This is a genomic window from Providencia sp. PROV119, assembly GCF_028482435.1.
Taxonomy (GTDB): Bacteria; Pseudomonadota; Gammaproteobacteria; order Enterobacterales; family Enterobacteriaceae; genus Providencia; species Providencia stuartii.
This window is the reverse complement of record NZ_JAMPQL010000003.1, coordinates 230,687-346,029: the sequence shown is the minus strand read 5'-3', so window position 1 is coordinate 346,029 and position 115,343 is coordinate 230,687. Positions and strand designations below refer to the sequence as shown.

Annotated in this window: 109 protein-coding genes, 1 tRNA gene, 1 pseudogene, 1 riboswitch and 1 other annotated feature (2 of these 113 running past the window's edge); of the genes and pseudogenes, 52 read left to right on the top strand and 59 right to left on the bottom strand. The window is 40.3% G+C overall.

Annotated elements, in window-relative coordinates; all coding sequences use genetic code 11:
- Both acnA and cysB read right to left on the bottom strand, forming a co-directional pair.
- Positions 1–1,672, bottom strand: partial view of an aconitate hydratase AcnA gene (gene acnA / locus PSF11_RS06260; RefSeq protein WP_004920147.1) — the 5' portion only. It extends 1,001 nt beyond the left edge of the window; 1,672 of the gene's 2,673 nt are visible here — the first part of the coding sequence; it begins with the start codon at positions 1,670–1,672; the stop codon falls past the left edge of the window.
- Positions 1,673–2,021: 349 nt separating this feature from the next.
- Entirely contained in the window at positions 2,022–2,996 is a 975-nt protein-coding gene (gene cysB / locus PSF11_RS06255) for an HTH-type transcriptional regulator CysB (RefSeq protein WP_004920151.1), read from the bottom strand.
- Between the two features lie 322 nt (positions 2,997–3,318).
- Between cysB and PSF11_RS06250 the strand changes: the two genes are divergently transcribed.
- Positions 3,319–5,352 (top strand): M13 family metallopeptidase, encoded by a 2,034-nt coding sequence (locus tag PSF11_RS06250; RefSeq protein ID WP_072502286.1) that lies wholly within the window; start codon positions 3,319–3,321, stop codon positions 5,350–5,352.
- 247 nt (positions 5,353–5,599) lie between these two features.
- Here PSF11_RS06250 and sodC read toward each other — a convergent pair whose 3' ends face one another.
- On the bottom strand, positions 5,600–6,124 hold the full coding sequence (gene sodC / locus PSF11_RS06245; RefSeq protein ID WP_072502287.1) for a superoxide dismutase family protein: 525 nt from the start codon (positions 6,122–6,124) through the stop codon (positions 5,600–5,602).
- 355 nt (positions 6,125–6,479) lie between these two features.
- On the bottom strand, positions 6,480–9,074 hold the full coding sequence (topA, locus tag PSF11_RS06240) for a type I DNA topoisomerase (protein ID WP_036940356.1): 2,595 nt from the start codon (positions 9,072–9,074) through the stop codon (positions 6,480–6,482).
- A gap of 290 nt (positions 9,075–9,364) precedes the next feature.
- Between topA and PSF11_RS06235 the strand changes: the two genes are divergently transcribed.
- A complete protein-coding gene (locus PSF11_RS06235) occupies positions 9,365–9,613 on the top strand; it encodes a DUF2498 family protein (protein ID WP_004920169.1) in 249 nt (82 codons plus the stop codon).
- A 92-nt stretch (positions 9,614–9,705) separates the two neighbouring features.
- Here PSF11_RS06235 and sohB read toward each other — a convergent pair whose 3' ends face one another.
- Positions 9,706–10,752 (bottom strand): protease SohB, encoded by a 1,047-nt coding sequence (gene sohB / locus PSF11_RS06230; RefSeq protein ID WP_014656049.1) that lies wholly within the window; start codon positions 10,750–10,752, stop codon positions 9,706–9,708.
- Between the two features lie 178 nt (positions 10,753–10,930).
- Between sohB and PSF11_RS06225 the strand changes: the two genes are divergently transcribed.
- Together PSF11_RS06225 and cobO are read left to right on the top strand one after the other, a co-directional pair.
- A complete protein-coding gene (locus PSF11_RS06225) occupies positions 10,931–11,695 on the top strand; it encodes a YciK family oxidoreductase (protein WP_004920174.1) in 765 nt (254 codons plus the stop codon).
- Between the two features lie 5 nt (positions 11,696–11,700).
- Positions 11,701–12,291, top strand: a complete 591-nt coding sequence (cobO, locus tag PSF11_RS06220; RefSeq protein WP_004920176.1) for a cob(I)yrinic acid a,c-diamide adenosyltransferase — start codon at positions 11,701–11,703, stop codon at positions 12,289–12,291.
- A gap of 46 nt (positions 12,292–12,337) precedes the next feature.
- On the opposite strand, the gene PSF11_RS06215 is transcribed toward cobO, so the two are convergent.
- The 4 genes from PSF11_RS06215 to rnm all read right to left on the bottom strand — a co-directional run bounded on the left by PSF11_RS06215 (position 12,338) and on the right by rnm (position 16,233).
- Complete coding sequence (locus PSF11_RS06215) at positions 12,338–13,027, bottom strand: hypothetical protein (RefSeq protein ID WP_223854789.1); 690 nt, start codon at positions 13,025–13,027, stop codon at positions 12,338–12,340.
- Between the two features lie 385 nt (positions 13,028–13,412).
- Positions 13,413–14,330, bottom strand: a complete 918-nt coding sequence (rluB, locus tag PSF11_RS06210) for a 23S rRNA pseudouridine(2605) synthase RluB (protein WP_014656052.1) — start codon at positions 14,328–14,330, stop codon at positions 13,413–13,415.
- Between the two features lie 140 nt (positions 14,331–14,470).
- Positions 14,471–15,091, bottom strand: a complete 621-nt coding sequence (locus tag PSF11_RS06205; protein ID WP_004920184.1) for an L-threonylcarbamoyladenylate synthase — start codon at positions 15,089–15,091, stop codon at positions 14,471–14,473.
- A 269-nt stretch (positions 15,092–15,360) separates the two neighbouring features.
- Positions 15,361–16,233, bottom strand: a complete 873-nt coding sequence (rnm, locus tag PSF11_RS06200) for an RNase RNM (RefSeq protein ID WP_060561048.1) — start codon at positions 16,231–16,233, stop codon at positions 15,361–15,363.
- 168 nt (positions 16,234–16,401) lie between these two features.
- Positions 16,402–16,502, top strand: a sequence feature (Trp leader region).
- A gap of 27 nt (positions 16,503–16,529) precedes the next feature.
- Between rnm and PSF11_RS06195 the strand changes: the two genes are divergently transcribed.
- From PSF11_RS06195 to PSF11_RS06170, 6 genes and pseudogenes are all read left to right on the top strand, one after another.
- A complete protein-coding gene (locus PSF11_RS06195) occupies positions 16,530–18,104 on the top strand; it encodes an anthranilate synthase component 1 (RefSeq protein ID WP_036940367.1) in 1,575 nt (524 codons plus the stop codon).
- Positions 18,104–19,733, top strand: a pseudogene (trpD, locus tag PSF11_RS06190) (bifunctional anthranilate synthase glutamate amidotransferase component TrpG/anthranilate phosphoribosyltransferase TrpD). The gene PSF11_RS06195 and the pseudogene trpD overlap by 1 nt, the downstream one beginning before the upstream one ends.
- 2 nt (positions 19,734–19,735) lie before the next feature.
- Positions 19,736–21,097 (top strand): bifunctional indole-3-glycerol-phosphate synthase TrpC/phosphoribosylanthranilate isomerase TrpF, encoded by a 1,362-nt coding sequence (gene trpCF / locus PSF11_RS06185; RefSeq protein WP_072502288.1) that lies wholly within the window; start codon positions 19,736–19,738, stop codon positions 21,095–21,097.
- A gap of 80 nt (positions 21,098–21,177) precedes the next feature.
- Positions 21,178–22,368: a tryptophan synthase subunit beta gene (trpB, locus tag PSF11_RS06180; protein WP_014656054.1), complete on the top strand. Its 1,191-nt coding sequence runs from the start codon at positions 21,178–21,180 to the stop codon at positions 22,366–22,368.
- Positions 22,368–23,174 carry a tryptophan synthase subunit alpha gene (gene trpA / locus PSF11_RS06175; RefSeq protein ID WP_014656055.1) on the top strand — a complete coding sequence of 269 codons (807 nt, stop codon included), beginning with the start codon at positions 22,368–22,370 and terminating at the stop codon, positions 23,172–23,174. Before trpB ends, trpA begins: the two co-directional genes overlap by 1 nt.
- Positions 23,175–23,401: 227 nt before the next feature.
- On the top strand, positions 23,402–23,716 hold the full coding sequence (locus PSF11_RS06170) for a BON domain-containing protein (RefSeq protein WP_004920212.1): 315 nt from the start codon (positions 23,402–23,404) through the stop codon (positions 23,714–23,716).
- Positions 23,717–24,036: 320 nt separating this feature from the next.
- On the opposite strand, the gene ompW is transcribed toward PSF11_RS06170, so the two are convergent.
- Positions 24,037–24,675: an outer membrane protein OmpW gene (gene ompW / locus PSF11_RS06165; protein WP_014656056.1), complete on the bottom strand. Its 639-nt coding sequence runs from the start codon at positions 24,673–24,675 to the stop codon at positions 24,037–24,039.
- Positions 24,676–25,090: 415 nt separating this feature from the next.
- Here ompW and PSF11_RS06160 point away from each other — a divergent pair, with 415 nt between their 5' ends.
- Positions 25,091–25,843 carry a YciC family protein gene (locus PSF11_RS06160; protein ID WP_072502289.1) on the top strand — a complete coding sequence of 251 codons (753 nt, stop codon included), beginning with the start codon at positions 25,091–25,093 and terminating at the stop codon, positions 25,841–25,843.
- A 72-nt stretch (positions 25,844–25,915) separates the two neighbouring features.
- Here PSF11_RS06160 and PSF11_RS06155 read toward each other — a convergent pair whose 3' ends face one another.
- A complete protein-coding gene (locus PSF11_RS06155; protein WP_072502290.1) occupies positions 25,916–27,637 on the bottom strand; it encodes a SulP family inorganic anion transporter in 1,722 nt (573 codons plus the stop codon).
- 228 nt (positions 27,638–27,865) lie between these two features.
- On the opposite strand from PSF11_RS06155, the gene PSF11_RS06150 reads away from it, so the two are divergent.
- The gene (locus tag PSF11_RS06150; RefSeq protein ID WP_060561050.1) at positions 27,866–28,441 is read left to right on the top strand and encodes a septation protein A; all 576 of its coding nucleotides are present in this window, start codon (positions 27,866–27,868) and stop codon (positions 28,439–28,441) included.
- 43 nt (positions 28,442–28,484) lie between these two features.
- Here the strand turns inward: PSF11_RS06150 and PSF11_RS06145 are convergent, their stop codons facing one another.
- Positions 28,485–28,679, bottom strand: coding sequence for a YqaE/Pmp3 family membrane protein (locus tag PSF11_RS06145; protein ID WP_004920230.1), 195 nt, complete (start codon positions 28,677–28,679; stop codon positions 28,485–28,487).
- Between the two features lie 288 nt (positions 28,680–28,967).
- Between PSF11_RS06145 and yciA the strand changes: the two genes are divergently transcribed.
- Entirely contained in the window at positions 28,968–29,384 is a 417-nt protein-coding gene (yciA, locus tag PSF11_RS06140; RefSeq protein ID WP_004920237.1) for an acyl-CoA thioester hydrolase YciA, read from the top strand.
- A gap of 89 nt (positions 29,385–29,473) precedes the next feature.
- On the opposite strand, the gene PSF11_RS06135 is transcribed toward yciA, so the two are convergent.
- Positions 29,474–30,211 (bottom strand): TonB family protein, encoded by a 738-nt coding sequence (locus tag PSF11_RS06135; RefSeq protein WP_004920238.1) that lies wholly within the window; start codon positions 30,209–30,211, stop codon positions 29,474–29,476.
- 125 nt (positions 30,212–30,336) lie between these two features.
- On the bottom strand, positions 30,337–30,510 hold the full coding sequence (locus tag PSF11_RS06130) for a YciY family protein (protein ID WP_004920240.1): 174 nt from the start codon (positions 30,508–30,510) through the stop codon (positions 30,337–30,339).
- 316 nt (positions 30,511–30,826) lie between these two features.
- On the opposite strand from PSF11_RS06130, the gene cls reads away from it, so the two are divergent.
- Both cls and PSF11_RS06120 read left to right on the top strand, forming a co-directional pair.
- Positions 30,827–32,287, top strand: coding sequence for a cardiolipin synthase (cls, locus tag PSF11_RS06125; protein WP_004920244.1), 1,461 nt, complete (start codon positions 30,827–30,829; stop codon positions 32,285–32,287).
- 21 nt (positions 32,288–32,308) lie between these two features.
- Complete coding sequence (locus PSF11_RS06120) at positions 32,309–32,641, top strand: HI1450 family dsDNA-mimic protein (RefSeq protein ID WP_004920246.1); 333 nt, start codon at positions 32,309–32,311, stop codon at positions 32,639–32,641.
- Positions 32,642–32,837: 196 nt separating this feature from the next.
- On the opposite strand, the gene oppF is transcribed toward PSF11_RS06120, so the two are convergent.
- From oppF to PSF11_RS06085, 7 genes are all read right to left on the bottom strand, one after another.
- Positions 32,838–33,839, bottom strand: a complete 1,002-nt coding sequence (gene oppF / locus PSF11_RS06115) for a murein tripeptide/oligopeptide ABC transporter ATP binding protein OppF (protein ID WP_004920250.1) — start codon at positions 33,837–33,839, stop codon at positions 32,838–32,840.
- Positions 33,836–34,825: an ABC transporter ATP-binding protein gene (locus PSF11_RS06110; RefSeq protein WP_004920252.1), complete on the bottom strand. Its 990-nt coding sequence runs from the start codon at positions 34,823–34,825 to the stop codon at positions 33,836–33,838. Before PSF11_RS06110 ends, oppF begins: the two co-directional genes overlap by 4 nt.
- An 11-nt stretch (positions 34,826–34,836) precedes the next feature.
- On the bottom strand, positions 34,837–35,745 hold the full coding sequence (oppC, locus tag PSF11_RS06105) for an oligopeptide ABC transporter permease OppC (RefSeq protein ID WP_014656062.1): 909 nt from the start codon (positions 35,743–35,745) through the stop codon (positions 34,837–34,839).
- A 15-nt stretch (positions 35,746–35,760) separates the two neighbouring features.
- The gene (gene oppB, locus PSF11_RS06100) at positions 35,761–36,681 is read right to left on the bottom strand and encodes an oligopeptide ABC transporter permease OppB (RefSeq protein WP_004920256.1); all 921 of its coding nucleotides are present in this window, start codon (positions 36,679–36,681) and stop codon (positions 35,761–35,763) included.
- Positions 36,682–36,759: 78 nt separating this feature from the next.
- Complete coding sequence (gene oppA / locus PSF11_RS06095) at positions 36,760–38,400, bottom strand: oligopeptide ABC transporter substrate-binding protein OppA (RefSeq protein WP_014656063.1); 1,641 nt, start codon at positions 38,398–38,400, stop codon at positions 36,760–36,762.
- 92 nt (positions 38,401–38,492) lie between these two features.
- Complete coding sequence (locus PSF11_RS06090; RefSeq protein WP_036940383.1) at positions 38,493–40,106, bottom strand: ABC transporter substrate-binding protein; 1,614 nt, start codon at positions 40,104–40,106, stop codon at positions 38,493–38,495.
- A gap of 631 nt (positions 40,107–40,737) precedes the next feature.
- The gene (locus PSF11_RS06085; protein ID WP_014656065.1) at positions 40,738–41,382 is read right to left on the bottom strand and encodes a YchE family NAAT transporter; all 645 of its coding nucleotides are present in this window, start codon (positions 41,380–41,382) and stop codon (positions 40,738–40,740) included.
- 494 nt (positions 41,383–41,876) lie between these two features.
- Between PSF11_RS06085 and adhE the strand changes: the two genes are divergently transcribed.
- On the top strand, positions 41,877–44,537 hold the full coding sequence (gene adhE, locus PSF11_RS06080; protein ID WP_014656066.1) for a bifunctional acetaldehyde-CoA/alcohol dehydrogenase: 2,661 nt from the start codon (positions 41,877–41,879) through the stop codon (positions 44,535–44,537).
- A gap of 158 nt (positions 44,538–44,695) precedes the next feature.
- Here the strand turns inward: adhE and PSF11_RS06075 are convergent, their stop codons facing one another.
- Entirely contained in the window at positions 44,696–45,325 is a 630-nt protein-coding gene (locus PSF11_RS06075; protein ID WP_004920273.1) for a thymidine kinase, read from the bottom strand.
- Between the two features lie 555 nt (positions 45,326–45,880).
- On the opposite strand from PSF11_RS06075, the gene PSF11_RS06070 reads away from it, so the two are divergent.
- Positions 45,881–46,291, top strand: a complete 411-nt coding sequence (locus PSF11_RS06070; protein ID WP_004920278.1) for an H-NS family histone-like protein — start codon at positions 45,881–45,883, stop codon at positions 46,289–46,291.
- A gap of 435 nt (positions 46,292–46,726) precedes the next feature.
- On the opposite strand, the gene galU is transcribed toward PSF11_RS06070, so the two are convergent.
- Both galU and rssB read right to left on the bottom strand, forming a co-directional pair.
- The gene (gene galU, locus PSF11_RS06065; protein WP_169342231.1) at positions 46,727–47,656 is read right to left on the bottom strand and encodes a UTP--glucose-1-phosphate uridylyltransferase GalU; all 930 of its coding nucleotides are present in this window, start codon (positions 47,654–47,656) and stop codon (positions 46,727–46,729) included.
- A 171-nt stretch (positions 47,657–47,827) separates the two neighbouring features.
- Complete coding sequence (gene rssB, locus PSF11_RS06060; protein ID WP_014656067.1) at positions 47,828–48,826, bottom strand: two-component system response regulator RssB; 999 nt, start codon at positions 48,824–48,826, stop codon at positions 47,828–47,830.
- Positions 48,827–48,956: 130 nt separating this feature from the next.
- On the opposite strand from rssB, the gene PSF11_RS06055 reads away from it, so the two are divergent.
- The 3 genes from PSF11_RS06055 (at position 48,957) to PSF11_RS06045 (ending at position 50,708) form a co-directional block, all read left to right on the top strand.
- Positions 48,957–49,436: a YchJ family protein gene (locus PSF11_RS06055; RefSeq protein WP_014656068.1), complete on the top strand. Its 480-nt coding sequence runs from the start codon at positions 48,957–48,959 to the stop codon at positions 49,434–49,436.
- Between the two features lie 199 nt (positions 49,437–49,635).
- On the top strand, positions 49,636–50,484 hold the full coding sequence (gene purU, locus PSF11_RS06050) for a formyltetrahydrofolate deformylase (protein WP_072502291.1): 849 nt from the start codon (positions 49,636–49,638) through the stop codon (positions 50,482–50,484).
- Positions 50,485–50,623: 139 nt separating this feature from the next.
- Positions 50,624–50,708: transfer RNA gene (locus tag PSF11_RS06045), tRNA-Tyr, on the top strand.
- Between the two features lies 1 nt (position 50,709).
- On the opposite strand, the gene PSF11_RS06040 is transcribed toward PSF11_RS06045, so the two are convergent.
- A complete protein-coding gene (locus PSF11_RS06040; protein ID WP_041705365.1) occupies positions 50,710–51,585 on the bottom strand; it encodes a LysR family transcriptional regulator in 876 nt (291 codons plus the stop codon).
- Between the two features lie 461 nt (positions 51,586–52,046).
- Between PSF11_RS06040 and xthA the strand changes: the two genes are divergently transcribed.
- Positions 52,047–52,862, top strand: coding sequence for an exodeoxyribonuclease III (xthA, locus tag PSF11_RS06035; protein WP_004920298.1), 816 nt, complete (start codon positions 52,047–52,049; stop codon positions 52,860–52,862).
- 81 nt (positions 52,863–52,943) lie between these two features.
- On the opposite strand, the gene PSF11_RS06030 is transcribed toward xthA, so the two are convergent.
- From PSF11_RS06030 to PSF11_RS06020, 3 genes are read right to left on the bottom strand one after another with little or no spacing between them, the layout of a single operon-like run.
- Positions 52,944–54,875, bottom strand: a complete 1,932-nt coding sequence (locus PSF11_RS06030) for a DNA topoisomerase III (protein WP_072502292.1) — start codon at positions 54,873–54,875, stop codon at positions 52,944–52,946.
- Between the two features lie 3 nt (positions 54,876–54,878).
- Entirely contained in the window at positions 54,879–55,919 is a 1,041-nt protein-coding gene (gene selD / locus PSF11_RS06025; RefSeq protein WP_014656071.1) for a selenide, water dikinase SelD, read from the bottom strand.
- An 18-nt stretch (positions 55,920–55,937) separates the two neighbouring features.
- Complete coding sequence (locus PSF11_RS06020; RefSeq protein WP_014656072.1) at positions 55,938–56,489, bottom strand: NAD(P)H nitroreductase; 552 nt, start codon at positions 56,487–56,489, stop codon at positions 55,938–55,940.
- Positions 56,490–56,810: 321 nt separating this feature from the next.
- Between PSF11_RS06020 and sppA the strand changes: the two genes are divergently transcribed.
- The 3 genes from sppA (at position 56,811) to pncA (ending at position 60,535) form a co-directional block, all read left to right on the top strand.
- Complete coding sequence (sppA, locus tag PSF11_RS06015; protein WP_004920315.1) at positions 56,811–58,679, top strand: signal peptide peptidase SppA; 1,869 nt, start codon at positions 56,811–56,813, stop codon at positions 58,677–58,679.
- A gap of 193 nt (positions 58,680–58,872) precedes the next feature.
- Positions 58,873–59,892, top strand: coding sequence for an asparaginase (gene ansA / locus PSF11_RS06010; protein WP_004920319.1), 1,020 nt, complete (start codon positions 58,873–58,875; stop codon positions 59,890–59,892).
- On the top strand, positions 59,879–60,535 hold the full coding sequence (pncA, locus tag PSF11_RS06005) for a bifunctional nicotinamidase/pyrazinamidase (protein WP_042116629.1): 657 nt from the start codon (positions 59,879–59,881) through the stop codon (positions 60,533–60,535). The genes ansA and pncA overlap by 14 nt, the downstream gene beginning before the upstream one ends.
- A gap of 231 nt (positions 60,536–60,766) precedes the next feature.
- Here the strand turns inward: pncA and PSF11_RS06000 are convergent, their stop codons facing one another.
- Both PSF11_RS06000 and msrB read right to left on the bottom strand, forming a co-directional pair.
- Entirely contained in the window at positions 60,767–61,072 is a 306-nt protein-coding gene (locus PSF11_RS06000; protein WP_004920326.1) for a YeaC family protein, read from the bottom strand.
- A gap of 115 nt (positions 61,073–61,187) precedes the next feature.
- Entirely contained in the window at positions 61,188–61,601 is a 414-nt protein-coding gene (gene msrB / locus PSF11_RS05995; protein WP_004920330.1) for a peptide-methionine (R)-S-oxide reductase MsrB, read from the bottom strand.
- Between the two features lie 355 nt (positions 61,602–61,956).
- Here msrB and gapA point away from each other — a divergent pair, with 355 nt between their 5' ends.
- The 3 genes from gapA to PSF11_RS05980 all read left to right on the top strand — a co-directional run bounded on the left by gapA (position 61,957) and on the right by PSF11_RS05980 (position 64,828).
- Positions 61,957–62,952: a glyceraldehyde-3-phosphate dehydrogenase gene (gapA, locus tag PSF11_RS05990; protein WP_004920333.1), complete on the top strand. Its 996-nt coding sequence runs from the start codon at positions 61,957–61,959 to the stop codon at positions 62,950–62,952.
- 172 nt (positions 62,953–63,124) lie between these two features.
- Positions 63,125–64,006, top strand: a complete 882-nt coding sequence (locus tag PSF11_RS05985) for a D-hexose-6-phosphate mutarotase (protein WP_004920336.1) — start codon at positions 63,125–63,127, stop codon at positions 64,004–64,006.
- Positions 64,007–64,210: 204 nt separating this feature from the next.
- The gene (locus PSF11_RS05980; RefSeq protein WP_004920340.1) at positions 64,211–64,828 is read left to right on the top strand and encodes a tetratricopeptide repeat protein; all 618 of its coding nucleotides are present in this window, start codon (positions 64,211–64,213) and stop codon (positions 64,826–64,828) included.
- 135 nt (positions 64,829–64,963) lie between these two features.
- Here the strand turns inward: PSF11_RS05980 and PSF11_RS05975 are convergent, their stop codons facing one another.
- The 4 genes from PSF11_RS05975 to fadR form a co-directional block, all read right to left on the bottom strand.
- Positions 64,964–65,716 (bottom strand): MipA/OmpV family protein, encoded by a 753-nt coding sequence (locus tag PSF11_RS05975; RefSeq protein ID WP_004920345.1) that lies wholly within the window; start codon positions 65,714–65,716, stop codon positions 64,964–64,966.
- A gap of 136 nt (positions 65,717–65,852) precedes the next feature.
- On the bottom strand, positions 65,853–66,923 hold the full coding sequence (gene alr / locus PSF11_RS05970) for an alanine racemase (protein ID WP_004920349.1): 1,071 nt from the start codon (positions 66,921–66,923) through the stop codon (positions 65,853–65,855).
- Positions 66,924–66,970: 47 nt separating this feature from the next.
- On the bottom strand, positions 66,971–68,272 hold the full coding sequence (locus tag PSF11_RS05965) for a D-amino acid dehydrogenase (RefSeq protein WP_004920353.1): 1,302 nt from the start codon (positions 68,270–68,272) through the stop codon (positions 66,971–66,973).
- Between the two features lie 1,120 nt (positions 68,273–69,392).
- Positions 69,393–70,109 (bottom strand): fatty acid metabolism transcriptional regulator FadR, encoded by a 717-nt coding sequence (fadR, locus tag PSF11_RS05960; RefSeq protein ID WP_004920358.1) that lies wholly within the window; start codon positions 70,107–70,109, stop codon positions 69,393–69,395.
- Positions 70,110–70,331: 222 nt separating this feature from the next.
- On the opposite strand from fadR, the gene nhaB reads away from it, so the two are divergent.
- Positions 70,332–71,879 (top strand): sodium/proton antiporter NhaB, encoded by a 1,548-nt coding sequence (gene nhaB / locus PSF11_RS05955; RefSeq protein WP_072502295.1) that lies wholly within the window; start codon positions 70,332–70,334, stop codon positions 71,877–71,879.
- Positions 71,880–72,118: 239 nt separating this feature from the next.
- Entirely contained in the window at positions 72,119–72,640 is a 522-nt protein-coding gene (gene dsbB, locus PSF11_RS05950; protein ID WP_036940423.1) for a disulfide bond formation protein DsbB, read from the top strand.
- Between the two features lie 371 nt (positions 72,641–73,011).
- Here the strand turns inward: dsbB and PSF11_RS05945 are convergent, their stop codons facing one another.
- The 3 genes from PSF11_RS05945 to PSF11_RS05935 form a co-directional block, all read right to left on the bottom strand.
- Positions 73,012–73,320, bottom strand: a complete 309-nt coding sequence (locus PSF11_RS05945) for a DUF333 domain-containing protein (RefSeq protein ID WP_053109997.1) — start codon at positions 73,318–73,320, stop codon at positions 73,012–73,014.
- 36 nt (positions 73,321–73,356) lie between these two features.
- Entirely contained in the window at positions 73,357–73,689 is a 333-nt protein-coding gene (locus tag PSF11_RS05940) for an SMR family transporter (protein ID WP_004920375.1), read from the bottom strand.
- Between the two features lie 145 nt (positions 73,690–73,834).
- The gene (locus PSF11_RS05935) at positions 73,835–74,998 is read right to left on the bottom strand and encodes a sugar transporter (RefSeq protein ID WP_230494553.1); all 1,164 of its coding nucleotides are present in this window, start codon (positions 74,996–74,998) and stop codon (positions 73,835–73,837) included.
- Between PSF11_RS05935 and PSF11_RS05930 the strand changes: the two genes are divergently transcribed.
- A complete protein-coding gene (locus tag PSF11_RS05930) occupies positions 74,910–75,131 on the top strand; it encodes a hypothetical protein (RefSeq protein WP_223854892.1) in 222 nt (73 codons plus the stop codon). The two genes, PSF11_RS05935 and PSF11_RS05930, sit on opposite strands and share 89 nt — an antisense overlap.
- Positions 75,132–75,231: 100 nt before the next feature.
- Here the strand turns inward: PSF11_RS05930 and PSF11_RS05925 are convergent, their stop codons facing one another.
- Entirely contained in the window at positions 75,232–76,089 is an 858-nt protein-coding gene (locus PSF11_RS05925; protein ID WP_072502296.1) for an NAD(P)H-hydrate dehydratase, read from the bottom strand.
- Between the two features lie 143 nt (positions 76,090–76,232).
- On the opposite strand from PSF11_RS05925, the gene PSF11_RS05920 reads away from it, so the two are divergent.
- A complete protein-coding gene (locus tag PSF11_RS05920) occupies positions 76,233–76,454 on the top strand; it encodes a DUF2594 family protein (RefSeq protein WP_014656083.1) in 222 nt (73 codons plus the stop codon).
- A 6-nt stretch (positions 76,455–76,460) separates the two neighbouring features.
- On the opposite strand, the gene PSF11_RS05915 is transcribed toward PSF11_RS05920, so the two are convergent.
- From PSF11_RS05915 to PSF11_RS05890, 6 genes are all read right to left on the bottom strand, one after another.
- Positions 76,461–76,583 carry a hypothetical protein gene (locus tag PSF11_RS05915; RefSeq protein ID WP_004920387.1) on the bottom strand — a complete coding sequence of 41 codons (123 nt, stop codon included), beginning with the start codon at positions 76,581–76,583 and terminating at the stop codon, positions 76,461–76,463.
- Between the two features lie 48 nt (positions 76,584–76,631).
- On the bottom strand, positions 76,632–76,913 hold the full coding sequence (locus tag PSF11_RS05910) for a hypothetical protein (protein WP_004920390.1): 282 nt from the start codon (positions 76,911–76,913) through the stop codon (positions 76,632–76,634).
- Positions 76,914–77,142: 229 nt separating this feature from the next.
- Positions 77,143–78,024 carry a protease HtpX gene (gene htpX / locus PSF11_RS05905; protein WP_014656084.1) on the bottom strand — a complete coding sequence of 294 codons (882 nt, stop codon included), beginning with the start codon at positions 78,022–78,024 and terminating at the stop codon, positions 77,143–77,145.
- Between the two features lie 177 nt (positions 78,025–78,201).
- Positions 78,202–80,244 carry a carboxy terminal-processing peptidase gene (gene prc / locus PSF11_RS05900; protein ID WP_004920397.1) on the bottom strand — a complete coding sequence of 681 codons (2,043 nt, stop codon included), beginning with the start codon at positions 80,242–80,244 and terminating at the stop codon, positions 78,202–78,204.
- A 19-nt stretch (positions 80,245–80,263) separates the two neighbouring features.
- Positions 80,264–80,956, bottom strand: a complete 693-nt coding sequence (gene proQ / locus PSF11_RS05895) for an RNA chaperone ProQ (RefSeq protein WP_004920399.1) — start codon at positions 80,954–80,956, stop codon at positions 80,264–80,266.
- Between the two features lie 111 nt (positions 80,957–81,067).
- Positions 81,068–81,550, bottom strand: a complete 483-nt coding sequence (locus tag PSF11_RS05890; RefSeq protein WP_004920404.1) for a GAF domain-containing protein — start codon at positions 81,548–81,550, stop codon at positions 81,068–81,070.
- A gap of 136 nt (positions 81,551–81,686) precedes the next feature.
- Here PSF11_RS05890 and yebS point away from each other — a divergent pair, with 136 nt between their 5' ends.
- From yebS to PSF11_RS05875, 3 genes are all read left to right on the top strand, one after another.
- The gene (yebS, locus tag PSF11_RS05885; protein ID WP_014656085.1) at positions 81,687–82,913 is read left to right on the top strand and encodes a membrane integrity lipid transport subunit YebS; all 1,227 of its coding nucleotides are present in this window, start codon (positions 81,687–81,689) and stop codon (positions 82,911–82,913) included.
- Positions 82,888–85,227, top strand: coding sequence for an MlaD family protein (locus PSF11_RS05880; protein WP_052038369.1), 2,340 nt, complete (start codon positions 82,888–82,890; stop codon positions 85,225–85,227). Before yebS ends, PSF11_RS05880 begins: the two co-directional genes overlap by 26 nt.
- 147 nt (positions 85,228–85,374) lie before the next feature.
- Positions 85,375–85,608: a DUF1480 family protein gene (locus tag PSF11_RS05875; RefSeq protein WP_004920410.1), complete on the top strand. Its 234-nt coding sequence runs from the start codon at positions 85,375–85,377 to the stop codon at positions 85,606–85,608.
- 372 nt (positions 85,609–85,980) lie between these two features.
- Here PSF11_RS05875 and PSF11_RS05870 read toward each other — a convergent pair whose 3' ends face one another.
- The 4 genes from PSF11_RS05870 to ftnA all read right to left on the bottom strand — a co-directional run bounded on the left by PSF11_RS05870 (position 85,981) and on the right by ftnA (position 88,349).
- On the bottom strand, positions 85,981–86,328 hold the full coding sequence (locus tag PSF11_RS05870) for a DUF2511 domain-containing protein (protein ID WP_004920411.1): 348 nt from the start codon (positions 86,326–86,328) through the stop codon (positions 85,981–85,983).
- Positions 86,329–86,369: 41 nt separating this feature from the next.
- Positions 86,370–87,266, bottom strand: coding sequence for a copper homeostasis membrane protein CopD (gene copD / locus PSF11_RS05865; protein ID WP_004920413.1), 897 nt, complete (start codon positions 87,264–87,266; stop codon positions 86,370–86,372).
- A 2-nt stretch (positions 87,267–87,268) separates the two neighbouring features.
- On the bottom strand, positions 87,269–87,655 hold the full coding sequence (gene copC / locus PSF11_RS05860; RefSeq protein WP_004920415.1) for a copper homeostasis periplasmic binding protein CopC: 387 nt from the start codon (positions 87,653–87,655) through the stop codon (positions 87,269–87,271).
- Between the two features lie 190 nt (positions 87,656–87,845).
- The gene (gene ftnA / locus PSF11_RS05855; RefSeq protein ID WP_004920416.1) at positions 87,846–88,349 is read right to left on the bottom strand and encodes a non-heme ferritin; all 504 of its coding nucleotides are present in this window, start codon (positions 88,347–88,349) and stop codon (positions 87,846–87,848) included.
- A gap of 393 nt (positions 88,350–88,742) precedes the next feature.
- On the opposite strand from ftnA, the gene PSF11_RS05850 reads away from it, so the two are divergent.
- Entirely contained in the window at positions 88,743–88,973 is a 231-nt protein-coding gene (locus tag PSF11_RS05850; RefSeq protein ID WP_014656087.1) for a DNA polymerase III subunit theta, read from the top strand.
- Between the two features lie 80 nt (positions 88,974–89,053).
- Here PSF11_RS05850 and yebF read toward each other — a convergent pair whose 3' ends face one another.
- Together yebF and PSF11_RS05840 are read right to left on the bottom strand one after the other, a co-directional pair.
- Positions 89,054–89,419: a protein YebF gene (yebF, locus tag PSF11_RS05845; RefSeq protein ID WP_004920419.1), complete on the bottom strand. Its 366-nt coding sequence runs from the start codon at positions 89,417–89,419 to the stop codon at positions 89,054–89,056.
- Between the two features lie 177 nt (positions 89,420–89,596).
- Positions 89,597–89,782: a YoaH family protein gene (locus PSF11_RS05840; protein ID WP_004920422.1), complete on the bottom strand. Its 186-nt coding sequence runs from the start codon at positions 89,780–89,782 to the stop codon at positions 89,597–89,599.
- Between the two features lie 155 nt (positions 89,783–89,937).
- Here PSF11_RS05840 and pabB point away from each other — a divergent pair, with 155 nt between their 5' ends.
- From pabB to mntP, 8 genes are all read left to right on the top strand, one after another.
- Entirely contained in the window at positions 89,938–91,314 is a 1,377-nt protein-coding gene (gene pabB / locus PSF11_RS05835) for an aminodeoxychorismate synthase component 1 (RefSeq protein WP_014656088.1), read from the top strand.
- Positions 91,298–91,858 carry a CoA pyrophosphatase gene (locus PSF11_RS05830; protein ID WP_072502297.1) on the top strand — a complete coding sequence of 187 codons (561 nt, stop codon included), beginning with the start codon at positions 91,298–91,300 and terminating at the stop codon, positions 91,856–91,858. Before pabB ends, PSF11_RS05830 begins: the two co-directional genes overlap by 17 nt.
- 173 nt (positions 91,859–92,031) lie before the next feature.
- Positions 92,032–93,396 carry an L-serine ammonia-lyase gene (locus tag PSF11_RS05825; RefSeq protein WP_014656089.1) on the top strand — a complete coding sequence of 455 codons (1,365 nt, stop codon included), beginning with the start codon at positions 92,032–92,034 and terminating at the stop codon, positions 93,394–93,396.
- A gap of 655 nt (positions 93,397–94,051) precedes the next feature.
- A complete protein-coding gene (manX, locus tag PSF11_RS05820) occupies positions 94,052–95,023 on the top strand; it encodes a PTS mannose transporter subunit IIAB (protein ID WP_204282976.1) in 972 nt (323 codons plus the stop codon).
- A gap of 87 nt (positions 95,024–95,110) precedes the next feature.
- The gene (locus tag PSF11_RS05815; RefSeq protein ID WP_004920443.1) at positions 95,111–95,911 is read left to right on the top strand and encodes a PTS mannose/fructose/sorbose transporter subunit IIC; all 801 of its coding nucleotides are present in this window, start codon (positions 95,111–95,113) and stop codon (positions 95,909–95,911) included.
- A 13-nt stretch (positions 95,912–95,924) separates the two neighbouring features.
- Positions 95,925–96,776 carry a PTS mannose transporter subunit IID gene (locus tag PSF11_RS05810; protein WP_004920447.1) on the top strand — a complete coding sequence of 284 codons (852 nt, stop codon included), beginning with the start codon at positions 95,925–95,927 and terminating at the stop codon, positions 96,774–96,776.
- Positions 96,777–96,866: 90 nt separating this feature from the next.
- A complete protein-coding gene (locus PSF11_RS05805; protein WP_004920450.1) occupies positions 96,867–97,325 on the top strand; it encodes a DUF986 family protein in 459 nt (152 codons plus the stop codon).
- A 151-nt stretch (positions 97,326–97,476) separates the two neighbouring features.
- A riboswitch (yybP-ykoY riboswitch) is annotated at positions 97,477–97,655 on the top strand.
- Between the two features lie 6 nt (positions 97,656–97,661).
- Entirely contained in the window at positions 97,662–98,246 is a 585-nt protein-coding gene (gene mntP / locus PSF11_RS05800; RefSeq protein WP_014656091.1) for a manganese efflux pump MntP, read from the top strand.
- 45 nt (positions 98,247–98,291) lie between these two features.
- Here mntP and rlmA read toward each other — a convergent pair whose 3' ends face one another.
- From rlmA to PSF11_RS05785, 3 genes are all read right to left on the bottom strand, one after another.
- Entirely contained in the window at positions 98,292–99,113 is an 822-nt protein-coding gene (gene rlmA, locus PSF11_RS05795; protein WP_040133482.1) for a 23S rRNA (guanine(745)-N(1))-methyltransferase, read from the bottom strand.
- A 107-nt stretch (positions 99,114–99,220) separates the two neighbouring features.
- Positions 99,221–99,418: a hypothetical protein gene (locus PSF11_RS05790; RefSeq protein WP_004920458.1), complete on the bottom strand. Its 198-nt coding sequence runs from the start codon at positions 99,416–99,418 to the stop codon at positions 99,221–99,223.
- 587 nt (positions 99,419–100,005) lie between these two features.
- Complete coding sequence (locus PSF11_RS05785; protein ID WP_004920462.1) at positions 100,006–101,319, bottom strand: serine hydrolase domain-containing protein; 1,314 nt, start codon at positions 101,317–101,319, stop codon at positions 100,006–100,008.
- Between the two features lie 218 nt (positions 101,320–101,537).
- On the opposite strand from PSF11_RS05785, the gene PSF11_RS05780 reads away from it, so the two are divergent.
- Complete coding sequence (locus PSF11_RS05780) at positions 101,538–102,008, top strand: GNAT family N-acetyltransferase (RefSeq protein ID WP_004920466.1); 471 nt, start codon at positions 101,538–101,540, stop codon at positions 102,006–102,008.
- 44 nt (positions 102,009–102,052) lie between these two features.
- Here the strand turns inward: PSF11_RS05780 and PSF11_RS05775 are convergent, their stop codons facing one another.
- A complete protein-coding gene (locus PSF11_RS05775) occupies positions 102,053–102,790 on the bottom strand; it encodes a phosphatase (protein ID WP_004920468.1) in 738 nt (245 codons plus the stop codon).
- Between the two features lie 207 nt (positions 102,791–102,997).
- Complete coding sequence (gene alr, locus PSF11_RS05770) at positions 102,998–104,221, bottom strand: alanine racemase (RefSeq protein WP_072502298.1); 1,224 nt, start codon at positions 104,219–104,221, stop codon at positions 102,998–103,000.
- Between the two features lie 475 nt (positions 104,222–104,696).
- Here alr (PSF11_RS05770) and PSF11_RS05765 point away from each other — a divergent pair, with 475 nt between their 5' ends.
- The 8 genes from PSF11_RS05765 (at position 104,697) to PSF11_RS05730 (ending at position 110,521) form a co-directional block, all read left to right on the top strand.
- Complete coding sequence (locus PSF11_RS05765) at positions 104,697–105,251, top strand: TetR/AcrR family transcriptional regulator (protein ID WP_223854793.1); 555 nt, start codon at positions 104,697–104,699, stop codon at positions 105,249–105,251.
- 95 nt (positions 105,252–105,346) lie between these two features.
- Positions 105,347–106,333 carry an SDR family NAD(P)-dependent oxidoreductase gene (locus tag PSF11_RS05760; RefSeq protein WP_060561057.1) on the top strand — a complete coding sequence of 329 codons (987 nt, stop codon included), beginning with the start codon at positions 105,347–105,349 and terminating at the stop codon, positions 106,331–106,333.
- Between the two features lie 268 nt (positions 106,334–106,601).
- The gene (locus tag PSF11_RS05755) at positions 106,602–106,928 is read left to right on the top strand and encodes a helix-turn-helix transcriptional regulator (RefSeq protein WP_072502299.1); all 327 of its coding nucleotides are present in this window, start codon (positions 106,602–106,604) and stop codon (positions 106,926–106,928) included.
- A 136-nt stretch (positions 106,929–107,064) separates the two neighbouring features.
- The gene (locus PSF11_RS05750; RefSeq protein ID WP_230085182.1) at positions 107,065–107,280 is read left to right on the top strand and encodes a hypothetical protein; all 216 of its coding nucleotides are present in this window, start codon (positions 107,065–107,067) and stop codon (positions 107,278–107,280) included.
- Positions 107,281–107,493: 213 nt separating this feature from the next.
- The gene (locus tag PSF11_RS05745; protein WP_014656098.1) at positions 107,494–108,237 is read left to right on the top strand and encodes a GntR family transcriptional regulator; all 744 of its coding nucleotides are present in this window, start codon (positions 107,494–107,496) and stop codon (positions 108,235–108,237) included.
- A 15-nt stretch (positions 108,238–108,252) separates the two neighbouring features.
- A complete protein-coding gene (locus PSF11_RS05740; protein ID WP_053109979.1) occupies positions 108,253–109,098 on the top strand; it encodes a sulfite exporter TauE/SafE family protein in 846 nt (281 codons plus the stop codon).
- Position 109,099: 1 nt separating this feature from the next.
- Positions 109,100–109,417 carry a DUF1634 domain-containing protein gene (locus PSF11_RS05735; protein WP_072502300.1) on the top strand — a complete coding sequence of 106 codons (318 nt, stop codon included), beginning with the start codon at positions 109,100–109,102 and terminating at the stop codon, positions 109,415–109,417.
- 216 nt (positions 109,418–109,633) lie between these two features.
- On the top strand, positions 109,634–110,521 hold the full coding sequence (locus tag PSF11_RS05730; protein ID WP_072502301.1) for a hypothetical protein: 888 nt from the start codon (positions 109,634–109,636) through the stop codon (positions 110,519–110,521).
- 1,267 nt (positions 110,522–111,788) lie between these two features.
- Here the strand turns inward: PSF11_RS05730 and PSF11_RS05725 are convergent.
- From PSF11_RS05725 to guaA, 4 genes are all read right to left on the bottom strand, one after another.
- The gene (locus PSF11_RS05725) at positions 111,789–112,343 is read right to left on the bottom strand and encodes a hypothetical protein (RefSeq protein ID WP_004920507.1); all 555 of its coding nucleotides are present in this window, start codon (positions 112,341–112,343) and stop codon (positions 111,789–111,791) included.
- Positions 112,343–112,822: an Hcp family type VI secretion system effector gene (locus PSF11_RS05720; RefSeq protein ID WP_004920512.1), complete on the bottom strand. Its 480-nt coding sequence runs from the start codon at positions 112,820–112,822 to the stop codon at positions 112,343–112,345. Before PSF11_RS05720 ends, PSF11_RS05725 begins: the two co-directional genes overlap by 1 nt.
- A 565-nt stretch (positions 112,823–113,387) precedes the next feature.
- Positions 113,388–113,618, bottom strand: coding sequence for a hypothetical protein (locus PSF11_RS05715; protein ID WP_042116640.1), 231 nt, complete (start codon positions 113,616–113,618; stop codon positions 113,388–113,390).
- Positions 113,619–114,022: 404 nt separating this feature from the next.
- Positions 114,023–115,343, bottom strand: the 3' portion of a protein-coding gene (gene guaA, locus PSF11_RS05710; RefSeq protein ID WP_004920518.1) for a glutamine-hydrolyzing GMP synthase. It continues 257 nt past the right edge of the window; the window shows 1,321 of its 1,578 coding nt (coding positions 258–1,578); the start codon falls outside the window, past its right edge — the gene reads right to left on this strand; it ends in the stop codon at positions 114,023–114,025.

The following is a 115,343-nucleotide window of genomic DNA, read 5'->3' as shown; positions in this document are numbered from 1 at the left end:
CATAAGCAACCACCAGCGGAGGTGACGCTAACCAGTTCGTTTTGACTAAAGGATGGATACGGCCTTCAAAGTTACGGTTACCCGACAATACCGCACCAACGGTTAAATCCGCCTCTTTGATCGCTTGCTCAATCGGATCAGGTAATGGCCCAGAGTTACCTATACAGGTTGTACAGCCATACCCCACTAAGTTAAAGCCGAGTTTATCAAGATAAGGTGTTAGTCCTGCCAGAGCTAAATAATCCGTTACCACCTTAGAGCCTGGTGCCAACGAGGATTTCACCCAAGGTTGACGAGTTAGACCTTTTTCTACCGCTTTTTTAGCGAGTAAACCTGCCGCCATCAACACACTTGGGTTTGATGTGTTCGTACAAGAAGTAATCGCTGCAATCACAACAGCACCATCGGTCATTTCAAAGGTTTGTCCTTGATAATTGACTGTCGGATGTGCACCTTTCTCTTTTTTGTTAAGCTCCAGCTCAATAGCGGCTTGGAATGCTTGCGGAACTTGACCCAGTTCAACACGATCTTGTGGACGTTTAGGGCCGGCTAAACTAGATTCCACCGTCGACATATCCAATTCTAATGTGCTCGTAAAGATAGGTTCATCACCCGCATGACGCCATAAACCTTGCTCTTTACAATAGGCTTCCACCAGCGCAATTTCATCATCGCTGCGCCCAGTTAACTTCATATAATCTAATGTGACGTTATCGACAGGGAAGAATCCGCAAGTAGCACCATACTCAGGAGACATATTGGCGATAGTCGCCCTATCAGCCAGCGGAAGATCAGCTAAACCATCACCATAAAATTCAACAAATTTACCGACAACACCATGCTTACGTAGCATTTGTGTGACTGTCAGTACCAAGTCTGTCGCTGTAATACCTTCACGCAATTTACCCGTCAGTTTAAAACCGACAACGTCTGGGATCAGCATGGATACCGGTTGACCTAGCATTGCAGCTTCGGCTTCAATCCCACCAACCCCCCAGCCTAATACGCCAAGACCGTTGATCATCGTGGTATGCGAGTCGGTGCCCACAAGGGTATCTGGATAAGCATATAACTTCCCATCCACCTCTTCATACCAAACCGCTTTACCTAAATACTCTAAGTTGACTTGGTGGCAAATACCGGTTCCTGGTGGCACAACCCTAAAGCGATTAAAGGCTTTTTGCCCCCAACGTAAAAAGAGGTAGCGTTCATGGTTACGCTTCATCTCAATTTCAACGTTGTCATCAAATGCTTTATCCGTGGCAAATTCATCAACCATTACCGAGTGGTCAATGACCAGATCAACTGGCGAGAGAGGATTGACTTGCTCAACATTACCACCTAATGATTTAACCGCTTCACGCATTGCAGCTAAATCCACGACCGCAGGTACACCCGTAAAGTCTTGCATTAGTACCCGAGCTGGTCGGTAAGCAATTTCTCTATCTGCGTGCCCTGTTTTCTGCCAATCAATAATGGCTTGCAGATCGGCTTCTACTACCGATTTGCCATCAATATTTCGCAATAAGTTTTCAAGTAATACTTTAAGGGATTTGGGTAGCTTTGTGGCATCACCGAGTTGCTGAGTCGCAATCGGTAGACTGAAGTAATTATAGAGCTTGCTTCCGACACTGAGTGTTGCTGCACTCTGTGTTTTAAGACTCAACGACATAACTCCTCCTTGGTTTTTTATGATGATTATCGGTCATCTTATTTACCTAACAAATTACAGTGAATTTGTTAATTAGTTGTAATTATAGTTGCTGAAAATATTTACTTTATGGATTTTGTGTCAAATCCATAAATTTGCTGTGCTTATCATCAAAAAAACAGTAAATGGCGGGGAAATTTAGCTAAGCGACTCATAAAAAGAGTAGTAGAATGCTAGGATTTTGAACTTGTCAATTGAACGCTGACATTGGAATAGCTAAATAGAGAACAAAAAAGTGAGTCACTAAGCTTCTAGTTGAATTCACATCAGTCACTAAAAGCTTAGCTCTCGTTTGAAAGGCAACCTAAAGTTAGATGATAGGCAATTTAATGTCTTTAAACATTTCCTCAATATCTTCATTGTTGCGCAGTGCAATCGCCCTATCTACAACATCACGGGTTAAATGAGGGGCAAATCGCCAAATAAAGTCATACATATAGCTACGTAAAAAACTGGTACGTTTGAAGCCAATTTTCGTTGTGCTATAACTGAATTTATCGCGCATATCGATGACAACCAGATCACTATCCAACTCTGGGTTAACCGCCATACTGGCAATAATCCCAATGCCCAACCCAAGCCTTACATAGGTCTTGATAACATCCGCATCTGTCGCCGTAAAAATAATTTTAGGTTCTAAATTGGCTTTTTGGAATGCCACATCTAATTCAGAACGCCCCGTAAAACCATGGGTATATGTTACGATTTGGTATTGTGCAACATCTTCAATCGTCACATTTTTCTTTTCGGCTAACGGATGCCCTTTTTGCACCACAACACAGCGGTTCCAGTGATAACAAGGTAGCATGATCAAGTCACTGTATAGGTGTAACGCTTCAGTAGCGATCGCAAAATCACTATTCCCTTTGCAAACTTCCTCTGCGATTTGCGTTGGGGAACCTTGTTGCATATGCAGTGAGACATGCGGATAGCGCTCGATAAAACCTTTGATTACCGGCGGAAGCGCATAACGTGCCTGAGTATGTGTTGTTGCAATATGCAAAGTGCCTTTATCTGGATAAGTATGCTCCCCTGCAACGGAACGGATCGCCTCAATTTTTGAAAGCACTTCCCGTGAAATACGGATAACTTCTTCCCCTGCTGGCGTAACATGAGTGAGATGTTTTCCGCTGCGAGCAAAAATTTGGATCCCCAATTCGTCTTCCAACATACGCACTTGTTTGCTAATACCCGGCTGTGAGGTAAATAACCCTTCAGCGGTTGCAGAGACATTCAAGTCATGATTAACCACCTCAACAATATAACGTAATTGCTGCAATTTCATTTTTAGATCCACCTATACAGAGCCGTAAGGAATTCGCTATAGCTAAAAATTATTATTTATAACTAAAAGCTATATGTATATGATTTGATATAACCAATATATCATCATTATGCTGAGTGTGAATAGCTAGATGATAAAATTTCACCTAAAATAGTTTAAATTTGAAATTATCTTCATTGTTAACTAGTAAGAAAATGCAAAGTTACATTTAAATTTTCCCAATCTATGCTTGAATAGCTGATAGGCAGTTTTGCAAGATAAATGAATCGGCTTTAATCTTAAGTAATGGAAACAATAATTCTCAACGAAGAGAGGGTATTACATGCAGAAAAAAATTTTGGCGCTCCTTATCAGTATGTCAACCATCGCTATAGCGCCTAGCCTTTATGCCAAAGAAGTTTCTTATGGCGACCAAAAGATTGTTTTATCTGATAATATCGCTTCAGGGGATGATTTTTATCGCTACGTCAATCAGGACTGGATAAGCAAAGCGAAGATCCCAACAGGCATGCCGCGCATTAACTCATTTGTTGAGTTATACCTCACGACAGAGAAACAACTACAAAGCATTATCGATCAGTTGCAAAGCTCACCAGAGAAGGAACTCAATCATAATCAACGCAATATTCGTAATTTATATGTAAGTTATCTTAATGAAGACGCGATAGAAAAAATAGGAATAAGCCCTCTCAAAGATGACCTTGATGCAATTACTAATGCAAAAAATCATAATGATATTAGTAAATTAATGGCACTTCCGGCCTATACGCCATTTATTTCTTATTGGGTAGACTTGGATGCTAAGCAGCCGGATACTTATGTTTTATACCTTGGGCAAGGCGGTTTAGGATTACCGAACCGTAATTATTACCTCGACGATACCCCGCAGATGGAGGAGATCCGCAAAAATTATATCGCCTATATTGCCACTATCTTAAAACTGGCGGGCGAAAATGATGTTGAGAAAAAAGCCCAACAAATTTTCGCACTGGAAAAATCAATGGCACAGGCTCATTGGAGCCCAGAAGCGCGCCGTGACACAATCAAAAATTATCACCCAATGACACTGAACGATATGAAAAAGTTCACTCAAGGCTTTGCATGGGATAACTTTATTCAACAGTGGCAACTTTCAGACAAACAATTGAATAAGGTGATAGTTGAAACGGATACCGCAGTAGAGCAATTAGCCAAAATTTATGCCAATACCCCTGTATCGACACTTCAAGACTACCTACGTTTTCACTATTTAAGTGATCAAGCCCCCTATTTGAATCGCGATTTTTCTGACGCCCGCTTTGATTTTTATTCGCGTAAACTTAACGGCGTAGAAAAACAGCGGACACGCAAAGAGCGTGCTCTGGAAACCGTCAATCGCTTACAGGGCGAGCCTATGGGGCAAATCTATGTTGAGAAATATTTCAACCCTGAATCAAAAGCGAAAATTACCGATCTTGTCAGCTATGTCAGAGGAACGTTTAATTCTCGCTTAAAAGATAATGATTGGATGGATGATGCAACACGCCAAGAAGCACTTAAAAAACTTGAGCAATTTACCGTTAAAGTGGGTTACCCTGACAAATGGAATGATTTCAGTAGTATCAATCTAAAACCCGATACGCTACTGGATAACTACAAACAGGCCTTAAACTGGGTCTATAACGACAATATGAGTAAGATAGGACAACCTGTCCGTAAATGGGAATGGGGGATGACGCCTCAAACCATTAATGCATACTTTAACCCAGTGCAAAATGAGATAGTGTTCCCAGCCGCAATACTACAGGCACCTTTCTTTGATCCTAATGTTGACCCTGCCTATAACTATGGCGCAATTGGCGCTGTAATTGGCCATGAAATGGGCCATGGGTTTGATGACCAAGGCAGCTTGTATGATGGTACTGGTCAGTTGCGTAACTGGTGGAGTGATGACTCTAAACAGCACTTTAAACAAAAAACCGATAAACTGGTTGAACAATATAATAGCTTCTCCGTTGATGGACAAAAGGTTAATGGTCAACTCACATTGGGTGAAAACATCGGTGATTTAGGCGGGCTGAACATTGCTCTGAGCGCTTATAAGCAATTCGTTAAAGAGAATTATCCAAATGGTGAAGCGCCAATTATTGATGGGACAACCGGTCTGCAACGATTCTTTATTTCTTGGGCAAGAACTTGGCAAGAGTTATCCAACAAAGAGTCCGAGCGTAATAAAATTTTGACCGACCCACATAGCCCTAACCAGTTCCGTGCCAATGGTGTTGTTCGTAATATGGATGAATGGTATCAAACTTTCGGTGTCGATAAAGACAGCAAATTATACCTTGAACCTGAACAACGCATTCGTATTTGGTAAATGCGCTTTCCCCCTTGATATCTGCGGCTTTCATTTGAAAGCCGCAACCTTCAATTCTCATATCGATTATATCTACAGGTAACGTTCAATCGTATTAACCATCCCCTGTTAAAAACAAATAAATTTTCTTTAAGCACCTATTTTATTAGTTTTCAAATAGTTAAAAGCTCTGAGTATTTCAGAGCTTTTAGATTAAGTCTCAAAGTAGTACGGTTTTATCAATAACTGTTTAAATATACAGTACCAACTATTTGATCACACCACAAGCCATGCGTGCACCACCACCACCTAACACTTCAGGATGGTCGGAGTAATTATCCCCACCCGCGTGTACCATCAGTGCACGGTTTTCAATCTCTTTTAGTGTTTTTAAGCGCGGTGCTAATACGGCATAATCGGCATTACCTTTGGCATCAACCACTAAACCCGGAAGATCCCCTAAGTGGCCTGTATTGTCATAAGGTCCTTTATGGACACCTGTTTTTGCCGGATCCATATGTCCACCTGCTTTTAATGCTGGTACTGATTTGCCATCTTTTTCAGCAGGCTCACAGCTTGGGTTTTCATGGATATGGAAACCATGGATACCCGCTTCTAAACCTGCTAATTTTGGGGTAAACAATAATCCATAATCGGTTTCAGAAATAACAACTTCACCAATCGCCTTGCCTTCACCTTGTGGTGTAGCTTCTTTCAGTACTACTGTTGTTTCTGCTGCATTTGCTGCAAAAGCCGTTAATAAGCCGGCCAGTAAACACATTTTGAATTTCATTCTACCTCCAGTTGTGAGCTTTCTAACCTAATCGCTGCTTGTGATGTTTATTGCTTAAAAGCAAATACACATCAATAAATTATTATTTATTGATAATTGCTATTTATCAGCATAGCAAACCGTCATCATATTGCTTTGCGGTTAGCCACATAAATCAACACTTAAGCCAAATAAGTGCATTTTTAAGACGGCTCCTGAAAGGAGATCAAATCATCATAAAAATAAGATGGAGGGAGAGTCTGTCTGTGGTTAATGATAAAAACCTCGTAGGCTCACAGAAAATGATGAACTACAGAAATGAAAAAGGCGATAGAAATTAACCTATCGCCTTTTAATCGCTAACGTCAGTGAATGATTATTTCTCTTTCACTTCCCATTTGCCGTCTACAAAAAATGCACTCCAACCTGTGGCTTTGCCATTTTTCTCTGAAGAAACATATTGCTGTTTCGTCTTACGGCTAAAACGCACAACGGTTGGATTACCATCAGGATCTTTTGCAGGCGCGTCAGCTAAATAAACCAGCTTTTCAGGTAGTCTATCTCTAAAGCGTTGCAACTCCTCAACCAATGGCGCTCGCGTTTCTCGTGATTTCGGGAAGGTGTTTGCCGCTAGGAATACGCCAGCCGCACCATCGCGCAACACAAAATACGCATCTGATTTTTCGCAAGGTAATTCAGGTAATGGTACCGGATCCTCTTTTGGTGGAGCAATCTCACCATTTTTTAAGATCTTACGGGTGTTTTTACACTCTTCATTTGTGCACCCCATATAAGGCCCAAAGCGCCCTGTTTTTAGGTGCATTTCTGAACCGCATTTATCACACTCAATTACTGGGCCGTCATAACCCTTAATGCGGAACTCACCCTCTTCAATCTCATAACCTTCACAAGCTGGGTTGTTACCACACACATGCAGTTTGCGTTGATTATCAATCAGGTAGCTATCCATTGCTGTACCGCATTTTGGACAGCGACGCTTAGCACGCAGCGCGTTGGTTTCCGCATCATCCCCTTCAAGAATATTCAATACTTCATGTTCAGGGATCAAATTGATGGTTTTTTTGCAGCGTTCTTTTGGTGGTAACGCATAGCCTTCACAACCGAGGAACACCCCTGTTGAAGCTGTACGGATCCCCATATGACGTTCACAATCAGGACAAGTAATTGAAGTGATCACCATAGGGTTCGTGCGCATTCCACCTTCTTCAGGATCTCTCTCTGCAATATCTAGCTGTTTGCTAAAATCAGAGAAAAATTCATCAAGCACCGCTTTCCACTCTGCTTCGTGATTAGCAATATGGTCAAGCTGATCTTCCATGCGTGCAGTAAAATCATAGTTCATTAGGTCATTGAAGTTTTCTTCCAACCTATCTGTCACGATTTCACCCATTTTCTCCGCATAAAAACGACGGTTCTCAACCTTAACGTAACCTCTATCTTGGATCGTAGAGATAATTGCCGCATAGGTTGATGGACGACCAATACCGCGCTTCTCAAGCTCCTTAACTAAGGAGGCTTCGCTAAAACGTGCTGGTGGTTTCGTAAAGTGCTGACTTGGCAACAATTCAACCAGCGACAATTCAGAGCCTACTTGGATTGGTGGCAATGTTTTGTCTTCATCATTTTTGCGCAGTGCAGGCATCACTCGCGTCCAACCATCGAAACGCAATGTACGGCCTTTCGCTTTTAGCTCAAAATCCCCTGCTTTCACCGTTAATGTTGTTGAATCATATTTTGCAGGCGTCATTTGACATGCCACAAATTGATTCCAAATTAACTGATAGAGCTTTTTCGCATCTGATTCCATATCTTTCAGTGCATCGGGTAGAACATCAACACTGGAAGGACGGATAGCTTCGTGCGCTTCTTGCGAATTATCTTTGCTAGTGTAAATATTGGCGTCTTTAGGCAGATATTTTTCGCCAAAATTATCGCTAATATAGCCACGTACCATATTTAATGCATCTTGGCTCAAGTTAGTTGAGTCAGTACGCATATAGGTAATATAACCCGCTTCATAAAGGCGCTGAGCCATCATCATGGTCTTCTTCACACCAAACCCAAGACGGGTGCTAGCGGCTTGTTGCAGCGTTGATGTGATAAAAGGCGCACTCGGCTTGCTGGATGTGGGTCGGTCTTCACGGTCAATCACTTGGAAGCGTGCTTTTTCTAGCAAACTCACCGCAGCGTCAGTTTGCGCCTTAGTGACTGGCTTGAACGCTTTGCCTAATTGATGCGTAACCTGCATACGTAATGCAGCCGTACTTTTATCCGCCAAATCCGCATGAAGTTCCCAATATTCTTCCGGCACAAACGCTTTAATTTCACGTTCACGTTCGACAATCAAACGTACCGCAACGGATTGTACGCGACCTGCAGATAACCCTCTCGCCACTTTTTTCCATAACAGCGGCGATACCATATAACCTACTACGCGATCCATGAAACGGCGAGCTTGTTGAGCATTAACTCTATCGATATTGAGTTCGCCAGGGCTATCAAACGCCTGAGTGATCGCATTTTTAGTAATTTCGTTAAACACAACACGGCTAAAGCGAGAGTCTTCACCACCAATCACTTCGCGTAAGTGCCATGCAATAGCTTCCCCTTCGCGGTCAAGGTCCGTCGCAAGATAGACATGGTCTGCATCTGCCGCTAAAGCTTGTAATTCAGAAACCACCTTTTCCTTACCCGGTAAGATCTGATAGTTTGCTTTCCAACCATGGTAAGGATCGACCCCCATACGCTTCACAAGCGCGGCTTGAGGATCTTTTTTAACCTTTTTAGTTTTGTCGGTAGATGAGCCTGTACTCTTTTGTGAGCCGGACCCGCTTTTCGGCAGATCGCGAATGTGGCCAACGCTGCTTTTTACAACGTAGCCACTGCCAAGATACTTATTGATCGTTTTGGCTTTTGCCGGGGACTCCACGATAACAAGAGCTTTACCCATATTTACCTTTACCTAAATTTCTACAATGGCGCATTTCTACATGAAAATGCACAAAATGAAAATCTCTTTTTTATATTGCGGCACAATTGCAATATATCAATATAATTTCTTCAAATAGTTTGCGTTTACGCAAAAACTACCAAGCTAATCACGCTATGCTAAAAAGAACATAAAGTGTTCTAGCTGACTGATTTTAGCCATATAATGGCTAATTATTGCCAACGAAAAGCACACACTCTACCTGATAAAACGCCAGACGCAACCAATTATTTTTTTAAGGGGGCTAACTTATGGACAACAATATCCAATCTATAACACAAAATGAACTTCTCGAAAAAGCTAATGAGATCATAAGGAAACACGAAGACTTCATTCATGGCATGTTCGTTGATACGGTAGAGCAGCATCGTGATACCTTAGTGTTCAAAGGTGAATGCTTTTTAGATGCCAATGGTATTCCAACAGCGAAAAGCACGGCGGCATTCAACATGTATAAACATTTGTCTCATATTCTTTCTGAGCAATACCGTCTTAAGTAAAGAGACGTAGCCAAAAAATTACCGGCTAAGCGCCGGTAATTAATGATAGTTACGAAATCTATTTTTTGCGAGAAAACCGAATCTTAATTTAATTACATAAAAGGTTTTTGCCCGCGCTGCCACCAACGCAATAACAATTTATCAACATTTTCAGACATGCTACCCGTAAAACGTTCTAACATCTTTTTACCTTGTGTATAGCGAATACTGATGATTTCTTTAGTCTCTATTGCTGAAATAATAATATCGTCACTCACGCCAATTTGGTCAATTAAGCCTTTATCAAGTGCTTGAGTACCATACCAATATTCTCCAGTAGCCACCGCGTCAATATCTAATGATGGACGATTATGATGCACAAACTGTTTAAATAACTCGTGAGTTTCATTCAGATCTTCGATGAATTTCTTACGTCCTTGTTCGGTATTTTCACCAAGCATAGTTAATGTGCGTTTGTATTCACCCGCTGTATGCAATTCAACATCTACATCATGTTTTTTTAATAAACGGTGAATATTTGGCACTTGTGCAACTACCCCAATAGAACCAATGATGGCAAATGGAGCCGCAACAATCTTCGACGCAATACACGCCATCATATAACCGCCACTTGCAGCCACTTTATCAACCGCGATAGTCAACGGAATATTTTTTTCTTTTAAACGGGAAAGCTGTGATGCCGCTAAGCCGTATCCATGTACCATGCCCCCAGGACTTTCAAGACGCAGCAAAACTTCATCGTCTTGTTCCGCCACGGCTAGAATAGCGCTGATTTCTTCTCTTAAAGAGCCGACTTCACGAGCATCCATACTGCCTTTAAAATCTAAGACATATAAACACGGTTTTTTGACCGTTGATTGGCCTGCTTTTGCCCCTGCTTTTTCACTTTTCGCCTTTGCTTTCTGTTGCTTTTTAAAGGCTTTTACCCAAGCTTTATGCTCAGAATCATTCATTTTTACTTGCTGCATTTGACGCTGGCGTTCGCGATAACGTTCCCCTAAGTCGGTAATTTTCAATTCACCTCGCCCACCTTGGCGACGCATTCCGACACCAAAAACAAAAACAGCCAAAGCAATAATTGCAACGACTATTGTGACGACTTTTGCCAAAAACAGTCCATACAGAGAGAAATACTCCACAAAATCATCCTTCTCATATTTATCTTGATAAAAATAGTCTCATGATTGCTATTAAACAACCAGTAAAATAACGTCGTTTCTATCGTAATCTTACTTAAATTTCTACGCTACATTAGCCAATAGCATCAATCAATGAGATGATATCGTAACTGTTAACAAATAGGATAGGAAAAATACCATGCTCCACTATCAACCTAAACATGACCTTTTAAGTGGCAAAACCCTTTTGGTTACTGGGGCCGGTGATGGAATTGGCCGTGAAGCCGCATTAACCTATGCTCGCTTCGGCGCCTCTTTGATTTTAGTCGGTAGGACACAGCATAAACTTGACGCCGTTAGCCAAGAAATCGAAACATTAACCGGTAAGGCCGCAGATATCTATGTCGTTGACTTGTTGACAGCACCTCATGAACAATATGTTGAGTTAGCCAACGATATTGCTAAAAAACACCCTTATCTAGATGGCGTATTGCATAATGCAGGTCTTTTAGGGGTTGTTGCCCCAATTATCGAACAACCTGTCGATTTATGGCATGACGTTATGCAAGTTAATGTCAATGCGTCGTTTATGTTAACTCAAGTGCTGTTGCCTTTATTACTGAAAGCACCAACAGCATCGCTCGTTTTCACCAGTTCCAGCGTCGGTAAAAAAGGCCGTGCAGACTGGGGAGCCTACTCAGTTTCTAAATTTGCCACTGAAGGCTTAATGCAGATCCTTGCCGAAGAGTATAAAAACAGTGGCTTGCGTGTTAACTGTATCAATCCAGGGCGTACTCGCACCAGTATGCGTGCCAGTGCAGCACCAGATGAAGATCCAATGACTATCAAAGCACCAGCCGACATTATGCCAATTTACTTATATCTTATGAGTAATGATAGCTTGCGTAAAACAGGCATTAGTTTTGACGCTCAACCCGCTCAAAATGTTAAAACAACGGAGTAATTTTTATGTCTCAAAGCCGGCATGAAGAGCGTCAACAACGTTTGAAAGAAAAGGTTGATGCTCGAATTGAATCTGCGCAAATCGAACGAGGTATCTTGCTAGTTTTTACAGGAAACGGCAAAGGTAAAACGACAGCAGCGTTCGGTACAGTATGCCGTGCTGTCGGCCATGGACAAAAAGCCGCTGTCGTGCAATTTATTAAAGGCAGTTGGGATAATGGTGAGCGAGAATTATTAGAGCCTCACGGCGTTCCTTTTTATGTCATGTCTACCGGTTTTACCTGGGAGACCCAGGACAAAGAAGCTGATACTCTCGCTTGCCTTGATACATGGCAATATGCGCGGCGGTTACTGGCTGATCCATCCATCGATTTAGTGGTACTTGATGAGATCACCTATATGATTAGCTATGACTATCTGCCATTGGAAGAGGTTATAGACGCATTAACTGATCGCCCTGAACACCAATCAGTGATTATTACTGGGCGAGGCTGTCACCGCGAACTGCTTACTTTAGCTGACACCGTTACTGAAATGCGCCCTGTGAAACATGCTTTTGATGCTGGAATAAAAGCACAAAAAGGGATTGACTGGTAATCGTATTCATCTGCCGATACATAGCAACTGTGTATCGGCAATTTAATTACATCATCAGAATGCCGGCACCGAAGATCGCTCGGGTTTGCTGCATAAACTCTGCATATTTGCATTTTTCAAGTAATGCCGTGCCATCATTTCTCATTTGGCTATAAATCACTGCCATGTGTGAAATTTTATTGTGGTATTCGTTATAATAGAACTGTTTTCGTTGTGGGTCTAAAGAGCGACGAAAACGATTAACCAACCCAACCACTTCTTGTGCATACATTTGCAGAACTTCATCGGTAAAATTAGGTGTCGTGAGTGGGTAATCGAAATGCACTGTGACCGATTGCTTTTCACCATGAGGCACTTTTTTCACCATTAATTGTGATATAAAGGCATCACCACGGTGGATTAGGTCAGTCAGCTCCTTATGTGTTAAACACTTCGTTTTTACTTGGCTAACGGCAGCCGAGCTTGATAGCGCTTCTGGTGCTTGTTCACCAACTGGAATATCACAGTTAAACACATTATTATCAATGATATAATCGTTACTGCTATTTATTCTACCACTGAGTTGATAGTGACCCACCACCAGCGATTGTTTGTTCAGATGGTGAAGTGATGGGATCCCTTCTGTCCCATACACATAATTGTACGCGTAATAAAATTGCTGAGTTGGGTTGAGAATGCCACCTTTATTGCCTGGGTAAACAATAAACTGAACAGGTTCACCCGTCGTCGTTATCATAACGTGGACACCAGGCTTCAATAAAAGGCTTCCCACACTTTGATTAGGAACAACAATCGGATGGTAATCCATAAAAAAAATGAAACTATCTGATGTATCATTCGTAAAATAAAAACGCCCGCTTTCTGATATTATGCTTTGATTATTATCACATCCACTAATCATTACGCTTAAGCAAAGTATCATCAACGCCTTTATTAATCGAAAACTAAACATGTAGTATAATTTACCTTTGTTTATTCCTTTACATCATAACGGTAACTTAAACACAGAATATTCTCAAATGAGTTTGTATCATTTTGTGACAAATACATAACCAAAACTAATAAAAAAGGTTATAGATAACTCTATAACCTTTTCGATAAATCAACACAAGCCAAAGCCATTAAATGCGTGTACGACGCTTTGCTGTTGGTCGAGATGATTGACGTTTAGACGCAGGCCTTGCTGCTACTTGTGAATGGCGTTTAACCGCACGACGGATCTGGTTTGCTTTGATGCGTCGTTGGTCTCGTTCAACAGCCACCTTAGTTTCTGTTTCAGCTTCAAGCCCAACCAACTCTCTTAGGTAATTGGTTTGTTGTAGGCCTAACTCAGTCCAGCCACCACGCGGCAGACCTTTAGGCAGGTCAATATCACCGTATCGCACCCGGATCAAGCGGCTGACTTGGACCCCAACAGCTTCCCACAAACGGCGTACTTCACGGTTACGCCCTTCTGTTAAGGTCACGTTATACCATTGGTTCATCCCTTCACCGCCACGGAAAGAAACCGTTTTAAATGCGGCCGGGCCATCTTCAAGCTGAACGCCTTGAGTTAATTGACGTATTTTTGCATCAGTGATTTCCCCAAATACACGAACAGCATATTCACGCTCAACTTCGCGACTTGGATGCATTAAACGGTTAGCCAGTTCACCATCGGTAGTAAACAGTAATAACCCACTTGTGTTCACATCGAGGCGACCAACCGCAATCCAGCGAGCTCCCACAAGTTTTGGTAAACGCGTAAATACTGTCGGGCGACCTTCTGGATCATGGCGAGTACACAGTTCACCTTCTGGCTTGTAATAAGCCATGACACGACAGATCTCTTTTTCAGGTTCTTTTATCGCTAATATCCGACCATCTAATCTAATTTTAGTCGCCGGTTTTACTTCAATACGATCACCTAGCGTCGCGATTTTACCATCGACACTAATGCGCCCTTCTTTTAGAAAAGTTTCAATTTCACGACGGGAACCATGCCCAGAGCGGGCAAGAATTTTTTGTAGCTTCTCAGTTTTTTGCGGTTTAGCGCTCATATAACCCTCAAATGTCGCCTTCACAGGCGTCAAATAGTTTTTCGTACACAGTGACGAAAAATAACGAATTGGAAAACCTGCGTATTATACACAGGTTTATGAGGATGCCCTATTATTAATCGACCCGCGATGATTATCGCTTATTCGAAAGGAGATGGGTCACCTGTACCGACACGAACGACAACTGGGCTATCATCCGTGAAATCAATTACTGTTGTGGGTTTTTGACCAATGTAACCACCGTGGATAACTAAATCGACCTGTTTACCGAGTAAATCACGGATCTCTTCAGGATCTGACTGCGTAAAGTCATCCCCCGGCATAATGAGGCTGGTTGACATTAATGGCTCACCAACAGCTTCAAGGAGGTCTCGAGCGATAGGATTAGACGGAACCCTTAACCCAATGGTTTTACGTTTTTCATTCATTAAGCGGCGAGGCACTTCTTTAGTTCCGCGCAGAATAAACGTGTAGTTGCCGGGCGTATTATTTTTAATTAACCGGAATGCCGTATTATCAACATGTGCATAATTTGATAGCTCAGAGAGATCTCTGCACATCAAAGTAAAGTTATGGTTGGCATCAAGTTGACGTATGCGACAAATACGCTGCAATGCCTCTTTTTCTTCCAACCGGCAGCCTATTGCATACCCAGAATCGGTTGGGTAAACGATAACGCCGCCCTTATTTAAAATTTCAACACTCTGGTTGATTAACCGAGCTTGGGGATTATCCGGATGGATATAAAAAAACTGACTCATACAGACCTCTGATCTTTAGTATTGACAGCATCATCCGGTAAAAACCTTAAAATGGCACTATCTATTTACAATAAGAAAACACATCTCTAAAAAGACGCACTACTTTAATGACTTTCCAAATCACTCAGGTTGTTTCACTGGAAATGAGAATATCGAGAGGATAACTATGTGGCTAGCATCGTGCTCGGTATATCACTCCCACTGCACACTCAACCCAAATTGAAGTATCACTGTTATATTTTACACCGCATTTATTATACATCAACGCATTATGTCGTTTTTACTTCGTCCCATAATGTCCAAACCGCCCGTTGATCATCAGGCAGCCACAGGTTACGCCCAAGTTCAATCCACGAACATGGACGATGGAAATCGGAGCCCATTGACGTTTTTAAATTCGCGGATTGTGCAAGTTCATCTAGATACTGCTTTTCATTGGCAGGTTGCTGACAATGAGACACTTCCATTGCATCCCCCTGACACTGTTTAAAATAAGCTATCAAGCGTTTCAGCCATTTATTCGAAAGTTGATATTTCGAGGGATGCGCGAGTACAGCCACGCCCCCAGCTTGCTGGATCACCTTAACGGCCTCATCAATGGTGCACCATTTTGCCGGAACATAGCCCGTTTTCCCCTTTGATAGATAACGCTTAAAAACGTTACTGATAGTTTTCTCTTTCCCCGTTTTTACCAAATACTGAGCAAAATGCGCTCTGGTGACTTGTCCACCTTGGGCTATTTCTAACGCATTTTCCCATGCATCCGCTATACCTGCTTTTTGTAGGCGACGGCCAATCTCCTTTCCGCGCTCGACCCGTAATACCGATTGCCGCTCTAATAGCTCAACCATTGCGGATGCTGTAAGTGAAAAATTTAATCCCACAATATGAATTTCAATATTTTCCCATAAGGTGGAAATTTCAACGCCATTAATCAAGGTTAAAGGGCGTTGTGCGTGTGAAAGGTATTCACGAGCCTCAATAACACCTTCACAGGTATCATGGTCAGTAATAGAAAGTACGTTAACCCCCATCTCAATTGCTCGCTCAACAACCTCAATGGGCGACAAATCACCGTCAGAAGCCTGAGTATGGCAATGTAAATCATATCGGGTCATTAATGGGCTCGAAAATTGTGACATAGCCTATTTCACTCCTTTTTCCCGTTTCTGGATATTTTTCCTAAATATAAATAACAAACCGCTTGACACAACTCACGCGATCCAGTTTACTAGTACACGAGACAAGTTACTGACCCGTATTAATGTGATTATCCAGAGAGGCACTGTATGAATATTCTTAATCTATCAAATCGTTGGTGGCGCAACTTCCCAAATTGGGCGGATGCCGCACACGCATAGATTAAATATGCCTAAGTGCCTAACCCGCCTTCACCCGCGGGTTTTTTTATGTCTAAAAACTGTTAAAAGGCAATAAAATGAATAACCAAAACACAACATTAGCACATTTTAGTTTTCTGGATAGTCCAATTAACTATCAGCAAGATCCAACATTGCTGTTTCATCACCTGTGCCACGACATTCCAGCAACTATGTTACTGGAGTCCGCAGAGATCAACAGCAAAGCCAATTTACAAAGCCTATTGATTGTCGAAAGTGCGCTACGCATTCGTGCATTTGGTCAACGGGTAGACGTTGAAGCATTGACTGAAAATGGTGCTCAATTACTCCCAGTCATCGCAACACAACTAGCTGATAAAGCTCAACATTATGAACTGTCAGCACAACATTTGACGATGACATTTAGCCAACCGAATGGTGATCTTGACGAAGACAGCCGCTTAAAAAGCGCATCATGCTTAGATGTATTGCGTTTATTGCCAACATTGGCTCAAGCGACTTCACAAAAATCTGAAAACCTATTTGTCGGTGGGTTATTTGCCTATGATTTAATTGCCAGTTTTGAATCACTTCCTGAAGTGAAAACGATAAATAATTGCCCTGATTACTGTTTTTTTGTCGCAGAACACTATTTAGTGATCGACCATCAAAATCAAGCGGCACGCCTAAAGAGCGCTATTTTTTCGACTGTGGATAGCCATGTAGAAACGGTCACACAACGTCACAACGAGCTGATAGCGGCATGCCGTCCGTTCTTATCGCCTCTTCCATTAGGGAAAACGGAACAATTTCACGTTGAAACCAACAAAAATGATCAGCAATACGGTGCGGTAGTCAATGCAATGAAACAAGCCATTTATCGTGGTGATATTTTCCAAGTCGTGCCATCACGGAAATTTTCAATGCCTTGTCCTTACCCATTAATTGCTTATCAAAAGTTAAAGGCACAAAACCCGAGTCCTTACATGTTTTTTATGCAAGATCAGGACTTTTCACTGTTTGGCGCATCACCTGAAAGCGCATTGAAATACAGTGCAAGTGACCGCAAAGTTGAGATCTACCCTATCGCAGGAACTCGCCCTCGTGGTCGTGATGCCTCGGGAGCGATTGACTTAGATCTTGATAGCCGCATCGAACTTTCCATGCGTACTGACCAAAAAGAGTTAGCTGAACACCTCATGTTAGTCGACTTAGCCCGTAATGACTTAGCGCGTATTTGTGAGCCTGGTAGTCGCTATGTTGCAAACCTCACAAAAGTCGACCGCTATTCATTTGTTATGCATCTAGTATCACAGGTGGTTGGCACACTACGCAGAGATCTCGATATCTTTCATGCATACCAAGCGTGTATGAATATGGGCACGCTGACCGGAGCGCCCAAAGTTCGCGCTATGCAATTAATTGCTGAATATGAGCAGGAGCGCAGAGGCTCTTACGGTGGCGCTGTAGGCTATTTTACTGGTAAAGGGGATTTTGATACTTGCATCGTGATCCGCTCAGCCTATGTGGAAAATGGTATTGCTACGGTACAAGCGGGCGGAGGTGTCGTTTTAGACTCCTCCCCGCAAGGCGAAGCCGATGAAACACGTAACAAAGCTCGCGCAGTGATCCGCGCAATTGCCCAAGCACACCAAGCAGAGGAGTTATTTTAATGGCTAACATACTATTACTCGACAATGTTGACTCCTTTACTTACAACCTCGTTGACCAATTGCGCTCAGGGGGCCATCAAGTGGTCATTTATCGCAATACCGTCAGCGCAGAACGTATTCTATCTGTCCTCAATAACATGGATTCCCCTTTGCTGGTGTTATCACCGGGACCTGGGAAGCCAAGTGACGCGGGCTGCATGCCAGCGGTCCTTCAACAAGTGATCGGTAAATTACCAGTGATAGGTATTTGCTTAGGGCATCAAGCGATTATTGAAGCCTATGGCGGGCATGTTTCCTCTGCTGGAGAAATTTTGCATGGTAAATCATCCATGGCCACCCATGACCAACAAGCGATGTTTGATGGTCTCGATAACCCAATTCCCGTTGCGCGTTATCACTCTTTGGTCGGCAGCCAAATCCCTGAAAAACTGACAATTTGTGCACAATCTAACGGCATGGTTATGGCTGTTCGCAATGACAGTGATCGTGTTTGCGGTTTTCAGTTCCACCCCGAATCTATCCTAACAACTCAAGGGGCTATTTTACTGGAACAAACCGTTGCATGGGCGCTTTCAGCATCGATTGGCACAACAACACCATCATTTTAACCAGGGAAGAGACTCTATTATGCAAACTATTTTCGATAAACTATTCCGTGCACAAGCATTAACACAACAAGAAAGCCAACAGCTCTTTAATGGCATTATTCGCGGTGAATTAACGGAAGCCCAATTGGCTGGAGTGCTCGTCAGTATGAAAATGCGAGGTGAACAACCCGAAGAGATCGCAGGAGCCGCTTTAGCGTGCTTAGAAAACGCGCAACCTTTTCCACGCCCTGACTACCCATTTAGTGATATCGTCGGTACTGGCGGTGATGGTGCCAATAGCATCAATATCTCAACGGCGAGTGCTTTTGTTGCCGCTCAAGCGGGGATCAAAGTCGCAAAACACGGTAACCGTAGCGTTTCTAGTCGTTCCGGCTCATCTGATCTACTCGCTGCTTTTGGTATTTCATTAGATTTAAGTGCACAAAGTGCGCGTGACGCATTGGATGAATTAGGCGTTTGCTTTTTATTCGCACCTCAATACCACAGCGGTTTCCGTCATGCGGCTCCTGTACGCTCTCAATTAAAGACACGCACGTTATTCAATGTGTTAGGCCCATTAATTAACCCTGCACGACCGCCTATTGCATTAATCGGTGTGTATCAAGCGTCATTAATTGAACCTGTAGCAAAAACGTTACAAATGCTTGGTTTTACTCGTGCAGCTGTGGTACACAGTGGTGGAATGGATGAAGTTTCTCTTCATGCAACCACGCAAGTTGCAGAATTGAACCAAGGCGCTCTGTCTTTCTATCAGCTCAATGCCGACGATTTTGGGTTGCAAGCTTATCAGCTATCTGATTTAGAAGGCGGAACGCCAGATGAAAATCGAATTTTGCTAAGTAATTTGTTACAGGGTCACGGAAAGCCTGCACATGAAGCTGCCGTTGCAGCCAATGTCGCCATGCTAATGCGGATCAATGGTTATGAAGACCTAAAAGCCAATAGTGAACACGCTCTAAATATTATTCGTAGTGGTGCTGCATTTGATCGCGTCACTGCGCTCGCTTCAAGGAACCAATAAAGATGAAAGCAACCGTACTGCAAAAAATTGTTGATGATAAGCTAATCTATCTGGAAGAGCGTAAACAACAACAACCTTTAGACAGCTTTATTGATAAAGTGCTCCCATCGAGCCGTCGTTTTTATGAAGCACTGTCCGCAAAACGCCCTGTATTTATACTGGAATGCAAAAAAGCATCACCATCAAAAGGGCTAATTAGGGAAGATTTTGATCCTGCCGTCATAGCGAACATTTATGCACCCTATGCGTCAGCTATTTCCGTCTTAACCGATGAAAAGTATTTTCAAGGGAATATGGCGTATTTGACCACTGTCAGTCGTACGGTTAAGCAACCCGTTTTGTGTAAAGACTTCATTGTTGACCCATACCAAATCTACCTTGCGAGATATTATCAAGGCGATGCTATTTTACTGATGCTCTCTGTCGTGAGTGATGAGCAGTACATTGCACTTGCAGAAGTCGCACACCAACTGAATATGGGTGTACTGACTGAGGTGAGTAACGAAGAAGAGTTAGAGCGCGCCATAAAACTAAAAGCGCGTGTTGTTGGCATTAATAATCGTGACCTCCGCGATTTATCAATCGACCTCAATCGTACCCGCGAATTGGCACCGCGTCTGCCAGAAGGCACCATTATTATTAGTGAATCCGGCATTCACCGCCACCAGCACATTCAATCTTTGAGCCAGTTTGCCAACGGTTTTCTGATTGGTAGTGCTTTAATGGAGCAAGCCGATCTTAACAAAGGATTGCAAAAATTATTAATTGGGGAACATAAAGTTTGTGGCCTAACCCGAAGCCAAGATGCGCAAGCCGCCCTTGCTGCGGGAGCAACTTACGGCGGCTTAATTTTTGCTGAAAACTCCCCGCGAAAAGTGACCCTGTCACAAGCAAGGCAGATAATACATGCCGCTCCACTACAATATGTTGGTGTTTTCCGTGACCAATCTGCTGATTTTGTTGCCCATATGGTCGAACAGCTGGCTTTATCAGCAGTGCAGCTCCATGGTTATGAAGATGCCGATTATGTGAAAAATCTACGTAGCCATTTACCTGAGCATTGTGAAATCTGGAAAGCCGTCAATATGTCACAACCTGATTTCAGCCAGTTTGATGGGCAACCGATTGATTTGCTGCTACTTGATAATGGTCGTGGCGGCAGTGGTCAAACTTTCGATTGGAGCAAGATCCCAAATAGCAGCCAATTTCGCGTGATGGTTGCAGGAGGCTTAAATGCCGACAATTGCCGTCAGGCTGCGACACTATTATGCAATGGATTGGATTTTAACTCAGGCGTTGAAACTGAACCGGGCATCAAAAGCGAGAAAAAACTGAATCAAGTTTTCAGTTCATTAGCACTCTAATCATCAAGAAAAGTAGCGCAATAGTGACTAAGAACTGAAATTGAATATGAATAGCATGACATCAAGAGACGAATAATAATATGAGTAAATTAGACCCCTACTTTGGTGAATTCGGTGGACAATATGTTCCTGAGATTTTAATTCCAGCCCTTAACCAACTGGAAGATGCCTTTATTGAGGCTCAAAACGATCCGACATTTATTAAAGAATTTCATGATCTCCTTAAAAATTATGCCGGTCGCCCTACTGCATTAACACTCTGTAGGAATTTAACCGAAGGCACTAAAACGAAACTATATCTAAAACGTGAAGATCTACTTCATGGTGGCGCACATAAAACTAACCAAGTATTAGGCCAAGCATTATTAGCTAAGCGAATGGGTAAAACAGAAATTATTGCTGAAACGGGTGCAGGTCAACATGGCGTCGCAACCGCTCTAGCGTGTGCTTTGCTTAATATGAAGTGCCGTATTTATATGGGGGCAAAAGATGTTGAGCGCCAATCACCTAATGTTTTCCGTATGAAGCTAATGGGTGCGGAAGTGATCCCTGTACACAGTGGCTCAGCCACCTTAAAAGATGCTTGTAATGAAGCGCTTAGAGATTGGTCTGGCAGTTATGATAAGGCGCATTACTTGCTAGGAACAGCGGCAGGCCCACATCCATATCCAACCATTGTCCGTGATTTTCAGCGTATGATTGGCGATGAAGCAAAACAACAGGTACTCGAAAAAGAAGGAAGACTGCCTGACGCCGTGATCGCTTGTATTGGTGGCGGCTCAAATGCAATTGGCCTCTTTGCATCATTTATTCCTGAAGAAAATGTGCGCCTTATCGGTGTGGAACCTGCGGGGTTGGGTATCGAAACAGGCCAACACGGTGCACCACTCAAGCATGGTCGCGTCGGCATCTACTTTGGTATGAAGTCACCGATGATGCAAACGGATGAAGGGCAAATTGAAGAGTCCTACTCTATTTCCGCTGGGCTTGATTTCCCATCTGTTGGACCACAGCATGCACATTTAAACAGTATTGGGCGAGCGGATTATGTTTCCATTACCGATGATGAAGCCTTAGCGGCCTTTAAATTGCTATCACGTAAGGAAGGTATCATCCCTGCATTAGAATCATCACATGCATTAGCGTATGCACTAAAACTCGCGGAAAAAGAGCCAAATAAAGAACAATTACTGATTGTGAACCTTTCTGGCCGTGGCGATAAAGATATTTTTACCGTACATGATATTTTAAAAAGTAAGGGAGAAATCTAATGGAACGTTATACTCAACTTTTTGAACGCTTGAACCGCGTTAACCAAGGTGCTTTCGTTCCGTTCGTAACATTAGGCGATCCTGACGCTGAGCTATCCTTAAAAATTGTAGATGCCCTAATTGCTGGTGGCGCTGATGCATTAGAAATTGGTATTCCTTTCTCCGATCCTCTCGCTGATGGTCCTACTATCCAAAATGCGAATTTAAGGGCGTTTAAAAGTGATATTACCCCAACATTGTGCTTTGAACTTTTGGCTCGGATAAGGCAGAAACACCCTGATATGCCCATTGGCTTACTTGTCTATGCCAATTTGGTCTTTAGTAATGGCATCGATAACTTTTATTCACGTTGTCAACAAGCTGGTGTCGATTCAGTATTGGTCGCAGATGTTCCTATGCGTGAGTCAAAGCCCTTTCGCGAGTCTGCCTTAGCACATGGTATTGCGCCTATTTTTATTTGCCCGCCAAATGCTGATGAGCCATTACTCAAGCAAATTGGTGAATATAGCCAGGGCTATACTTACTTATTATCAAGAGCAGGAGTGACAGGAACAGAAAAACGTGCTGAGACACCATTGACTAACTTAATTAGTCGGTTAAATGAGTATCAGGCAGCACCACCACTACAAGGATTTGGTATTTCTGAACCATCTCAAGTTAGCGAGGCAATCGCTAATGGCGCAGCTGGTGCCATTTCAGGCTCTGCCGTGGTTAAAATTATCGAAAATAATCTTCATCGCCCTGATATTATGCTGGCAGAACTTACCCAGTTCGTGGCAAAAATGAAGGCAGCAACACAAAAATAGCGAGATACCCCCACCCTCGATAAACGCCATATCCTGTATGGCGTTTTTTATTTACGATTTTAATTTGCCATTACGGACGTCTATAAGTTGAATTTTTTCCACTTTCTACTGATACTAAAATTATCAGCGAGAAACTAATTGTAATCATTGTTTATTATGCTGATAAGATCTTGTTGGATGACTTAACCATCACGTATTTTGGCGTTTGACACCTTAGGAGATAAAGGATGAAACTATTCAAATCTGTTAGTGCATTACTTGTCGCTTTCTTTATGGCTTTCACGCTAGCTGCTTGTGCACCAACCGATAAATCTGAAGGCACTGGTGGCTACATTGATGATACTGTCATTACGACTAAAGTAAAATCTGCCCTACTGGCTGAGAAAAACCTAAAATCAACTCAGATTAGTGTTGAAACCTTTAAAGGACGCGTGCAATTAAGTGGCTTTGTCGATTCTAAAGCAGATGCAAATAAAGCCATAGAGGTCACTAAAAAAGTAAAAGGCGTCCAATCTGTCATTGACTCAATGAAAATCCGCTAATACATCATCAATCAACCATTATAAATATCAGCTCAAATTGGGCTGATATTTATATCAGAAATATGTCTTACATATTTCCTAAAAATAATAATTACGTTACTTTAATACATTAACAATTGTTGGTATTTTGTTATTTTATCGTTATAAAAAATAGAGGTTATTATTTTCTATGAAATCGTATAATAGATAAATTACATTTTTAGTTAAAAAAATATTCCTAATTTGTATCCAAAAAAAATCCGAGAATAAATATTCTCGGATTTACTACTACATTCCATTTCAAGTTAGGCATCTGCCTATTATGCATCCTGCAAATTCGATTAGAAGCGGTAACCTACGCCAAACATAAATACGAATGGGTCAAGGCGAGTATCAACTTTTTGTTGAGCGCCGTTAAATTTAAATTTAACATCCGTATCAATATCCATCCACCAAAGAGAGGCGTTTAACATCCAATTTTCAGTCAGCATGTAGTCCATACCGGCTTGCGCTGCAAAGCCCCAAGAGCTAGACAGGTCAAGGTCACTCAAGCCCAGCTGTTTTGCCCCTGAATTAAATTTCTCATCAAAGAAGAAAGTATAGTTAATACCTGCACCTAAGTAAGGGCGTAATTTATCTTCTTTACTACCAAAATAATATTGTGCCATCAAAGTAGGTGGTAAATGATGAACTGTCGCAATATTGCCTAATTCACCTAAACTAACTTTATGCTCGAATGGCGTTGCAGCTAATAATTCCACACCGATATTATCGGTAACCATGTAGCTGAATGTCAGCCCTAATTGAGTATTATTATTTGCATTAAAATGACCTAGGCCACCTAATACATCATCAGAGCCTGCATTCGGACGGACAGTTGCAGTACCTGCACGGAAAATAAAATCGCCAGCTTCATGAGCAAATGAAGCAGCTGGTGCAAGCGTTGCGGCAGCTAAGACAAGCGCAGTGAGTTTTTTCATTATTAATCCCATTCCTGTGTTTATTATTTTGGTTTAAATATACCGTTTAATTTTATTTAATGTTCAAATCAAGATCACATCTTTTAATAAAGATAACCTAATCTGACTAAGTTGAATTTATTATTCCATTTATAATTTTTTTGATTTTGATGTAAATCAATTTTTGTTATATATACTTTAAAATAAGAATTGATTACCTCGCTTTTAAATTTAATACACCACTTAAAGTTGTATTTAAAATATCCCTTAATAAAGATAGTAAAAATAAATGAAATCGCCTTTGCTAATCAGCCTTCACGCTGACTGCTCCTTTTTTGCTCACCCCCAGTCTTTTCTGATCTTTCTCTACCTATGCGATAGATACTCAGTTACAATCAGCTAAAATTTTATCCCGTTTGTAGATAGGAGCAGTTACATGTCCATTTCGGCCAACTCACTCATCAATGATAGTGTGAATTTTTTCAAAAATCAGTTAGGTGGCCTATTCACAATAGCGCTGTTAGCAGCTGTTGTGAGCGTTATTATTTACGCTATATTGATACCCGATCCACAACTTTTTGTGACTTATCTTGAATCTCTTAAAAAACTCACTGAAGTAGGGAGTCAGGGCGCCCAATACTGGTTGGAAAATATGACAGATAAAGAAAAAAATGCGATCATCCATGTTTTCTTTGGTACACTCCTCCCCACTATCTTAGGTAGCACCATATTAATTTGTGGGGTTTTATCCTATATCAACCGTCTTTCACGTGGTGAAGATATTACTGCTATGCAAGCCCTATCCTCATCATTGCCAAAAATCCCTTCTATTTTTTTACTCGTCCTCATTTGCTCTTTGCTTGTGCAGATAGGGATTAACTTGTTTATCGTTCCTGGGGTTCTTCTTGCAATTGGCTTTTCCTTAGCCCCTGCCGTGCTAATCAGCGAAAATGTGAGTCCATTTAGCGCAATAGGTAAAAGCTGGAAAATAGCCTATGCAAATTGGCGTATCATCTTACCTATGATTATGATTTGGCTAGCATCACAAATGCTGGTCGCTTTACTTTTTAATATGTTTGAACTGAATTATATCGTATCTAACGGGATTTCATTTTTTGTCAATAACCTGATTGCAGCCTTTGTCCTGCTTTATTTTTTCCGCCTATATATGCTGGTGAATCTCAAATAGTGTTGTTCACTGGCACCATAAAAAAACTGCACCTAGTTATTATTAGGTGCAGTTTTTCATTTTAAATCGAAACTAGAGCGTAACTTGTTCTTCCATCTCTTTTATCTGTTTTTGTTGCTTACTTTGGATCAAACGGATAGCAAAATAGATATCAGGTACGACTAACAGATCATCATCTGAGCGACTAATTTTATTTTTCTCTAGCCAACTGTTGATTGATGTTCTTCTCCCCGCGAGTACTAACGTCACTCCTTTTGCCTTTAATCCAGTCACGATATCGTTCAAGGCCGAAAAAACACTCACATCATTATGAGTGAAACTAACAGCAGCATCGACAATCACCCATGCAGGACGTTTAGGCTGGTTATCCAAATGCTTATTTAAACGCTCTTTAAAATAGTTAACGTTAAAATAGGTCAATGGAGAGTTAAACCGGTAGATAAGCACGTCTTCAACAGGTTGAACGCCATTATCTTTAGAAATCGAATGCAACATTCCTTGGTCATCGACCCCTAACAATTGGTCTGTTGGGCGGAAAATAACCCTGATAAATTGTAATAACCCCAGTAAAACTGCCAATCCCACGCCGTTAATCAACCCTGCCACCAGCACTGCACCTAACGTAAAAATGCTCAGTGTAAAGGCTTGCTTATTACGTTTACGCATCGATAAAATATTACGAAAACTAAGTAGTGACCATGTCGATACAACCAGTACCATTCCCAACGCTGGCATTGGGATGTACTCTAATAGATCAACCGAAAATAAAAGTACGATTAAAATAGCTAACGCCGCAACAATAGAGACGAGTTGGGTTTTACCTCCCATCATATCATTAACGGCAGTACGGCTGCTGGCGGCACTTACAGCAAATCCTTGTGACAACGCTGAGGCGAGATTTGCCATTCCCAATGCTCGTAACTCTTGATCGGCATCGACAGAATAGTCATTTTTACTTGCAAAACTTCTTGCCGTCATCATAAAACTAACAAAGCTAATAACGGCTAAGTTAAGTGACGGAGTGATCAGGTCACGCATTAAACCAGGATCAAACTGCGGCATTGGAATAAAAGGTAACCCCTCACCTAAATCCCCTACAATACTGATACCATATTTTTCAATATTAAACACATAACTGACCAAGGTTGCCAAAACCATTGCAATTAATAGTGATGGCCACAGATTACGTACTTTTTTGATCACAATGATAACCGCGAGCGTCGCAACTGACATCAGTAACGTAGGAATATGACTATCTAATAGCGCGGTAGGAAACGCCACCAAACGTTCAATAAAACCGCTCGGTAACTGAGTAATACCAAATACTTTCCCTATCTGGCTGACAATAATAGTTAATGCGACTCCATTTAATAACCCTTGCAAAATAGGTCGTGATAAAAAATCAGCAAAAGTTCCTAACCTAAATCGTGCGGCAATTAAACACCAAATCCCTGTCATCAAACTCATGACAATTATCAATTGCCATCGCGTCGCATCATCCCCCATAGCTAAAGGACTGACCGCCGCAGCGATTACCGCACAAGTCGCCGCATCGGGACCAATAATTAACTGTTTAGATGTGCCAAATAATGCGTAGATAATCATTGGAAAAACACAGGCATATAACCCTATAATCGCGTTTATTCCCATGAGTTCGGCGTACGCAATTGCAACAGGCAAAGCGACTGCAGCAACCGATAACCCCGCTTTTATATCAGGACCAAAATCAGCAAAACGATAATTAAATAACGTTTCTAAGCCGGGCATCCAGACAAACAGTCTCGCCTTTATCATTGTCGGAAAACTCTCTAAAAATTAATGAGTTAAATTATTATAAATACTATATATATCCGATATATTAAAGATTATCTATCACTTATCTCAAATAAAAGTAAAATAGTGCAAATATGATTGGTAACAAAGCATGTTTATTGGTAAAAAGAAGCAAATTTTTAACAATTAGCGCAAAAATCAGTTAAACTACCCCATTATTTTTTATGCAAGGCCTCGGTAACCACGGTTATGAAACAACTTATTGATTTTATCCCTCTGGTGATATTTTTTATTGTCTATAAAATTTATGGTATCTATTATGCCAGTGGTGCTCTATTAGTAGCGACGCCTCTTGCGTTACTCGCAACTTATTTAATTTATAAGCACGTCGAAAAAGTGGCCAAAATCACCTGTCTGATTGTGATGATTTTTGCTTCTCTCACTCTTATTTTCCACACGGATTCTTTTATAAAGTGGAAGGTGACCATTATCTATGCACTGTTTGCACTGGCATTATTGATTAGCCAATGGTTTACTGAAAAACCATTAATTCAACGTATGTTAGGCAATAATCAAGAAATTAGGCTGCCAGACAACATTTGGGTCAAGTTAAATAGTGCATGGGTGATTTTCTTTATTGCATGTGCTGCGCTGAATGTTTATATCGCATTTTGGTTGCCTTTAGATGTTTGGATGAATTTTAAGGTATTCGGTTTAACCGCTGGCACTCTGATTTTTACTGTGCTCAGTGTGATTTATATTTATAAAAATATGTCCAAAGAGCCTAGAGAGCAGCCAACAGAACAAACTAAAGAAGAAAAATAAACGTATTAAATAAAAAAACCTGCAAAAGCAGGTTTTTTTGTCTTTAACGTCCTTTACCTAATGCTTGTTCGATTTTCTTATCTGTATTGTATTGCGATAATGCATACACTGACCAAATCGCTGCTGGAAGCCAACCGATTAAAGTAATTTGTAAGATCAGACAAATAATACCTGCAAATGGGCGACCAATAGTAAAAAATTGCAGCCACGGTAGCAAAATTGCCAATATCAATCTCATGTCACCTCTCCACTACAGACTTAAAAACCTAAGATATCGCCATTGTAGACAGTCAACTTTCAATATGAAATATAAAAAACACTTCTTGCAGTTTCTTTGCATTTTTTTAGTCTATTACATTGATTATGTTTATGGTTTACCCTGCATAATAAACAATTAAAGCTCCCCTTTGCTGTTTTTGGCAGCAATGAAGTCGTCGAAACATGATTCATCGTGACGAATACTCTGAATCTAGTTTATGATAAAAAACGAATTTGAATCGTTTTATATTTTGATAAAGAGTTTGATATGCAATTACCAAACGGGGAATTAGTTCTACGTACTTTAGCTATGCCTGCCGATACAAATGCAAATGGGGATATTTTTGGCGGCTGGCTAATGTCTCAAATGGATATAGGTGGCGCGATATTAGCCAAAGAGATCGCGCTGGGTCGTGTGGTTACTGTGGCGGTGAATGGTATTAAATTTCAAAAGCCCGTCGCCGTAGGTGATGTGGTATGTTGTTACGCTCGTTGCTTAAAAACGGGCAAAAGCTCCATTACCATTAATATTGAAGTATGGGTTAAAAAAGTGGCAACGGAGCCTGTAGGCCATCGTTATCGTGCAACCGATGCCGTTTTTACCTATGTTGCCGTTAATGATGATAATACACCTCGTGAACTGCCAAAAGAGAAACAGCATTTTCAGTTAGAAAGCACTGAATAGCGCCTGCATATCTATCGCCCTTAACGATAACCCCCCCACAACACTCTCTGTTATGGGGGTTTTATTTAGGGTCTATTTTGATTATTGCTTTAAACTTGGCTCACCGTACCATCAATTTTAAAGTAGATTTCTGTGACATAACCTTTTGCTGGAAGTTTTTCAAAAACCCAACGGTTCATCGCGCGTTTTACATCACGTTCAAATAAACCTTTAGGTGAAGATTCTACAAATTCAATATTCGTAACGCGGCCATCTTCAGTGATGTCATAACGTACTTTAACATAGCCATCTTTACCTAAGCGACGAGCGCGGTCTGGGTATGCAGGTGCCTGCTTGCGTAGCGCTTTAGGGCCACGACGCTCTGACGATTGAGCACTGTTCGTTGCCCCTTTGTTATTCGCCATGACGTTGGTATTCGATTTAGGTGCCCCTGCGTTAAGATTAGATAACGGTTTCAGATCATTTTTCGCTAACTGTTTCTCAACAGGTTTAACATCCTTTTTGATTTCACGCTTTTCTTCTTTCTTAGGTTTTGGTTTTTTCTTAACTTCAGGTTTCTTTTCTAGCGCGATCGCAGGTTTTACAACAGGCTCAGGCTCAACAATCGGCTCGGGTTCAGGTTCTGGCTCGGGTTCCGGTTCGGGTGCAGGTTGAGGTTCAGCGGCAGGCACCTCCGCTGGTTCATCTGATTCAAACGAGACCATGGCAACCGTTATTGGCTCCACCACAGGGGGCATTTTCGGTTGATTGAAAATCCATGCCATAGCAAGCCCTGCGTGAATAGACAATGAAATGATAATAATAAGAGGCCAACGGATCCAACGCATAAGAATTTTCTACCCTACGACTTTAAACCTTAAGAATATGACTGATAGTTTAAATGCAAATAGCAATCATATTCAATAAGGTTTGTCACTCAAAGCGAAAATTGTGAAACCGGACCTCAATCTTTTCACTCACTCCACTGGGTAAATAGCAAGGAGCGACGGCGTTTGTAGATATCAAATTTTCTTATCGCGTAAATAGTCATATTGCGCCTTGAGTGCCCTTCAAGCCAGCGACGACGGCGACGTAATGATTGTCTCAACATCCGCCAGCGACCAACTTCATGCCTACTACGTCTCATTTTTCTATCCTTTTATTACTGAGTTTAACTACGTATGAAATTGGCAAAATATTATAGACCTTTGGTCACGCTAGCCAAGAAATACCTGTCATTTGATAAAAAAACCGTTCGAATAACGATGTTCATGATGCTAAAGGGGAACTTATAAATAGAATTAATTGTTTTTTCACCATTAATCTATAAGATTTAGCAAAGCTTTTACGATGAATGTTTGCTAAATTCTATCAGTGTTAGCATCAATTTTTATTTTTTATCAAATCTGTTTCATTTTTTGACTATTTTTACACTCTCCAATTTGTGAGGCATGTAATCGATTATGGCAACTGTGTATACGCTATTGAGCTGGTTATTATTTTTCGTCTATTGGCTAGTCATTGCAGCAATTACCGTTCGAATCCTTGTTAAACGACGCCCTGTCACTTCAGCGATGACCTGGTTACTGATCATCTACATTCTGCCATTGGTCGGTATCATTGCTTATATTGCCTTCGGTGAGTTGCATTTAGGTAAACGGCGGGTTGATAAAGCGCAACAGATGTGGCCCTCTGTGGCAACTTGGCTCGAGAATTTACGTCACTCTAAACACATTTTTGCCACTGAAAATAGTCCTGTTGCCGAGCCACTGTTTCAATTGTGTGAGAAACGGCAAGGTATTGCTGGCGTTAAAGGCAATCGAATTCAATTGATGACCACTTGTGAAGAGTCATTAAAATCGATTGTCAATGATATCAATAATGCACAGCACTCAATCGAGATGGTATTTTATATCTGGCAACCCGGGGGATTGGTTGATGGTGTCACTGAAGCCCTACTCAATGCCGCTAAGCGAGGTGTCAAATGCCGTATTATGGTTGACTCGGCGGGTAGCTGGCATTTCTTCCGTAGCGATTACCCCGATAAAATGCGTGCGGCAGGTATTGAGTTTATCGAATCCTTAAAAGTCAATTTAATGCGTTTTTTCTTACGCCGCATGGACTTGCGTCAGCACCGCAAAATTATCGTGATTGATAATTATATTTCATATACTGGAAGTATGAATATGGTTGACCCTCGCTACTTTAAACAGGATGCAGGGGTCGGTGAATGGGTGGATATCCTTGTGCGTATGGAAGGCCCTGTCAGCACGACATTAGGTATTGTCTACGCCTTTGACTGGGAAATGGAAACGGGGCAACGTATTTTGCCACCACCCCCAGACACGAATATTATGCCATTTGAGCAAGCTAACGGTCACACCACTCAAATGATTGCATCTGGGCCAGGGTTCCCTGATGAGTTGATCCAACAATCACTGATGACGGCTATTTTCTCTGCCCGCAAACAGCTTATCATGACGACCCCTTATTTCGTGCCGAGTGATGATCTATTGCACGCGATTTGTACTGCTGCCATGCGCGGAGTTGATGTCAGTATTGTTATGCCAAGGCAAAATGATTCATTTCTCGTGCGCTGGGCAAGCCGTTCGTTTTATACTGAACTACTTGAAGCTGGCGTGAAAATTTATCAATTTGAAGATGGCCTGCTACACACTAAGAGCGTTCTGGTCGATGGTGAACTAAGCCTCGTTGGTTCAGTTAACTTAGATATGCGAAGCTTATGGCTGAATTTTGAAATAACTGTTGTGATTGATGATAAAAACTTTGGTAGTGACCTTACTCTTGTTCAATATGATTATATCGCACGTTCCACACGCCTTGAGATAGAAGAGTGGGAGCAACGGCCTTTCTGGAACCGAGTTGTTGAACGTTTATGCTATTTCTTTAGCCCGTTATTGTAATTTTTTATTTTAGGAACTGTCATGACTAAGCCACAATCCATTAAACTTATTGATGAAGATGAAATCATTGAGATAGCCTATGACCTGTTCCTTGAGCAAGCAATGGATAATTTAGAGCCAGCCGATCAGGTTATTTTTGCATTGCAATTTGAAGAGTGTGGCGCGGCTGAAATTGTTCCTCTCAGCCAACATTGGCAGGATGTTATTCAGCCTGATTTTGATTTAGATACATTGAGTGAAGTGATTATTGGGTTGGCGCAATCCGATGACGATGAAATTGCTGACATTTTTGCCCGCATTTTAATTAGCCGCCATCCAGCCCAACCTTTTCACCATATTTTATGGAAGCGCTAGTTTCGTTAAACATGCCGCAATGAAGATATAGCAACCTGCTATTATGCTATTAAAAGTAATCGTGAATTTAAATTCGCTAACCGCGCCCTAGCCTTTGAGTTAGGGCGCGATTTTTATGGTCAATATCAATAAATGATCCCAAGAAAAATGCCAGTCAGCATCACTAACTGGCATTCTAACTAGGCATACAAATCCGTTATAGTGGATCGACTTTTAAACAAGATACCGCATGTTTAAAGCTCCCTTCTAATAAAGGTTTTGTTTTAGCACAGCCTTCATCAGCAAGTGGACAGCGAGTTCTAAATACACAACCTGAAGGCGGATTAATGGGTGACGGCAGTTCCCCTTCAAGTAATTCAATGGTTTTATTTTTTTCCTTGTCAGGATCAGGAACGGGTACCGCAGACATTAGTGCTTTGGTATAAGGATGAAGTGGATTGTTATACACTTCATCATAGGTGCCTAATTCAACGGCATTTCCCAAATACATCACTAATACACGGTCAGAGATATGTTTGACGACCGCGAGGTCATGGGCAATAAATATTAAGGATAGGCCCATTTCCCTTTGAAGCTCTTGTAATAAGTTAACGACTTGCGCTTGAATAGAGACATCAAGTGCAGAAACAGGCTCATCACAAATGACCAGTTTAGGCTCAAGGATCAATGCCCTTGCTATCCCAATACGCTGGCACTGCCCCCCTGAAAATTCATGGGGATAACGGTTAATCAGATTAGGTAATAACCCTACCCGCATCATCATTTTTCTGACCTTTTCGATCACTTCAGATTGCGGCATTTTTGGATTATACGTTTTCAGTGGCTCGGCAATAATGTCGCCTATCGTCATGCGAGGGTTCAGCGATGCCAAAGGATCTTGGAAAATCATTTGAATATCGCTACGTATATCCCGCCACTGTTTTTCATTTAATCCTAATAAATTATTCCCCAGCCAGCTCACAGAGCCGCCTGTCGATTTTACTAAGCCAATAATGGCACGTGCGAAAGTTGATTTCCCGCACCCTGACTCCCCAACAACACCTAATGTTTCGCCTTCATACAGACGTAACGTCACGCCATCAACAGCTTTTAAGCTTTTATCAGGCTGCCAGAACCACTGTTTTTTATCTCGAATAGAGAAATGCACTTTTAAATCATTGACCTCGAGCAAAACTGGCCTATTTTCATGTTGTGTCATACCAGCTCCTCCACCGGCTTAAAGCAAGCTCTTAATCGACCCGCTGAAAATGCATTCAGCTCAGGCTCTTGTTCAATACATTGTGCATTCGCATATTGGCAACGTGGCGAGAATGGGCAGCCTTTTGGTAAGCGCAATAAGTTAGGAGGGTTACCCGCTATGGTCGCTAGGCTTTCATCATCGCCATCCAAACGCGGCACTGCGGCAAGTAGCCCTAATGAATAAGGATGAGAGGGTTGATAGAAAATATCTCGGGCTGAGCCATACTCCATAGTGCGCCCCGCATACATCACTAACACTTTGTCACACACGCCAGCGACGACCCCTAAATCATGGGTGATCAAGATAATAGCGGTATCAAACTCTTTTTTCAGTTCATTTAACAGAGTCATGATTTGTGCTTGAACCGTGACATCTAACGCGGTTGTCGGCTCATCGGCAATCAATAACTTAGGCTGACACAATAACGCCATCGCAATCATAACCCGTTGACGCATCCCCCCAGAAAACTCATGGGGATACATATTCATTCGTTTACGTGCTTCTGGCATTTTAACGGCATCTAACATGCGAACAGATTCCTCAAATGCCTCTTGCTTACTCATCCCTTTATGTAGCATTAACACTTCAGATAATTGTGTGCCAATCTTTAAATATGGATTGAGAGAGGTCATCGGGTCTTGGAAGATGATAGAGATTTCTTCCGCACGCATCTTATTTAACGCTTTTTCTTTTAAATTTAAAATTTCACGTCCGTTAAATATCGCTGAGCCACCTATTTTGCCGTTACGCGCTAACAGCCCCATTAATGCAAATGCTGTTTGTGATTTTCCTGAGCCTGACTCACCGACAATACCCAGTGTTTCGCCAGCACGTAGTTCAAAATTCAACTTGTTGACTGCGGTGACATCACCATCAGGAGTTGAAAAGGTCACATTGAGATCTTTTACACTCAAGAGAGGGTTAGATGATTGAATATTAGACATAATAGCTCCCTCTAACGGTCTTTCGGGTCGAGGGCATCACGTAAACCATCGCCGATAAAGTTAAAACAAAACAGAGTTACTACTAGAAAACCCGCGGGTATCAGTAATAGCCATGGCGTCACTTCCATTGAGTTTGCCCCATCACTCAATAACGCCCCCCAGCTACTAAGCGGCTCTTGTGTCCCTAACCCTAGAAAGCTTAAAAATGATTCAAATAGGATCATACTTGGCACCAGTAATGACGCATACACCACAACCACACCTAATACATTAGGAACGATATGGCGCAAAATAATATGGCGAGTACTCACCCCACAAACTAAAGCAGCCTCAATAAACTCTTTGCGTTTCAGTCCTAAAGTTTGCCCACGAACGATACGCGCCATATCCAGCCAAGAAACCATCCCTATCGCAACAAATATCAATAAGATATTTGTACCGAAGAGTGTTACCAACAAGATCACAAAAAACATAAATGGAAATGAGTTTAAGATCTCCAACAAACGCATCATGATGGAGTCCACTTTCCCGCCAACATAACCTGCAATAGAGCCATATAAGGTACCAACAACCACAGCAACCAATGCAGCAGCCACCCCTACCATCAGAGAAATTCGTCCACCAATCGCTACCCTCACCAAAAGATCACGGCCAGAGGCGTCGGTGCCAAAATAGTGACCACTTGCCAAATCAGGAGGCATCGACATCATTTCCCAATCAGTATCATCATATAAAAAGGGAGATAACATGGGGGCAAAGATGACAAATAAGGTGATCAAAAATAGGATAAAGAGGCTAAAAATTGCCGCTCGGTTATGCATAAACCGACGTCGTGCATCCTGCCATAAACTGCGCCCTTCAATATCTAATTGCTCAGAAAGCTTTTCCAGAGCTTCACTATTTTTTTGATTTAATAACATAGCGTTCTCTCCGGACTAATAGCGAATTTTCGGGTCGATAACGGCATACAGCACATCGACAATAGCGTTAAAAGTAATCGTTAATACGCCAACTAAGATTGTTAGGCTAAGCACCAAAGAGTAATCACGGTTCAACGCGCCATTAACAAACAATTGCCCTATACCTGGTAAACCAAAGATAGTTTCAATAACCATCGAACCCGTAATAATCCCCACAAAAGCAGGCCCCATATAAGAAAGCACAGGGAGTAATGCTGGTTTTAAGGCATGTCGTAAAATGATCGTACGCAGTGGTAAGCCTTTTGCGCGTGCTGTACGAATAAAGTTGGAGTGCATGATTTCAATCATGGAGCCACGCGTAATACGCGAAATGCTTGCAATATAAGCTAGTGATAATGCCACCATCGGCAAAATCATATGTTTGAGGTTACCACCATCCCAGCCACCACCGGGGAGCCATTTCAAATGAATGGCGAATATCAGCACCAATAACGGTGCCACAACAAAGCTTGGGATGACAACCCCCGTCATGGCGAACCCCATGACTGTAAAATCCCATTTGCTATTTTGATTCAATGCGGCAATAACCCCCGCTGTCACACCAAAGAAGACGGCGACGATAAAAGCAGTTGCACCTAATTTCGCAGACACTGGGAAGGCTTTTGCCACTAAGTCGTTAACGCTGTAGTCTTTATATTTAAATGATGGACCAAAGTCACCTTTAGATAATTGAACTAAATAGCTGAAATACTGTTTATACATAGGGTCATTCAGATGGTATTTCGCTTCAATATTTGCCATAACTTCAGGTGGTAATTTACGTTCCCCCGTAAAAGGGCTGCCTGGTGCTAAACGCATCATAAAAAATGAAATTGTAATAAGAATAAAAAGTGTCGGGATCGCTTCAAGTAAACGCCGTAAAATAAATTTTAACATTGCCCTTTCCTACTTCCGTTGCTTAGTCGGACCAATAATCATATTGTTATCCGGCTCCGAAGAGCCGGATTATTATTGTTAGTGCTTGATAATATAAAGGTCTTTTGTATGCAGGTTGTCTAGCGGGTCTTTTCCTGTATACCCACCTACATACGGCTTAACTAAACGAGTATTAACATAGTAATAAAGAGGCACAACAGCGGAGTCTTTATCTAGGATTTTTTCTGCTTTATTGTACAAATCAGAACGTTCTTCATCTGTTTTCACTTGCAAAGTCTGCTTCATCACCGCATCAAATTCTTTGTTCTTATAGTGAACCGTATTATTACTACTATTAGACAGTAACATATTGAGGAAGGAAGACGGTTCATTATAGTCAGCACACCATCCTGCACGTGCGACATCATAAGCACCTTGGTGTCGGCTATCTAAGAAGGTTTTCCACTCTTGGTTTTCCAATTTCACTTCTGCGCCGATATTTTTCTTCCACATTGATGATGCAGCAATGGCAATACGTTTATGTAAATCGGAGGTGTTATACAGCAGGTTAAATTTCAACGGATTTGATTTATTATAACCAGCCTCTTCAAGTAGCTGTTTCGCTTTTTCATTGCGTTGCTCTTGCGTCATGTTGGTATACCAATCCGGTTTTTCAGTTTTCATGCCACTGGTAAATGGCGGTGTGAAACCATATGCCGGAATATCCCCTTGAGCCTTCACTTTATAGGTGATCACATCCCTATCCATTGATAGCTTCAATGCCTCTCTGACTCGAGGGTCATTAAATGGCGGTTTTTCGTTATTAATTTCGTAGTAATAAATGCACAGATATGGGTTCACGCGTAACTCATTAGGCATGCTTTTTTGTAGGCTCTTAAATTGCTCAATTGGTAAATTGCTATAGGTCATATCAATTTCACCGCTGCGGTAGCGGTTAACGTCAGTCACCTCTGAAGAAATCGGCAGGTAGGTCACTTGATCGATAATGGTATTAGCGTTATCCCAATATGTTGGACTACGCTCAAGAACGATACGTTCGTTAACGGTCCAATCTTTTAGTTTATAAGCACCATTGCCTACAAAGTTTTGTGGTTGCGTCCATTTAGCGCCATATTTCTCAACCACTTTTTTATTAACCGGTGACATTGATGAGTGGATCATCAATTTGGGGATATAAGGAACCGCCTCACTTAACTCCAGCACAAGAGTATGATCATCCAATGCTTTAACACCCAGCTCTTCGGGTTTTTTCTTTCCGGTAATAATGTCATCGACATTCTTAATGTGTGCATATTGTAGATAGCTCGCATAAGGAGAAGCGGTATCAGGGTCAACGATACGTTGGAAACTATAAACGAAGTCTTGTGCTGTTACAGGGTCACCGTTTGACCATTTAGCCCCTTCACGAATTTTAAACGTCCACTCTTTAAAATCTTTATTTTCCCAACTTACAGCTGAGCCAGGTAAGATTTCACCATTAGGACCTACGACCGTTAAACCTTCAAAGAGATCACGCGCTAAAGCCGATTCAGGAACACCTTCAATTTTATGTGGATCTAGGGATTGAGGTTCAGAGCCATTATTACGGACTAACGTTTGTTTTTCTGCAAGTTCAACACCAGCAGGCACTGTAGCGGCAAAGCTGCTCGCTATCCCCCCTGTCATCAATCCAGCGGCAACACCTAAAGCAATCATGGTTTTATGAATGTGTTTACTCATTTTATCCGTTACTCCCATACCATATATTATGGTGACATTGTGGATTAATATGTTTACCCATTCGGTAAACTGTTTTTTTAATTATTTAATTACTATTTATTATCTTGATTTATATATAACCGTTTAATATCCATATTATCAAGAGGGTCTTTTCCTTTGAATCCACCAACCGAAGGTTTAATTAAACGCACACTGACCCGATAATAGACGGGAATAATCGCTGAATCTTGATCGAGTAGTGCTTCCGCCTGCTGATAGATTTGTTTACGACTGGCGTCATCTGGCGCGCTCAATGCCTTTTCTAACAAAGCATCGAATTTTGAGTTTTTATAAAATGCGGTGTTATTACTGCTATCTGACGACATAATATTTAAAAATGCCGATGGTTCATTATAATCAGCGCACCAAGTCGCACGCACAACATCATAGTTACCATCATGGCGACTCTGTAACGACGTCTTCCATTCTTGATTTTGTAAACTTACCTCGGCCCCAATATTTTTTTTCCACATTGAAGCTGCGACGATAGCCTGCTGTTTATTTTGATCGGATGTGTTATACAGAAGTGAGAATTTCAGTGGATTTTGCGCATTGTAACCCGCTTCTTCCAAAAGAGCCTTTGCACGCTGGTAGCGTTTTTCATTACTCCAATTTGCCCACTCTGGTGGGGAAAAATCGCCATTATTAATGAAAGTAGGTGTAAAACCATAAGCAACAATTTGCCCTTGTGCCATTATTTTATTCGTAATGGTTTCCCTATCTAACCCGAGCTTTATCGCCTCTCGCACTCTCGGATCGGTAAATGGTGGTTTGCTATTATTAATCTCGTAGTAGAACGTACATAGGTAAGGACGAATATATAATTCGTTCGGCCGTTCTATTTGCATTTTTTTATAAAGAACAGGCGGAATTGCGGAATTACTGATATCAATTTCACCGCTACGATAACGGTTTACATCACTCACTTCTGAAGAAATAGCTAAAAATGTCGCTTCATCAATTTTACTGTTTTGATTATTCCAATACTGTGGATTACGCTTCAAAACAATCCGTTCATTGACAACCCATTTATCTAATACATAGGCTCCATTGCCGATAAAATTTTTGGGCTGAGTCCATTTATCGCCATATTTTTCAATCGCCTTTCTGTTTACGGGCTTCATCGCCGTGTGATTAAGCATATCGATAAAATAAGGTACTGGATGGGTCAACGTGACTTGCAAATGTTTCTCATCCAACGCTTTCACACCAAGAGACTCAATTGGCTTTTTACCTTTTAAAATTTCAGAAGCATTCTCAATATAGGCATTTTGCAAGTAACTTGAATAAGGAGAGCCTGTTTTAGGGTCAGCTAACCGCTGCCAGCTATACACAAAGTCTTGTGCAGTCACTGGTGTACCATCGCTCCACTTGGCATTATCTCTGAGAGTAAACACCCATGTAGTATAATTATCATTAGTCCAACTTTCGGCAACACCGGGTGTCACCTTACCATCCACATCCGTATAAACGAGCCCTTCAAGAAGATTAAGAATAATATTGCTCTCAGGGATCCCTTCGACTTTATGGGGGTCTAATGACGAAACCTCTGTGCCGTTATTAATGGTAATCGCTTGCTTAATCGACGCAGACACTGGATCTGCATTAGTGTGTAATGCAACTAAAAATATAGGTAGTGAATACAAACTCTTGGTAAAAAAATTCATTATCACCCTCAACGGTTATTTGGTTGCTACAACAAACTTCAGCATCCTATCTGGTTATTTTGTTTCGCGTCATACCCTGAAACTTAGAGTATTTCCCTTTGGATTAGTTTTAATAATCCACTTTTGGCCTCTCACATTTTTGTTACAAAATGTTAAAATTGTGTAATCACCCGCAAACTAGACAAGCCTGTGTTAAACTAAAAGCGTTATGATTTTATTGTATAAATAGATGATTATTCTGTTATTCATCTATTCGCGCAATTGAGACTTGTTTAAACATATCATTAACATTGAATAAATTAAATAGCGCAAAAATTTACTTGGCTCACATTTCCTTACTTTTTATGCCTTATTTAGCAAAAAATGCGACATATTATTATAAGAAAAGGGAATTGAAATCAGCACAAAATAACAGCAGATTAGCAGGCAAAAGATAATCTATTTATGACTATCATTTAATAGAATAACACCATCATTTTTTATTAGTGATACCTATAAGTTAAAAAACGATAATGGTGTTTATTTGTTTGGCGTTTTTTTAATCGGAATATTATTACTAATGTAATAGACACTTATAGATCACCATATAATAGTGATCTATGAGCAAGAGAATTAGTATGTCAAAAAATGATTATAGAAGACCGGGAAATATTGCTTTAACCCCCGTAACAATAAACTCTATTCCCAGAGACATCAGAAGCAGTCCCATAATTCGCGTCACCACGTTAATCCCTGTTTGCCCTAAGTAGCGAACAAGCAATGATGCCGAGCGGAACAGTAACCAACAGCAAAATGCAAACACAATACTTGTCAGCGCCAGACCGATAAAGTTTTGCCAACCATGCCACCGAGATGACCAAACGATACAAGAGCTAATTGCCCCCGGCCCTGCCATTAGCGGTAATGCAAGTGGTACTACCCCGATACTATCTCGCACTGCTGTTTCTGTTTTCTCTTGTTTATTTTGTTTGTCTTCACCGATTTTCCCACTGATCATCGACATTGCAATCGTTACAATTAATATTCCACCCGCAATGCGGAATGAATCGATAGAAATACCAAATACTTGCAGAATTGAATCGCCGATTAATAATGATGTACATAAAATGATAGCGACAGAAGTATTCGCTATCGTATTTGTTTTGTTACGCCCAGCGCTACTTTGATAATTAGTCATGCTAATAAACACAGGCAGAATTCCCACTGGGTTTACTAACGCAAAAAGACCAATAAAAAATTTTATATAGCCTGATAAATCAAGTAATCCTGCACTCACGCATCAGCACCTTTAAATAATCAGATTTAAGAAAATCACAGATAGTTAAAGTTTATCACTAAATAAATAAAATAGATTCTGCTAAGTTTTATTTTAGCGGTTACTGTTAGTTATTCGCTTAAACTTCATGCAAATAATATGATTTTTTAGCTCTTTTTATTCGTTATCAAAAAATATTGTGTCTAATTTCAACAAAAAACATGCATTCCCTCAAAATAGGCTTGCTGAAAGGAGTCAGCTTTGGATTTTTGTGATCTAGATCACATCAATAAACACAAATAATGCTAATCTATTCTTAACTGATAGAGGGAGTTAATTTAAGAAAAGTACGCTTTTCACCTTGTACTAAAAGCTTTTTAAGCCAATAAGCGGATAAATAAAATATGTTAATAAATATAAACTATAATTTATCTACTCAGTTTTTAGCGTTTTAATGTTTCAAGAAGCACTGCTCATTGGCTTAAAAAGTTTAACATTTATCAGGAGTAATCTCTATGTCAGTAACTAATGTTACCGAACTCAATGACCTCGTTGCTCGTGTCAAAAAAGCTCAGCGTGAATTCGCTAACTTCTCTCAAGAGCAAGTTGACCGCATTTTCCGCGCAGCAGCGCTTGCAGCAGCAGACGCACGGATCCCGCTCGCTAAACTTGCTGTAGAAGAATCAGGTATGGGTATTGTTGAAGATAAGGTGATCAAAAATCACTTTGCCTCTGAATATATTTATAATGCCTATAAAGACGAAAAAACCTGTGGCGTGCTTTCTGAAGACCCAACTTTTGGAACAATTACTATCGCTGAACCTATCGGTATTATCTGTGGTATCGTTCCAACCACTAACCCAACCTCAACCGCCATTTTTAAATCTTTAATTAGTTTAAAAACGCGTAATGCAATTATTTTTTCTCCGCACCCTCGCGCTAAAAATGCAACCAATAAAGCGGCAGAAATTGTTCTTAAAGCAGCTATCGAAGCTGGTGCACCGAAAGATATTATCGGTTGGATCGATGCACCATCGGTCGAATTATCTAATGCATTGATGCATCACGAGGATATCAACCTGATTTTAGCAACAGGTGGTCCTGGTATGGTGAAAGCGGCATACAGCTCCGGTAAACCTGCTATTGGTGTAGGCGCAGGTAATACACCGGTTGTTATCGATGAAACGGCCGATATCAAACGTGCTGTGGCGTCTATCTTGATGTCAAAAACCTTCGATAATGGCGTCATCTGTGCATCCGAGCAATCCGTTGTTGTCGTCGATGAAATTTATAATCAGGTTCGTGAACGCTTCGCGACCCACGGTGGCTATATACTGCAAGGTAAAGAGCTTAAAGCCGTTCAAGATGTTATTTTGAAAAATGGTAGTCTGAACGCAGCAATTGTTGGTCAAACTGCATATAAAATCGCTGAAATGGCCGGTGTTACTGTACCTGTAACCACGAAAATACTTATTGGCGAAGTCAAGGTGATTGCAGATTCAGAGCCATTTGCCCACGAAAAATTATCGCCACTCCTCGCCATGTATCGCGCTAAAAACTTTGAAGAGGCTGTAGACAAAGCCGAGCAATTAGTCGAAATGGGGGGTATCGGTCACACCTCTTGTCTATATACAGACCAAGATAACCAAGCTGAACGTGTTAATTACTTCGGCGTCAAAATGAAAACCGCGCGTATCCTCATTAATACGCCCGCTTCACAAGGGGGTATCGGTGACCTCTATAACTTTAAATTAGCGCCTTCTCTCACACTTGGTTGCGGTTCATGGGGTGGTAACTCAATCTCTGAAAACGTTGGACCAAAACATTTGATCAATACTAAAACCGTGGCGAAAAGAGCTGAAAATATGTTGTGGCATAAACTTCCTAACTCAATCTATTTCCGTCGCGGTTGTCTCCCTATTGCACTTGAAGAGATCGCAACGGATGGCGCAAAACGTGCATTTATCGTCACTGATGGCTATTTATTTAACAATGGCTATGTTGAAGAAGTGGTAAATGTACTGAAAAAACATCATATTGAAACCGACGTTTTCTTTGAGGTTGAAGCTGATCCTACATTAACGGTCGTCCGTAAAGGTGCCGCTCAAATGAACGCCTTTAAACCTGATGTCATTATTGCATTAGGTGGTGGCTCCCCAATGGACGCGGCCAAAATTATGTGGGTTATGTACGAACATCCAGAAACGCATTTTGAAGAATTAGCACTACGCTTTATGGATATCCGTAAACGTATTCACCGTTTCCCTAAAATGGGAGTAAAAGCAAAATTAGTTGCGATTACAACGACCTCAGGAACAGGCTCTGAAGTTACCCCATTTGCGGTGGTAACGGATGATAAAACAGGTCAAAAATACCCATTAGCGGACTATGCACTGACTCCAAATATGGCTATCGTCGATGCAAACCTTGTGATGAATATGCCGAAATCACTGACCGCATTTGGTGGTCTGGATGCTGTGACTCATGCGATGGAAGCCTATGTTTCTGTATTAGCGAATGAATACTCTGATGGTCAAGCATTACAAGCGCTTAGCCTATTAAAAGAGTACCTACCGACGAGTTATCATGAAGGGGCAACCAATCCTGTTGCAAGAGAGCGTGTCCATAACGCTGCAACCATCGCTGGGATTGCATTTGCAAACGCATTCTTAGGGGTTTGTCACTCAATGGCCCATAAATTAGGCTCTGAGTTCCACATACCACATGGATTAGCGAATGCCTTATTAATTAGTAACGTCGTTCGTTATAATGCTAACGATAACCCAACTAAACAAACGGCATTTAGCCAATATGACCGTCCACAAGCACGACGCCGTTATGCTGAAATAGCCGATCATTTAGGTTTAACAAAATCTAGCGACCGTACCGATGCTAAAATTGAAAAACTATTAGCATGGCTTGAGGAAATCAAAGCAGATTTAGGTATCCCTAAATCCATACGTGAAGCAGGTGTGCCTGAAGCAGACTTCTTAGCACGCGTTGATAAGCTCTCTGAGGATGCATTTGACGACCAATGTACAGGTGCAAACCCTCGCTATCCATTAATTTCTGAATTGAAACAGCTATTACTGGATTCCTATTATGGACGCGAATTCACTGAACAAACATCCACAACAACAGCAGCAAAAGTGGAAAAGAAAAGTTCAAAAAAATAGTTAGGTAGCTAATTAATAAGAGAGGCACTGATTTAAAACTCAGTGCCTCTCTTTTTTAATAAGGATAATAAATGATTATTATCCTTATGATTTTTATGGGAAAGTGACTTTCCCTATTACACGATTAACTTAAATCTACTTTTAATTGTTATACGCAATTAATTAAAGTGAATCGCTTTTTTGGGAATAATGCCTTGGTTCATTAACTTAGCCTGTTCGATGGCTTCTGTATAATGCTTACGGCAGACAGAAATATACTTCTCATTACCGCCTATATCGACCTGTGCCCCTTCATAAAGAGGAATACCATCACTCCCTATCCTTAATACTTTATTGGCCTTACGGCCGCAATAACACACGGTTTTTAATTCAACTAATTTATCAGCCCAAGCTAATAAATATTGGCTTCCAACAAATAGTTCACCTGAAAAATCAGTTCTCAGCCCATAGCATAAAACAGGTATATCACTGTTATCGACAATATCGCATAACTCTTCAACTTGCTGTTTTGTTAAAAATTGACACTCATCAATTAAGACACAATGTACCTTTTTTGTGCTATTTTCATTTTTAATGACTTCCGCCATATTTGTGGTTGGCGTAAATAAAAGTGCATCTGCAGACAACCCAATACGCGATGAAACTTTACCCTGCGCAAAGCGATTATCGATTTCTGCCGTGAAAATCAGCGTACGCATCCCCCGCTCATTATAGTTATAAGAAGATTGCAACAAGGATGTCGATTTCCCTGCATTCATCGCAGAATAGTAAAAATATAGCTGAGCCATCAGCCTAGTTCCTCTAAATTAATAAACAAGATAATTTTACCATAAAACATGTCATTAGATTAACAGTCATCATCTGGAAGCACTTAAAAATACAGGCATCAAATAGAGATATCGCCATTGATTTTGCTAAATCTTACCAATAGTAATCACTCTTTTCCCTCTTAAAACAGGTAAAATATCGAACTATCATTGGTAATGATATAGCGTGCTCCTTAAAACATAGTACTAATTTACTGTATCAAAAAAAGAAAATTTACGTTTAGTCTCTCTTATTTGCTTCATTATCATGCCACTAATAACCTGACGTATTCTCGATGCGCCCTTCAAATTATAATCAAAAAAATTTCCAGCTAATTGAATCCGTTTTTCATTAGTTTGGATATTGATAATAGTGGTATATATATATCAGTGAAAAGTTAATATTTCTTTTGTAAAAAAATTGCTTTTACTAAAGATAACTTTTAAACTAATAGTGCAAATTAGCTATTGCAGAAAATAAAATAGCATTCTATTATTAGTGTACACAGGCCAACAATTAAATTTGAGACCAGGAAAATGAGCGAATCTTTAAAAGCATTAAATAACATCCGTACTCTTCGTGCTCAAGCAAGAGAAATTGCTTTAGAATCACTGGAAGAAATGCTGGAAAAATTAACTGTCGTTGTTGAAGAACGTCGTGAAGAAGAAAATCAAGTTCGTGCAGAGCAAGAAGAAAAGAACCGTAAGCTAGAAAACTTCCGTCAAATGGCAGAAGAGCAAGGTATTGATCTGAACGAACTGGTTCAAATTTTAGATACAGGTAAAGGCTCAAGCACTCGTGCTAAACGTGCTGCTCGCCCAGCTAAATATAAATACGTTGATGAAAATGGCGAAACTAAAACTTGGACTGGCCAGGGTCGTACCCCAGCAGTTATCAAAACCGCCATTGAAGAACAAGGTAAATCTTTAGACGATTTCCTAATCTAAGATCCATAACCTTATTCCCCAAAAACACCCTTATATAAGGGTGTTTTTTTTATCCTACGTTTAAGTTTTATTATCACTTATGCCGCTATTAGCCATTAAATTGTTAATCCCCTCCTGCTCCAAGGATAAGCAATCCTCTTTCGCTCGTTTTAGTCATCCTTTTATCTGCTAGTCATTTATTAATATTATTTAAATTTAAGCCCTCGCTAAAAGTAAAGTTATGTAATCCTACTCAAACTTTTTAAGCATACGATTGAATAATAAAACTTATACGATACAAAAAAAATTGATGTATTTTTCTTCTAAATACGTAAATTAAATTAAGCAATAATTTACATTAATTGATACTTAACTATTGAAAAGCTACAAGGCGCACAAACAAAAAAAGCTAACATCTAGAGTTAGCTTTTATAAATCATCATAAGAAGAAACTGTTTATTTTTCTGCTTTAGAACTGTTCAATTTATTCGATATGGTTTGGATCCACTCAGAAAAATCTTCCCCTAATGAATCATGTTGCATACCATATTCTACGAATGCTTTCATATAACCTAGCTTATTACCACAGTCATGACTTTTACCACATAGATGGTACGCCTCTACAGGAGACTTATTTTCCATCATAATCGCAATAGCATCGGTTAATTGAATTTCATCCCCTGCCCCTGGTGCTGTTTTTGCTAGTGCATCCCAAATTTTTTCCGATAATACATAGCGGCCAACAATCGACAGATTTGATGGTGCTTCTTCTTTCTTCGGTTTTTCTACCATGCGGCTAATCGGTTTGCTTTCACCAGGAAGCAACGTTGCACCATTACAATCTACAATCCCATAATTAGAAACTTCATCTTCAGGAACGGGCTCAACCAAAATTTGGCTTGCTCCCGTTTCTTCAAAATGGGCCAGCATTTCGCTCAAATTAAACTTGGTTAAATCGGTGCTATAACGATCTAAAATAACATCGGGCAGAATAACCGCAAAAGGCTCATTCCCCACAAGAGGCTTAGCACATAAAATCGCATGACCTAAGCCTTTAGCAATACCTTGACGCGTTTGCATGATAGTTACGTGACTTGGGCAGATAGATTGCACTTCATCGAGTAATTGACGCTTAACACGAGCTTCTAAAATTGCCTCAAGCTCGAAACTCGTATCGAAGTGGTTTTCAATCGAGTTTTTTGATGAATGAGTCACTAAAACAATTTCATTAATACCAGCAGCGATACACTCATTAACAACATACTGAATTAAAGGTTTATCAACGAGTGGTAACATCTCTTTGGGAATTGCTTTAGTCGCGGGTAACATACGAGTGCCAAGACCTGCGACAGGGATTACTGCCTTGCGTACCTTTCTATTTGTCATTTTAGTCATAACTCCAGAATTCTCCTAAGCACCCAAACTCTTTATATAATCAACAGTAATAAAGGTGCGTTTTTAGTGCGAGGCAGTATAACAGGAATAATTTTTGGATAAATAGTACAAAGCCCTAATTAGAGCCAATATGACACTTACTGGAGTAAATTTAAACAAAACTTAAGATTCAGGATTAAACATTAATTTAATATTTTGGTGGTTATTCCAAATTCGACATTGCCAAAATGTCCCTCGTACATCGAGATGATTGGAGGGTTGATGTTTTAAAGTTCCCAATGGAACACTCCTAGATAAGCTATATTGAGCATTCTCTGTTGCAACTTCCGCTTCTAACCCTCCACTAGCCAGAATAATCGCTTTATTACGCGTATTGAAGTACCCCAGTAATATCGGAAATTGCCCACTAAACCCGGAATCCTCTAATAAATAATTTATTTGATTAATAATTTTATCGATATTAGGTAGTTTTTTATCTGGAAAACTTACCGCATTTTTTAATAAATCGTTAAATACAACACGGATCAAGAACGCTGCCATAATTCCCTCCTGTGGAGAGCGTTCTATATCAAGGCAATAAAAACCAATTTGAGTATCTGATATTGGTGCGAGATCAAGAAGTAGCCCGAATCGGTTAATTTCATTTAATTGACGGTAATTAACGCGATAGCCATTAATCACTTGATTTATAGGTGGCTGCAATTGCTTTAACACTGGCGTGATATCTTGGTTATCATAGTTTATCAGTGTGGGTTGTAACCTATTAACAACTTGATCGTTGTATTGCTCAGGATACAAGTTACTCTGAATAGTAACTTTCAACTCCTCTAAATTTTTTATTGGTTTCAATAAAGCATCTTTTGCACCTAACCGTAGCATACGGTCAAGCTGCGTGAAATCTGTTGTTGCAGAGATGACAATAACAGGGATGTGAATATTTCGTGTGACCAACTCTGCCATAAAATCTTCACCACTCATGACAGGCATATTCAAGTCACACAAAATCACATCAGGGTTAAGGTTTTCTTCGGTGAGACGTATTAATGCACTCTGACCATTATCCGCGACAAAGACTTGCATCCCCTGAGCATGTAAGTACCCTTCTAACATTGAACGAAAAACTTTTTCATCTTCAACGATGAGTATCTTTTTATTTTTCATATTTAACCTACTTCTAGCTTTCATCGGTTATTTACTACCAATACTATTATTCATATGACAAAATCATTGTACTGTCATTTTTAAAGTATAGTTATTTTTATACCTTATACTTATTTTTATAGAGTAGAAGATGGAACAATCCCTAAACAACTGTTGTTTTTGTGGCAATTCACTCCCTTTTAGCCAATGCTGCCAACCTTATCTCGATAATCAGGCAATCCCGGAAACACCCGAGCAGTTGATGCGCTCTCGCTATAGTGCTTATGTGACAAAAAATGCCGATTACCTTATCGCAACTTGGCATCCTGATTGTCATGCCAATAACTGGCGTGAAGAAATAGAACAAAGCTTCTTACAGACACAATGGCTTTCTCTTCGTGTCATTAGTTCTTCTTATGCTAAAAATAGCGATGAAGGTTATGTGGAATTTTCAACTTGCTTTATTGATGAAAAAGCTGATCATAAACAGCTTATTCATGAACGTTCCCGTTTTCTGCGTATAGAAAAACGTTGGTATTACATAGATGGTATTACACCTAAAACAGGTCGAAATGATCTATGTCCATGTGGTTCCGGCAAAAAATTCAAAAAATGCTGTAACAATCATTAGTGGTCATGTTTTACCCATCGTAACGGAAATGCATAATGTATCGTTTGCTTATGTGCGCTCTAAGCCCTTCAAGCTACTGCTAAAACGATGCGCGAAAACATCTATTTATCGGATAGATGCAAGCCCTGTTTGCGCTATTTACAGTCACTTGAAGTATGATGAGTATGTAAGCTTTGTAAGTTAAGGATCAGACACTTCCATGCAACAAAAGAATGTACAAAAAAAAGTCCTTCGCACCATTTGTCCTGATGCAAAAGGCTTGATCGCAAAAATCACCAATATTTGTTACAAACACCAGCTCAATATCGTACAGAATAATGAATTTGTTGATCACCGCACTGGTCGCTTCTTTATGCGTACAGAGCTTGAGGGGATTTTTAATGATGAAACCCTACTCGCTGATCTCGATGACGCCCTACCGGCGGGTTCAAAACGTGAATTAAATTCATCAGGCCGTCGCCGTATTGTCGTTATGGTCACCAAGGAAGCTCACTGTCTAGGTGACTTATTGATGAAGAGTGCATACGATGGTTTAGATGTAGAAATTGCGGCGGTTATCGGTAACCATGACACATTGAAAGGCCTTGTCGAACAATTCGGTATTCCTTTCCACCATATTAGCCATGAAGGTCTAACACGTGAACAGCATGATGAAAAAATGATTGCGCAAATTGACCAATATCAGCCTGATTATGTGGTCTTAGCAAAATACATGCGTGTATTAACCCCAGCGTTTGTACAGCATTATCCGAACAAAATCATTAATATTCACCACTCATTCTTGCCTGCATTCATTGGTGCCCGTCCATATCATCAGGCATATGAACGGGGCGTTAAGATCATTGGTGCGACGGCTCATTTTGTTAATGATAATCTTGATGAAGGCCCTATCATTACACAAAACGTTATTAATGTAGACCACACCTTCACAGCCGATGATATGATGCGCGCAGGTAGGGATGTTGAAAAAAATGTCCTTAGCCACGCATTATATTGGGTATTAGCTCAACGTGTTTTTGTTTACGGAAACCGTACTATTATCTTGTAATACGAATATTTGCTGTTTAAATATGCATGAAGCGCAAAAAAACAGCATTTGAACAGCTTTTAAAAAATTAATACTTTACAGGGGCGCGTCATTTGATATGATGCCGCCCGCTGTCAACGAATACAGCAACTCAAAATCTGGTGGGATACCCAAGCGGCCAAAGGGAGCAGACTGTAAATCTGCCGTCACAGACTTCGAAGGTTCGAATCCTTCTCCCACCACCATTCAAGCGTTCCCTTCACCTAAAGTATCAATTGTGTCTATAAATCGATTTAACACACTAGAGTGTGACTTAGACTTATAAACATAGCAGCAGCAATCCTCAATAATTGAATTTAACGGAATATAGTTAAGCAACTTATCATTCACGTCATTTTCAGGGTAGTAATCGATAATTGCAATAAAATCACCAACTTGAAGAAAACTCTGGCAGTTACCAATATTATCCATTTGCCGAATACTGGCCTTATTACCTTCTAGTTCAACCTGATTAAGCAGCTCCCCCATTAAACTGCTCTTATAAAATGCAGGATCACACAGCCATGTGCATTGCCTTAATAGCGCCATAATATTGTAATGATATTTTTCATATAATTCATTACGACAATAAATCCCTAATGATGCATTCTCTATTTTTCTTTGTAAGGAAAAACGCTCACTGACGACAGGTTGAGAACTTAAAATAACCGTATTACCATCGTAATCAACAATTTCATCAACCTCCTCATAATTAAACCTCAATATATTAATTTGAACATTATTTTTATTTGCTGCCTGATAAAGGTGAATAAGAAAATTTTCTTTCCCCCAGTCATAATAAATATTGGCTTCATTGACAATATAACCTGTAAAATGTTTCTTAGTTATTTCCTTCTCTTGTAAGTAAAGATCACGTAAGTCATTATATAACTCTTGACCATCCTTAGTTAAAGTCATACCAAACTTTTCTCGTTTAAATAGGCGTTTTCCTAAGCTTGTTTCAAAGTCTTTAATTGACTTAGCAATTGGTGGCGTCGTTCGGTTCATTACCCTAGCAGCCTTACTTAATGAGCCATTTTCAACAACTGCCATAAATGCCTCTAATTTTCTTGAAAAGAACATATCTATGACCCCATTCTGTTTATTAAACATGCAAAATTCAACATTATTAATCATTAAAAACAATATGTTGAATAGCCCATCACTTGACATATCAGATGAAAATTTTAATTTAATTTTTCATTGAATGAGTAACAATTTTTCATAAAACTATTTTTATATTTTCCAACAATGCAAAGCAATATATTATACTGTTTCATTTCATTATTTTTTATGACTCGACTATTAAATCACATTAAATATAAATCACCAATTTGAAATCAGTGAACATATTTTTCATTAATTGTATAACTAATAATCTTATTTAAATTTTAAGATAAAACATTACGATTATAATTAGAGCTATAAATATTCATTAAGCATAATTCAATTTATATTTAAATAGTTATTTAATAGTTACAGTCTAGTCATCATCTGTTAGAATCTCGATGTACAGACAAAAATCTAATAGGTGATAAAAGACCATGAAATTTATCTCTTTCAACATAAATGGCCTCCGCGCTCGCCCACACCAATTGGCAGCTATCATTGATAAGCATCAGCCAGAGGTGATAGGTCTACAGGAAACCAAAGTTCACGACGAAATGTTTCCTTACGATGACGTTAGCAAGTTAGGCTATCATGTATTTTATCATGGTCAAAAAGCACACTATGGCGTCGCTCTCCTGACTAAAAATAAGCCTGTTGCAGTTCGAAAAGGCTTTCCTACCGACGATGATGATGCACAACGCCGGATCATCATGGCAGATATTGAAACCAATCATGGTTTATTAACTGTCGTAAATGGCTATTTTCCTCAAGGCGAAAGCCGTGAACACCCAGTAAAATTCCCTGCTAAAGAGAAATTTTACCAAGACTTACAAGACTATATTACATCAACCCAGACCCCTCAATCACAGCTATTGATCATGGGTGATATGAATATTAGTCCAACTGATCTGGATATTGGTATTGGCGAAGCGAACCGTAAACGCTGGCTAAAAACAGGTAAATGCTCATTTTTACCCGAAGAGCGCGCATGGATGGAACGACTGCTAAATTGGGGGCTTGTCGATACTTATCGCGCAATGAACCCTGACGTGGATGATTGTTACTCTTGGTTTGACTACCGTTCAAAAGGTTTTGATGATAACAGAGGCTTACGTATAGATTTACTCTTAGCGTCTACGGCTCTTTCTACACGTTGTGTGGCAACAGGGATTGACTACGAAATACGGGGAATGGAAAAACCTTCAGATCATGCCCCCGTTTGGGCAGAGTTTGATTTAACCAAAGGCTAACTGCTCTTTTTTGTTCGATAGGGAAGATTTTCCCTATCGACCTCTCCGATAACCATCAAATGACTCACACTCACTAGTAGACTACTCTTGCTCACTTTTTTTCGGTTTTTTCGCCGATTTTGTGGGCTTTTTAGTCGTTTTATTCTTTGTGACAGGCGGTAACTCTCGAAATGCTCGTAAGTTAGTAAACTGACGGGCGTGATGAATAAGCTGCGTTAATGTCGCACTAAGCGGATTCATAAAATCAATATAACGCGTTTGTTTTTCACTGATTTGCGTCAAAATAGATTCCCAATGCGCCGTCATATCTGGCAATGTGGCCATATCAGGCAATACATGAATTAACGCTCTACCCGCTGGGGTTGAGTGAATATAGCGACCTTTTTTATATAAAAACTGACGCTTAAATAGCAGATCAATAATACCTGCTCGCGTCGCTTCAGTACCTAACCCATCAGTTTCACGCAATACCTTTTTTAAGGCTTTATCTTGAACAAAACGCGCAATCCCCGTCATCGCGGATAATAGTGTCGCATCCGTAAAAGGCCTTGGGGGCTGCGTTTGTTTTTCAAGCACTTCGCCTTTTTCACACAGTAACTCATCCCCCTTAGCAACAACCGGTAATGGGCTACCGTCATTTTCAGCATCGCGCTCTTTACTGCCTAATACGACTCGCCAACCCGCTTCCGCTAAAAAACGCGCTTTCGCAATAAACTTGCCCTTTTCAATGTCAAGCTCAATCGTACATTTACGGTAAACGGCATCTGACATAAATTGAATGATATATTGACGGGCGATCAGTTGATAAATATTGGCTTCATGCTCCGTTAGTTTTACTGATACGGCTTTTGCGGTTGGAATAATAGCATGGTGAGCATCCACTTTTTTATCGTCCCAGCAGCGATTTTTTTTATCTAATTCAGGTAATTCAAACTGGGTTAATTCAGGTTGATGTACTGAAATCGCATTCAACACAGAATGACGTCCAGCAAAATGCTCATCCGGTAAATAACGGCTATCTGAACGTGGATACGTGATCAATTTATGAGTTTCGTATAAACGCTGGCAGATATCTAAGACTTCTTGAGCGCTTAGCCCAAACTTTTTAGCAGCTTCAATTTGTAGTGCAGAAAGGGAGAATGGTAATGGCGCAATTTCAGATTCGCGTTTGTCCTGATACTGCGTAACAAAAGCAGGCTTCCCTGTAATACGCGACACCACATGTTCAGCAAGAGGACGATGAAATAAACGCCCTTCTTCATCCTGATAATCAATACAAGATTCACTTGGTTGCCAAGTAGCCACAAAACGTTCATTTTCTGGCGTCACAATATGGGCGCGTACCTCAAAATAATCTTTAGGTACAAAGTTTTCAATATCTTCATCACGGCGAACAACAAGGCCTAATACAGGGGTCTGTACTCTCCCTACTGATAATACGCCTTGATACCCGCCACGTTGCCCCAACAATGTGTAGGCACGCGTCATGTTAATACCGTATAGCCAATCCGCTCTTGCTCTTGCTAATGCCGAAACGCATAAAGGAATAAACTCTCGGTTTTCACGTAACCGTTCGATGGCTCTTTCAACGGCTTGAGGGTTAAGGTCATTGATTAAACAACGTTTGACTTGCTTTCTTTTCTCATCAGAAAGCTTCAAAAAATCTAATACCTCATCCACCAGCAGTTGCCCTTCTCTATCAGGGTCTCCGGCATGAACGACTTCCGTTGCCTGCTTGAGAAGGGAGTCAATCGTTTTAAGCTGCTTTGTCACTGCGGAACGTGGTTTTAACAACCACTTTTCAGGAATGATCGGCAGATCTTGCAGATTCCAGCGCGCATACCGAGGCTCATACGCATCTGGCTCAGCTTGTTCCAATAAGTGGCCTATACACCATGTCACTATTTGGTCATCACCGCACTGGATAAAACCATCCCCTCTCTTATGAGGTTTTGGCAACACATCCGCTATTGCCCTAGCGAGGCTGGGCTTTTCCGCAATAAACAAACGCATGAATTAATCTATCACTTCAATTAAAGGTACATTTTCCCGATGGGGTAATAATTTGCCGATAGACTGTAACAAAACACCTTGCTGCTGTGCAATGTCTTTAATTTTAGCGACCTCAGAAGGTTCTACTGCTATCAGTAAACCACCCGATGTTTGTGGATCGCATAATAGTTTGCGTTGAGCCTCTGTCATCGGCCCAATAAGGTGCCCATAACTTTCAAAGTTGCGTTGGGTTCCCCCAGGCACACAACCGGCATCGATATAATGTTCAACATTTGCAAGTTTCGGTACTCGACTAAAGGATATTTCTGCTCGTACCTTTGAGCCTTGACAAATTTCACTCAAATGCCCAAGTAGACCAAAACCCGTCACATCAGTCATTGCAGTCACGCCCGGTAACGGTGCAACAACAGCTCCCAGTTTATTCAACTGACACATTGTTTGTGCCGCAAGATTTTGGTGCTCTTCGGCTAATAACCCTTTTTTCTCTGCGGTCGTTAATACGCCAATGCCCAGCGGCTTAGTCAGAAAAAGTTCACAACCTGCTGTTGCTGCACTATTTTTCTTCACATGCTCTGTATTTACTACCCCAGTTACTGCTAAACCAAAAATCGGTTCTGGTGCGTCAATAGAGTGACCACCTGCAAGCGTAATCCCTGCATCGGCACAAGCCGCTCTCCCTCCTTCAATGACTTCTCTTGCCACTTCGGGAGATAGTTTCGCAATAGGCCACCCTAAAATAGCAATTGCCATAATGGGTTTACCGCCCATAGCAAACACATCACTAATCGCATTAGTCGCCGCGATACGACCAAATTCATATGGTGAATCAACAATGGGCATAAAAAAATCTGTCGTACTGATAATCCCTATGCCATTGCCTAAATCATAAACAGCCGCATCATCTTTTGTTTCGTTACCTACAAGCAGATGAGGATCATGAAATTTGGCCTGCTCTGTATGAAGGATTTGTTCCAAAACTTTTGGGGCAATTTTGCAACCACAACCTGCACCATGGCTATACTGTGTTAATCTAATTTTTTCCATTACGCTCGGCCTTATCAATTAAAAGTAAGAAACAAATTCTTGCATATCAGGGATCTGTACTTTTGCAGGTGCTTTCAGTTCAGGCGTACCTAAATATAAAAAGCCCACAATGCGATCTGTCGGTGCACAACCTAATCCTTCACGCACAACCGCATCTTCCGTCCAAGAACCTGAACGCCAAATTCCCCCAAATCCTTGGGCAACCGCCGCCATTTGCATCGCTTGTACCGTACAACCAGCAGCAACAACTTGTTCCCACTCAGGTACTTTAGGGTGTGCTTGAGTCTTCGCGATAACTGTAATAATCAAAGGTGCTCTAAACGGGGCATTACGCGCTTTCTCTTCCACTTCCGGCCCTAAGTTGCCCTCTTTCGCTGCTTTTTCAAGTAATTGGCTAAAGCGATTTAACCCTTCGCCTTGCATCACAATAAAATGCCAAGGCCGTAAAGCACCATGATCAGGAGCACGCATACCTGCCGCTAAAATATTTTGCAATTCATCGCCTTGTGGTGCTGGGGTTGTTAGCCGTGAAGCTGAACGGCGGTTCAATAAAAGGGTTAAAGCATCCATATTCCTCTCCGATTCAGAGTAAACTGATATAATAGTCATTCAAACAAGCAATCATTATTGCGCTGATTAATGATTAAATACCCCAATCAGGGTTAGGTACTCAGCTTAAAAACTTATCATTCATCTTATTCGCTAACGAGTACCATGGTGTTATATTGATTAATTGATTGAATTATATCATTTGTGTATGTTGAAAAATATCATCACGACATTGTACAACGCTCCAAAGCGTATTGTTATGAATAAAAATATTATTCATTTGCAGACAACTGTTTTTATTTCGTTAAGATAACAAGTGCAAATTCGTGTGTCGGAGAAATTATGCGTCAAACATGGAAAATCATCGCCACTGTATTTAAATTCAGTTGGCGAATACTAAATTTTATTCGGGAATTGGTTTTCAACACTATTTTTCTTATATTGTGTTTTTTAGTTATTGGTTCGATAGCGCTATATCAATCCGATTCTAAACCTGACCAGAACTATTTTGGTGCACTTTATGTTGACTTACAGGGTATTGTCGTTGATCAGGTCTCAACCCCCGATCCTTTTGGCCGCATGAGTCGTGAGTTATTGGGAACCCCTAACAACCGCATGCAAGAAAACTCACTATTTGACATTGTCGATACCATTCGTAGTGCAGCAACCGATGATCGTATTACTGGCATGGTATTACGTTTAGATAACCTCGTTAGTGCAGATCAGCCTTCCCTAAACTTTATCGGGAAAGCGATTACTGAATTCAAAGAGTCTGGAAAACCTATCTATGCTGTTGGCGATAGTTTTAGTCAGTCTCAATATTATTTAGCCAGTTACGCTGATCATATTTTTCTATCCCCTCAAGGTATGGTGGGGATCCAAGGCTTTTCAACAAACACCCTTTACTACAAATCCTTGTTAGAAAAATTAAAAGTCAGTAGCCATATTTTCCGTGTGGGGACTTATAAATCTGCTGTTGAACCGCTAATGCGAGACAATATGTCACCAGAAGCACGCCAAGCGACTAAACAGTGGCTAGATGCGTTATGGAATAACTATCTTGATACACTAGCCAAAAACCGCCAAACCACTGCGAAAGGTATCTTCCCTGGGGCAGATGTGTTACTTAGTAAGTTACGTGCCTCCGGTGGTGATAACGCAAAATACGCATTAAATCAAAAATTAGTTGATAAGATTTATACGCGTGAGCAAGCAGAAAATGTGCTTAAAAATCAATTTGGCTGGAATAAACAAGAGAAGCATTTCAATTACATCAGTATTTATGATTATTCAGGTAAGCTGACCAGCACAACTGGCTCTGAAACATCAGCCACAGCGGGTAATATTGCCGTTATCATCGTTCAGGGCGCTATCATGGATGGCCCTCAATCTCCGGGTATTGCAAGTGGTGATTTAATTAGCTCACAAATTCGCGAAGCCCGTTTGAACGAAAATATTAAAGCAATCATCTTACGCGTTAATAGCCCTGGTGGTAGCGTAACGGCTTCTGATCTTATCCGCAACGAACTCGCGTCTGCACGTGCTGCGGGTAAACCCGTCGTCGTTTCAATGGGCGGCATGGCTGCATCTGGCGGCTATTGGGTTTCAACCCCTGCGAACTATATTGTGGCAAGCCCGAATACGATTACGGGTTCGATAGGCATCTTTGGCGTAATCAATACCTTTGAAAATGCCTTAGATTCTGTCGGAGTGTATACTGACGGTGTATCAACCACCCCACTTGCCGATATCTCTGCAACCAAAGGAATTAGCCCTGAATTTTCCGATATGATGCAAATTACTATCGAAAATGGTTATAAAACTTTTATAGGTTTAGTCGCGAAGTCACGTAATAAAACGCCAGAAGAAATTGATAAAATCGCCCAAGGCCGTGTTTGGATTGGCAGTGACGCGAAAAAAATTGGCTTAGTCGACCAATTAGGAGATTTCGATGATGCCGTGACTAAAGCGGCTGAATTAGCCAAACTCAATGACGTCTCATTAGATTGGATGCAACCTGAGTTGTCATTTATGGATCAGTTAATTTTAGAACTCAGTAGCACTGCCCAAGCAGTGATGCCTGACATTCTACAGGTCTTCTTACCAGAAGCTGTTGCTACCGACATTCGTCAACAGGCACAATTCTTCTTAAAAATGAACGATCCTCAAAATCGTTACGCATTCTGTTTAAATTGCGCCGAAATTAACTAACTTCCCTGATCCCCTTTAGCACACCTAAAGGGGATCCCTCTATTTATCTTGCCTCTCCTCTCGCAGATCCCACTTAAACAGTAGATAACAATAATTAAATGAGTCAAAATTGTTATATCTTCATATAAAACAAAGGATAGTAATAGCTGCTTATATTGTTATTCATGCTATTCGTCGAACATTAGGTAACTCAATGCAGAAGAAATCGATTTATGTTGTGTATACTGGCGGAACCATTGGTATGCGCCACTCCCCACAAGGTTATATTCCAGTTTCAGGGCACCTTCAGGCCCAATTAGCTAAAATGCCCGAGTTCCATCGCCCTGAAATGCCTGAGTTTACCATCAAAGAACACCAGCCTTTAATCGACTCCTCTGATATTACGCCAGAAGATTGGCAAATCATTGCCGATGATATCAGTGAAAACTATGCGCTGTATGATGGCTTTGTTATCTTACATGGCACTGACACAATGGCTTATACGGCATCAGCATTATCATTTATGCTAGAGAACCTACGTAAGCCTGTAATTGTGACAGGGTCACAAATTCCCTTAGAGGCATTGCGTTCAGACGGCCAAACTAATCTACTTAATGCCTTATATCTCGCTGCGAATTACCCCATTAATGAGGTCGGTTTGTTCTTTAACAATAAACTGTATCGAGGAAACCGCACCGTAAAATCGCATGCCGATGGTTTCGATGCGTTCACTTCCCCCAACTGTCCACCATTAATGGAAGCAGGTATTCATATTCGTACTTTTAATACCTGCCCAGCCCCAATCGGTGTTGGCCCATTAATCTGCCACCGGATCACACCACAACCGATTGGTGTCGTTATGCTCTATCCCGGACTGTCTATTGAAATTGTACGTAACATACTCCAACAACCTGTAAAAGCTCTGATTTTACGCTCCTATGGTGTCGGAAATGCCCCACAACGCCCTGAATTACTGAAAATTCTCCATGATGCTACAAACCGAGGCATTATTGTGGTAAATCTGACACAGTGCATTTCAGGTCGAGTCAATATGGAAGGCTATGCGACAGGACATGCACTTGCCGAGGCAGGCGTTATCAGTGGATTTGATATGACATTTGAAGCTGCATTGAGTAAGTTACATTACTTACTTAGTCAAGAATATACACCGGCACATGTTCGGGAATTAATGCAACATAATCTTAGAGGTGAACTCAGCTATGCCGATGAATAAGCCAAATGAGGATTTAGTTAAATCCGCTTTACTGTTAGTTGATCTACAAAATGATTTTTGTACAGGTGGTGCCCTTGCTGTCGCCGATAGTGAAACGGTAATAAAAACAGCGAATAAGGCGATAGAGTTATGCCAACGACAAAATATTCCGATTATCGCTAGTCAAGACTGGCACCCCGCTAATCACCTGAGCTTTGCTGTTAATTCAGGAACACAAGTTGGTGACATTGGTACGCTTAATGGCATTCCCCAAGTGTGGTGGCCCGTTCATTGCGTTCAAGGGGAAGTTGGCGCTGAGTTTCATCCGGAACTCAACCAAGATGCCATTTGTGAAGTTTTTACGAAGGGTGAAAATCCGCAAGTAGACAGCTACAGTGCTTTTTTCGACAATGATAAAGTAAGCCAGACGCGATTACACGCTTGGTTACAAGAGCAACAAATTACCCAATTATTCATTATGGGGATAGCGACCGATTATTGTGTCAAATTCACGGTACTTGATGCGTTAAAGCTGGGATATAACGTTGATGTACTTACCGATGGTTGCCGAGGCGTAAATTTATCCGCAATGGATAGTGAACTCGCATTAGCCGAGATGTCACAAAAAGGGGCGACCCTACTCACCACCGATTCTCTGCAATAATTAACAACGACGTACCTTGCCCTTTTAAGGCAAGGTATTGGCTAGTCGCTAACACTATTGGTTGTTTGACATAGATTGAATAAAAAGCACACGCGAGTACCTCTCCCCCATATCCATGTTTTATCAACGCTGATTGCGCCATTTTCAACCACGGCGACAAGGCACACTGTTCATTTCGTTTTTCTGTATGCCTAGCGTGTTATTTCGCCTGTCGCCTGCCTCTAATTGCGATTATTCGTCTTTATTTTGTGGCTTCAAGGTTGCCAACATTTCCCCTTGAAACATCGATTTAAGTTCCTGCTTACTTTTCATCGTGATCTGCCCATCCGTACCAATGGTCATATGTTCAGGATCATGATTATGACGAGACTGCCATAACATCACCATCTGTAAGCTATGCTCTTTTTGCTCAGGGGTTAATGCGACACCATCAGGCCATTTTCCTAATTCAACGGCTGTCACCAAACGCTGATAAATTTCAGGGGTCATCACTGATAACAGTTGCTCTAATTGCTCTGGCTCTAAATTTACACTCACTTCACAACTCCTTCAAAGAGACCCAGTTAGTAGTTCATTTGACATATTATCTATTTCAACTTAGCTGAATCGATATTGCTTAATTTAGTTTTCAGCGTCAGCTAGCTTCAGCACCCTATCCACGGGTCTTTTCGCCAGTTTTCTCATCGATAAAACTTAATGATGCTGAATTAATGCAGTAACGTTGCCCCGTTGGTTGTGGACCATCAGGAAACACATGTCCTAAGTGGGCATTACAATTTTGACAACGCACTTCAATCCGATGCATTCCATGGGAGAAATCTTCGATATACTTAATCGCATCTTCAGTCATTGGTTGATAAAAACTCGGCCACCCGCACCCTGCATCAAATTTAGTGTCTGATAGAAAAAGTGGTGTACCACAACACAGGCATTCATACACCCCATCTTTACGATTATGCAATAACACACCAGTGAACGGACGCTCGGTCCCTGCCTGCTGAGTGACATATTGCTGAATATCATTTAGCTCCGAGATATCAATCGGTTGCTTACTTTTATCTGTCATATCAAACCCAAATATTGAAATAACTGAGTGGTATTAAGCTAAGAATACCCCCATTTGGTGCAACAAAAAATTAACAACACGTTTTATAAAGATATTCTAAACTAATTAACATAGTGCTTTGTGTTTTGATTTGTGACGAGTTTCACATATATCACTGATAGCAGGTTTCATTATCCCGCACAATCCCGATAATACGTGCGGATGTATTTGCCTCTAAAGTGGCTGACAAGTAAGCAATTAGTGCGAGTTGTTTTGATTTTTTTCAATAATTGACACGATTCCGCTTGACGGCTGGCAAGGTTTTGGTAACTTTAACTACAACTTAATTCACGAATAAATAGCTGGTGGAAATACTATGACTATCAAAGTAGGTATTAATGGTTTTGGTCGTATTGGCCGTATCGTTTTCCGTGCTGCACAAGAGCGTTCTGATATCGAAATCGTTGCTATCAACGACCTGCTCGATGCAGACTATATGGCATACATGCTGAAATATGACTCTACTCACGGTCGTTTCAACGGTACTGTTGAAGTTAAAGATGGTCACCTAGTTGTAAATGGCAAAAAAATTCGCGTCACTGCAGAGAAAGATCCTGCAAACCTGAAGTGGAACGAAGTTGGTGTTGACGTTGTTGCAGAAGCAACAGGTATCTTCTTAACTGATGAAACTGCACGTAAACACATCCAAGCAGGCGCGAAAAAAGTTGTTCTGACTGGCCCTTCAAAAGACGACACGCCAATGTTCGTTATGGGTGTTAACCATAAGAGCTATGCAGGTCAAGAAATCGTTTCTAACGCTTCTTGTACAACTAACTGCTTGGCACCTCTGGCTAAAGTTATCAATGACAAATTCGGCATTATCGAAGGTCTGATGACGACTGTTCACGCAACAACAGCAACTCAAAAAACTGTTGATGGTCCTTCTCACAAAGACTGGCGTGGTGGTCGTGGTGCTTCTCAAAACATCATCCCATCTTCAACTGGTGCTGCTAAAGCGGTAGGTAAAGTTATTCCTGAGTTGAATGGCAAACTGACTGGTATGTCTTTCCGTGTTCCTACTCCAAACGTTTCAGTTGTTGACTTAACTGTACGTATGGAAAAACCAGCCACTTACGCTCAAATCTGTGACGCTATCAAAGAAGCGGCTGCGGGCGAGCTGAAAGGTGTTCTGGGTTACACTGAAGATGACGTTGTATCAACTGACTTCAACGGTGAAAAACTGACTTCAGTATTCGATGCTAAAGCAGGTATCGCACTGAACGACAACTTTGTAAAACTGGTTTCTTGGTATGACAACGAAACAGGTTATTCAAACAAAGTTCTAGACCTGATCGCTCACATCTCTAAATAAGAGTTATTAGCGTTTTATGGTTAATTTGAGCCGCCTTTAGGCGGCTCTTTTGCTTTTATTCGCTCCTAAATTGTCAGGAGCCCCTCACTTACCTCTTAGAGTGAATGACGGTTTTCCTAAGTTCTGCTAACCTATTTGTATTCACTGTTTCTCTATTCACAGGCAAATAATTATGCACGATAAACTCTTTGCTTTACCGGTGATTAAGCAACTTTCAGCCTACATTAGCCAACGCCAATTGGGTGAATTACCCTTAATTATTGTTTCGCATCCTAAAGTGCGTGGTGCCGTTAGTATTCAAGGTGCACAATTAATCGATTGGCAACCTTGTGGTCAAAAACCGTGCATCTGGCTAAGCAGTGAAAGTGCTTTCAAAGCAGGTACAGCCATTCGTGGGGGTATCCCTATTTGCTGGCCTTGGTTTGGCCCCGCGGGTAGCCCAAGTCATGGTTTCGCCCGCATTTTACCGTGGCAATTTACTGCACATAATGAACATGAAGATGGCGTGATCCTCACCTTCACTCTGACAGATAACGAATATACACGCAAACTATGGCCGCATGAGTTTACATTGATATTGCGAATGAAACTCGGTGAGACCTGTGAGTTAGAATTAGAAAGCTATGGTGATTTTGAAACCACAGCCGCAATGCACACTTACCTCAATATTGGTGATATCCAAAAAACCACGGTATACGGTTTAGGTGGCCACTACTTTGATAAAGTCAGTGACCGTGAAGTTTATGAAGATAAGCCGCTAAAAATTAATAGCCATACCGACAGAATTTACTCTGAGCCAGAGGAATATAGTTTGATCCGTGATGATAGCTGGTCACGAACCATTGAAATACACCATTACCATAACTCTGACGTTGTATGTTGGAACCCATGGGCTGAATTGTCATGTAGCATGCAAGATATGCCAAACAATGGCTACAAACAGATGGTTTGTGTTGAAACGGCGCGCATTAATCAACCGATGAAAAGTGAAAATCAGCACCCCGCTCGCCTTTCTCTCGTTATGATGACACGCGATAATAAGCCACAAGACTGATAGTGACCTCCGCGATGAGGCGGGCTCTTTTCTCGCCTCATCATGCTGTTACGTCACTAAGGATGGCGCAAGCAGCACTTCTTCATATACCTTTTCTCTCCAACGAAATAGTACGTGATATAAAAAACCGTCTACACATTGTAAAGCATCAATAATTAAATTTAAGATAAGTATTGATTTCTATCCCACTAAAAAATGAACTCAATGAATAAGTACACCTTGTTATTATTATTGTCTGCCCCTATTGCCGTCTCTGCCAACTACTGTGACGACTTATATAAAAAATATAGTAATAGTTGGATGAGAGATATGCCAAAACAGGTATGCGAAGATGCGGTTAATGGTGATGCCGAAGCACAATTTAGCGTCGCGTCATGGAACACACGGTATCTAAGGCAACCTGAAGAAACTTATCGCTGGATAAAGATGTCAGCAGAACAAGGTTGTGCTAAATCACAGTATGTTTTAGGACTGCACTATTATGAAGGAAAAGTTGTTGATACAGATTGGTTTAAAGCGTTTGCTTGGATTAAAAAAGCGGCTGATAATGGGATTCCCGATGCTCAGGCTATGCTTGGTTTCATGTATCAACATGGTCATGCAATTGGTCAAAATTATACAATAGCTCTAGAGCTGTATCATAAAGCGGCTGCACAACATAACGAAGATGCCTATCTCTATTTAGGCCGAATGTACGAAAATGGCATGGGGGTTACCAAAGATTATGCAAAAGCTTATGAGTATTTTGCAAAAGCCAAGATCGCTCACGTCTTATCCTACCTCCCCGATTATCCTTGCGATATTTATAAAGATCCTGACTAAAATAGCCATCTACCACCAGCAAATTCGCCATAATCAACCATGTCAGCAACTATTCGTGCCCTGTTCAAATACCAATAAAAAATCCCAAAAGCACAAAGCGCATTTTGGGATTTTTTGTCAAGTCGTGGTTAGCAATTAGAAGGTATAAGTTACCCCACTCCAAACAATTGCAGAAACTGATTTATTAACCATTGGACTATCTTTCACTTCATTTGGCAGACGGTCAATACGCCCCATTGCAAAGGCACTCCAATTATCATTGAACTTATAGTTACCTGATAATTCAACATATGGAGTCCAGCTATCACCCGGACGATAGCGAGCTAAACCACTATTACGCGACTCTTTTGAAGAGACACCATACTCATAGCGGTTTTGATTTTTGCTATCCCACTTGATACCTACACCTGGAACTAACGACCAATTGTCGCCATAGAAACCATAAAGGTAAGCAACTTCTGCACGCAAACCATTACTGATCCCTAACATATCCCCCGACGCAACGGTACGGATTGTTCCCCAATCGGCTTTGTGTTTGTACGTCAAGCCCCCCATTACCGTATCGCGGCGACGATCAAGCTCACGCATATCACGGTCGTCGTTATCTTTCGGTTTGAAGAATTGAGGGTAATAATAAGCATCAAGCGAAAGTTGATCCTCTTGGTCATTCCACAAGTAGTAACCTACTGCTAACGTACGAAAATAGAAGTTTTCACCTTCATAGTTAACAATCGGTACTGGCGTAACATAGTCTTTCGATTTTATACCTTTATAAGGTGTTGATTGCGCCAAAACCGAACCCCCTACAGACCAAGTTCCAGCCATAGCTGCGGAGGATAATAAACCTAATGCGACAGCAAGTGATGTTAATTTGATTGTTTTACGCATATTAACCTGAAATATTAGAAGATTGAACAATAGTGCGCATCATACCTTGATGTGCTCTTTAGCCAAAACACTCCCACGACTGATCACATTTTTAGTTAAATTTATAACTATGTCTAATACTGTTTACACAATCATTCTAATTTTCATATACGACTGGTACTCTTTTCGCCAACGCGCACATCAGTTCATAACCAATAGTGCCTGCCGCCTGAGCAACGTCGTCTATCGGTAAGTTTTTACCCCATAGCTCAACGCGATCACCAATCTTAGCAGTTGGGCATTCGCTAACATCTATTGTTAGCATATCCATTGAAACAGTTCCTAATAGAGGACAACGCGTTCCATTTAACCAAATGGGGGTGCCTGTTGGCGCATGACGTGGATAGCCATCCGCATAACCACAGGCGACCGTGGCTATCTTCATTGGGTAAGGTGCTGTAAATTTACTGCCATAACCAATAGATTCCCCAGCCGCAATCTCATGTGTTGCAATAATTTGTGATTGCAATGTCATTGTCGCACGTAAATCTTTATCCGCAATGTCTTGCCAACGACCACTTGGCGATGCGCCATATAAGATCACACCAGAGCGAACCCAATCATAATGGGTCTTTGGGTGCCATAACGTCGCCCCTGAATTGGCAATACAGACAGGAAACTGACCATCGATAAACTGTTTAATTATCGCATGAGGTTTATCTGTGCCTGTCGATAAATCCGAATTCGCAAAATGTGTCATTAAGGTGACCGTCTCTACATTTTCCATTGCAGACAATCTATGCACCACTTGAGCATATTCCGGCGGCTCAAAACCTAAGCGATTCATTCCGCTATTTAGTTTGACATACACGGAGATGGGATTTTGAAAGTGCCTATTTTCAATCGCATCCAATTGCCAATAACTGTGCACCGCCGTAGTCAATTGGTATTGATCTATGACTTTTAAATCATCAGGCTGGAAAAAGCCCTCCAATAACAAAATAGGCCCCTTCCAACCTTGTTCACGCAATAAAATGGCTTCATTTAGATCTAAAATCGCGAAGCCATCCGATGCCGCCAGTGCTTTCCACACATGTTTAATACTGTGACCATAAGCGTCTGCCTTCATGACAGACCATATTTTTGCATGCCCAACGTGCTGACGAACTACGGACAAATTATGAGTAAAATTTTGCAGATGAATTACCGCACTGATTGGGCGAGGCATATCTCTTCCTTCTTTTTATACTATCCGAATATTTTTCAGCCAATTGCTCAACGCGCAGGCGATAAATCACCACTATGGGTTAATTTTGTATTAAAGCCATCAATATATCTAAATACCGATAAATCGTCGGATGCAATGTCAGGCTTATTCCCTGAAATAAGATCAGCTAATAACTTACCTGAACCACATGCCATCGTCCAACCTAGCGTTCCATGCCCCGTATTTAAATATAAATTGCTATAAGCCGTTGGGCCGACTATCGGCGTTCCATCTGGCGTCATAGGCCTAAGCCCCGTCCAAAACGTCGCTTGAGAAATATCACCGCCACCTTGATAGAGATCTTGTACTACCATCTTCAATGTTTCGCAGCGTTTTTTCAGCACATCCAAATTAAAGCCAACCACTTCTGCCATGCCCCCAACACGAATGCGGTCATCAAAGCGCGTTACTGCGATCTTATAAGTTTCATCCAAAACTGTTGATGTCGGTGCGCGCTCAGCATTAATAATTGGCATTGTTAATGAATACCCTTTTAATGGATAAACGGGTATTTTCACTAAATTATGCAGTAATGATGTGGAATATGAGCCCATCGCAACTACATAGCGATCCGCTTGTAATATTTCACCATCACAACGAATACCACTCACTTTATTGCCATCCGTCAGGATCTGTTCAACATGACGACCAAACTGGAATTTAACCCCCGCATCTTGGGCCATTTTCGCCAGTTTCTTAGTAAATTGTTGGCAATCACCCGTTTCGTCATTAGGTAAACGTAAGCCCCCCGTCAATTTATCCTTCACATATTCAAGCGCAGGCTCCGCTTTCGCTAACTCATTGGCGGTCAACAGCTCGTATGGTACGCCTTCTTTCTGTAAGACAGCGATATCATTGGCGGCATTATCAAACTGCTTTTCGGTCCTAAACAGTTGCAATGTTCCACCTTGACGGCCTTCATAACTAATCCCTGTATCTGCACGTAATTGGCGAATACAATCACGGCTATACTCCGCTATCCGCACCATACGGCTCTTATTCATCGCATAATGTTGAATATCGCAATTTTTAAGCATTTGCCACATCCAACGTAATTGGAATAATGTGCCGTCAGGCCTGATGGCTAATGGAGCGTGCTTTTCGAACATCCATTTAACCGCTTTTAATGGGATCCCTGGGGCACCCCATGGAGTCGCATAGCCCGGGGAAATTTGTCCAGCATTACCCGCACTCGTCTCTTCAGCAACATCCATTTGCCTATCTAATACGGTCACTTCATGCCCTTCTTGTGCTAAATACCAAGCTGTAGTAACACCGATGACCCCCGCACCTAAGACCAAAACTTTCATCACTCCCCCTGCTGCTTAGCACGAATATTTTCATTAGAATAATATTCTAGTATTCATTTTCCAATATGGTTAATTAACACTTTTAACAATTCAGACAATTAATTCAAAAACAGTTACAATTACTTTACACCTCAGATTTAAATGCTAGTGCTCATTTCTAATTGAATAGTTAAAAACAGAATAAAAACAGCCAATTAATAGAAAATTAATTTCGATTGAATTATTTTTCCATACGTTAATTTAGAGTTTTATACTATCTTGTTGGTATATTATTTTGATGACCTGTTTTTTAATATATGTTATTTCCATGCAATAACATAGAAAATAAATTCACAAATTTACCTTAAGATGAATTATAGTCTTGTTGATTTTTTTATTTCAGAATTGTAGATAATTTAGTGATTTCAAGCACAAAAACAATTACCCATTTTTATCGCAAAAATGGTTTTTGCTCTTTTCTCGTATTGGATGAATCAGATTTACAAAGTATAAGCCTTCTGGGTCTCAGTCTGCTGAAAACGCCTCTTTCTCTATCTTATTGAATCCACAATGTATAAAACAATATAGAAACGAACGTTAATAAACGTTAATTATTACTATAAATCAAAATGTTACCACGTGAAATTAGCTGCTAAAGTCAGCAATCAATTAATAAAATCTGACGGAGGGAGCATGATAAAAAAACGACCATTTCTTATTTTAATCGTAATGTCCTGTTTAATGACCAATCGCAGTGTAGCAGATTCAGATTGCATATCATTTAAACATTTTAAAGTGGAGCACGAGGGGAAAGTTTGTTTTAGCATTCGCCCTCTGCTCACTTGCCATACTGAATGTGAGGCTGTCGAAACAATCCATAGCAAAGTACTATTTCAATGTTATTATCCTGATATAAAGCCACAATCACCCAAAATGATCACTCAAGCAGAAAATATTGCTCTCAATATTGAATACCCCATATCATGTGCACCCAAAAAAGCGTCAGGCAATATTCAGTAGCTGACCAAGTCACTTGCAATTTCTGGTTTTCTGACAGCCAGAAGGCCAGTTGGTTAATAGCACCAAACTGGCTTCAGACATCATACAGTAACGTGAGTTAAAATTAGGATGCGCGGAATGGTTAGCGCGCATTTGCGAGGTCGTTAGGCATATTCCCTTGCATACTATGCCAAATCGTACCACTTTCTTTACCGTAATTTCTAACGGATTCCATAATACGATCGTACGCTTGTTCGCGGCATAAGTTTGACAATTGTTGATAGAAATTGAGCGCAAGGCGTCGTGCTTCCGGGTTAGAGAAATAGTAACGACCAACACGGGTATAAAGCCCTTTTAAGCCATTAATAATCAAGCCATAAATAGGGTTACCCGACGCGAAAGCCAACCCGCGGAATATATTGTAATCTAAGGCACTAAACGCATCTGCGTTATCTTCGACCTTCTCACGCTCAGACAAAACTTCCAATGATTTTTCAGGGTTTTGACGAAAAGCAGTACGGATAAAAATAGCAGCGATATTGGTTCTCACCGCTAGCAAATTATCAATCAGTTGTGGCACACGGTCATGATCTAACCTTGCTAAGGTCTCAAGAATATTCAGGCCTGAAGTCTCCCAATAATTGTTCACTTTGGTTGGTTTGCCATGTTGTATCGTCAACCAACCATCACGCGCTAAACGCTGTAATACTTCACGAAGCGTCGTACGTGTTACACCAATTAACTCCGAGAGTTCCCGTTCAGCAGGTAAAATCGACCCTGGTGGAAAGCGATTGTTCCAGATGCTCTCAATAATATACTCTTCCGCAAACCCTGCAGGACTTTGAGCTTTTATGACCATATTTTTATTATTCCAAACATTTTCAGACGGATTATTATAGAAATCATACCAGATTGTCGTAAATTGAGATAGTTAGACCCCCACATAAACAACAAAACCAATCATAAACTCCCATATAATGAATATATTATCTATTACTGATCAGACTTAATTTATGTAAAAGATAAGAGTAGTATGTGAATTTACTGTACAATACATCAAGTAAGAGGAAAACAATTCATAATGGATTTTAGTGTAAAAAGAGCTTTTTTAAAAAATTTTCTAGGGAATTCTCCAGATTGGTATAAGCTCGCAATAATAATATTTCTAATTATCAATCCACTGGTATTTTATTTTGTCAGCCCGTTCATCGCCGGGTGGTTACTTGTAGTAGAATTTATCTTTACCCTCGCCATGGCACTCAAATGCTATCCACTGCAACCCGGTGGGCTTTTAGCCATTGAAGCCGTCATCATTGGCATGACAACCCCAAAACAGATCTCTCATGAGATCAGTAACAATTTGGAAGTCATACTGCTGCTGATCTTTATGGTCGCCGGTATCTATTTTATGAAACAACTGTTGTTGTTCGTCTTCACCAAACTGTTACTGAATGTTCGTTCTAAACGTACGTTGTCATTAGCTTTCTGCTTAGCAAGTGCCTTCTTATCTGCTTTTTTAGATGCACTCACTGTTATCGCCGTTGTGATTAGCGTCTCCATCGGTTTCTATTCTATCTATCATCAATACGCTTCTAGCCAACACAGCAATACTGATCTACAAAATGACAGTTATATCGATACGGCTGAGAAGAAACAAACACTTGAGCAATTTAGAGCTTTCTTGCGCAGCCTCATGATGCATGCCGGTATCGGTACAGCATTAGGGGGAGTCATGACGATGGTTGGTGAACCCCAAAACCTGATTATTGCTAAGCATGTCGATTGGGATTTCGTGACTTTCTTTATACGTACGGCCCCCATTACATTACCTGTTTTTGCGTGTGGTTTAATTGTGTGTTTTTTGGTCGAAAAATTTAAATTATTTGGATATGGGGCGGAATTACCTGCAACCGTTCGCCAAGTCCTGACTGATCATGACCAAAAAAATAGCACTAAACGTACCCAAAAAGAGAAAGCACAACTTATTGTGCAAGGCTTGATTGGTATTTGGTTAATCGTCGCCCTTGCCTTCCACCTCGCTGAGGTCGGGCTTATCGGTTTATCCGTCATCGTATTAACCACCGCCTTCTGTGGCATTACAGAAGAGCATGCCTTAGGTAAGGCGTTTGAGGAAGCATTGCCCTTTACCGCACTACTGACCGTCTTTTTCTCCGTCGTAGCGGTGATCATCGACCAGCAGCTATTTACACCATTTATTCAATTTGTATTGCAATCGTCTGAATCATCACAACTCTCCTTGTTCTATCTATTCAACGGTCTTCTTTCCGCTGTTTCAGATAACGTCTTCGTCGGTACTGTCTATATTACCGAGGCATTAAAGGCATCAAGTGAAGGGCTAATTTCACACCATCAGTACGAGTTACTCGCCGTTGCCATTAATACGGGAACCAACCTTCCGTCGGTTGCCACGCCAAATGGGCAAGCGGCTTTCCTATTCCTGCTGACGTCTGCATTATCGCCATTAATTCGCCTCTCCTATGGCCGCATGGTATGGATGGCTTTACCTTATACCGTCGTCATGACTGTGGTTGGGTTAATCGGTGTTGAGTTTTGGTTAATACCTGTCACACACTGGTTAGAAAGCTTAGGTTGGATTAGCCTACCTTAAGTTTAATCACCACCAACTCACCTATATTCAAAGCTACTCACATCGTCAGATGGAGTAGCTTTTGTTTACTCTATCCCCCTAATTCGGCATTACTCCTTATTTGAAATTACAAATAAAATGGTTTAGTTTGTAATGTTAGGTAAAGGCTTATTTAAAATCGCATAATTATTCTCTGGCACCTTTTTTTGTCTTACCAATAGGGGCAAAATGTGCGTACCATTAATTTAGGGAAGTAAAGTATGTTCAGATTCTTTAACTACTGCTCACAAGGACGAGGCGCTTGGCTGTTAATGGCCTTTATTGCGTTTATGCTTGAATGTGCAGCGCTCTATTTTCAGCACATTATGAAATTGCAGCCTTGTGTCATGTGCATCTATGAACGTGTTGCACTGTTTGGCATTATGATTGCAGGGTTAATTGGCGCAATAGCGCCACGCAAAATCGCTTTACGTTGGGTTGCCATCATTATTTGGGGCTACGCTGCATGGCGCGGTTTAGATCTTGCTTGGGAGCATACCATGCTGCAACTCAACCCTTCACCATTTGCATCATGTGATTTCTTCGTCAATTTCCCCGAGTGGTTACCATTAGATAAATGGGCGCCTGCTGTCTTTGAAGCAACGGGTGACTGTACGGTTAGGCAATGGGATTTCTTAGGGTTAGATATGCCACAATGGCTAATTGGTATTTATGCAGCTTATCTTTTAGTGGCTATCATTGTCGCTATCAGCCAATTTTTTCCATCACACAAAAAAGCATAGCGTAAATAGTACAATTCGCGTCCTATAAAGCGCATTGGCAGGCGCTAATGCGATGGCTCCCGATGAATGCCATTGGGAGCCACTTCTTATCATGGCATCTAGATTAAAAAATAAAAACTCATTCTGTTTTATCCACTCATGCGCTGCATTCATCCCCCTAGCTAAAAATAGCCGACCTACTGCCAACGATTTTTAAATAAATAACAGCCGAAATTACCCGCATTATTTAGATAATTGCGTGCGCTTTATCATTTAAATGAAAAGCAAGGGAGCGAAACGTGGAAATAAACTCAACAAATGGGTTAACTACAAAATTGATATAAAAAAGCCCAACATGATGCGTGATGGACTTTTTATCTGAGGGAATTTAACTAAATACAACTGCCTGTAAGTATGACATCAGCGGCACAACGTTTACCATTAGCAAATTGACAAACGGCGGTTTGGGCACCATTCAATTCTAGGTTTAATGAAGGTAATCCACCCGCAGAAACACACGCTTCTTGCGCTTGAGGCCCTAAATTAACCACCTGTTGCGCATATTGGGAAGCTGAGCGATCGACATGATGTGCCGTATTTATGGTTTCTGAACTCCCACAACCTGCTAAAACAAACAGACTACCAACGAATAGGCTATTCCAAAAAGTAACCTTAAGCAGACTGCTTTTTTTTCGATTCATCCTAATCCCCATCCATAACTGTTTCTGTTCCCTGAATCAGTGAACACTGCTTTTAGAAAACAGATTGATGACCAAAACACCGACTATGATTAATAGCATACCAATAATTGCAGGTAAATCGAGTTTCTGTTGATAAATAAATATTGCAGCGACCGAAACGAGTACAATGCCTAAACCGGACCAAATTGCATAAGCTATCCCTAAAGGGATCAATTTAACCACTTGGGATAATCCCCAAAAAGAGACCGCATACCCAATGACGACAATCAACGATGGCCAAAAACGACTAAAACCATCTGATGCCTTTAATGTCGTTGTAGCAATCACTTCTGCGACTATAGACATCAATAAAAAACCTAGCCCCTTCATCAAGTCACCTTTTTATTATCTAACTTTATCAAAATGCTAAGAAATTTAGCATAGTTATCAATTGCTGTAATGACCAAATATAAAAAAACGCCCTGCAATAGAATCATTACTATTACAGGGGGATTAAACATGTTAAGTAGTTTATTTAGTGTGCCATTGGCGCTGTTTTAACTTGTTCGCGAAATGACGCGCTATAGCGTCTAAATATAAAAGTACACCAAATTAATGAGATCAAGCCAAATATCGCCCCCACATAACCGATACTTGCCATCCCCATATGCACAATCACTTGGTTACCGAGCAAAGCACCACCACCGATACCAATATTGAAGATCCCCGAATAGATTGCCATTGCAAGGTCAGTGGCATCCGGTGCAAGATCAATCACCTTCACCTGCATACCCAAGCCCACGCACATGATGGCGATCCCCCAGAATATGCTTAAGATAACCAGCCAGCTTACATGACCACTGATTGGCATTAACAATAATAAACATATCGTCAAAACAGCAATCGCCACAGGTAGAAATGATAGTGTATATTTACCACTATAACGGCTAAAGATCATACTTCCCGCAATCCCCGCCACACCAAAAATCAGCAATAATAGGGTTGCAAAATTTTGGCTCTGTAGCGCGATATCGCGAACAAAAGGTTCGATATAGCTGTAGGCGGCAAAATGCGCTGTGACGACCACGACCGTCAGAACAAACAATCCGACTAACGCTTGGCGTTTAAAAAGTACTGGCAAGCTTTTTAATGAACCTGAATGCTCACTCGGCAATTTAGGTAAAAAGCGAATCAATGCAATCATGGTTAATAATGCGATAGCACCAATACATAAGAAAGTGACACGCCACCCTAATAACTGACCAATAACACGCCCTATTGGTAAACCTAACACCGTTGCTAACGCAGTACCTGTCGCTAATAAACCTAACGCTTGAGCCTTTTTACCCGCAGGTGCAACGCGGATAGCTAACGAGGCGGTGATCGACCAAAATATCGCATGCGACAATGCAACCCCTACTCTCGCCACAATCAAAACTTCAAAATTCCATGCAAAACCAGAAAGGATATGACTTAAAACAAAGACAATAAATAGTAATGCTAATAACTTACGCCGTTCAATTTTGCTCGTAAGTAGCATCAGCGGCAATGACATAATGGCCACTACCCACGCATAAATGGTGATCATCAACCCGGTATGGGCTACTGTCATGTTAAAACTCGCCGCAATATCACTCAGTAATGCAACGGGAACGAATTCGGTGGTATTGAAAACAAATGCGGCGACCGCTAGTGCCACAACTCGGATCCAAGCTGTTTTTCTAGAAACCTGTGTCATTGTCTTTGCTTGCGCCTTTGTTGATATCAGCAAAAACCCATCCCCCAATCAAAAGCTGATCGGTATAGAAGCCACGTTATTGGATTTAAGCTGAGGTTTGATATTGCTTCGTTTCAAGGATTGAAAAGCAATCTAATTTATGTGAATGGTATCACATTTTTCTCAGGTATTTAAAGTGAGTCAATGCGAGAACATCAATAAAAAGTTGCTCTATTTCTGATAGCTCGCGCCTCATCAATGATTTCATGAGCCGTTAACCCAATAGGGCCTATACCTTTTTCTATTAGTAAGTCTGCCGCTTTACCATGCAACCAAACGCCGGCTCTCACCGCTTCTTCAATGGGTAATGATTGCGCCAATAAACTGCCGATAATCCCTGATAACACATCCCCACTCCCCGCTGTAGCTAACCCACTATTACCCGTTTCATTGCGCCAAGTTTGGCCATTCGGGGCAGAAATTATTGTATGGTGACCTTTTAACACTGCCCAGCAACCAAACCGCTGGCTGAGATGTTGCGCGGCACTCAACCTATCCGCTTGTATCGCCGTGACTGTTGTTTGTAACAACCTTGCGGCTTCTTTAGGGTGCGGCGTGAGTACTGTTTGTGATGATAAGGTTTGAGATAGGGGCATCTGAGCAAGTAGATTCAGGCCATCAGCATCAATTAACACGCTTTGCTGCTGTTCAACAAATGATAATGCTCTATTTATCAATAATTGCGCATCTGAAGATACACCTAAACCACAACCAATAACCCATGCTGTTGGTGTTTCACCATTTATCACTTCATTGGCTTGGCGCAACATTAATTCGGGGGCATGCTCTATAAGTTGCAATGTGAGTGGCGATTGATTAAACCCAATAATCACTTTGCCACAGCCACTTTTGAGCGCGGCAACGCCAGCAAGTACGCAAGAGCCGGTCATTCCTGCACTACCACCAATAATATTTAGCGTTCCAAACGTGCCTTTGTGACTCTGCTCTGGTCGAGGCTTAACAAATAAAGGGAATTGCTCTGCTAGCCACTGTTTTTCTATTAAAGTTAACATCACTAATCCTTTTGATATTACATTGCGACCTTTTAATTCCTATCTGAATTCTTCATCTTAATTCATCATGTTATGGCGCAATCTATAACCTTTCTATGATACAATATTAGCAAACTCACGAATTTTTAAAGGATACTTTATTAATGAAAGCACATTTTCCAACTCAACCTGATGTGAATGAATTAGCAGCAGAAGTGACCTGTATAAAAAACCTGCTTGCACATATGCTCAAAGCAATTGGTCAAGCTGATGCAGGTAAAATTCTGATTAAAATGGAGCGTGAAATTGCATCGATGGAAGATGAAAAACAAGCTGAGACTTATCGTAATACGCTTGAACAGATCAAAGCAGGTTTTCGCCAATAGATTATTTTAACGATAAGTGCTATTTAAGGGGCTTTGTTGTTCAATTACACTTAAAACTGCACAAATAACTAAATATCCTTTATCGAAATAATTTATCTTTGCTCTCGAATTAAACCATTCTTTATTCATTTAGCTCCCCCTTCAAATCTCTATGAAGGGGGCTTTTTTTATTCTAGATTAATCTTTGACTTTTCCGTTATAAATATCTTGGCAATGTTGGATATATTTTTCCAACGTTATTTCGCCAGATGGGTCACGGTGCGCTTTTTGTTCTTCAAAAGCCCATACAGTAAAAGCCTGACCTAAATTAGCACCGGACATTCCTACTTCTTTATACATGCGGTGATAAAAACCCGTTGGAGATTGGTAAATTTCAAATTTAAAGGGAACTAAGCGCGCTGGATTTTCTACCGTCATAAACTCATTGCCAAAAACCAACGTTTTTACAAGTATGTCCATTTTATATCCTTAATATTATCTAATTCTGTTAAGGCTCATTTTCATCATTTCTTCGTTCATCATAGACCCTTCATCTACCTGACCCCAAAGAAAATCTACGAAATTCCACTTAAAGAATACACTAATTTGATCTGCATTAAATTAATTTTTGCCCATAATAAAAAACCCATGATAGATTTTTCACTACCATGGGTTTTCATCAATTTTTATGGCTAATTAGCCAACTTAACTATTTCAAATATTCGCCAGAACGTAGCGCTTCAATACGTTTATCTAATGGCGGGTGTGACAAGAAAAGTTCACTAAATGCTTTGCCACGACCATTGATACAAAACGCCATTAAACGGCCTTCTTCTTGTGGTTCATAACTGGTTTTCAAACGTTGCAGCGCAGCAATCATTTTTTCTTTACCGACCAACTTCGCTGAACCAGCATCTGCATGGAATTCACGATAACGAGAGAACCACATGGTAATAATGCTCGCTAAGATACCGAATACAATTTCTAATACCATTGAAACGGCAAAGTAAACCATTGGGTTACCGTTACTGCTTTCGCTTTCATCATCATTGCTCGACATAAAGCCAGAAACGAATTGAGCGATGATACGGGAAATAAAGATCACAAACGTGTTCACAACCCCCTGTAATAGCGTCATTGTCACCATATCGCCATTTGCGATATGACTGATCTCATGGGCAATAACCGCTTCTGCTTCATCACGGCTCATATTTTCTAGTAAACCCGTGCTAACCGCTACTAATGATGCGTCACGACGTGCTCCTGTAGCAAATGCGTTAATATCCGGCGCGTGATAAATCGCAACCTGTGGCATTTGAATACCCACTTGCTGAGCTTGGCGGCTTACCGTATTGATTAACCATTGCTCAGTTTCATTGCGGGGCGATTCAATCACTTCTCCACCAACCGATTTAAGTGCCATCCATTTTGACATTAACAGCGAAATAAACGCGCCACCAAAACCAAATAGGCCAGCCATAATCATCAGGCCTTGAACACTGCTCCCTTTAACACCTGTTAAGCTTAAAATTATCCCAAACACAAACATAACGGCTAAGTTTGTGAGTAAGAATAAGGCAATTCGCATCATCTTTTTTTGATTCCTTGGTAAAAATAAATATCACGAAGAATTTAGGGTATAAATAAGGTTTTTTCATACTTTTTCAAGTGTTTTAACACGAAAAAACCAAAAATTAACATAACTTTACACAGGCTATGAAAAAGGCCAGCGATTGCTGGCCCTAATTTAATTTACTGTTTAACCAAATTATTTTTTATTTGGCAATAAATGGGTATCAGGATTAGCAAGATCAATAGCAATTTTAACTGTTTCGTCCAAATACGGGTCAGGCCCTTCGTAATCCTTAGGTAAATCATCAATTGACTTCAATAGAGGCTTACCTTCTTTTGCATTACGCTCATTGATACGTTTTAGTTTCGTTGCTTCAATTTCATTATCTTCCTTCAGACGTTGTGCATAATTTAACGAAATAAGATTTTTACTCTCTTTATTCGCTTTATAATGTGCAATGTCCTCATCGATATACTTAAATTCTGTATCTTGGCTAATACGTGCTAAGTGTTTAGTTTTTAAGTCTGATAAATCGGAAGTCACATCCCCGACCTTGCTATAATTGGCAGGCGGAATACTATCCCATGGCAATGCATTATCTTCAAAGCTTTCCCCCGTTTCAGCAGGATCTTGCCCTGTAGGCATAACAATATCCGGTGTTACCCCTTTACGCTGAGTACTGCCACCATTAACACGGTAGAATTTTTGAATGGTGTATTGCACTGAGCCTAATGCAGGCCAATCAGGCTTCAGCATTTGGTCATAAACACGACTCAAACTTCTATGTTGTTGAACAGTCCCTTTACCAAAAGTTGGTTCGCCGACAATCAGCGCCCGACCATAATCTTGCATTGCCGCCGCAAAAATTTCAGAGGCGGAAGCACTAAAGCGGTCAACAAGAACAACTAACGGCCCTTTGTAGTAAATGACATCGTCATCGTCTGCATCCTGACGCACTTGCCCATTATTGTCACGGACTTGCACAATTGGCCCTTTAGGAATAAACAAACCGGATAATGAAACGGCCTCTGTCAATGCACCACCGCCATTACCTCGCAGGTCAATAACTAGGGCAGAAACGTTATCTTTCGCGATTTTCTGTAGTTGCGTTTTAACGTCATTGGTTAAACCAACATAGAAACCCGGAATATCTAGTACGGCGACTTTTTCATTCCCGACTTTTTTAATGTTCAGTTTAACGGCACGATCTTCTAAACGAATTTGTTCACGAACGATAGTGACCACATGGGGCTTAGCCCCTTTTGTGTCAGATACCACTTCCAAACGGACCTTACTTCCTTTAGGCCCTTTGATCAGTGCGACCACATCATCGAGTCGCCAACCAACCACATCAACCATAGGCTTACCAGTTTGGCCTACACCGATAATTTTATCGCCTACTTTTAATTCTTTACTTTTTGCTGCCGGTCCACCCGCAACCAATGAATTAATCACTGTATTTTCATCGTCTTGCTGCAAGACTGCACCAATCCCTTCTAACGACAAACTCATTTCAGAATTAAACTGTTCAGTATTGCGCGGAGAAAGGTAGCTGGTATGAGGGTCTATTTCACGAGCAAAAGCATTCATGATTAATTGGAAAACATCTTCACTTTGCCCTTGCGTCAAACGTCTTAAAGCAAAGTTATAACGCTTAGTGAGTTTTTCCTTAATCTCTTTATCATCTTTGCCCGATAGCTTCAGGTTCAGCCAATCATACCTGACCTTTTGATCCCAAAGCTTATCTAATTCTTGCTTATCCTTTGGCCAAGGCATTTTACTACGATCGACTTCAATAAAGTCATTCGCATCAAAATTCATTGGTTGCTCAAGACGAGCTAATGCATATTGGAAGCGTTCAAAGCGTCTTTTCTGAGAAAGGTTGTACAGGTCATAGAACGTATCTAGTTTTCCATTTTCCAGCCATTCACCGACTTTAGCTTTATCTTTTGCATACTCATCAACATCTGACTGAAGCAAAACGTTATGACCGTAATCCAACATATTCAGATAACGATCAAAAATTTTACCGGAAAACGCTTTATCCAAATCAAATTGGCGATAATGAGAGCGGGTAAACCTAGATGTTACCCTTTCACTTACTGTGCCATGCTGAGTATCCTGTTTTAATACAGGTAACTGAGCAGCAGTGAACTGTGTCACTGCTTGAGGATTCGCAATTGCACTACCAAAAGTGGCAACACTAACGACTAATGCAATCTTTAAAAGTTTGTTCATGCCCTGATTGACCTCCGTATCAGAACTTTAAATGTTCCGCGCGCACAATCATTGCCATTCCTGTTGGCAACTGAACTCTGACACCATCTTTAGCAATTTCCAGCACAGACGCATCCATCAGACTTGTACCAACTTTCACTTTCAGAGTCTGGCCGACCTGAAGTGCGTTAATATCAGTCACTGATTTCAATTTTTGCTCTGGAGATGCTGCACCACTACGGCGCTGAGGTTTAGTCGAAGAGTTTTGTGGGCGTTCTTTATTTTCTGACTGGCGATGGCGCGGCGCTTTGTCTTTTGCTGCTGCCGGATTGCGGGTGTTTTTATCACCTGATTTTTTAGCTGCTGGTCGTTTCTGCGCTTTTTGCTCTGCACGTTGCGCTTGAACTCGAGCTTTTGCCTCAGTCAATTGTTGACGAGCATGCGTAATATGCTCCGCCTCTAATTCACCACAATCATTACCATCTAAGTCAACGCGCTTAGCGCCTTCTTTAACACCGTAGAGATAACGCCAGCTAGAGGTATACATACGCAATGCCGAACGCAATTGCGTTTTGCTAATACCATCTTCTTCGGTCAAACGCCCTACGATATCTTGAAAAATTCCGACTTTTAACGGACGTGCTTCGCCTTCAGCGATAAAACAGCGTGGAAAACGCTCAGCCAAAAACGCGATAACTTCTTTACTACTATTCAACTTAGGTTGATTTTCCATGAAATTTCCTGATAACAACGATTTTGCCAACCAGCACGGGCATGAACAAGCCGACATTATAATAGCGTTGCAGACAATTGCCACGTTCCTATTAAGTTAACATACCAATATTTAATGATAATTTGGCATCGAACACATTGCCAGATGTTGACACAACTGGCTTACAAGATGTTTTAAACCAATTTCATCATTTTGATCAAAGTGATTGAAATTTGGACTATCAATATCCAGCACGCCTAAAACCTGACCATTAACTTCCAATGGAAGCACGATTTCGGCATTACTTGCCGAATCACAGGCTATATGACCAGAGAAAGCATGCACATCATCAACACGCTGAATTTTATTTTGGCTATATGCCGTACCGCAGACACCTTTGCCAAACGGTATTCTGACACAGGCTATCTTTCCTTGAAAAGGACCAAGCACTAACTCTTGTCCACTTCTTAAGTAAAAACCCACCCAGTTAATACCTTCTAGGCGCTCATACAACAACGCGCTTGTATTCGCCAAACTTGCAATTAAATCATATTCTCCTGCCAATAGTGCAGACAAACTATCTGAAAGTTCGTGATAATACTTGTTTTTATCCATAAAATTTTCTTGTAATAATTAAATGATGCAATAGAGTAAACAATTTGTGCACCCTGTAGGTTAGCAAGTTGTCACTAAGCCGTAAATTTTTTTACACTAGATTACACGCGCGGCTAACAACTCCATGAGTAAAACAATGAATCACATTAATCATAGTGACATAATTTCGCAACACTGCTGCTATTGCAATCTTAAATTATCTATTCCTTCACATGATACTCAACAGGTTGTGATATGCCCGCGTTGCCACAGTCAGCTTGACGATGGCCGTTCTTGGTCACTAAACCGCTTATTTATTCTTTCTATTACATTATTAATGTTGGCACCTATCGCATTTTGGCAGCCATTGATTTCAATCCATTTATTGGGGACACAAATCTATGCCAACGTGATCGAAGGTATTAGGCTCATCAATTCTCAAGGTGACCCATTCACTGCGAGCATTATCGCCTTCTGTGCCATCGGCGCACCTCTGCTTTTGCCGATTTCTATCGTTTATCTCTATATAGGAAGGCGTGTTCGTCTAAATCTACGCCCCGTCTTACTGATACTAAGTCGTTTAAAAGAATGGGTTATGTTGGATGTCTATCTTATTGGATTGGGGATTGCTGCAATCAAAATGCAAGATTACGCCAGCGTATTTTTGGGAAATGGTTTAATCGCTTTTATTACCATGACAGTAATTAGTCTGTTAATATTAATCCACCTAAATGTCGAACAACTTTGGCAGCTCTTCTACCCTAAAAAAGAGCAAGCTAATGACCCTCATGCTTTAACATGCCAAGCTTGCCACTATACCGGGCCTGCAAATTCACGAGGAGTCTGCCAACGCTGCCATCGCCCCTTACACTACCGCGAGCCATATAGCCTACAAAAAACATGGGCCGCACTGATTGCAGCGATGATCTTGCTTTTTCCTGCTAACTTAATGCCAATTTCCGTTGTCTATCTTAACGGGCAACGCATGGAAGACACCATTTACTCTGGTGTCGTTTCATTAATTGAATCAGGTAATTGGCCCATTGCTATCATTGTTTTTATCGCCAGTATTTTAGTGCCTTTTATTAAGATCCTGATCATGATTTTACTGTTATGCTCCATTCAACGTTGCAGTCAGACGGATCCGGTATTGAGGATGAAGTTATTAAAATTTGTGACATGGATTGGCCGTTGGTCAATGCTGGATTTATTTGTTATCGCACTCATGATGACGCTGATTAACCGTGATCAGCTAATGTCTTTTACTATGGGCCCTGCCGCATTGTTTTTCGGTATCGCTGTAATTTTAACCATACTCGCTGTCGAGTGGCTTGATAGTCGTTTAATTTGGGATTCTTATGGAAAATCAAAATCAACAAAATGAACCTGTAGAGCAAGAACAAGAGGCGATTTTACGTAAACGAGCACGTATATCACCCTTTTGGCTATTGCCTCTTGTCGCTGTGTTTATCGCAGGTTGGTTACTTTTCCAACATTGGTTGGAACAAGGTACTGAGGTGACAATTGAATTTTCCTCTGCTCCCGGTGTAGTTTCAGGTAGAACACCGATCCGCTACCAAGGTGTCGAAGTTGGATTGGTGCAATCTGTCACCGTTAGCCAAGATATGAAGAAAATTATTGTTAAGGCCAGTATCAATAAAGATATGAAGCCCGCACTCACCTCTGGCACCAAATTTTGGCTCGTCACACCTAAAGCCTCATTAGCCGGTGTTTCTGGCTTAGATGCACTTGTTGGCGGTAACTACATCGGTATGCAACCTGGGGCTGGTGAAGAGCAACACAACTTTATCGCTCAAGACTCCCCGCCACAACTACAAACCGAAGAGGGGCAATTACTCATCTATCTCACGGCTAAAGACTTAGGCTCATTGCATGAAAACTCACCGATTTATTATCGCAAAGTGCCCGTTGGTTATATTTCTGACTACACGATTTTGCCTAATGACCAAGGGGTTTCTATCGCCGCCATAATAGAAAAACGGTATACCCGATTAGTGAGAGAAAACAGTCAATTTTGGAATGTTTCAGGCTTCCAAGGCGGTTTTGATTTAAAATCTGGTGTGAATGTCAAAATGGAAAGCCTTTCTGCTGTAATCAATGGTGCTGTTGCATTTGATTCACCGACTAATAGTGCCCCAGCACAGGAAGGGCAACAATTTGTTTTGCATCCAAACAGGCATGATATTGGACAGGATGAACAGCAAAATAAAAATAGTTTAGTGGTTTCATTATGGTCTCCTGACACCTATGGCGTCGATGCCGGACAACCTATCGTTTATCGTGGAATAAAAATAGGTGAAGTGTTACAGCGTAACTTACTTGATGATAAAGTTACCTTCCAAGTCGCGATTTTGGATGAGTACCGCCATCTTATCCGTAACGATACCAAGTTTGTTGCCAATAGCCGCGTTGATGTCCAACTTGGCTTAACGGGGATCCAGTTTCAAGGTGCAACGCCGCAAGAGTGGTTAGATGGTGGAGTTCATTTATTGGTTGGAAAAGGTAAAGAGCCATTGCCTGAAACGTTCCCATTATATCGAAGTGATGATAATGCTAAGGCGGGTATAACAGGTTCATCACCCACCACCACAATTACATTAAACACTAACACCCTTCCTGATATTCAGGCAGGTTCAGTAGTACTTTACCGCCAATTTACTGTCGGTGAAATAGTCTCAATTAACCCAACCAAAGACGGTTTCGCGGTTAATATTCATATTTCTAGTCAATACCGTCATCTACTAACAGATAAAAGCGTCTTTTGGGCAGAAGGCGGCGCTAAAGTCAAACTCAATAGCAGTGGATTAACCGTTCAGGCCGCTCCTCTTACACGAGCAATTAGAGGTGCCATTAGTTTTGATAATATTCCAACGGCCAAACTTGATAGTGCAAGGCAACATACCCTCTATCCAAACGAAACTGCGGCAAAAGCCATTGGGAGTGTCGTGACTTTAACCACTTTTGATGCGTCTAAATTGTCAGAAGGGATGCCAATTCGCTATTTAGGTATCGATATTGGACAAATCGATTCATTGAAATTATCGCCAAATAACCGCGAAGTGAATGCACGCGCGATCCTTTATCCAGAGTATGTGCAAGCTTTCACGAAGAGTGGCAGTCGCTTTGCTATTGTCACACCAGAGCTTTCTCCTTCTGGCGTCAATAACCTCGATACCTTGATCCAACCTTATATCAGTGCCGAGCCAGGACGAGGAAATAGAAATCGTTACCAATTTGAACTACAAACGGCCAATATTACAGACTCGCGTTACTTAGATGGCTTAACAATTATATTAGATGCCACCGAAGTTGGCTCTATTCAGGTTGGAACCCCTCTTCTCTTTAGGGGAATGGAAATTGGTACAGTTACTGGTTTATATTTGGGAGAGCTTTCCGACCGCGTATATGTTGCGACTCGAATTGGTAAAGAGTTCCAATACCTGATCCGCGACAATACCCAATTTTGGATCTCTTCAGGTTATAACCTCTCCTTTGGCCTCACAGGCGGCATGATCAAGAGTGGCACCTTCAAGCAGTTTGTTCGGGGAGGTATCTCCTTGGCGACCCCACCAACGGTGCCTCTCGCGCCGAAAGCGAAGCCAGATCAGCATTTCATTCTAAAATTAGAACCTCCTAAAGACTGGTTAGAATGGGGAACATCCATCCCTAAACAGTAATCACTAGAAAGGTGCATATTTTAACAATATTGCACCTTTCTTTTAACTTGCCCTTAAAAAACATTTTGGAAATCGATTCCATTTGTACTATGCTTAATTTTGTTGAGTCGTAACGCCACAGCTACACATTAATCGAGAGGTAACATTATGCGCATAGTTAATTTGAAAATATCTTCCTATGAAATCAATGACGCCATCATGTCAGATCATAAAAGTGATACCCTCAGTATACCTTGTGACTCTGATACTGAGTTTTGTATGCAATTAGATGGTTGGGATGAAAATACCAGTATTCCTGCACTCATCAATGAGAAACCCGTTCTGTTATACCGTCATCGTTATGACAAAGATAATCATCATTGGGTGATGAGAGTGGCTTAATTGATGAAATCACTATTAGGTGGGCTACAAACAACAGGCAAAAAAAGAGGCCTGGTAGATTCCGATTACCGGGCCTTGGGAAATGGCTCTGGCAGAGCCGTGCGCTAAAAATTGCCATTGAGACGTAACAAAGTACAATTTAATACTAGCTTGCTAAACGCACTCTTACCATACTAATTATCAATTATTTTACATATTATTAACACAATTTATTTCTTAATATTCCAATATCGAGCTATTTGATTGATAGGTACACCCTATATCGATGATAAGTACAACCTTTCAACTTTTTGTTGATAATAAAAAATGCCACAAGTTATAAGCATAATCGCCTATAACCTATGGCATTGTTCTTCTTTAATAAAGATGAGGTTACGAGTTGTTACACAGCTTCTTTGCCGCTAATTTGAGTGGTTCTACGCGCTCTTCCGCGCTTTTTTCCGTCTCAATTGGCTTTAATAAAATATCGATCGGCTGTGCTTTGATCTCTTTTTTCTCCATTTGAGCCTGTGCCACATCATTGAGTGGGTACTGCATGAGTGTGGCAGGGTTGATAACAATCAGTGCACCATTACTTCTACATTCCAGCATCACTTCTTCTCGGGTAAATGGCCAATCATCACCAAACTGCTTTTTACTTACTGTCTCAATGGGTGCCGCAGCCACCGTAAAGCTAGTACTTGCCAGTAATACAGAACACAGCGCTAATTTCAGTTTCATACAACTTACCTTGTTAAAACATCAAGTTCACTATCAGGTGATTATACAGGTTGATAGGTCGCAAAAATAGCAACGGCTAAAATTGCCGTAGTACCTAACAGTAGCTCAATCCAACTATTAATAATCAAATACTGTAACCGCCCTTTTCTTTTAATATTCGGGACCAGTATATAGCGGTTCACTAAGGCTAAAATGACCATTAGTGCAACTAAGCTGATTTTTAACCAAAGCCACGATTGGTATTCTGAACCGGTATAATTAAACGGCCAATTTGGCAGTAATGTCATCGAGCTGATTATGCCTGTCACCACAACAATAACGACAGCAACGTGCCCTACACGAGAAAAACGGATCAAACTAGCAAAAATTTGCTTATCTAAGCCTGGCGCTAATTCTTTTTTATCTCGCAAGAACTGAATGCAAATCAAAAACGGCCATAATCCGCCAAACCAATAGGCTGAACTTATAAGATGAAGAAATTGATTTAAACGGTTTAACGCCCCAATGACACCACCATACATCGCGGCATGGCCAATCAAGGCATGTAAACCGAGGAGCACAATAGAAAGTAGTAATAACAGATAAAGCCGGATATTTTGTGAACGGATAAAAATCACACCTAATGTGATGACAGCAAACACCAATTCCCAACGCCAAACCAGCCCAAACGTTGTGCCAAATACACTTGACCAAATATCAAAGTCTAGTGCTTCTTCCCAGCCATCCCCCATCAGCCCAGCTTGGGCAGCCATCCAGCCAAAGGCTGTAACCACGGTGACTACTGCACTAAAGATAATCGCTCGATTAAGATAGCGACGAAGGATTTGACTAAAAGCACCCACACTTAATATCGCTGCGAATATTGACATTCCACACATCAACATCGCAGCAATAAAATGGGAAAAGCGTATAACTGTATAAAATGCCTCTAAAGACATGATTATTTCACAGTAAAGCTATATTCGCCTTTCGTTTTATGACCATCAACGGATACCACACTCCAATTTACATCATACTTTCCTGCTTCTAATTTGCTTTCAATTGGAATGATAACCTTGGTGTCATTGTTTGAATCTAACGCAGGCTTGCCTGTTTTCACGACGCTGTCATTAGGCCCCGTCACTTTCACTTTTGCAAAATTAATCTCAATACCTTCAGAGAAATTAAGGGTGATTGATTCAGGAGCCTTTTCAACCGCCGCACCTTCTGCTGGTAGTTGATCTTTTAAGTGCGCATGAGCGAATGCCTGTTGAAATGACATACCTAAAAATAGGACTGCAACAGCACTCAATTTACGCCAAGATGATTTGATTTGATAGATTGCCATAATTAGTAACCCCTTAATTTGCAGGTGAATTTGGATTATTTAGCAATCATTATACGAAAGAAACAAGCTTTCGCTGCCAAAAAATGAATTTGGCTGTTGAAGATGTGATTATCAACACAAAATGAAAAGAAAAAGGCTCATGAGCATTGAAATTAATCACTACAAATCATGAACCTATTGATGTTTTATATTAAACGTGGGCGGATGTAGACATATTTTTTAAATCTTTATCCAATAGGAATAGCGCTTTGCCACTTTCACCGACCATATCCAATTTGTCTAAGATTGATTTGAACAATTTCTCTTCTTCGTGTTGTTCAGCAACATACCACTGTAAGAAGTTAAATGTGGAATAATCTTGGGTAGTGATGGCTAAATGAGCCAGTTTATTAATTTCCGCAGTAATTTGTTGCTCGTGCTGATAAGTCAGCGTAAATACATCACCGATTGATTTAAAATCAACAGGAGGCGCGGCGATTTGACCTAATTTTGGCAGTGCACCAGTATCGCTAAGATAGTCAAATAAACGCTGCATATGCTCCATTTCTTCTTGAGAATGTGCTTTTAAAAATGCCGCAGCACCTTCAAAACCTTTATCGCTACACCATGCGCTCATCTGTAAATATAAATTCGCAGAATAAAACTCGAGGTTTAACTGCTCATTTAATTTATTGATCATGTCATTCGTTAACATATTTTCTTTCCTTAGTTATCAAGATTAATGCTTTTATTATGCACATTCTAAAAATAATTAAAACCCTAAAACAATAATAAAACAAAAAAATACAATTTACTGATAATTAATAACTTTTTGTAAAATTAATAATAATCAATCTCATTATCCTTAGTGGTATTTACTTGTGTTTTAATGAAAAAAATTATCATTGTTATTTAATAAAATAATACATTCTCATTATAATCAATAGTTGAGTTATTAAATATAATCTTACGTGAAAATAATTATTTCTCTCAATCAATTCAAAATATTATTTCCCTATATTTACGCCATAAGTAACGAGGCAGCTAGTGATTTTTTCCGATAAATTGCTACACTACCCCCTCTACATTGAAGTGATTGAGAGTGGATATGAGTCATAACCTTGCATTGTTACCCAAAGACGAAATGGATAAAGTCAATGTTGACCTACAAGCCTCGGGGGTTGCCTTTAAAGAGCGCTATAATGTTGCCGTGATCGCAGAAGCTGTCGAGCAGGAGCAACCTGAGCACCTTAGAGCCTATTTTCGTGAACGGTTAGCCCACTACCGCCAGCTTTCACAACATTTTTCTCGTCTACCCTACGAGCCCAAAAATCGCTAAATATGATTTTTAGGCACGAATAACTAAAAAGGAGAAGCATCACTTCTCCTTTTTAGGACATCGCTACAAATCGAGATAGATTATTTTACAGAGTGATATGTAATAGTGGATTTTTCACAATCAACAGTCACATTATATTGCAGATCTTGCTTAGAGCCTCTGACTGTTAATGGCACTTGGTAACCCGTCTCTGTTTTCGTCACATCTTGATTATTAACCCATGCGACGGCTTTTTTACCAACTAATGCCTTTTCTTCTGCCCAACGTGGCAAGCGATTATTCATAAAATCGTTTTTAACTTGTGCAGCAATTTGAGGCTCTGCCAATTTTCCACAACTAATAAACGGAGCCGCTTTACCTTCTTCTTGGTTGGCGCTGAATGCAATCGAACTAAATAACAGTGCGCAGCCACCTAAAGCAAAACCAATTTTCTTACCAGCCTTCATGCTTCCTCCGATCCCTATAAAAATGTTGGGTAACAAATTATATCAGTGACCATAGTTAATTTTATACGACATTTATCTAATATAACTAAAATAGTAGAAATAATTATAAACTGCCAGAATGGTATGACTTAACTAATATGTATCAGATTTTAGCATAAATGTTAATAGTTTGTTTTGTTAACGTTCATTTTCTTCATCAAAACGTACTTGGATCTGCTCTTTATCTTTGTATCTTTCACGGATTTCCTGTGCAACGAGCGCAATCGCTTCTCCGCTACTCATCCCATCAGCCATTAATTGGTGGATACGTTCAACCGCTTCTTGCTGTTGTTGATGATTAAGCGCTGGCATACCTGAAAACATGTCAAAACCCCTTCTTAACTGGTTAGTTTTAAATCGTGCGGAGAGAAAATAAAAAATTTTAGCTTAATTTTAACAGCTCTTGGCTTCTTAAGATAAGATATATGCTAATCTGGTTATCAGTTCTTTTTTATCGACTTAGCGTTTAGTATATACAAATGGTTATCAATAAAATACAACTCCCCTATTATCCTGATGTTGCTATTGACTATTTTACGCCACTAGCCCATCAACCTTGGTCAATGCTGCTCCATTCAGGCAATGCCGAGCATTCGCATAACAGATACGATATTGTTGTGGCTGATCCTATTGCAACGCTAACCACTATTGGTGATAAAACGACGATCACCCACCCGCATTCGGTTGAGAGTTCAGACGCAGACCCATTTAACCTCCTTCAACAAACTATTGAACACTACGCCCCTGACCATGCTAGTGATGATACGCTTCCTTTCACTGGCGGTGCTCTCGGTATTTGGAGCTACGATTTAGGTCGTCGTATCGAAAAAATGCCACACATAGCGACTACGGATTTATCGTTTCCAGATATGGCCGTTGGGATATATCAATGGGCGTTGATTGTCGATAATCAAGAAAAAACGGTCACCTTATTCAGTTATTCTGATACCAATAAACGCCTTGATTGGTTGAAGAAACAAAAAGCTTCACGTAAAACCAAGTTCGCCCTTACCAGTTCATGGCATTCAAATATGTCACAAGAGCAGTATCACGAGAAAATCGGCCAAATACATGAATACTTGCGTAGCGGTGATTGCTATCAAATAAATCTAGCGCAGCGTTTTCAAGCAAAATATAAGGGTAATGAATGGGATGCATTTTTATTATTAACCCGAGCAAATCGCGCCCCTTTCTCTTCTTTCATTCGTCTTCCTAATAATGCGGTGATCAGCATCTCGCCTGAACGCTTTATTCAGTTACAAGATGGTGAGATACAAACACGTCCAATCAAAGGCACACTACCTCGTTTAGAGGATGAACACGCCGATGCCATGCAAGTCGAAAAATTGGCGAATTCCCCTAAAGATCGTGCTGAAAACTTGATGATTGTCGATTTACTCCGTAATGATATTGGTCGAGTTGCACAACCAGGAACAGTCAAGGTCCCTGAATTATTCGCTGTCGAAGCCTTCCCAGCGGTTTATCACTTAGTTAGCACAATTACTGCAACACTTGATAAACCCTATACGGCAACAGATCTTCTGCGTGCAAGTTTCCCGGGAGGCTCAATTACTGGTGCCCCTAAAATTCGGGCGATGCAAATCATTGAAGAGCTTGAACCCCATCGTCGTCATGGCTATTGTGGCGCTATAGGCTATATTAGTTTTTGTGGCAAAATGGATACCAACATTACCATCCGTACACTGTTAACAGATAAAAAACGGATTTTTTGCTGGGCTGGCGGTGGTATTGTGGCAGATAGCCAAGCGGATAAAGAGTATCAAGAAACTTTTGATAAGCTACGGCTGATATTACCCGTGTTAGGAGAAGTAGAGCACGATGACCAAACTGAATGAGTTTATAAACCGCTTTCAGTTTACCCTGCCAGTGACTCGCCGAACTCAACGGACGGCGAGCAAATCTGCTGCCGTTCTTCTGCCCATTATCAATAAAACCACTCCCACATTATTATTAACGCAGCGTTCCCCTTTTTTGCGTTCACATGCCGGGCAAGTGGCTTTCCCAGGAGGGGCACGTGACCCTGAAGATGGCTCTCTAGTGACTACCGCGCTGCGAGAAGCCTATGAAGAAGTGGCTATTCCCCCAGAGAAAGTCCAAGTACTTGGGCAACTCTCGCCACAACAAAGTATTGGCGGTTACGAAGTCACCCCAATCATCGGCCTGCTCCCCGAAGGCATTAATTATCGCCCTAATCCTAGTGAAGTGGCCTCTGTATTCGAGGTTCCGCTATTTGATGCGCTATCACTAAATCAACATAAATATGTTGATATCAAACGTGCTGGTCAAAGTAAGCGTATTTTCTTCTATTGGCATAACGGACATCTCGTTTGGGGTCTCACTGCCGCCATCCTTCATCAGCTAGCTCTGCAACTCAAGTAGTCATTTTGTGCCGTAATTGAATACATTTTGTGCTATTCTGTAGCAATTGGCCTTTTGTTACTACCTTATTTTAAAAAATAATTTAAACTTACTGGTTAACACTACTAAATAACAGTAAAGTAGCGCCCTTTAAAATAAATCACTAAATATCTACTTTTTTTAAGGAGTCCTGCGTGATAAGCGTATTCGACATGTTTAAAGTGGGCATAGGTCCTTCAAGCTCTCATACCGTCGGCCCAATGAAGGCGGGAAAAGAATTTGTCGATGATTTGGTAAGCAAACAATTATTACCAAGCGTCACACGCATTGCGGTCGACGTTTATGGCTCTCTTTCTCTCACTGGAAAAGGCCACCATACTGATATTGCAATCATTATGGGCCTTGCTGGCAATTTACCTGCTACTGTTGATATCGAATCTATTCCTGGCTTTATTGAAAACGTTGAAAAGACTGAAAAGCTACCCTTAGCTAACGGCACTCACACGGTAGATTTCCCACGGGAAGGTGGAATGAACTTCCGCCTAGATAATCTGCCTTTACATGAAAATGGTATGACTATCCATGCCTTTGCAGGCGAAGAAGAAATTTATACCAAAACTTACTACTCAATTGGTGGCGGTTTTATTGTTGATGAGGAACATTTTGGTCAATCTGTTCTGGATAGTAAACCCGTTTCCTACCCATTTAACTCAGCAGAAGAACTTTTGCTTCACTGCAAAAAAACGGGGTTATCCATCTCTAGCTTGATGATGAAGAATGAGCTTGACCTTCACACGAAAGAAGAGATCGATGCCTATTTTGCCGATGTGTGGAAAACCATGCAGGCTTGTATTGAACGCGGGTTAAATACCGAGGGAGTTCTACCGGGGCCACTGCGCGTACCTCGTCGTGCGCCAGCATTGAACCGTCTTGTCACATCATCAAGCAAACTGTCCAATGACCCGATGAATGTCGTTGATCTCATTAATATGTTTGCATTAGCGGTTAACGAAGAAAATGCGGCAGGTGGTCGCGTTGTTACTGCCCCAACCAACGGTGCCTGTGGTATCGTTCCTGCGGTTTTGGCTTATTACGACCACTGCATTGAGCCTGTTACGCCGGAATTATACACACGTTATTTCCTTGCGTCGGGGGCTATTGGTATTCTTTATAAAATGAATGCGTCTATCTCTGGTGCGGAAGTGGGTTGCCAAGGCGAAGTTGGTGTTGCTTGCTCAATGGCAGCGGCAGGTCTTGCTGAATTGTTTGGTGGTAGCCCTGAACAAGTTTGTGTTGCCGCTGAAATCGGTATGGAGCACAACCTTGGTTTAACCTGTGACCCTGTTGCAGGACAAGTTCAAGTACCTTGTATTGAGCGTAATGCGATTGCATCCGTCAAAGCCGTCAACGCAACGCGTATGGCACTCCGCCGTACGAGTGAGCCACGTGTTTCTCTCGATAAAGTGATTGAAACGATGTACGAGACGGGCAAAGACATGAATGCCAAATACCGCGAAACTTCTCGCGGAGGTTTAGCAATAAAAGTCCAATGTGACTAGGGTCTTTATTCACTAGTCATTAATTGAATCACTTCACCGATGCCGCGTATTTTACTTTGATTAAACACGCGGCATTTTTTATCAAGTATTGTTGATTATTATCTGACTTAATTGTTTAGGGTGATCTTTAATACGTCATCTTTCGCCTACTTGGCTTTTCTATTTTTAATTTGTAACAAAAACTTAATTAAATCGTTACTTAAATCCCTTGTTTACAAAACAAACGTTTTTCAGAACTTCCTACTGCTGAAACGTGTCATTTTTCGTCTATTTTTTGCTCAACATTTTAAATCCCTTACTCTTTTTGCTATTTTTTTGTTACCGATAACAGTCACATACACTGTTTTTGTCATATATATAGTTTATTTATTTAATAAAACCAATATACTCAGACAATATATGTATTTTATTTAAAATAAAATACATGTTTTTAATTTTCTGACGCAAAACAAGTTTTTACACTAATGCGAAATGTTATGCTACGGATATTGACTCTAATGGTTAGCAAATTAACAGTTTTCTAACTGAATAAAATAGAGTGAATTTATTCAGCTAAAATTATCAATATCATTTTCTATTAGGAGGTTTAATTAAGCTGATTCAATTTTGACCTGATTTACAAATTCCGTTCTATATCTGTTAAGAGGGAAATCAAGTGAGTATAGCTATTATGATTGGTACACACGGTGTGGCGGCAGAGCAGCTTCTACGAACCACCGAAATGTTGATAGGCGAGCAAGAAAATGTCTCGTTTATTGACTTTGTACCAGGGGAAAACGCAGACACCCTATTTGATAAGTACACAGCAAAACTAGCTGATTTAGATACCTCCCAGGGGGTAATATTTTTAGTTGATACATGGGGAGGTAGTCCCTTTAACGCAGCTAGCCGTATCGTAAACGAGCATGAAAACTATGAAATAGTCACTGGCGTTAATGTGCCTATGTTAGTTGAAACTTTTATGTGTCGTGACGATAACCCTTCAATAGACGAATTAATCTCCGTTGCTTTAGAAACAGGCCGTGGTGGTATTCGGGCACTGAAATTTAAAGAGCCAGAAGCCGCTGCTACTCCATCCCCAGCCCCCGTTCAACAACCTGCTCCAGTACAAACAGTCACTGCTGGCCCTGGCGAACATATGGTGATTGCACTTGCGCGTATTGATGACCGATTAATCCATGGTCAAGTAGCTACACGCTGGACAAAAGAAACTCGCGTTAAACGCATTATTGTCGTCAGCGATGAGGTGGCAAAAGATCAGGTACGTTCAACATTACTAAAACAAGTTGCTCCTCCTGGCGTAACAGCACATGTCGTTGATATTGCTAAGTGTATTCGTGTTTATAACAACCCAAAATACGCAGGCGAACGCGTCATGTTATTGTTCACAAACCCAACGGATGTACAACGTTTGGTTGAAGCTGGTGTTGATATCACCTCTGTCAATATCGGTGGTATGGCGTTCCATGAAGGAAAAACTCAAGTTACGAATGCGGTTTCTATCAACCAAAAAGATATTGAAGCGTTCAACTATCTGAATGATAAAAATATTGAATTAGAAGTACGAAAAGTCGCTTCTGACAGCAAAGTTCAGATGATGGATTTGATTAAAAAATTTAAAAATTAGTCTTAGTTAAACCGTTAATATTATTTAATTTTAACCATTACTCGAAAACAGATTTACCAAACTTGTTTGGTTACAGGAGATTAAACAATGGAACTCACCGTTGTTCAAATAGTACTGGTTTTCATCGTGGCCTGTATCGCTGGTATGGGTTCTATTCTCGATGAATTCCAGTTCCATCGCCCACTCGTTGCCTGTACGCTTGTCGGTATCGTTTTGGGAGATATGAAAACCGGTATCATCATTGGTGGTACGCTGGAAATGATCGCATTAGGTTGGATGAACATTGGGGCTGCTGTCGCACCTGATGCCGCACTTGCATCAATTATTTCAACCATTCTGGTCATTGCTGGTGGACAAAATATCGGGGCTGGTATCGCCATCGCAATTCCACTAGCGGCGGCTGGACAAGTCCTTACCATTATTGTGCGTACCGTTACCGTTGCATTCCAACATGCTGCTGACCGTGCTGCCGTCAGTGGTAATTTAACCGCTATCAGTTGGATCCATGTTTCTGCATTATTACTTCAAGCAATGCGTATTGCGATCCCAGCGCTTATCGTTGCAGTTTCTGTTGGTACCTCTGAGGTAAGAGAACTACTGGATTCAATTCCACAGGTCGTTACTGATGGTCTGAACATTGCTGGTGGTATGATCGTTGTTGTCGGTTATGCAATGGTTATCAATATGATGCGTGCAGGCTATCTAATGCCATTCTTCTACTTAGGCTTTGTTACTGCGGCATTTACCGAATTTAACCTTGTTGCGCTGGGTGTGATCGGTGCGGTTATGGCTATCCTGTATATCCAACTCAGCCCGAAATACAATAAATCTCAAGTTGTTGTCGCACAAAATAATAGCAACAACAACCTTGATAATGAATTAGACTAGGAGGAGCGCAACCATGGTAGATACAACAAATCCAACAGCGAAAAAGCTTACACAAAGCGATATTCGCGGCGTCTTCTTGCGTTCTAACTTGTTACAAGGTTCTTGGAACTTTGAACGTATGCAAGCGCTGGGCTTCTGTTATTCAATGGTTCCGGTGATCCGTCGCCTGTATCCTGAAAATAACGATGAGCGTAAACAAGCAATCAAACGCCATCTTGAGTTCTTTAACACCCACCCTTACGTTGCTGCGCCTGTTTTAGGTGTCACCATGGCGATGGAAGAGCAACGTGCGAATGGTGCAGATATTGATGATGGTGCCATCAACGGTATTAAGGTGGGTTTAATGGGACCTCTTGCCGGGGTTGGTGACCCAATCTTCTGGGGTACTGTTCGTCCTGTATTTGCAGCCCTAGGCGCCGGTATTGCAATGACTGGTAACCTACTCGGCCCAATCCTCTTCTTTGTTCTATTCAACCTTGTTCGCCTATTAACGCTCTACTATGGCGTTGCGTATGGCTATAAAAAAGGGGTTGATATTGTTCAAGATATCGGTGGCGGATTCTTACAAAAACTGACTGAAGGTGCATCAATACTGGGGCTATTTGTTATGGGTGCCTTGGTGAATAAATGGACCAAGGTCAACATTCCCGTCGTTGTTTCCAATATTGAGAACCCAACAACAAAAGTTATGGAAATCAAAACCATTCAAGATATTTTGAATGATTTGATGCCTGGTTTAGTTCCATTATTACTAACTTTTGCATGTATGTGGCTACTTCGCCGTAAAGTTAACCCACTGTGGATCATCATTGGCTTCTTTGGCCTTGGTATCTTAGGTGCTTGGTTGAAGTTCTTAGCACCATAATTTGCTGTAATAAACTGAAATGGGAGGTTGCAGCCTCCCATTTTTACTTTTAAGCTCTCTAGCACGTTTACTTAGCCAAGGGCACTGAAAATGACCTTAAATGATTTCATACTAGCCATTATTATTTTACTGATGCTGCTGTATGCAATTTACGATGAGTTTATTCAACATTTACTTAAGGGAAAAACCCTACTCAAAATTAACCTCAGACGTAAACATCGTGTCGATGCAATTATCTTTATTGTCTTAATCTGTATCGTTATTTATACCAATATTTCACGACACGGTAGTATGTTAACCACTTATTTATTAATGGTTACAATTTTAATGTCAGTCTATTTGGCTTTTATTCGAGCACCAAAGCTATTTTTTAAACAAACAGGTTTTTATTTTGCAAACACATTTATATTGTACGACAGAATAAAAACAATGAATTTATCAGAAGACGGAATTCTAATTATCGGATTAGAGCATAAGAAAATCCACATTCAAGTTTCTCAACTTGATGATTTACAAAGAATATATGAATTTTTCATTAATCATAAATAATGGTTATATATATTCACATTAAGATTGAGGTTAATAACAAATTTAATTAACCTCAATTTTTTTATTTCTGCAAATGAAAATTATTCTCAATAAATTTTAATATCCACATAAAATTAAGTGTTGCCTTTCAATTAATTTATGATATCTTTCGAACCACGTCATTGGGGAGTAGCCTGTTCTGGAAATATATCCAGAATGTCCGTATCAACATACTCGTTTGTTTTTTAAACGTGGTGCGGACGCCATCTTGGTTGGCAAGACCATAGACACATGAATAAGCCTTTTGGTTGGGGGTAATTCATGTGTATATGGATGCACCCAACCGAGGTTTATATTATGAGCTTTTACGCTACGCTTATTTTAGCACTCGCCCTTTCCATGGACGCATTTGCTGTCGCTATCTGTAAAGGTGCTGTTCTGCACAAACCCCGCTTTAAAGAGATCCTCCGCACTGGTTTTATTTTCGGTATTATTGAAGCACTCACCCCAATTATAGGCTGGGGAATTGGTATTCTCGCAAGCCAATATGTTATTCGTTGGGATCATTGGATTGCTTTTGGCCTGCTCTTCATTCTTGGCTCTCGTATGATTTGGCAAGGTATTAAAGCCAAAAGCGATGATGACTGCTGCACACCGCCTTCACGCAACAGCTCTCTTAGCTTAGTACTTTCTGCTATTGCCACTAGTCTTGATGCAATGGCTATCGGACTTGGTCTTGCATTTTTACAAGTTGATATTGTGCATACCGCAATGACAATTGGCCTCATGACCATGATCATGGCCACGGTAGGTATGATGATTGGTCGTTATGTGGGGCCACTATTAGGAAAAAAAGCAGAAATTATCGGTGGGATAGTATTAATCGCTATTGGCTTTAATATCCTCTTCGAACATCTCGAAGTATTTATGTACAGCGCATAATTTATACCCCCCTACTGAACTGGTAGGGGGAGTAATCTCATTTTGTTAATCAATAAGTTGATACACCCGTATCAGAAAATCAGCCGTATAATCTTTTGGTTCTGACTGTTGTAATGTATTTTTAACATCCACAGAAGCTCGCCATGCAAAAGGGGTCATTTGTAATAATGCAAATGCTTCATCCCCTGTTAAGTGCATTGAGTACTTTAAATTGGTTTCATCCACTAATTTAAATTGCGGCAAGGCTTCTTCTTTAATTGGATGTAATTTAACCTCACTATAAATCAACTGTTTCAATTCCTGTAAGTGTTCAGGAGCCGGTGTTACAGTAATCAGTATTCCCGAACGTTGCAGAACTCTAGCTAATTCTTCCGCTTTGCAAGGTGCATAAATACGAACAATTGCATCAATACTTTGTTCAGGGAAAGGCAAACGGTGACTAGAGGCAACACAAAAATTGACTGATGGATAGCGTTTTGCTGCATAACGAATAGCGGCTTTTGATACATCTAACCCAAAAACAGCTTTAATTGCCCGCTGTTTTATTAAGCTTTGCATAAAATAGTCAGTGTAATACCCTTCTCCACAACCAATATCTAATACATTTTCACTCTGCTCAGAAAGGTATTGCGCTAATTTCTCAGTCACACATTGACGCATTGGATCATAATGACCTGCATTTAAAAATTGCCGCCGAGACTGCATCATTTCGGCACTGTCACCAGGATCCTTAGAACGCTTATGTTGTACTGGCAGTAAGTTCACATAACCTTCTTTTGCACGATCAAATTGATGGTTATTGGAACACTGCCAACTATTATTATTCAATTTTAAAGGACTAAAACACAGGGGGCATTGATAGCTCATAACAGGTATATCTTGATAAATAAAAAGCAGTATACCATATAGATTCAGCGCCACGGGCTGTATATTTCCCATGGCACTGAGACTGGATTGACATTAGTGGTGGCTCATTAACCTTTAGTAGAGTCTGGAGTCTTTTTCTTTACTGGTTGATTATGAGCTTTGCTGTTGCTCGATGAATGCGATTGGCTACTTTGCTGTGTTTTCACCGTAGGCGATGTTTTCCCCTCTTTTGCTGTACCTGCAGCGAGTGCCGAACCCGAAATGGCTAATGACAATACCGTCGCAATTGCTAATAACTTTTTCATTCTAAATACCTTCAAATTTATGTATACAAGGATGTTCTTGCGATATCAATAAATCATATTTTTTAAATACACTACAATAGGAAAAACTTAAAGATTTATAAATTTTTTATAGGTTATTTATGGGGTAATATTTATGCGATTTGTTGATGTTCTATTTACTTTATTAACAATGAGTCTAATGATAGAAAATTCCTTTTAGTGATAACTTTATTTTCTTTACCTATTCATTTTTATTAAAAAAATAACACCAATTACTCATTGATTTATTTATTAAACAAAAACAACAAGATAACAAAATGCGAGGCACTCATAAAAACCAATTGAATTTATTTATTGAGTAATATCATGATAAAGAAGCCATTTTACCGCTTCAAAGTAAATATAAAAAACCACATAACACAAATTACAACATTTTAAATTATCCGACAGGCAACAAATCAAAAAAAATCGTCATCTATTGGCTGTGAAATATCAATGAAAGCTCAACAAGGAGTCAATCTATTTTTTATTTTCCAAATTTACTCTTTTTACATATAAAAACGATCGCTTGTTTTAATTGAGCGATCGTTTCATATTTATTAAGTATATTATTTGTTTAGATAGTTATTAATTGCATTAAAAACTAATGAGGCTTCTAACGGCTGCCCATCTTCTGCTGGATGAGCAACTGGCCATGTGGACCACTGAACAATGACTAGCTGCTCTTTTGGATTGACCACAATAATTTGCCCAAAAATTCCCAATGCCCACAATGTATTGTTCCCATCTAGGCCCTCTTTAGGTTGTGCATTTTGCATTTTTTGCGGAACGCTATTGTTCCACCATTCAAAGCCATAGATCCCTTCTGGGTAACTTGGATTCACCGAGTTTTTCGCTTGTACCCAGCTTTTAGACTCATTCACCCAATTATCCGGTAATGATTTGTGACCATCTGGCAAGACTCCATTCCCTGCAAAAAATAGCCCAAACTTACCCCAATCCTCTAACGTGGCATTAAAACCATGTGCCCCTGTATTATGTTTATTTAATTCATAGCTTTGCCATACCCCGTCGCTCGTCATACCAAAAGGTTGCCATATCTTATTTTCGAGATATTGTGCTATCGATACACCCGTTGCTTTTTCAAGTGTATCCCCTAATAACCACGCACCGCCTGAATTGTATTGCCACACTTCCCCAGCTTTTGCATAGGATTTTCGTTTAGGATTGATAACTAACTGTTGCACACACTCATAGATTTTCGGGTTTGCTTCACACTCGGTCATTTTGGCAAAATCTGAGTTTAGGTTTTCATAATCTTCCCCCCACTCAACCCCAGAGGTGTGTTGTAACAACTGCCTTATTGTCACATCTTCCCAAGCGGTTCCTTTAACACTTGGATTGTATTTAACTATGGCATCGTCTAATGAGGCTATTTTACCTTCCTGTAGTGCTATCCCAACTAGAGTTGAAACAACTGATTTTCCGACCGAACGCGAGGTCCATAACGTTTTTGGCGTGTTTCCTTTACCATAATATTCAAAGACGACTTTTCCCTGTTTTATCACCATTAATGCAGTAACATCATTACGCTTAATATAGTCATCAAGGTTATATGTCATCCCTTTCAATTGGTAAGTGACATCAACTAAGTTTTGAATTTCTCTTTCTAGCGGTTTGGGATTAATTGCATGGAATACATCTCCGGGGTAAGAGCGGTAATCATTACGAAAACCAAGCAATCGTTCATTTTGATCCCATGTCAGCATGTCTTTAACATTTGGGTAGTGACTATCAACAGGCTGAGGGCATTGCGATAAAGCAGGCACATGACATTCGTTGTCAGTTTGATTTGCATAACCATAGAGCGATGTAAAGAATAAAGCCGAGAATAAACATACATTTACTTTGTATTTTTTCATAGGGTGACCTTTTATAATAATAATAACAACTAGCTCTTTTTATTGTCATTAATATCTTAGCGTTGGATTTTATTATCGCTATCGACCAAAAAGACGAAGGGATACGGCTCTTTTATGGGATTACTTTTAATCTTCAGCAGTACTTTGGTGATTAAGTTGTTTATTAATCTGATTTCTGATTTGATAACACAGAAATTTATTATGTAACTGGGGGCTTAATGGAAATTAGACTCGCTGTACCATCTGAAGCCGAACAACTTTGGTTTATCAGAAATAACGCGATTCGTCACTCTTGTAAACAAAGCTTTAGCCATAGTGTGATTATGGCGTGGACGCCAGACAAAATGCCAGAAAGCTATCGAACTATGGTGGAAGAAAATCCATTTTTTGTGGTTGTTAATGAGCTTAATATTCCAATCGCCACAGGTTTCTTAAACCTTAAACAGCACAGTGTTGATGCTATTTTTACTTTACCTGAATATTCAGGTTTAGGCGCAGCCCGTTTAATTATGGACAGGATCAAACAAGAAGCTAAATTCCGTCATATCAAACAACTCACTTTAGAATCGACACCTAATGCCGAACGGTTTTATCAAAAGCAAGGGTTTATTTCTCAAAACAAAGGCCAATATTATTCTGCATTAGCTCAAAGCTATCTTCCTTGTATTAATATGACCTTATCGCTTTAGCAACCTATTTCAGCCGTTTAATGATGACTAAACGGCTTTATAATTTAAAAATCAGCAAATTCAGGAATGGCTTTTCTTCCATGTGATTCAAGAAAATCCAATACCCTGCGGGGAGTGACATTTAAGATCTGCTCTTGGGGAAAATCAATCGCGGTTAACATCTCAACCACTTTATCAAAATTACCTAAATATCCCGCATAATGTGAATCAGAGCCCAATGAAACCCAGCCACCCACTTCTTTCACTGCTTTAGCTATTGCCAGACAATTTGATTCACTGCCAACGCGAGAATGCAAAAATGATGAGTTATTCATTTCCAATGCGACATTACACTCTTTTGCTGCTTGAGCAACCGCACGAATATCAATCGGGTATTTAGGGTTCCCCGGATGCGTAATAATGTGTACTTTGCCGCTTTGAATTGTGGCAATCATCGCTTCTGTATTATCTGCCTGACTTTGTGGTGCAAGAACTGGTTCATGAAAGCCCGCTAAGATAATATCTAATTGCCTGTTCATTTTTTCATTACAGTCGATTTCACCTTGCTTATTTTTAATATTCGCTTCAATACCGTAGAGCAAACCAACGCCATTCACAATACGTGGCAAAATAGGCATATTGGCAAAATGCCACTGATGTGGAGCATCGTCCATTTCAGGGCCATGATCTGTAATGGCAAACAGTTTTATCCCTCTACGTGCTGCCTCGGAAAAATACTCATTAACCGTGCTATAGGCATGTGTGCTGGCAATAGTATGCGCATGCAAATCAACTTGATACATATGCTACCCTTCTAATTCTATTGTGTGCCTTCCGACACTATCAAATAATCAAATGATCATTCAAGCTAACATATCAAGATGTTATTACGATAGCGATGCCATAACTCATATTTTAATGGATACGCCAATATCAGCAGTGACACGCCTAAATAACAAATAAAAAGAGCGAATATCTACTCGCTCTCTTTTCCTACTGCAATGCTATCTTTAATCGACAAGAATACGTTTGTTGGTCGCTCCCCAAAGAATTGACATTTCAGTAAATAATGCTCCACTGATATCTTCAACCTCTTCGGCAGTGATTTCACCATTACCTTGTTTACCAAAGAAAACAACTTCATCTCCGGGTTGGACTTGCTTTAAGTCAGTCACATCGACCATCACGGTATTCATTGATGTTTTTCCTAATACAGGCACCATCTGCCCATTAATTAATGCGTGCCCCGCATTACTGAATACTCGGCGGTAGCCGTCAGCATAACCGACAGGAATATTAGCCAATACAGAGTCACGTTTTAGCGTATAGGTTCTGTCATAACCGACCGTGTTTCCTTTAGGGTAATGATTCACCGAGGCAATATTCGATTTTAATGTCATGACACGCTTATAGTCTTTCGTTGCTACCGTGTCACCATAGAAAATACCGCCAACACGCACCATATCAAGCCATGACTCAGGTACAGTGATGGTTGCATAGGTATTCGCTACATGCAAAATGACATCTTCACGTTTCAATCCAGTTACATCAAGGACTTGTTGTGACTGCTTTTTAAACTTCGCTAAATCTTTGCGGATTTGAGCCTCATCTTCTTCAGGATAATGCGACATGATGCCAACAACTTTTAGCTGAGGTAATTGAGCAATCATTTTTGCGTCATTGAGGCCTTGCGCATGACTCACTTCTAGCCCATTACGTGACATTCCCGCTGAATTCAACGCTAAATGGATTGGTATTACTTTATTTTGCTTTTTACCAATATCATTTAAACGCTGTGCCATATCGAGATTACCGATAAGCTCTTCAACGTCATAGGCTGTTGCTTGTGCCATTTCTTGTTCAGTGGCATTACGCACTCTCATCAAACGGCCTTTGAAACCTAACTCTCTGACTTGTTTAAATTCTTGATTATTTGTTAAGCCAATACATTGCACATTATTTTCAATCATCAGAGGCGTTACCAGCGTCAAATCATGACCATACGCATCCCCTTTCAATACAGCACAAAGCGATGACTTATCCCCCAGCAACGCCTGCACTTTTTTAATATTGAAATCGAGTGCACTACGAGAAATTTCTATCCAAGAATTATTCACAATAATGGGTTGGACTTGTGCGTCAGGGATCGCTTTGGTGTTGGTGTTTGCAGGTTGCTGGCAAGCTGTTGCGACCAATAGAGGAAGTAAAGCAAGATATCTCAACCGAAATGACATCTTTTATATCCTTAGTAATCAATGAAATAGATTCTCCAATAAATTATTTTTATAATTATGGAGAGTGAAAATATACATTTGATGCATATAGGATAGAAATAATATCAAGTTGAATATTTTGAACAAGCAATTAATGCAGTAAAAGTGAATAATTAATTATTTTGATTAAGGGTGAATAATAACCAAGCCATTCAACAAAACAAACATAACCATTTGATAAATTTACATTAAAAAAGGTTTTCCTATCGGCATTAGCTAAAAGTACGTTTCTATGACGCGCATACAAACCCGATTAATCATGCTATTTATCAACGTTATTTAGCCCATCATGGAAGTAACGTATTTAGTCACTTCCATAAAGCGAGCTTTACATCTAGTTATTTTGACGAATTGACAATATTAGTTAACTTTGTCAACATCCAAATAAGATTGTCTAATAATGTCAAATTCGCATTAGCCTATATGGAGCGTGGATGTGCCAATAAAGATGCACCAAGAAGAAATTAATCAACGACAAACGCATATTTTACAATCTGCTCGTTGGTGCTTCTTAAATTTTGGATTTAAAAAAACCTCACTTGAGGATATTGCGAACAGAGCCCATCTTTCTCGTACACTGTTATACAAACATTTTAAAGATAAAGAGCAAATTTTCATCAACGTATTTGTTGAATGGTTGGTATCAAGGCAACCTAGCGCCAAAAAAGTGGCTCACTCACAACGCTCCTCACAAGAGCGTTTAATGCAAGTTAGCCAATTACTGATCCTCGAACCTTGGGCTGACAGGATAGGCGCACCGATGGGTGCAGAATTTTATGATATCTGTGAGCAGCTTGCCCCTAGTATTGTGCAGCAGCACCAGCAATTTATCCTGCAATGTGTTGCAGTCATTTTACAAGATGAGATGGCAGCAAAGGTCTTTTTATTGGCATTAAATGGCCAACTTGCAGATAACCCAACCACCACCGAATTATTTCAACGCACAAAAATACTCGTTGACTGTTTTACAGCTCCCGTTTCGATTTGTTAAAAAATCAGTCAATCACCATCATGTAGTAAGTTGTTTTCCATATTGAAATTAAGAGCGCGGGGCTTTTTTAGTGCTCATATATTAAGGAGAATTACATGAAAAAGAACCTATTCGGTGCCACCTCCACCGCTGATGACGTTTTAAATAACATCGATTTAAGTCATAAACGTATTCTCGTTACAGGAACTTCTTCTGGTCTTGGCGTTGAAATTGCTAGAGCATTAACCGCACGTGGCGCTCATGTTATTGGTACCGTTCGCCATACTGCTAAAAGTGAAAAGCAAGCTCACGCTATTCGTGGCGCTAACCCACAAGGCAGTTTCGAGCTCGTTGAATTAGATCTTTCATCGCTTGCCTCTGTACGCACATGCTCTGACAAACTACTCGCAGCCGGAAAACCAATTGATATTATCATTAATAACGCTGGTGTGATGGCGACACCATTTGGTCATACTGCCGATGGTTTTGAAACTCAGTTTGGTATTAACCACTTAGGTCATTTTGTACTTGTTAATCGCCTAATACCTTTATTAAATTCAGGCGCTCGTGTTATTAGCGTTTCCTCAGCAGGACACCGTTTATTCGATTTTGATATTAACGATCTTAATTTCTCCTATACTGACTATCAGCCACAACTTGCCTATAGTCGTTCAAAGACTGCCAACATTTTATTTGCTGTTGAATTTGACCGCCGTTATCGCAACCTGGGTATTCGCGCTTGCGCTATTCACCCCGGTAATATTGCTACTAACTTGAGCCGCAATATGTCAGCTGAAGATCAAGCCGAAATTGGCACCATGATCAATTCACTTAACCAGCAAGCCGGTTTATCCAGTTTAGAAACTAAAACAATCCCACAAGGTGCAGCAACCACCGTATGGGCTGCTGCCGTCGCTGATGCGGATGAAATTGGTGGTCAATATTGCGAAGATTGCCAAGTTGCACAAGTTAATGATGGACCGGGTTTTTTCGGTCTTCGCACTTATGCTATCGACCCACAACTTGCCAAAGCATTATGGCTAAAAAGCGAACAAATGGTTGGTGAAGCATTTCCTCAGAATAGTTCACTGCCGATAACTTAATTACCCCTTTGCACGGTAAAAGTTATCTAGTCCATCCGCCCCTTTTCAATTAAGGGGCTTTCAAGCATGTTTGCCTTTACGCGGTTTATCAACAACAAATAAACTAATTTTTATAAAGTTCCATTTTAGTTACTTTAAATAAGTATTTTTATGCTAAAGTTCTTTTTTGGTTACACTACCAGCAACCTTTACTTAATAAAAATAAAGTACCATAATAGTTACATTATCGGTTATTTTTGCATTTAAAGTCACCAAATAGGGTCTTTATATGAATAATAAAATAAGTGTTATTGCACTTGCAGAGCAACTTGGAGAACGATTAAAACAAGCTCGCTTGAATCAAAACCTAACGCAATCTGAGGTCGCAGAATTTGCTGGTGTCGCACGTAAAACAGTTATCAATGCTGAGAAAGGTAAAGCGCAACTAGAAATTTTTATCGCTATCATGCAGGCTTTAAATTTAACGGAGCAACTTGATTTATTTTTACCTGCACAACCTATTTCACCTATACAACTAGCTAAATTACAAGGAAAAAAGCGCCAAAGAGCATCTGGTCAGCGACAAGAGAATGAAGAGGAGCACATTGAATGGTAATGGAAGTTATTAATGTCAATTATCATAATCAAACCATCGGTGCACTCAGTTTTGATACAGAGAGAAAGATTGGTGCTTTTGAATACGAACCCAGTTTTCTCAAAAAAGGATTGAACTATCCCCTTTAAAAATGCCTTTGTCTTCAACAATATTTCGCTTCCCAGAATTAGACTTTAACACCTTTAAAGGCCTTCCTGGTTTAATCGCAGACTCCCTACCCGATGACTTCGGTAATGCAGTCATCGATGAAACGATTGAACATGTCTCGAAATGGCCAACGTTAGCAAAGGAATGGGATGTGCCAAAGTCATTAATCGACGAGGTAAACGCGAATTTAAGGTTGAACATTTAATAAGGCGGCAATCACTTTCCGACCATTCGATTAATACTTCTTCACGCGTAAAAACCATCTATCCATACTCTTTCTCTTAGCTAACGCTTTGTATTTTATCGCCTCTTTAATGATGCTTAGTCTTGTTCTTAATCACCTAATAAAAAATTCAATCTTCAATTATCTTACGCCTAGTAAATTGACATTACGACATCATGATGTCATGATTAGCGAATGAAAATTGAACAAGAACACACACCACTTTATGCTCAAGTCCAAGCGGCTTTAGCAGCTGACATCTCTACCGGTATTTTACCCCCCGGTAGTCAGCTCCCATCCGAAGAACAATTGGTCGAAAGGTTCAATGTCAGCCGCACGACTATCCGTAAGGCTATTGAAAACCTAGTTTCTCGTGGGCAAGTCGAAATCCGAAGAGGCAAAGGCACTTTCGTCACAGAGCCTAAAATCACACAAGAGTTGACCGAATTGACAGGCTTTGTTGAAGATATGTTGGCTCTAGGCCGTACACCAACGGCTCGTTTGCTCGGAACACAGGTCGTGCCCGCTAAAGCTGATGTCGCTAAGCAGCTTTCAGTTTCCACAGGCAGCTTGGTGATGCAAATTAAACGCGTCCGTCTAGCCGATGGTGTCGCAATGTCTTTTGATGAGACGTACCTACCACAGGAGATTGGTGAAAAGATCACTACGCATAACCTTGATGTTGAGCCAATTTTTTCTCTACTGGAAGATAAATATCACTTACCACTGACCGAAGCAGAATATCGACTTGAAGCAGTTACCGCTTCTGCTGAAGTCGCACAGGCTCTCAATATTCAGCCGGGGGGTGCTGTCTTTATGATTGAACGTACATCCTATACTCATGGGCATCGCCCTATTGATTACGAAAAACTCTATTACCGTGGCGATCTAATTCGTTTTGTGACTCGCTTGGTTCGACGTCCACGTGACCGTTCATGATAGGGAAATTAAGTCATGGGATCTTTATGGCTAGTTTTAGCTGCATTTAGCGCAAGCGCCCTTGGCGGCGTATTAGGTATGGCAAGTGGTATCTTTATTGTACCCATCCTGATATTCATCTTTGGTATTGATATTCATATTGCGATCGGAGCAAGTCTTATTTCTGTGATTGCTTGCTCATGTGTGAGTGCTGCTCCCTTTCTTAAAAGACGCCTTGCAAATGTAAGATTGGCCATCGTTCTTGAAACGGCTACGACGATTGGAGCATTAACGGGTGTGTTTCTTATCGGAATAATTTCAACGCCAGTGTTATATGGGCTATTCGCTATTATTCTTGTGCTTTCTGCTAAACAAATGTTGACTCGAAGGCATCAAACACATCATGTCACCTCTCCACCTACAAGCTGGGCAAGTCGATTACAATTACACGCCAGCTACCCTGATCATGTCGGAAAAGAAGTCAGTTATCAAATAGGGCATTTACCACTCGGTATGTTACTTATGTACGGTGCAGGTTTACTTTCCGCACTACTCGGTATTGGTTCTGGTGTTCTTAAAATTCCTGCGATGGATTCTGCTTTACGACTCCCTCTTAAAGTTTCTTCTGCCACATCAAACTTTATGATCGGTGTTACTGCGACTGCCAGTGCCTGCGCTTATTTTGTTCGTGGTGATATCGATATTGATATTGCGGGGCCTATCACTTTAGGCTCGGTTATTGGTGCGCTCATTGGCGCGCGCTTACTGATGTGGTTACCAGCGGAAAAATTGCGGATCTTTTTCGTCATCATTCTCGCACTATTGGCAGTTCAAATGCTGTTAAGTGCTTTTGATATCCAACTTTTGGTTGAGTCTGTGTAGAATGAAGAAGCTCACAAGAAATATAGAAATACGGGATCAACTTATTGCGAATTTGCTCTGGTATGGTACATGGTTTGCGACAGTACTGATAGCCATCGGCGTTATTCTCAATGCACTTGCTGCCTATTTCCCATTATCATTCGGCGGTTATCCCATCATAAAAATAGGTATTATTTTATTTATTTTTCTTCCTGTTGCTCGAGTCATACTCATGCTAGTGCTATTTTTACGTGAGCACGATTATCTCTACGCTACGATTGCTTGTTTTGTTCTATGTACAATAGCGGCAGGTGTATTTATTGAAATAGACTTCCCCTAGCCTGACGTGTTGTCTATTCTTCTTGGATCACAAAAGTTTATACGTCTGTTTTAGAGCCTTCTCTGTAGAAAATAAGGAACATTATTCACCAGATGGAAATAACTAGCCCAGATGGGAGTTTAGCGTACTTTAGCAATAACTAATCATAATCCGAAAGCAAATTCATTATATGTTTGATAAAAAGGAAACTCTCTATCCTGAATTTCAAAGAATAAAATGAAACGTTTCTATTTATATTTTTTGTTATTATTTTCAATATCATTACATGCTAATGAGCAATGCGATCTTATCGCTTCTATATATGGTGCTGAAGCTGGATTTAATTACCAAACAATGGTAGTCAAAGACGGAAGTAGAGCTTATTTTTATTCTGCACCGGATAAGAATTGCCGATTAGCAACATTTATTATTTCAGGTGATCAAGTAGAAGTCTTCCGTGAAATTGGTGAAATAAAGGGTGTAGAGTATTTATATATTCGTTATCGAGATATAAATAATCAATTTGTTACAGGATGGGTACAAGCACAATTTTTTCAAAGTCTGAAAAGTAAAATCACAACCTCTAAAAAGTGTGCGAATATAAAAGAACAACAAATCGGTATTAGTTTTCCTGTAAAGAATAATCACTATCAAATTATCGGTAATAAAAAAGCGAATTTTTACTCAGCACCTGATGACTCATGCATCGTTGACGACGTATTTGTTATCCCTGGAGACCAAGTTTCAGGGCAAGAAGATGCTGAAGGTACATTTATTCTTGTTAATTATTATACATCAACGGGTGAAATTGTTAGAGGATGGATAAAAAAAGAGCGGTTGTGGCAGTTAAATCATGGTGACAGTTATCGCAATGATATTAATCCATCCAGCCTTGATTTAGCCATTAGAGTTGTTTCGCTCTGGATGAATGTAGAATATTCCTGCCACTTTTATGAAGGTATAAATGATAATAATAGGTTTCGTTTATTAGTACGTGAAGATCACCAGTCGTCGCGCTGTCGAGGAGGAGGTGGTGATCCAGCAACCACTCCCGTTGTTGCTTTTTTTGATATTGATAAAATAACAGGTGAAGTCGACTTTGATGGGCTAAACAATGAACTATAAGAATATAGGCGATATATTAAGGCTAAGAGTTTTTTTGACTACGTAGATAATTAAAGCATTATTCGCTAAATTTTCTAAGTAACTAAGCTCAATTGGATTCTTAATTTTAATACTACCAATAGCTTGATCGCCCTTTTTAGCCATTATTATTTCTGATAGCGTCAAAATTATCGGCAATTATCAACAATTAAAGACTGTTAAAAACAAAAAGGCACCAGTAAGTAACTGATGTCCTTAGATTTATCGACAACTAAAAACTGTTATCAACAATAGCTAAATTATTCCCACTCAATTATCAATGATAAGAATATTCATTAACATAACAGCTAGTTAGAAAGGTGGATTTTCTCAGTACCATCATCCATACCATACGCAGAATTTTTTATTTTTTGCTACTTGTCGATATTTTAGTTCAATTTTTAAACATAAGAGGAGAGTTAAATATATCAAAATAGAGTTTTTTGTTTCTTACCCTATGAGAGAAAAAAACTAAATACTTAAAAGCAATCAGTAAAATTTATTTCCCGTTAAATTAATACCATGACAATGTTAGTCTTAAATTCCATAAATTAAATAAGTCATATGATAAATTTAATTTTGGCTCTAATTCATTGATAATAAATTCTTTTTTCATCAAGACTCAGTTTTTCCGTATTCAATGGAATACAGAGTGTGTTTTTTCAATGTTAAATCAGCTGTTTGAGGGGGAGATCACTAAAATCAAATGGAGATTATCTATATTTAACGCATTTCCGATTTGTTTTTCAATAAAACTCCATTTGGGGTGACTCCTTAAATTTTCTTTTTATTGTAACAAAGTAAATAAATCTTTTTTGTACTCCAAAACAGAAAGCCACTTATCACTGAGGAAACAACAAAAATAAAAGAGTAGGAACCAATAAATGAAATAAATATTTTTATAAAAAAATCATACATAGTCATATCAAAACAAGACTTTCTATATATGGACTCTTTTATGCAAGAATAAAAAAACCAACTTATCATAGGAACTAGTGTAGGTATGGCTAAATATATTAAAACTAGTTTAAATATGCTGGTTTTTTTTATGTAAAAATAAAAAATAAACACAGTAGATATGGTATAAATGAAGTAAAAAATTCCCATCCCATAATAGTAGTTAATTAATATGTCATGGATTTCGCCATAATGACCATAGACACGAAAAAAAGATTGTCGTATTACTAGTATATAATACGCAACAACACCTATAGCCATCGATAACCCCAATGGGAAAATGACTGATTTATTATTTGACATGAGGAAATAATACCTCTGGTGGTTTCATATCTAAAAGTTCATTTTTCACTCCCCAAGGTGTTCTAAATCCATCTTCTAAATTTTTAAATATCCCTCCGCTTTCCCTTAATACTCTGGAGACATTGGTTGCACAGTGAAAATGATCTGCATAATTATTATTAAATATAATATTTTTTAATCTTTCTGCGTGTTCACTTGGTATAGTGAACTGAATGACGACGAGATCATCGCTACTCCATTTATGGTACGAAAGATAAGTATCCCAATCAAAATCGGGATATGGCATAAATTCACCGGATCCCCTGTGAGCCATTTGATTTGCAAGGCATTTCTCACCACAGCCCATATATCCGCCTGATGGATCATATAAAATAGCTTTATCACCATCATCAATAACTAATCCAACATGACCTAACCAGTCATTATCAACCATGACATATATATTGACGGGATCTGTAATTATTGCAGTATAAAGTGGATTAGATGCCACAATCACAGGAATATCATAGCGATTTTGGTGTACATCAACGATTGGCCTAATCATTATTTAACAGCCTTTTGTGTGATGCTATAACCTGATGTACTTGCTGCAATGTGATTTATTGTAATACTTTCATATCGGAGAGATACCATTTCAAACGGTTGTAGCTCGTTATTTAGCAAGGAATTAGGGTGCTCGTTAGCAATTCGAATAATCGATGCCTTACTCAATTTTATTGTTTTGTAATGTAGTAATCCTCCGCTTTTATCAATACGATAAAATTTAAATTCACAGTCGAGTATTTCATTGTGTGATATTGCAGTAAGCAAGAGAGGTGATGATTTATCATCGGCTTTTGTTAGGATAAAAGGGGCATGAGAAACATTTTGCTGCCTACTGATATCATAGTTTGTGGAATAAACTAATATCTCGTCAGCATGTTCTGACTGATATCGATTTCCGATAGAATCATAACTTGAACAACCAGCTGAAATTAAACCCTGTTTTTGACCTTGCAATGTTAAATAGATAATGTCTGACATAACTCATCCCTAAATTAAATTGATTTAAAGAATTAAGCCATTTTTTTGTTAAAACTTCCATAGGAATTTATGTGGAATTTTCGACATGAAATTAACGTGCATAAAATTGGCAATAGTTAAAATGTCAATAATTTTTTAGCAAAAAGAAGGAAAAAAGCATTTTTGTAACTATCGTATTTTCAAGCTAAAATTTTTAACAGCATTTTAACCATTTGTATATTATTACCCCAATGGCACTTTATGGATTAATATAGCATATATTATATTAACCTATAAAAACGACAGAAGGGTGACTTCGCGCTTAACATTTGCGCAACAATTATCATAAGAATATGATGATTTTTATGCGTGTGGATTATGGTTGTATTTTAGCCAAAAAAAGACTTTTGGTTCAAAAATAGAAAGCGGCTATTTTATAGCCACATATTCTCGATGATGATTAAATATTTGATGCTCACTGCAATTAAAGTTCATGTAAAGCAAATTATCATGAAATTTCGTGCGATTCTAAAAACAGAATGTTACCGACTAAAAAATCATCTTCCAGTAATTTTCCGGAGCTGAGTTAGGTTGCATTCTCATTGCGAAGATAATTTTTATATTTTCCTTCTTCATCACAAATCGCTAATGAGTATGCGATATCGTCTATTACAATCGGTTCCTGAAAAGAAACAGTTTGAATATCACCACCCACATAGTTTTGAAGTTCTTCTAATGTGAACTCACCGTTGGCTGATTGAGATGTAAGCTTTTCTGTATCGTTATTAGCTTTTATAAATATTGCAGTCGTCCGCATAGCGATAAAACGAGTGTCCTCGTCGCTCCAGCTCTTTGTCCAACTCATCTAACAAGTTAAAAGAACAATTATTATTAATAACTTGTAAAATAAATGAGTCCCAGGCAAAAAATACGCTAGAAAATATCGAAAAATAAAATTTAAAAAAGAGTTAACCCTATTTAGTTCGAAAGTATCAACTCTAAAAAGAATTAGTGGCAGAGTAGCTATGGTTATAAACTCAGAAAAAAATCTGCCAATGATATAATCAAGAAAAAACAAGCTCGTAGTTCAAATAGATAATCAATATTAACTAGCGTAATTGAGCTTCAGACACAACAAGCAACAAAAACAAAAAAGCCCAATTTTACATGGGCTTACGTCGTTATTTTGCTAGTCAATGCCAGCTAATTCTTATTGAGGGATTATTCCCATTCGATCGTTGCTGGTGGCTTACCGCTGATATCATACACGACCCTTGAAATCCCATCGACCTCATTGATAATGCGGTTTGAAACACGGCCTAAGAAATCATATGGTAAATGAGCCCAGTGAGCGGTCATAAAGTCGATTGTCTCAACTGCACGTAAAGAAACAACCCAATCGTATTTACGACCATCACCCATCACACCAACAGAACGCACAGGCAGGAATACCGTAAATGCTTGGCTAACCTTGTGATAAAGCTCTGCTTTGTGTAGCTCTTCAATAAAGATAGCATCGGCACGACGCAGAAGATCACAATACTCTTTTTTCACTTCACCTAAAACACGTACGCCGAGGCCTGGACCTGGGAATGGGTGACGATATAGCATGTCGTATGGCAAGCCAAGTTCAAGACCAATTTTACGAACTTCATCTTTGAACAGCTCTTTCAATGGCTCAACTAGGCCTAACTTCATATCTTCTGGTAACCCACCGACGTTATGGTGAGATTTAATGACATGCGCTTTACCTGTCGCTGACGCCGCAGATTCAATAATATCTGGATAGATAGTACCTTGTGCCAACCATTTAACTTGCGTTTGTTTTGAAGCTTCTTCATCAAACACATCGATAAATACATGACCAATCGCTTTACGTTTTGCTTCAGGGTCGTGAATACCTGCTAATGCACTCAGGAAACGATCTTCTGCTTTCACATGGATAATGTTTAGGTCAAATTTACCTGCAAACATCTCCATCACTTGATCAGCTTCGTTTAAACGCAACAAGCCGTTATCAACAAATACACACGTGAGTCGTTTACCAATCGCACGGTTTAACAACAAAGCGGTTACAGAAGAATCGACACCGCCAGACAGTGCTAAAATCACATGATCATCGCCAATCTGCTCTTTGAGGCGTGCTACAGTATCATCAATAATCGCCGCTGGCGTCCACAGAGCTTCACATTGGCAAATATCCTGCACAAAGCGCTTCAGAATATTGAGGCCTTGGTAAGTGTGTGTTACTTCTGGGTGGAATTGAACACCATAGAATTTTTTCTCTTCATTTGCCATGATTGCAAATGGGCAGTTTGGTGTACTTGCGATAGTTTTAAAATCCGCGGGGATCGCAGTCACTTTATCGCCATGGCTCATCCAGACATCCAGCACTGGCGTACCATTTTCGTTGAGTGAGTCTTGAATATCACGGAACAAATCGCATTGCTCAGTGATTTCAACTTTTGCGTAACCAAATTCACGCTCACCAGAAACCTCGACGGCACCACCAAGTTGCATTGACATGGTTTGCATGCCATAG

Bases quoted from the DNA above. Each gene is read 5' to 3' on its own strand.
- PSF11_RS06130 (WP_004920240.1), bottom strand. From the start codon at position 30,510: ATGAGACGTAGTAGGCATGAAGTTGGTCGCTGGCGGATGTTGAGACAA.
- gapA (WP_004920333.1), top strand. From the start codon at position 61,957: ATGACTATCAAAGTAGGTATTAATGGTTTTGGTCGTATTGGCCGTATC.
- PSF11_RS05940 (WP_004920375.1), bottom strand. From the start codon at position 73,689: ATGAAGGGGCTAGGTTTTTTATTGATGTCTATAGTCGCAGAAGTGATT.
- galU (WP_169342231.1), bottom strand. From the start codon at position 47,656: ATGACAAATAGAAAGGTACGCAAGGCAGTAATCCCTGTCGCAGGTCTT.
- PSF11_RS06075 (WP_004920273.1), bottom strand. From the start codon at position 45,325: ATGGCTCAGCTATATTTTTACTATTCTGCGATGAATGCAGGGAAATCG.
- oppB (WP_004920256.1), bottom strand. From the start codon at position 36,681: ATGTTAAAATTTATTTTACGGCGTTTACTTGAAGCGATCCCGACACTT.
- PSF11_RS05965 (WP_004920353.1), bottom strand. From the start codon at position 68,272: ATGAAAGTTTTGGTCTTAGGTGCGGGGGTCATCGGTGTTACTACAGCT.
- PSF11_RS05890 (WP_004920404.1), bottom strand. From the start codon at position 81,550: ATGGATAAAAACAAGTATTATCACGAACTTTCAGATAGTTTGTCTGCA.
- nhaB (WP_072502295.1), top strand. From the start codon at position 70,332: ATGGATTTTAGTGTAAAAAGAGCTTTTTTAAAAAATTTTCTAGGGAAT.
- cls (WP_004920244.1), top strand. From the start codon at position 30,827: ATGGCAACTGTGTATACGCTATTGAGCTGGTTATTATTTTTCGTCTAT.
- PSF11_RS05980 (WP_004920340.1), top strand. From the start codon at position 64,211: ATGAATAAGTACACCTTGTTATTATTATTGTCTGCCCCTATTGCCGTC.
- rssB (WP_014656067.1), bottom strand. From the start codon at position 48,826: ATGAAAAATAAAAAGATACTCATCGTTGAAGATGAAAAAGTTTTTCGT.
- PSF11_RS05805 (WP_004920450.1), top strand. From the start codon at position 96,867: ATGACCTTAAATGATTTCATACTAGCCATTATTATTTTACTGATGCTG.
- copC (WP_004920415.1), bottom strand. From the start codon at position 87,655: ATGGCAATCTATCAAATCAAATCATCTTGGCGTAAATTGAGTGCTGTT.
- PSF11_RS05875 (WP_004920410.1), top strand. From the start codon at position 85,375: ATGCGCATAGTTAATTTGAAAATATCTTCCTATGAAATCAATGACGCC.
- PSF11_RS06040 (WP_041705365.1), bottom strand. From the start codon at position 51,585: ATGTTCTTTTCAAGAAAATTAGAGGCATTTATGGCAGTTGTTGAAAAT.
- prc (WP_004920397.1), bottom strand. From the start codon at position 80,244: ATGAACAAACTTTTAAAGATTGCATTAGTCGTTAGTGTTGCCACTTTT.
- oppA (WP_014656063.1), bottom strand. From the start codon at position 38,400: ATGAGTAAACACATTCATAAAACCATGATTGCTTTAGGTGTTGCCGCT.
- purU (WP_072502291.1), top strand. From the start codon at position 49,636: ATGCAACAAAAGAATGTACAAAAAAAAGTCCTTCGCACCATTTGTCCT.
- PSF11_RS06170 (WP_004920212.1), top strand. From the start codon at position 23,402: ATGAAACTATTCAAATCTGTTAGTGCATTACTTGTCGCTTTCTTTATG.
- alr (WP_072502298.1), bottom strand. From the start codon at position 104,221: ATGTCATTTCGGTTGAGATATCTTGCTTTACTTCCTCTATTGGTCGCA.
- cobO (WP_004920176.1), top strand. From the start codon at position 11,701: ATGTCTCAAAGCCGGCATGAAGAGCGTCAACAACGTTTGAAAGAAAAG.
- yciA (WP_004920237.1), top strand. From the start codon at position 28,968: ATGCAATTACCAAACGGGGAATTAGTTCTACGTACTTTAGCTATGCCT.
- PSF11_RS05945 (WP_053109997.1), bottom strand. From the start codon at position 73,320: ATGAATCGAAAAAAAAGCAGTCTGCTTAAGGTTACTTTTTGGAATAGC.
- PSF11_RS05850 (WP_014656087.1), top strand. From the start codon at position 88,743: ATGAGTCATAACCTTGCATTGTTACCCAAAGACGAAATGGATAAAGTC.
- PSF11_RS06250 (WP_072502286.1), top strand. From the start codon at position 3,319: ATGCAGAAAAAAATTTTGGCGCTCCTTATCAGTATGTCAACCATCGCT.
- PSF11_RS05725 (WP_004920507.1), bottom strand. From the start codon at position 112,343: ATGATTAGGCCAATCGTTGATGTACACCAAAATCGCTATGATATTCCT.
- PSF11_RS06160 (WP_072502289.1), top strand. From the start codon at position 25,091: ATGTCCATTTCGGCCAACTCACTCATCAATGATAGTGTGAATTTTTTC.
- PSF11_RS06135 (WP_004920238.1), bottom strand. From the start codon at position 30,211: ATGCGTTGGATCCGTTGGCCTCTTATTATTATCATTTCATTGTCTATT.
- dsbB (WP_036940423.1), top strand. From the start codon at position 72,119: ATGTTCAGATTCTTTAACTACTGCTCACAAGGACGAGGCGCTTGGCTG.
- PSF11_RS06030 (WP_072502292.1), bottom strand. From the start codon at position 54,875: ATGCGTTTGTTTATTGCGGAAAAGCCCAGCCTCGCTAGGGCAATAGCG.
- rlmA (WP_040133482.1), bottom strand. From the start codon at position 99,113: ATGAGCTATCAATGCCCCCTGTGTTTTAGTCCTTTAAAATTGAATAAT.
- PSF11_RS06110 (WP_004920252.1), bottom strand. From the start codon at position 34,825: ATGTCTAATATTCAATCATCTAACCCTCTCTTGAGTGTAAAAGATCTC.
- PSF11_RS06225 (WP_004920174.1), top strand. From the start codon at position 10,931: ATGCTCCACTATCAACCTAAACATGACCTTTTAAGTGGCAAAACCCTT.
- PSF11_RS06120 (WP_004920246.1), top strand. From the start codon at position 32,309: ATGACTAAGCCACAATCCATTAAACTTATTGATGAAGATGAAATCATT.
- PSF11_RS06235 (WP_004920169.1), top strand. From the start codon at position 9,365: ATGGACAACAATATCCAATCTATAACACAAAATGAACTTCTCGAAAAA.
- PSF11_RS05880 (WP_052038369.1), top strand. From the start codon at position 82,888: ATGGAAAATCAAAATCAACAAAATGAACCTGTAGAGCAAGAACAAGAG.
- PSF11_RS05830 (WP_072502297.1), top strand. From the start codon at position 91,298: ATGACCAAACTGAATGAGTTTATAAACCGCTTTCAGTTTACCCTGCCA.
- oppF (WP_004920250.1), bottom strand. From the start codon at position 33,839: ATGACACAACATGAAAATAGGCCAGTTTTGCTCGAGGTCAATGATTTA.
- topA (WP_036940356.1), bottom strand. From the start codon at position 9,074: ATGGGTAAAGCTCTTGTTATCGTGGAGTCCCCGGCAAAAGCCAAAACG.
- trpB (WP_014656054.1), top strand. From the start codon at position 21,178: ATGAGTAAATTAGACCCCTACTTTGGTGAATTCGGTGGACAATATGTT.
- PSF11_RS05930 (WP_223854892.1), top strand. From the start codon at position 74,910: ATGTTAAAACTCGCCGCAATATCACTCAGTAATGCAACGGGAACGAAT.
- PSF11_RS05840 (WP_004920422.1), bottom strand. From the start codon at position 89,782: ATGTTTTCAGGTATGCCAGCGCTTAATCATCAACAACAGCAAGAAGCG.
- sppA (WP_004920315.1), top strand. From the start codon at position 56,811: ATGCGTCAAACATGGAAAATCATCGCCACTGTATTTAAATTCAGTTGG.
- PSF11_RS06145 (WP_004920230.1), bottom strand. From the start codon at position 28,679: ATGAGATTGATATTGGCAATTTTGCTACCGTGGCTGCAATTTTTTACT.
- pabB (WP_014656088.1), top strand. From the start codon at position 89,938: ATGGTTATCAATAAAATACAACTCCCCTATTATCCTGATGTTGCTATT.
- PSF11_RS06070 (WP_004920278.1), top strand. From the start codon at position 45,881: ATGAGCGAATCTTTAAAAGCATTAAATAACATCCGTACTCTTCGTGCT.
- PSF11_RS06205 (WP_004920184.1), bottom strand. From the start codon at position 15,091: ATGAGTCAGTTTTTTTATATCCATCCGGATAATCCCCAAGCTCGGTTA.
- PSF11_RS06215 (WP_223854789.1), bottom strand. From the start codon at position 13,027: ATGATAACGACGACGGGTGAACCTGTTCAGTTTATTGTTTACCCAGGC.
- rluB (WP_014656052.1), bottom strand. From the start codon at position 14,330: ATGAGCGCTAAACCGCAAAAAACTGAGAAGCTACAAAAAATTCTTGCC.
- yebS (WP_014656085.1), top strand. From the start codon at position 81,687: ATGAATCACATTAATCATAGTGACATAATTTCGCAACACTGCTGCTAT.
- htpX (WP_014656084.1), bottom strand. From the start codon at position 78,024: ATGATGCGAATTGCCTTATTCTTACTCACAAACTTAGCCGTTATGTTT.
- PSF11_RS05740 (WP_053109979.1), top strand. From the start codon at position 108,253: ATGGGATCTTTATGGCTAGTTTTAGCTGCATTTAGCGCAAGCGCCCTT.
- PSF11_RS06090 (WP_036940383.1), bottom strand. From the start codon at position 40,106: ATGAATTTTTTTACCAAGAGTTTGTATTCACTACCTATATTTTTAGTT.
- adhE (WP_014656066.1), top strand. From the start codon at position 41,877: ATGTCAGTAACTAATGTTACCGAACTCAATGACCTCGTTGCTCGTGTC.
- PSF11_RS06150 (WP_060561050.1), top strand. From the start codon at position 27,866: ATGAAACAACTTATTGATTTTATCCCTCTGGTGATATTTTTTATTGTC.
- PSF11_RS05760 (WP_060561057.1), top strand. From the start codon at position 105,347: ATGAAAAAGAACCTATTCGGTGCCACCTCCACCGCTGATGACGTTTTA.
- PSF11_RS05790 (WP_004920458.1), bottom strand. From the start codon at position 99,418: ATGAAAAAGTTATTAGCAATTGCGACGGTATTGTCATTAGCCATTTCG.
- proQ (WP_004920399.1), bottom strand. From the start codon at position 80,956: ATGGAAAATCAACCTAAGTTGAATAGTAGTAAAGAAGTTATCGCGTTT.
- PSF11_RS05735 (WP_072502300.1), top strand. From the start codon at position 109,100: ATGAAGAAGCTCACAAGAAATATAGAAATACGGGATCAACTTATTGCG.
- PSF11_RS05775 (WP_004920468.1), bottom strand. From the start codon at position 102,790: ATGTATCAAGTTGATTTGCATGCGCATACTATTGCCAGCACACATGCC.
- PSF11_RS05720 (WP_004920512.1), bottom strand. From the start codon at position 112,822: ATGTCAGACATTATCTATTTAACATTGCAAGGTCAAAAACAGGGTTTA.
- PSF11_RS05810 (WP_004920447.1), top strand. From the start codon at position 95,925: ATGGTAGATACAACAAATCCAACAGCGAAAAAGCTTACACAAAGCGAT.
- PSF11_RS06155 (WP_072502290.1), bottom strand. From the start codon at position 27,637: ATGATAAAGGCGAGACTGTTTGTCTGGATGCCCGGCTTAGAAACGTTA.
- PSF11_RS05985 (WP_004920336.1), top strand. From the start codon at position 63,125: ATGCACGATAAACTCTTTGCTTTACCGGTGATTAAGCAACTTTCAGCC.
- trpCF (WP_072502288.1), top strand. From the start codon at position 19,736: ATGAAAGCAACCGTACTGCAAAAAATTGTTGATGATAAGCTAATCTAT.
- PSF11_RS05920 (WP_014656083.1), top strand. From the start codon at position 76,233: ATGAAAGCACATTTTCCAACTCAACCTGATGTGAATGAATTAGCAGCA.
- copD (WP_004920413.1), bottom strand. From the start codon at position 87,266: ATGTCTTTAGAGGCATTTTATACAGTTATACGCTTTTCCCATTTTATT.
- selD (WP_014656071.1), bottom strand. From the start codon at position 55,919: ATGGAAAAAATTAGATTAACACAGTATAGCCATGGTGCAGGTTGTGGT.
- PSF11_RS05715 (WP_042116640.1), bottom strand. From the start codon at position 113,618: ATGCGGACGACTGCAATATTTATAAAAGCTAATAACGATACAGAAAAG.
- ansA (WP_004920319.1), top strand. From the start codon at position 58,873: ATGCAGAAGAAATCGATTTATGTTGTGTATACTGGCGGAACCATTGGT.
- PSF11_RS05785 (WP_004920462.1), bottom strand. From the start codon at position 101,319: ATGAAAAAATACAAAGTAAATGTATGTTTATTCTCGGCTTTATTCTTT.
- cysB (WP_004920151.1), bottom strand. From the start codon at position 2,996: ATGAAATTGCAGCAATTACGTTATATTGTTGAGGTGGTTAATCATGAC.
- fadR (WP_004920358.1), bottom strand. From the start codon at position 70,109: ATGGTCATAAAAGCTCAAAGTCCTGCAGGGTTTGCGGAAGAGTATATT.
- PSF11_RS06055 (WP_014656068.1), top strand. From the start codon at position 48,957: ATGGAACAATCCCTAAACAACTGTTGTTTTTGTGGCAATTCACTCCCT.
- PSF11_RS05915 (WP_004920387.1), bottom strand. From the start codon at position 76,583: ATGAATAAAGAATGGTTTAATTCGAGAGCAAAGATAAATTATTTCGAT.
- PSF11_RS05815 (WP_004920443.1), top strand. From the start codon at position 95,111: ATGGAACTCACCGTTGTTCAAATAGTACTGGTTTTCATCGTGGCCTGT.
- ftnA (WP_004920416.1), bottom strand. From the start codon at position 88,349: ATGTTAACGAATGACATGATCAATAAATTAAATGAGCAGTTAAACCTC.
- trpA (WP_014656055.1), top strand. From the start codon at position 22,368: ATGGAACGTTATACTCAACTTTTTGAACGCTTGAACCGCGTTAACCAA.
- ompW (WP_014656056.1), bottom strand. From the start codon at position 24,675: ATGAAAAAACTCACTGCGCTTGTCTTAGCTGCCGCAACGCTTGCACCA.
- yebF (WP_004920419.1), bottom strand. From the start codon at position 89,419: ATGAAGGCTGGTAAGAAAATTGGTTTTGCTTTAGGTGGCTGCGCACTG.
- xthA (WP_004920298.1), top strand. From the start codon at position 52,047: ATGAAATTTATCTCTTTCAACATAAATGGCCTCCGCGCTCGCCCACAC.
- PSF11_RS05925 (WP_072502296.1), bottom strand. From the start codon at position 76,089: ATGTTAACTTTAATAGAAAAACAGTGGCTAGCAGAGCAATTCCCTTTA.
- PSF11_RS05780 (WP_004920466.1), top strand. From the start codon at position 101,538: ATGGAAATTAGACTCGCTGTACCATCTGAAGCCGAACAACTTTGGTTT.
- PSF11_RS05870 (WP_004920411.1), bottom strand. From the start codon at position 86,328: ATGAAACTGAAATTAGCGCTGTGTTCTGTATTACTGGCAAGTACTAGC.
- sodC (WP_072502287.1), bottom strand. From the start codon at position 6,124: ATGAAATTCAAAATGTGTTTACTGGCCGGCTTATTAACGGCTTTTGCA.
- PSF11_RS05755 (WP_072502299.1), top strand. From the start codon at position 106,602: ATGAATAATAAAATAAGTGTTATTGCACTTGCAGAGCAACTTGGAGAA.
- PSF11_RS05745 (WP_014656098.1), top strand. From the start codon at position 107,494: ATGAAAATTGAACAAGAACACACACCACTTTATGCTCAAGTCCAAGCG.
- pncA (WP_042116629.1), top strand. From the start codon at position 59,879: ATGCCGATGAATAAGCCAAATGAGGATTTAGTTAAATCCGCTTTACTG.
- PSF11_RS05910 (WP_004920390.1), bottom strand. From the start codon at position 76,913: ATGGACATACTTGTAAAAACGTTGGTTTTTGGCAATGAGTTTATGACG.
- msrB (WP_004920330.1), bottom strand. From the start codon at position 61,601: ATGACAGATAAAAGTAAGCAACCGATTGATATCTCGGAGCTAAATGAT.
- oppC (WP_014656062.1), bottom strand. From the start codon at position 35,745: ATGTTATTAAATCAAAAAAATAGTGAAGCTCTGGAAAAGCTTTCTGAG.
- PSF11_RS06020 (WP_014656072.1), bottom strand. From the start codon at position 56,489: ATGGATGCTTTAACCCTTTTATTGAACCGCCGTTCAGCTTCACGGCTA.
- rnm (WP_060561048.1), bottom strand. From the start codon at position 16,233: ATGTCACAATTTTCGAGCCCATTAATGACCCGATATGATTTACATTGC.
- mntP (WP_014656091.1), top strand. From the start codon at position 97,662: ATGAGCTTTTACGCTACGCTTATTTTAGCACTCGCCCTTTCCATGGAC.
- alr (WP_004920349.1), bottom strand. From the start codon at position 66,923: ATGCCTCGCCCAATCAGTGCGGTAATTCATCTGCAAAATTTTACTCAT.
- PSF11_RS05730 (WP_072502301.1), top strand. From the start codon at position 109,634: ATGAAACGTTTCTATTTATATTTTTTGTTATTATTTTCAATATCATTA.
- PSF11_RS05975 (WP_004920345.1), bottom strand. From the start codon at position 65,716: ATGCGTAAAACAATCAAATTAACATCACTTGCTGTCGCATTAGGTTTA.
- PSF11_RS06195 (WP_036940367.1), top strand. From the start codon at position 16,530: ATGAATAACCAAAACACAACATTAGCACATTTTAGTTTTCTGGATAGT.